This is a genomic window from Gardnerella sp. c17Ua_118 (genome assembly GCF_055804255.1).
In genome coordinates this window covers 749,730-865,072 of sequence record NZ_JANUYT010000001.1, presented here as the reverse complement: position 1 = coordinate 865,072, position 115,343 = coordinate 749,730, and the positions used below count along the sequence as shown (strand labels likewise).

The 115,343-nt window shown below is 43.3% G+C and carries 84 protein-coding genes and 7 tRNA genes (1 of these 91 only partly in view); 71 read left to right on the top strand and 20 right to left on the bottom strand.

The window, feature by feature from the left end; genetic code table 11:
* Positions 1-33: 33 nt before the first annotated feature.
* The 4 genes from pepN (at position 34) to NYP69_RS03540 (ending at position 5,753) form a co-directional block, all read left to right on the top strand.
* Positions 34-2,646: an aminopeptidase N gene (gene pepN / locus NYP69_RS03555; protein ID WP_473412926.1), complete on the top strand. Its 2,613-nt coding sequence runs from the start codon at positions 34-36 to the stop codon at positions 2,644-2,646.
* A 132-nt stretch (positions 2,647-2,778) separates the two neighbouring features.
* Positions 2,779-4,359, top strand: a complete 1,581-nt coding sequence (locus tag NYP69_RS03550; RefSeq protein ID WP_415704743.1) for an aminopeptidase P family protein — start codon at positions 2,779-2,781, stop codon at positions 4,357-4,359.
* A 296-nt stretch (positions 4,360-4,655) separates the two neighbouring features.
* The gene (locus NYP69_RS03545; RefSeq protein ID WP_004132728.1) at positions 4,656-5,552 is read left to right on the top strand and encodes a carbohydrate kinase family protein; all 897 of its coding nucleotides are present in this window, start codon (positions 4,656-4,658) and stop codon (positions 5,550-5,552) included.
* A 24-nt stretch (positions 5,553-5,576) separates the two neighbouring features.
* Entirely contained in the window at positions 5,577-5,753 is a 177-nt protein-coding gene (locus NYP69_RS03540; protein WP_155237437.1) for a hypothetical protein, read from the top strand.
* A gap of 287 nt (positions 5,754-6,040) precedes the next feature.
* Here NYP69_RS03540 and NYP69_RS03535 read toward each other — a convergent pair.
* Positions 6,041-6,114, bottom strand: a tRNA-Ile gene (locus NYP69_RS03535).
* A 160-nt stretch (positions 6,115-6,274) separates the two neighbouring features.
* Entirely contained in the window at positions 6,275-6,991 is a 717-nt protein-coding gene (locus NYP69_RS03530) for an ECF transporter S component (RefSeq protein ID WP_116689737.1), read from the bottom strand.
* Positions 6,992-7,340: 349 nt separating this feature from the next.
* On the opposite strand from NYP69_RS03530, the gene NYP69_RS03525 reads away from it, so the two are divergent.
* Entirely contained in the window at positions 7,341-8,795 is a 1,455-nt protein-coding gene (locus tag NYP69_RS03525; RefSeq protein ID WP_032815748.1) for a bifunctional folylpolyglutamate synthase/dihydrofolate synthase, read from the top strand.
* 18 nt (positions 8,796-8,813) lie between these two features.
* Here the strand turns inward: NYP69_RS03525 and NYP69_RS03520 are convergent, their stop codons facing one another.
* The 5 genes from NYP69_RS03520 to gap all read right to left on the bottom strand — a co-directional run bounded on the left by NYP69_RS03520 (position 8,814) and on the right by gap (position 13,440).
* Positions 8,814-10,595: a UDP-N-acetylmuramoyl-L-alanyl-D-glutamate--2,6-diaminopimelate ligase gene (locus tag NYP69_RS03520; RefSeq protein WP_116689735.1), complete on the bottom strand. Its 1,782-nt coding sequence runs from the start codon at positions 10,593-10,595 to the stop codon at positions 8,814-8,816.
* A 123-nt stretch (positions 10,596-10,718) separates the two neighbouring features.
* Positions 10,719-11,489, bottom strand: a complete 771-nt coding sequence (locus NYP69_RS03515; protein ID WP_116689734.1) for an exonuclease domain-containing protein — start codon at positions 11,487-11,489, stop codon at positions 10,719-10,721.
* Positions 11,490-11,644: 155 nt separating this feature from the next.
* Positions 11,645-11,719 carry a 50S ribosomal protein bL37 gene (locus tag NYP69_RS03510; protein WP_369803150.1) on the bottom strand — a complete coding sequence of 25 codons (75 nt, stop codon included), beginning with the start codon at positions 11,717-11,719 and terminating at the stop codon, positions 11,645-11,647.
* 69 nt (positions 11,720-11,788) lie between these two features.
* Complete coding sequence (gene ybaK / locus NYP69_RS03505; RefSeq protein ID WP_004130002.1) at positions 11,789-12,289, bottom strand: Cys-tRNA(Pro) deacylase; 501 nt, start codon at positions 12,287-12,289, stop codon at positions 11,789-11,791.
* Positions 12,290-12,384: 95 nt separating this feature from the next.
* Complete coding sequence (gene gap / locus NYP69_RS03500; protein WP_016636398.1) at positions 12,385-13,440, bottom strand: type I glyceraldehyde-3-phosphate dehydrogenase; 1,056 nt, start codon at positions 13,438-13,440, stop codon at positions 12,385-12,387.
* 240 nt (positions 13,441-13,680) lie between these two features.
* Between gap and dcm the strand changes: the two genes are divergently transcribed.
* Both dcm and NYP69_RS03490 read left to right on the top strand, forming a co-directional pair.
* Positions 13,681-15,072, top strand: a complete 1,392-nt coding sequence (dcm, locus tag NYP69_RS03495) for a DNA (cytosine-5-)-methyltransferase (protein ID WP_018637527.1) — start codon at positions 13,681-13,683, stop codon at positions 15,070-15,072.
* Between the two features lie 62 nt (positions 15,073-15,134).
* Positions 15,135-15,869: a PmeII family type II restriction endonuclease gene (locus NYP69_RS03490; RefSeq protein WP_004132714.1), complete on the top strand. Its 735-nt coding sequence runs from the start codon at positions 15,135-15,137 to the stop codon at positions 15,867-15,869.
* A 23-nt stretch (positions 15,870-15,892) separates the two neighbouring features.
* Here NYP69_RS03490 and NYP69_RS03485 read toward each other — a convergent pair whose 3' ends face one another.
* On the bottom strand, positions 15,893-16,630 hold the full coding sequence (locus NYP69_RS03485; protein ID WP_116689845.1) for a thiamine diphosphokinase: 738 nt from the start codon (positions 16,628-16,630) through the stop codon (positions 15,893-15,895).
* A 255-nt stretch (positions 16,631-16,885) separates the two neighbouring features.
* On the opposite strand from NYP69_RS03485, the gene infC reads away from it, so the two are divergent.
* From infC to NYP69_RS03460, 5 genes are all read left to right on the top strand, one after another.
* Positions 16,886-17,653, top strand: coding sequence for a translation initiation factor IF-3 (infC, locus tag NYP69_RS03480; protein ID WP_016636400.1), 768 nt, complete (start codon positions 16,886-16,888; stop codon positions 17,651-17,653).
* Positions 17,634-17,828, top strand: coding sequence for a 50S ribosomal protein L35 (gene rpmI, locus NYP69_RS03475; protein WP_004112988.1), 195 nt, complete (start codon positions 17,634-17,636; stop codon positions 17,826-17,828). Before infC ends, rpmI begins: the two co-directional genes overlap by 20 nt.
* A gap of 54 nt (positions 17,829-17,882) precedes the next feature.
* Complete coding sequence (gene rplT, locus NYP69_RS03470) at positions 17,883-18,266, top strand: 50S ribosomal protein L20 (protein ID WP_004114536.1); 384 nt, start codon at positions 17,883-17,885, stop codon at positions 18,264-18,266.
* Between the two features lie 241 nt (positions 18,267-18,507).
* Complete coding sequence (glmM, locus tag NYP69_RS03465; RefSeq protein WP_101889697.1) at positions 18,508-19,917, top strand: phosphoglucosamine mutase; 1,410 nt, start codon at positions 18,508-18,510, stop codon at positions 19,915-19,917.
* 764 nt (positions 19,918-20,681) lie between these two features.
* Positions 20,682-21,335 carry a peptide deformylase gene (locus tag NYP69_RS03460; RefSeq protein ID WP_004130015.1) on the top strand — a complete coding sequence of 218 codons (654 nt, stop codon included), beginning with the start codon at positions 20,682-20,684 and terminating at the stop codon, positions 21,333-21,335.
* 100 nt (positions 21,336-21,435) lie between these two features.
* Here the strand turns inward: NYP69_RS03460 and glnA are convergent, their stop codons facing one another.
* Positions 21,436-22,872, bottom strand: a complete 1,437-nt coding sequence (glnA, locus tag NYP69_RS03455; protein WP_016819218.1) for a type I glutamate--ammonia ligase — start codon at positions 22,870-22,872, stop codon at positions 21,436-21,438.
* A 144-nt stretch (positions 22,873-23,016) separates the two neighbouring features.
* Between glnA and NYP69_RS03450 the strand changes: the two genes are divergently transcribed.
* The 5 genes from NYP69_RS03450 to NYP69_RS03430 all read left to right on the top strand — a co-directional run bounded on the left by NYP69_RS03450 (position 23,017) and on the right by NYP69_RS03430 (position 30,436).
* Positions 23,017-24,690 (top strand): AI-2E family transporter, encoded by a 1,674-nt coding sequence (locus NYP69_RS03450; RefSeq protein WP_346284075.1) that lies wholly within the window; start codon positions 23,017-23,019, stop codon positions 24,688-24,690.
* Positions 24,687-25,913, top strand: a complete 1,227-nt coding sequence (locus NYP69_RS03445) for a glycosyltransferase family 2 protein (protein ID WP_473412925.1) — start codon at positions 24,687-24,689, stop codon at positions 25,911-25,913. Before NYP69_RS03450 ends, NYP69_RS03445 begins: the two co-directional genes overlap by 4 nt.
* Positions 25,914-26,061: 148 nt before the next feature.
* Positions 26,062-26,943 carry an ABC transporter ATP-binding protein gene (locus NYP69_RS03440; protein ID WP_473410599.1) on the top strand — a complete coding sequence of 294 codons (882 nt, stop codon included), beginning with the start codon at positions 26,062-26,064 and terminating at the stop codon, positions 26,941-26,943.
* 14 nt (positions 26,944-26,957) lie between these two features.
* A complete protein-coding gene (locus NYP69_RS03435; protein WP_032819030.1) occupies positions 26,958-28,610 on the top strand; it encodes a hypothetical protein in 1,653 nt (550 codons plus the stop codon).
* 173 nt (positions 28,611-28,783) lie between these two features.
* Positions 28,784-30,436 (top strand): D-alanyl-D-alanine carboxypeptidase/D-alanyl-D-alanine-endopeptidase, encoded by a 1,653-nt coding sequence (locus tag NYP69_RS03430; RefSeq protein WP_473410598.1) that lies wholly within the window; start codon positions 28,784-28,786, stop codon positions 30,434-30,436.
* Here NYP69_RS03430 and tilS read toward each other — a convergent pair.
* Positions 30,433-31,512: a tRNA lysidine(34) synthetase TilS gene (tilS, locus tag NYP69_RS03425; RefSeq protein WP_101896651.1), complete on the bottom strand. Its 1,080-nt coding sequence runs from the start codon at positions 31,510-31,512 to the stop codon at positions 30,433-30,435. The genes NYP69_RS03430 and tilS overlap by 4 nt on opposite strands.
* Before the next feature lie 69 nt (positions 31,513-31,581).
* Between tilS and hpt the strand changes: the two genes are divergently transcribed.
* From hpt to NYP69_RS03385, 8 genes are all read left to right on the top strand, one after another.
* Entirely contained in the window at positions 31,582-32,136 is a 555-nt protein-coding gene (gene hpt, locus NYP69_RS03420) for a hypoxanthine phosphoribosyltransferase (protein ID WP_473412924.1), read from the top strand.
* Between the two features lie 196 nt (positions 32,137-32,332).
* The gene (ftsH, locus tag NYP69_RS03415; RefSeq protein ID WP_473412923.1) at positions 32,333-35,197 is read left to right on the top strand and encodes an ATP-dependent zinc metalloprotease FtsH; all 2,865 of its coding nucleotides are present in this window, start codon (positions 32,333-32,335) and stop codon (positions 35,195-35,197) included.
* Positions 35,197-35,706, top strand: a complete 510-nt coding sequence (locus NYP69_RS03410; protein WP_016831152.1) for a DUF3180 domain-containing protein — start codon at positions 35,197-35,199, stop codon at positions 35,704-35,706. The genes ftsH and NYP69_RS03410 overlap by 1 nt, the downstream gene beginning before the upstream one ends.
* Before the next feature lie 97 nt (positions 35,707-35,803).
* Entirely contained in the window at positions 35,804-37,480 is a 1,677-nt protein-coding gene (gene ettA / locus NYP69_RS03405) for an energy-dependent translational throttle protein EttA (protein WP_004130043.1), read from the top strand.
* Between the two features lie 219 nt (positions 37,481-37,699).
* The gene (locus NYP69_RS03400; RefSeq protein WP_473412922.1) at positions 37,700-38,737 is read left to right on the top strand and encodes a lipid II:glycine glycyltransferase FemX; all 1,038 of its coding nucleotides are present in this window, start codon (positions 37,700-37,702) and stop codon (positions 38,735-38,737) included.
* A 649-nt stretch (positions 38,738-39,386) separates the two neighbouring features.
* Positions 39,387-39,548, top strand: a complete 162-nt coding sequence (locus NYP69_RS03395; RefSeq protein WP_180946737.1) for a hypothetical protein — start codon at positions 39,387-39,389, stop codon at positions 39,546-39,548.
* On the top strand, positions 39,496-45,180 hold the full coding sequence (locus NYP69_RS03390; protein ID WP_473412921.1) for a MiiA motif-containing surface protein: 5,685 nt from the start codon (positions 39,496-39,498) through the stop codon (positions 45,178-45,180). Before NYP69_RS03395 ends, NYP69_RS03390 begins: the two co-directional genes overlap by 53 nt.
* 438 nt (positions 45,181-45,618) lie before the next feature.
* Entirely contained in the window at positions 45,619-47,508 is a 1,890-nt protein-coding gene (locus NYP69_RS03385) for a DEAD/DEAH box helicase (RefSeq protein WP_473410594.1), read from the top strand.
* Between the two features lie 171 nt (positions 47,509-47,679).
* On the opposite strand, the gene NYP69_RS03380 is transcribed toward NYP69_RS03385, so the two are convergent.
* Positions 47,680-48,102 carry a DUF3052 domain-containing protein gene (locus NYP69_RS03380; RefSeq protein WP_004130062.1) on the bottom strand — a complete coding sequence of 141 codons (423 nt, stop codon included), beginning with the start codon at positions 48,100-48,102 and terminating at the stop codon, positions 47,680-47,682.
* 237 nt (positions 48,103-48,339) lie between these two features.
* On the opposite strand from NYP69_RS03380, the gene nrdD reads away from it, so the two are divergent.
* The 6 genes from nrdD to NYP69_RS03350 all read left to right on the top strand — a co-directional run bounded on the left by nrdD (position 48,340) and on the right by NYP69_RS03350 (position 56,327).
* Positions 48,340-50,787 (top strand): anaerobic ribonucleoside-triphosphate reductase, encoded by a 2,448-nt coding sequence (nrdD, locus tag NYP69_RS03375; protein ID WP_020757966.1) that lies wholly within the window; start codon positions 48,340-48,342, stop codon positions 50,785-50,787.
* 110 nt (positions 50,788-50,897) lie between these two features.
* Positions 50,898-51,605: an anaerobic ribonucleoside-triphosphate reductase activating protein gene (gene nrdG, locus NYP69_RS03370; RefSeq protein WP_020757967.1), complete on the top strand. Its 708-nt coding sequence runs from the start codon at positions 50,898-50,900 to the stop codon at positions 51,603-51,605.
* 231 nt (positions 51,606-51,836) lie between these two features.
* On the top strand, positions 51,837-53,738 hold the full coding sequence (locus tag NYP69_RS03365) for an ABC transporter ATP-binding protein (RefSeq protein WP_473412920.1): 1,902 nt from the start codon (positions 51,837-51,839) through the stop codon (positions 53,736-53,738).
* A complete protein-coding gene (locus tag NYP69_RS03360; protein ID WP_473412919.1) occupies positions 53,728-55,995 on the top strand; it encodes an ABC transporter ATP-binding protein in 2,268 nt (755 codons plus the stop codon). Before NYP69_RS03365 ends, NYP69_RS03360 begins: the two co-directional genes overlap by 11 nt.
* A gap of 143 nt (positions 55,996-56,138) precedes the next feature.
* Positions 56,139-56,212 (top strand) — tRNA-Asp (locus tag NYP69_RS03355).
* A 42-nt stretch (positions 56,213-56,254) separates the two neighbouring features.
* Positions 56,255-56,327 (top strand) — tRNA-Phe (locus tag NYP69_RS03350).
* A 114-nt stretch (positions 56,328-56,441) separates the two neighbouring features.
* Here the strand turns inward: NYP69_RS03350 and galE are convergent.
* Entirely contained in the window at positions 56,442-57,452 is a 1,011-nt protein-coding gene (gene galE, locus NYP69_RS03345) for a UDP-glucose 4-epimerase GalE (RefSeq protein ID WP_004130071.1), read from the bottom strand.
* Between the two features lie 193 nt (positions 57,453-57,645).
* Between galE and trmB the strand changes: the two genes are divergently transcribed.
* The 7 genes from trmB (at position 57,646) to NYP69_RS03310 (ending at position 65,153) form a co-directional block, all read left to right on the top strand.
* On the top strand, positions 57,646-58,587 hold the full coding sequence (trmB, locus tag NYP69_RS03340; protein ID WP_004130072.1) for a tRNA (guanosine(46)-N7)-methyltransferase TrmB: 942 nt from the start codon (positions 57,646-57,648) through the stop codon (positions 58,585-58,587).
* A 145-nt stretch (positions 58,588-58,732) separates the two neighbouring features.
* Positions 58,733-58,804: transfer RNA gene (locus NYP69_RS03335), tRNA-Glu, on the top strand.
* 118 nt (positions 58,805-58,922) lie between these two features.
* Complete coding sequence (locus NYP69_RS03330; protein ID WP_020759091.1) at positions 58,923-59,660, top strand: hypothetical protein; 738 nt, start codon at positions 58,923-58,925, stop codon at positions 59,658-59,660.
* Positions 59,661-59,685: 25 nt separating this feature from the next.
* Positions 59,686-62,400, top strand: coding sequence for an HAD-IC family P-type ATPase (locus NYP69_RS03325; RefSeq protein ID WP_080576663.1), 2,715 nt, complete (start codon positions 59,686-59,688; stop codon positions 62,398-62,400).
* Between the two features lie 62 nt (positions 62,401-62,462).
* Positions 62,463-63,941 (top strand): L-serine ammonia-lyase, encoded by a 1,479-nt coding sequence (locus tag NYP69_RS03320; protein WP_473413077.1) that lies wholly within the window; start codon positions 62,463-62,465, stop codon positions 63,939-63,941.
* 267 nt (positions 63,942-64,208) lie between these two features.
* On the top strand, positions 64,209-64,616 hold the full coding sequence (locus NYP69_RS03315; protein ID WP_004130076.1) for an FKBP-type peptidyl-prolyl cis-trans isomerase: 408 nt from the start codon (positions 64,209-64,211) through the stop codon (positions 64,614-64,616).
* A 57-nt stretch (positions 64,617-64,673) separates the two neighbouring features.
* The gene (locus NYP69_RS03310; protein WP_004130077.1) at positions 64,674-65,153 is read left to right on the top strand and encodes a GreA/GreB family elongation factor; all 480 of its coding nucleotides are present in this window, start codon (positions 64,674-64,676) and stop codon (positions 65,151-65,153) included.
* 186 nt (positions 65,154-65,339) lie between these two features.
* Here NYP69_RS03310 and lexA read toward each other — a convergent pair whose 3' ends face one another.
* Entirely contained in the window at positions 65,340-66,062 is a 723-nt protein-coding gene (lexA, locus tag NYP69_RS03305) for a transcriptional repressor LexA (protein ID WP_004130078.1), read from the bottom strand.
* Between the two features lie 160 nt (positions 66,063-66,222).
* Here lexA and NYP69_RS03300 point away from each other — a divergent pair, with 160 nt between their 5' ends.
* Positions 66,223-66,585, top strand: coding sequence for a LysM peptidoglycan-binding domain-containing protein (locus tag NYP69_RS03300; RefSeq protein ID WP_004130081.1), 363 nt, complete (start codon positions 66,223-66,225; stop codon positions 66,583-66,585).
* A gap of 312 nt (positions 66,586-66,897) precedes the next feature.
* Positions 66,898-67,344: a transcriptional regulator NrdR gene (nrdR, locus tag NYP69_RS03295; protein WP_032812895.1), complete on the top strand. Its 447-nt coding sequence runs from the start codon at positions 66,898-66,900 to the stop codon at positions 67,342-67,344.
* A gap of 236 nt (positions 67,345-67,580) precedes the next feature.
* Here the strand turns inward: nrdR and NYP69_RS03290 are convergent, their stop codons facing one another.
* Entirely contained in the window at positions 67,581-69,857 is a 2,277-nt protein-coding gene (locus NYP69_RS03290; protein ID WP_473410590.1) for a HelD family protein, read from the bottom strand.
* 199 nt (positions 69,858-70,056) lie between these two features.
* Between NYP69_RS03290 and mraZ the strand changes: the two genes are divergently transcribed.
* From mraZ to tuf, 16 genes are all read left to right on the top strand, one after another.
* Positions 70,057-70,836, top strand: coding sequence for a division/cell wall cluster transcriptional repressor MraZ (gene mraZ / locus NYP69_RS03285; RefSeq protein WP_115761764.1), 780 nt, complete (start codon positions 70,057-70,059; stop codon positions 70,834-70,836).
* Positions 70,833-71,903, top strand: a complete 1,071-nt coding sequence (gene rsmH, locus NYP69_RS03280; RefSeq protein ID WP_115761765.1) for a 16S rRNA (cytosine(1402)-N(4))-methyltransferase RsmH — start codon at positions 70,833-70,835, stop codon at positions 71,901-71,903. The genes mraZ and rsmH overlap by 4 nt, the downstream gene beginning before the upstream one ends.
* On the top strand, positions 71,903-72,577 hold the full coding sequence (locus tag NYP69_RS03275) for a hypothetical protein (protein ID WP_115761766.1): 675 nt from the start codon (positions 71,903-71,905) through the stop codon (positions 72,575-72,577). The genes rsmH and NYP69_RS03275 overlap by 1 nt, the downstream gene beginning before the upstream one ends.
* Positions 72,577-74,631 carry a peptidoglycan D,D-transpeptidase FtsI family protein gene (locus tag NYP69_RS03270; protein ID WP_115761767.1) on the top strand — a complete coding sequence of 685 codons (2,055 nt, stop codon included), beginning with the start codon at positions 72,577-72,579 and terminating at the stop codon, positions 74,629-74,631. Before NYP69_RS03275 ends, NYP69_RS03270 begins: the two co-directional genes overlap by 1 nt.
* A gap of 28 nt (positions 74,632-74,659) precedes the next feature.
* Positions 74,660-75,850 (top strand): UDP-N-acetylmuramyl peptide synthase, encoded by a 1,191-nt coding sequence (locus NYP69_RS03265; RefSeq protein WP_115761768.1) that lies wholly within the window; start codon positions 74,660-74,662, stop codon positions 75,848-75,850.
* Between the two features lie 23 nt (positions 75,851-75,873).
* Positions 75,874-77,736, top strand: a complete 1,863-nt coding sequence (locus tag NYP69_RS03260) for a UDP-N-acetylmuramoyl-tripeptide--D-alanyl-D-alanine ligase (RefSeq protein ID WP_115761769.1) — start codon at positions 75,874-75,876, stop codon at positions 77,734-77,736.
* Complete coding sequence (gene mraY, locus NYP69_RS03255) at positions 77,733-78,836, top strand: phospho-N-acetylmuramoyl-pentapeptide-transferase (protein WP_018619883.1); 1,104 nt, start codon at positions 77,733-77,735, stop codon at positions 78,834-78,836. The genes NYP69_RS03260 and mraY overlap by 4 nt, the downstream gene beginning before the upstream one ends.
* Before the next feature lie 9 nt (positions 78,837-78,845).
* Positions 78,846-80,414 (top strand): UDP-N-acetylmuramoyl-L-alanine--D-glutamate ligase, encoded by a 1,569-nt coding sequence (murD, locus tag NYP69_RS03250; RefSeq protein ID WP_473410588.1) that lies wholly within the window; start codon positions 78,846-78,848, stop codon positions 80,412-80,414.
* On the top strand, positions 80,407-81,750 hold the full coding sequence (locus NYP69_RS03245; protein WP_473410587.1) for an FtsW/RodA/SpoVE family cell cycle protein: 1,344 nt from the start codon (positions 80,407-80,409) through the stop codon (positions 81,748-81,750). Before murD ends, NYP69_RS03245 begins: the two co-directional genes overlap by 8 nt.
* 205 nt (positions 81,751-81,955) lie before the next feature.
* A complete protein-coding gene (locus NYP69_RS03240) occupies positions 81,956-83,164 on the top strand; it encodes a UDP-N-acetylglucosamine--N-acetylmuramyl-(pentapeptide) pyrophosphoryl-undecaprenol N-acetylglucosamine transferase (RefSeq protein ID WP_032843026.1) in 1,209 nt (402 codons plus the stop codon).
* 2 nt (positions 83,165-83,166) lie between these two features.
* Entirely contained in the window at positions 83,167-84,675 is a 1,509-nt protein-coding gene (gene murC / locus NYP69_RS03235) for a UDP-N-acetylmuramate--L-alanine ligase (protein WP_473410586.1), read from the top strand.
* A 116-nt stretch (positions 84,676-84,791) separates the two neighbouring features.
* Positions 84,792-85,958, top strand: a complete 1,167-nt coding sequence (locus tag NYP69_RS03230; protein ID WP_473410778.1) for a cell division protein FtsQ/DivIB — start codon at positions 84,792-84,794, stop codon at positions 85,956-85,958.
* A gap of 285 nt (positions 85,959-86,243) precedes the next feature.
* The gene (gene rpsL, locus NYP69_RS03225) at positions 86,244-86,615 is read left to right on the top strand and encodes a 30S ribosomal protein S12 (RefSeq protein WP_003813881.1); all 372 of its coding nucleotides are present in this window, start codon (positions 86,244-86,246) and stop codon (positions 86,613-86,615) included.
* A 3-nt stretch (positions 86,616-86,618) separates the two neighbouring features.
* Entirely contained in the window at positions 86,619-87,089 is a 471-nt protein-coding gene (rpsG, locus tag NYP69_RS03220; RefSeq protein WP_004127577.1) for a 30S ribosomal protein S7, read from the top strand.
* A 42-nt stretch (positions 87,090-87,131) separates the two neighbouring features.
* Complete coding sequence (fusA, locus tag NYP69_RS03215; RefSeq protein WP_004130136.1) at positions 87,132-89,261, top strand: elongation factor G; 2,130 nt, start codon at positions 87,132-87,134, stop codon at positions 89,259-89,261.
* Between the two features lie 170 nt (positions 89,262-89,431).
* A complete protein-coding gene (gene tuf / locus NYP69_RS03210) occupies positions 89,432-90,631 on the top strand; it encodes an elongation factor Tu (RefSeq protein ID WP_065189551.1) in 1,200 nt (399 codons plus the stop codon).
* A 373-nt stretch (positions 90,632-91,004) separates the two neighbouring features.
* Here the strand turns inward: tuf and NYP69_RS03205 are convergent.
* A tRNA-Lys gene (locus NYP69_RS03205) sits at positions 91,005-91,078 on the bottom strand.
* 144 nt (positions 91,079-91,222) lie between these two features.
* Between NYP69_RS03205 and xseA the strand changes: the two genes are divergently transcribed.
* The 10 genes from xseA (at position 91,223) to murI (ending at position 104,609) form a co-directional block, all read left to right on the top strand.
* A complete protein-coding gene (xseA, locus tag NYP69_RS03200) occupies positions 91,223-92,584 on the top strand; it encodes an exodeoxyribonuclease VII large subunit (protein ID WP_473412918.1) in 1,362 nt (453 codons plus the stop codon).
* 83 nt (positions 92,585-92,667) lie between these two features.
* Positions 92,668-92,976, top strand: a complete 309-nt coding sequence (locus tag NYP69_RS03195; RefSeq protein ID WP_473410584.1) for an exodeoxyribonuclease VII small subunit — start codon at positions 92,668-92,670, stop codon at positions 92,974-92,976.
* Between the two features lie 117 nt (positions 92,977-93,093).
* Positions 93,094-93,166 (top strand) — tRNA-Arg (locus tag NYP69_RS03190).
* 179 nt (positions 93,167-93,345) lie between these two features.
* Positions 93,346-94,431: an Abi family protein gene (locus NYP69_RS03185; protein ID WP_473410777.1), complete on the top strand. Its 1,086-nt coding sequence runs from the start codon at positions 93,346-93,348 to the stop codon at positions 94,429-94,431.
* A 288-nt stretch (positions 94,432-94,719) separates the two neighbouring features.
* On the top strand, positions 94,720-98,130 hold the full coding sequence (gene ileS, locus NYP69_RS03180) for a mupirocin-resistant isoleucine--tRNA ligase (protein ID WP_415680730.1): 3,411 nt from the start codon (positions 94,720-94,722) through the stop codon (positions 98,128-98,130).
* 222 nt (positions 98,131-98,352) lie between these two features.
* Positions 98,353-99,240, top strand: a complete 888-nt coding sequence (locus NYP69_RS03175) for an ABC transporter permease (protein ID WP_004130389.1) — start codon at positions 98,353-98,355, stop codon at positions 99,238-99,240.
* Positions 99,237-100,244 carry an ABC transporter permease gene (locus NYP69_RS03170; protein WP_473410583.1) on the top strand — a complete coding sequence of 336 codons (1,008 nt, stop codon included), beginning with the start codon at positions 99,237-99,239 and terminating at the stop codon, positions 100,242-100,244. The genes NYP69_RS03175 and NYP69_RS03170 overlap by 4 nt, the downstream gene beginning before the upstream one ends.
* Before the next feature lie 141 nt (positions 100,245-100,385).
* Positions 100,386-102,134, top strand: coding sequence for an ABC transporter substrate-binding protein (locus NYP69_RS03165; RefSeq protein ID WP_473410582.1), 1,749 nt, complete (start codon positions 100,386-100,388; stop codon positions 102,132-102,134).
* A 16-nt stretch (positions 102,135-102,150) separates the two neighbouring features.
* On the top strand, positions 102,151-103,773 hold the full coding sequence (locus NYP69_RS03160) for an ATP-binding cassette domain-containing protein (RefSeq protein WP_060785570.1): 1,623 nt from the start codon (positions 102,151-102,153) through the stop codon (positions 103,771-103,773).
* Positions 103,774-103,826: 53 nt separating this feature from the next.
* Complete coding sequence (gene murI, locus NYP69_RS03155; RefSeq protein WP_004132627.1) at positions 103,827-104,609, top strand: glutamate racemase; 783 nt, start codon at positions 103,827-103,829, stop codon at positions 104,607-104,609.
* 57 nt (positions 104,610-104,666) lie between these two features.
* Here murI and NYP69_RS03150 read toward each other — a convergent pair whose 3' ends face one another.
* A complete protein-coding gene (locus NYP69_RS03150) occupies positions 104,667-105,293 on the bottom strand; it encodes a vitamin K epoxide reductase family protein (protein ID WP_473410581.1) in 627 nt (208 codons plus the stop codon).
* A gap of 79 nt (positions 105,294-105,372) precedes the next feature.
* Between NYP69_RS03150 and NYP69_RS03145 the strand changes: the two genes are divergently transcribed.
* Complete coding sequence (locus NYP69_RS03145) at positions 105,373-106,260, top strand: PHP domain-containing protein (RefSeq protein WP_004130377.1); 888 nt, start codon at positions 105,373-105,375, stop codon at positions 106,258-106,260.
* 78 nt (positions 106,261-106,338) lie between these two features.
* Here NYP69_RS03145 and NYP69_RS03140 read toward each other — a convergent pair whose 3' ends face one another.
* Both NYP69_RS03140 and NYP69_RS03135 read right to left on the bottom strand, forming a co-directional pair.
* Positions 106,339-106,563, bottom strand: coding sequence for a DUF3107 domain-containing protein (locus NYP69_RS03140; protein ID WP_004130375.1), 225 nt, complete (start codon positions 106,561-106,563; stop codon positions 106,339-106,341).
* A gap of 59 nt (positions 106,564-106,622) precedes the next feature.
* Positions 106,623-108,281, bottom strand: a complete 1,659-nt coding sequence (locus NYP69_RS03135; protein ID WP_473410579.1) for a phosphotransferase — start codon at positions 108,279-108,281, stop codon at positions 106,623-106,625.
* 151 nt (positions 108,282-108,432) lie between these two features.
* Here NYP69_RS03135 and NYP69_RS03130 point away from each other — a divergent pair, with 151 nt between their 5' ends.
* On the top strand, positions 108,433-110,073 hold the full coding sequence (locus NYP69_RS03130) for an ATP-dependent helicase (RefSeq protein WP_473410578.1): 1,641 nt from the start codon (positions 108,433-108,435) through the stop codon (positions 110,071-110,073).
* Between the two features lie 81 nt (positions 110,074-110,154).
* On the opposite strand, the gene NYP69_RS03125 is transcribed toward NYP69_RS03130, so the two are convergent.
* Positions 110,155-111,936, bottom strand: coding sequence for a zinc-dependent metalloprotease (locus NYP69_RS03125; protein ID WP_473410577.1), 1,782 nt, complete (start codon positions 111,934-111,936; stop codon positions 110,155-110,157).
* A gap of 248 nt (positions 111,937-112,184) precedes the next feature.
* Here NYP69_RS03125 and NYP69_RS03120 point away from each other — a divergent pair, with 248 nt between their 5' ends.
* Positions 112,185-113,102: a YlbL family protein gene (locus tag NYP69_RS03120; RefSeq protein ID WP_414101435.1), complete on the top strand. Its 918-nt coding sequence runs from the start codon at positions 112,185-112,187 to the stop codon at positions 113,100-113,102.
* Here the strand turns inward: NYP69_RS03120 and NYP69_RS03115 are convergent.
* Positions 113,093-113,166 (bottom strand) — tRNA-Val (locus NYP69_RS03115). The two genes, NYP69_RS03120 and NYP69_RS03115, sit on opposite strands and share 10 nt — an antisense overlap.
* 162 nt (positions 113,167-113,328) lie before the next feature.
* Here NYP69_RS03115 and NYP69_RS03110 point away from each other — a divergent pair.
* Together NYP69_RS03110 and recO are read left to right on the top strand one after the other, a co-directional pair.
* Positions 113,329-114,687 (top strand): DivIVA domain-containing protein, encoded by a 1,359-nt coding sequence (locus NYP69_RS03110; RefSeq protein WP_101889664.1) that lies wholly within the window; start codon positions 113,329-113,331, stop codon positions 114,685-114,687.
* Between the two features lie 54 nt (positions 114,688-114,741).
* Positions 114,742-115,343: the 5' portion of a DNA repair protein RecO gene (gene recO / locus NYP69_RS03105; RefSeq protein ID WP_115793815.1), read on the top strand. 151 nt of this gene lie beyond the right edge of the window; 602 of the gene's 753 nt are visible here — the first part of the coding sequence; the start codon lies at positions 114,742-114,744; its stop codon lies beyond the right edge, outside the window.

Sequence of the window (115,343 nt, the reverse complement as noted above, 5' to 3'; positions counted from 1 at the left end):
GTAAATACACAATAAACACAAAAGGAAGTTAATATGCCAGGAGCAAATCTGACTCGCGTAGAAGCTGCGGAACGTTTTAGCGCTATCCAAATGCCAATTCACTACACTGTTGCACTTGATTTAGGCAAGGGTGGCCGCGATTTTAAGTCGCACACAAAAATTGAGTTTGGCGCAAAAGTTGGTGGAACAAGCTTCCTCGATTTGATTGCAAACAGTGTTGAATCCGTTGTGCTTAATGGCGTTTCTCTTGACGTTTCTAAGGTTTTTGCAGATAGTCGCATCGAGCTTGCAAATTTGGCTGAGCACAACACAGTAGAAGTTGTAGCAAATTGCCAATATTCCAACACGGGCGAAGGCTTGCACAGAAGCGTTGATCCTTCCGACGGCAACGTTTACCTTTACACGCAATTTGAGGTTCCAGACGCTCGCCGCGTTTATGCAGTGTTTGACCAGCCAGATTTGAAGGCTGTTTTTGACTTTAGTGTGGATGCTCCAGAAAGTTGGATTGTTACTTCCAACATGCCAGTTAAAAGCGAAACTGCGATTGAAGGGCGCAAGACGGAAGATGGCACTTTGGAAAATGGCGCTGTAGAAGGCATGAAGCGCTGGGTGTTTGAGTCAACTCCAAAAATGAGCTCCTACTTAACTGCGATTTGCGCAGGTCCTTACGCCGAATGGCACACGTCTTACAACAATGAGGACGGCCGCGTAGTTCCAATGGCAATGTACTGCCGTCAGGCACTTAAAGACGCTTTTGCAAAAGATGTTGACTACTTGTTTGACATTACAAAGAAGGGCTTTGCTTTCTACGCTAAGACTTGGGGAGTGCCATATCCGTACGCAAAGTACGATCAGATTTACGTGCCAGAATACAACGCTGGAGCTATGGAAAACATTGGTATGGTTACAATTCGCGACCAATACGTGTTTGAGTCCAAAGTTACAGACGCTTATGCTGAGCGCCGCGTTGTAACAGTTTTGCACGAGCTTGCACACATGTGGTTCGGCGACTACGTAACTATGAAGTGGTGGAACGATCTTTGGCTCAACGAGTCTTTTGCTGAGTTTACGTCTACGCTTGCAACGGCTGAAGCAACCGAATGGCACGACGCTTGGAGCACATTTAATTCTGGCGAAAAGAGTTGGGCGCTTAATCAAGATCAGCTTCCAACAATGCATCCAATCGTGGCTCCAATCAACGATTTGAACGACACTTCCGTTAACTTCGACGGCATTACTTACGCAAAGGGCGCTTCTGTTTTGAAGCAACTTGTAGCATATGTTGGCCGCGAAAAGTTCTTTGAAGGAATTCACAACTATTTGAGCAAGCACGCTTATAGTAACGCAACTTTGGCTGATTTGTTGCACGAGTTGGAGCTTACAAGCGGACGCGATCTTAAGTCTTGGAGTGCGCAATGGCTTGAAAAGGCTGGAATTAACACGATTTCTACAGAAGTCGAAGAAGCTGAAGACGGTACTATTGCTTCCTTGCGTTTGCGTCAGAGCGCCCCAGTTGAGCATCCAGTTTTGCGCGCGCATCGCTTGGCTGTTGGATTCTACAATGTGGACGAAGCAAGTGGCGAGATTGTGCGCACAAAGCGAATCGAACTAGATGTTGATGGCGAAGTGACGGAAGTGGCGGAAGCGCGCGGATTGCAAAGGCCTGCGCTTATTCTTGTAAACGACGACGACTTGACTTACACAAAGCTACGTTTTGACGCAAAGTCGCTTGAGTTTGCTGCCGAAAATCTTTACCGCTTTAAGGATTCTTTGACGCGCTCTCTTATTTGGCTTGCACTGTGGGATATGACTCGCGACGCGGAATTCCCAGCAGAGCGCTTTGTGGAGCTTAGCCTTAAGGCCTTGGCAACTGAGCGCGAATCTACGACTTTCCGCTATGCTCTTGGTCAAGTAAAGGTAACTGCAAGCCACTACGTGGTGCCTGAGCGCCAAGCAGAAGTCGCAAAGCATGTTGCTCATGAACTATGGCAGTTGGCTTTGGCAGCTTCGGCAGGCTCCGACGAGCAATTCCAGTTGCTAAAGGCTTATCTTGGATACGGCGAAGTTGGAGATGCTGAGTTTGTACAAATCGCTAACGGATTGCTTGACGGTTCTGTGAGCTTAGAAGGCTTGGAAATAGATAACGACTTGCGTTGGAGCATTTTGATTGCGCTCGCAGGCGTAAATGCTTTGGACGAAGCTGGAATTGACGCGGAACTTAAAAAGCGCGATACTACCGAGAATCGTGAATACGCATACCAGGCTCGTGCTGCTCGCTCAACTGCAGAAGCTAAGGATTGGGCTTTTGAACAGGCTTTGCGTAATCTTGATTTGACTAATATGCAAATGGGTGCTGTGGTTGCTGGATTTGCAAGCACTGCTAAAGGCGATTTGGTTAAGCCTTATGTTGAGCGCTACTTTGCGGAAGTTGAGTGGATTTGGAAGAATCGCACATTCCATATGGCGGAAACTTTGATTGAAGGCTTGTATCCAAATTATGCGGATGTAGACGAGTTGGTTGAGCGCGGGCAAAGCTGGCTTGATGAGCATAAGGATGCGGATCAAGCTTTGCGGCGCATGGTGCTCGGCAAGCTCGATTCTTCTCGACGCACGCTTAAAGTGCAGCATTACAACGCTTCGCTCTAGTTTTTTGCAATCAAATAGCAATTTTCAATGTACATTCCTAATAAGAAAATAGGGAAATGTAGATTGAATCTAAGTTGATTAAGATTAAGTTGATTAAGATTAAACTCAAGGAGTCGCAAGATGGCAGAAGATATGCATCAATCAACGCCAACAATACATGGTGAGCAACTAAACGCGGATGGTACGCAAAAAGCGCAAGACCGCGTAAACAATCGATCTTTGCGACCAAACAGCGATTCCTTTAAAGAGTTTATGACTAGCGGCTGGGATAACCAGGAGCCTCAAATCGAACCGCTTGAATCGTCGAAATACACACCAGTGCGTCTAGAGGCGCTTGGCAAGCGATTCCCAGGCGAGCGCCTTGTTATTCCAGCAGGCCAGCCAAAAGTGCGCAATAACGATTGCGACTACGCTTTTAGGCCAGACACGACTTTCGCATATTACACTGGCTTGGGTCAGGATTACGAGGCAGGCGCTGTTCTTGTGCTTGAGCCAGTGCAAGCAGGCAGCGAAGAGGAAGCGGCGGGCAAAACCCACGTTCCGCAGCTTTTTGTGGCACCTCGCGCAGACAATAGCACTGCAGCATTCTATAAAGACCCACACTACGGCGAATACTGGGTTGGTCCTCGCGCAGGACTTAAAGAGCTTAAGGCTATGACTGGCATTGAAACGCGCGATATTGCCGAGCTTGACGACGCGATTGCAAAAAACGTTAGCGACGATAATAGCGCTGCCGAAAGCGTGCGCGTGCGAATTGTGCGCGAGTCGGATGCTGATCTAACTGCGCGCGTAGATGCTTTAAGAGAAGCGAGTGGATTTAGCGACGAAGATGCTAACATTGCTGCAGACGATAAGCTGCACGAAGTGGCTGCCGAAGCGCGAATGCTTAAAGATGCCTACGAGATTTGCGAAATGCGCAAAGCTGTTGCTGCTACAAAGTTAGGCTTTGATCGCATGCTTACGCGTTTGCCTCAAGCTTTGGGCAAGGATCATTCTGAACGCATGATTGAAGGCGCTTTTAACTCCGTTGCTCGAGAAGTTGGAAACGAAGTTGGCTACGATACAATTGTTGCTTCTGGCAAGCACGCTCCAATTTTGCACTGGATGCGCAACACGGGCGTGGTTTCTAGCGGTGATCTTCTTTTGATTGACGCTGGCGTAGAAGTTAACAGCCTTTACACAGCAGATATTACGCGAACTTTCCCAACCAATGGCAAGTTTACGGATTTGCAAAAGAAGCTTTACCAGTGCGTTCTCGACGCTCAGCAAGCTGGTTTTGAGGCTGCTAAGCCAGGTGCTACCTACAGCGATATTCACCACGCTTGCATGCGCGTGCTTGCAGAGCATTTGCACGAGTGGGGCATTCTAAAAGTTAGCGTTGAGGAATCGCTTTCTCCGCAAGGTCAGCAGCATCGTCGCTGGCATGCGTGTGGTGTTGCTCACCACTTGGGTCTAGATGTTCACGATTGCGCTCAAGCTCGCTACGAGGCTTATCAGGGTGCGAAGATTACTCCAGGAATGATTTTTACAATCGAGCCTGGCTTGTACTTTGCTGCCAATGATCTTATGCTTCCGCCAGAAATGCGCGGAATCGGAATCCGCATTGAAGATGATGTTTTGATGACGGAGAATGGTCCTGAATGGCTTTCTATCGATATTCCTAAGCAAATCGAAGATGTTGAAGCTTGGATGGCTCAGCGCGCTGCTAAATAGTGTGCTGCTATCTAAACGGATTGTCTAAGATTGTCTAGGATTATCTAGGATTATCTAGAATCATCTAAGATCATCTAAATTAATTATCTAATCTTTACGCAATAATGTTGTTATAGCACTTAGTTGTTATAACAACATTACTTTATTGCGGCTTATGTGGCTTGTGTGCTGCATATGCTTTATATGTTTCATGCGTTTTATACATTTGTGTTTTATGCATTTATGTGACTTGTTGCAATAAAGATGTTGATTAACGAGTCGCAGCCAAAATCATCGATACTCTCGAAAGGAATACAATGACTAAGCCAATCGTTCTTTCACTTGGAGAACTACTTTGGGATTTGCTTCCCCAAGGAAAACGAGTTGGAGGTGCTCCAGCGAATTTTGCGTATCACGCGCAATGCAATGGTGCAGAAAGCTACGTTATTAGTGCTGTTGGAGAAGATTCTCTTGGCAATGAACTTGTTGAAGAAGTTGAAAAAGCAGGGATTAAGCACGTTATTCAGCGCAATGCTTGGCCAACTAGTACGGTAGATGTTTCGCTTAGAAATGGCATTCCAGAGTACACGATTGTGCGAAACATTGCGTGGGATCATATTGTTTATACGCGCGAACTTGTGGATCTTGTTAGCAAAGCAGACGCGATTTGCTTTGGAACTCTTAGCTTAAGATCGCAAGAAACACACGATACTGTTTTGGAGCTTTTAAAGCATGCAAAGCCAAACGCCATGAAGTTCTTCGACATAAACATTCGTAGCGATCATTATTCAAAGGATTTGATTGACGCTCTTCTTAAAGAGGCAACTGTTTTTAAGCTTAACGATTCCGAGCTGCTTCTTCTTAGAGATATGTTCAATATTCGCGAAACTTCCGACAATGAGGCTTGCAAATGGTTCCAAGCTCGCTATGGTTTGGATTACGTGATTTTGACTGGCGGATCTACTTTTAGCGCAATCTTTACTAAGAATGGCGAAAGCTCTACCTACCCAACTCCTCATGTGGAAGTTAACGACACGGTTGGTGCTGGAGACTCATTCTCTGGCACGTTTACTGCAAGGATTTTAGCTGGCGATTCGCTTAAAGACGCGCATCGTGCTGCAATCAACACTGCTGCGTACGTTTGCACTCAAGCAGGAGCGTGGCCAGAGTACCCGAGCGAAATCCCAGACTATCTTTCTAAAGCAGGACTGTAGGCTGTAAGAATAGAAGGTATGCTCATGGCTGATTTTGTTTGGGACGATAATAAGGCTAAGCACTATGATGGCAAAGAATCCGAGCAGATGATTCAAGCAATGTTTATGCGCGCAGCAGATGATGCGCCAGACATTGATACTGCTGTAAGGCTCCTAAGAGCTGGACGGCCGCGGCAAAATCCTGGACGACACTACTACTGAAAATAAGTGGCGCGCAATATGCTCAAAGTATTCTCTAATTGAGAATACAAGTTGAAAATTAGTAATTACCCCTCGCTCCATGCGGGGGGTAATTTTTTATACTCTTAACTTTTTGTGAAAATGATATAATAGAAGTAGGTTCTTTTTGGCGTGTCACACACGGTTTTAAGAGCAGTTTAATCGCTTAAATACGCTTAAACATAGTGGTTCAGGTGTGTCGTTTGGTGTGTCGTTACTGTTTGCGACTTGCTGAAAACGTTGAAATAAAGCCATTTTGAGTTATTTAGTGGGGCCTCAGGGGCTTGAACCCTGGACCGACGGATTATGAGTCCGTTGCTCTAACCGACTGAGCTAAAGCCCCACGCTAACAAAGTTAGCAACGACTAGATTAGCACATACCCATAAACGTTTAACACGCTGTTTAACATGCTGCGATTCACGCTACGATTAGCGCATTGTTTAGCGAGCAAAATCGCATGAGTGCGCGCAAGACAAGTCGCAAGCAGCTTTAGAGCAAATAGCTACGCTACTACTTCTTGGTCTCTTCCAGAAGCAAAATTGCTTAAAGCTCCAGTCTTACGAACTGCAACGAATAGAATCCAAGGAACAATTCCAGCAATAACAAAGCCGCTTATAAGCTCGCAAATCATGTGAATTGTAAGATAGTTTGCGCTCTTGCCCTGGTAAACCACAAACATCAAGTAAATGCCATATTCAAGAGCGGTAAGCGTGCCAGAAATTACGCTTAAAGTAAGATTGTATTTTTTGTAGCGAGCAATAGCAAAAGGAAGCTCGCTAAATACGGCTTGCAAAGCGGCAGAAGCTAAAACCATAAACGCAGAGAATTGCTGGCCAAGAATGTTCTCAAACACGGCACCAACAACGTTTACGTAAATTGCAGCACCAGGCTTACGGATTAAAAGAAGAGCAAGCGGACCAGACATGTACCAAACGCCGTGCAAAATGCTGCCAAATCCAGGCAAAACAGTGCGCAAAATAGGGGAGATTTGGGAGAAGAACACAATTGTAAAGCCCCAGTAGATTATGCCAAACAAGGCGGCTAGAGCGGCGCCGAGCGATATATCTGCAACGCGCCATTTAAGACTTGCGATTGTTGTTGGTGCAGGATTTGCGTTTGCACGAGCCTTGTCGGTTATTGGAGTTTCGGATTGTGCGGAGTATTGTGCGTTTTCTTCGCTTTGATTGTTTGCGGATTCGTTGTTTAGAATATCACTCATTAGTGTTCCTAACTATTGATTGCTGCGCATTGTAATTTCTTTGAGCGTTTCTCGACCTACGCAGCCTGGGCAGAAACGCCAACGTGTACTTTACCATTTAATCGCCACTAACACGCCTTTATGCGCTAGTTTTGTGCGATTTGTAACGTTTTTGACTATTGCAGAAATCTATAACGCGCTATAAAACCGATTATTCAACGCAAACGCTATTTCCGCTTTTTGTATCACGACACGCCGTAAATCAGGTACAAAAACACTACAGTTATTAATCTAGATAGTTGGAAAAATGAGCGAAACGTAAATCCGAAAACGTAAATCCGAAAACGTAAATCAAAAATGGGAGCACAAAATGTCGATGGAACATCCAAATCGCACCAATGAGCGAATTGTTGACGTTGAGCGAGATATTATGAGCCGCGCTCCAGAGCATAACAAGACAAATCTTGATTTAGATAGAATGCGCTTAATCCTCGATATTTTGGGGCATCCAGAGCAGTCTATGCACGTGATTCACATTACTGGCACAAACGGCAAAGGCTCCACGGCGCGCATGGCGGAGGCGATTTGCCGCGCGTACGGTTTGCGCACGGGTCTTTACACTTCGCCGCATTTGCAACGCGTAAATGAGCGAATTATGATTGACGGCCAAGAAATTAGCGATGACCAGTTTGTTGACGTGTTTGATCAAATGAAAGACATTATAAACATGGTTGACGCTCGCATGGATGCTGATGGCAAGCCGCGAATGAGCTTTTTTGAAGTGCTTACAGCTATGGCGATTTGGGCCTTTGCCGACGCTCCTGTAGACGTTGCTGTGATGGAAGTTGGCATGGGCGGCGAATGGGACGCCACTAATGTTATGAACGCGGATGCTGCGATTATTGGCCCTGTAGACATGGACCACATGCAATGGCTTGGAAACACGGTTGAAGAGATTGCGCGTACAAAGGCTGGCATTATTAAGCCAAATTGCACTGTGATTTTGGGGCCGCAGCCACACGAATCGCAAGTTTTGCCGATTATTCAAGAGGTGGCAAATCGCAATAATGCCAAGCTTTTGCGCGACTTTAGTGACGGCAGCGGCGAGCTGGAGGTTGTTTCGCGCACTCCAGCTGTTGGTGGTCAAGTTGCCACTTTGCGAACTCCAAATGGCACTTATGAAGATGTTCCAATAGATAAGTTTGGTGTACATCAGTCGCATAATGCTTTGGCGGCGCTTGCTGCTGCGGAGGTTGTTCTGCCTGTAAATGGCGCTTTAGACGGCGATTTGGTTGCCGAGGCTTTGAGTCAAGTTAAGGTTCCTGGCAGAATTGAGCAAGTGCGTACTTCTCCAACGATTATTATTGACGGCGGCCACAATGTTAATGCTGCTGAGTCTCTTCGTAAAACAATCGAAGAAAACTATAATTTTGAGCAGCTTATTGGCGTTGTGGCAATGATGGCAGATAAGCAAGTTGAAGAATATTTAGGTGTTCTTGAGCCGATTTTAACTAAGATTATTGTTACGCGTAACTCTTGGCGCGACCGCGTGATGGATCCTAAAGACCTAGAGAAGATTGCGATTGGCGTGTTTGGCAAAGATCGCGTGATTCGCGTTGACGATCTTCCAGACGCTATTCAAACGGCAGTGAATCTTGTTGACGAAGACGATGAGCTTGGAGTGGGGTATGGGCACGGAGTGCTGATTTGCGGCAGCTTTGTTACGGCAGGAGATGCGCGCACTATGCTGATTGAGCGCGTTAATCCAGACTTAAAGAAGCCAAAGGATCAACGCGCTAATATTCATCCAAATCTTGCGGAATGACTTTAGCTAAAGAGGTGCTTAGCTAAATAAGCGTTTAATAATAAACGAATCTCCTTCGTAAGGAACATGTTTGTTGTGCACCTTTATCCAGCGTTCGTCGCCCTTTCCGATAGCAAGTATTATGTTTAGTCTGTTGTTCTCTCTAGCATCTTTTCTTGCTTCTTCAACACTGTACTCAATAGCTTCAGCTCTGTTTATAATAATTCGCGATTCAACGTTTGGATTGGTTACGCAAGATTGCATGTATTTGCAAATGTCCATTTCGTCTTCGACATTTGTGTCTTCTTGAGTGAACACAAATTGGTTGATTCGATCTTGTGCAGCTTGAACTATTTCTTTTCTCCTGTCAACGGCTTTGTCTCCCGTGGATCCTGTTACAAGCGTGATTCTAAAATCATTGTTACCGTATTTGTCGTATACGAAGTCGACAACAGATTTTGTGGAAATGTAGTTATGTGCGTAATCCACTATGGCAACTGTATTGGATTTTGTGTCTTTAAAGACTTCCATTCGCCCCGATATTTGAACGTTTTCTATAGCATGTAGGGCTTTTTGATCTGTGTTTTCATTTATGCTTAATGCGTTTGCGATTGCGATTGCTGCAGTGGCGTTTTCGTAGTTAAAGTCGCCTGCGATTTTTAGATTGAATTTGTCTATAGCGCTGTAATTAGGCATGTCTTGATTTACGTACTCGTTAGCTTCGCCTTCTAAGATCGCAATACAATGCTCTGACGTATTTTGCGTATTTTGCGAGCTCTGCAATCCTTGCGATTCATCGGATTCTTGCAACTCTGGTATCGCTACATATCTTGGCAAAACAAGCTCTGGGTATTTTTCGCTGTTTTCGTAAGGATGAATATCGGAATAATCGCTGCATTCTGTGCAATTACAAGTGTTTCCGTCTAGTTCTTCTTTGTGTATTCTGGAAAAAGTCGTGACTTTTACGCCATTTTTTTGTGCGTCTTGAAGAAGCAAATCCGCATGCGCGCAATCCGCATTAAGCACAAGTGCATCCGTATTTTTTACGATTTGACGCTTGCAATACAAATAATCTTCAAAAGTCGGGTGTTCGATTGGGCTTATGTGATCTGGGCTAATGTTCAAAAATGCCGCAACATTAAAGTGCAATCCATACACGCGGTTGACTTTGTATGCTTGCGACGAAACTTCCATAACAAGGTATTTCATGCCATTTTCTACGGCTTGGCTCATCATTCTAAACGCATCTAGGCTTTCTGGCGTAGTCAAGTCCGACTCAACATATGTTTTACCATCTAAGCAATTGTCTACCGAAGAGAATAGCGCCGCTTTGCCATTAGAATGTGCGTTCAAAATAGCATGAGTAAAGTATGCTGTGGTTGTTTTGCCTTTTGTTCCCGTAATGCCAATAGTCGTAAGCTTTTCTTGCGGATTGTTAAAGAATGCTGCCGAAAGTAAGCTCATAGCTTTATGAACATCTGTTACAATCAATCCAACCGCATTTGTGTAATCCGCGTAGCAATCCTGCGCAACGTATGCGTTTAAGCCATTTTTATCTGCGTCTTTAAGGTATTCTGGCTTAAAATTGCCCTTAATAAAAAGCAATGTGTTTGGCTTAATATCGCGCGAATCGTACGTTATGTGACTGTACGGCTTTGAGTGCGCACTAAAATCGCTAGCATCTATTGACCAAGTTTGGTCGTTTTCGTGCGTTAAATCGTCATGTTTTTGCGCACTTTTATTTTGTATTATTTCTCGCAAAAGATTTTGCTTTAACAAAATATTGCATGCTTCGTCTAAAGATAATTTTTGTAAAGACATTTCGCTTTTCCGTGTTGTTTTTCGTGTTATTTTTGTTATTTGCGTTTTATTTTAGTTGTGCTTATTTTATGTGCGGCTGCTTGCGATTTTTTCGCGCGCAAATTGCACAATAATCGCTACTAATTACAGCCAGTTTCCTTCGCTAGCTGGTCTTCCTTTAGACTTAAGCCAGCTATCAAAGCTTAACTTCCACTTTGCGTAAGCGTCTCGCTGCCAAACCATAATCTCGCATAACTTAAGATTTGCAACATTTTCGTGCAACTCGCTTATAGGCTCAATCAAATCAACTGCAGCAACTGTATCTGCTGTAGCATCGTGAAAATTGCCAATTGGCTCTATTCCATAAAACTGCGTTGTGTATGTAAGTGTGCGTTTGCCAGTTCGCTTAGAAATGGCTCTATCTATAACAAGCGGGTCTACAATAAGCATCTCGCCGCCATTAATTGTGCTTTTTGGGCGATTTTGCAAAGAGTCAAGACTCCATCTTTGCAAATCATGGTTTAGCATTTTAACGTCAAAAGGCGCATTGTATGCAAGAAGTGGAATGTTCTTGCTTTGTGCAAGGCTAATGGCTCTTCCAAGCAATTCGATTTCTTGAGTTGGATCGCCTCCGTTTTCTTGCAAAAACTCGTTTGTAAAGCCGTTTACTTCGCTTGCTTTAGGGTTGATTTGCTTATGCGGGTTTACAAGCCACGTTGCAATAACGTCATTGTTACGTCCACGCGCTGGGTCTCTAAAAACGAGCGTTGCGGAGCATATTGAATCACTGCCAATAATTGCGCCCGTTGTTTCTGTGTCGAAGCCAAGCAGCATTGATTTGCACAATGCTGTGTTTTTATCTTGCTGCGGTGCTTTTTCTAGTGCTTCTAGCAACTCATCTATGTTCTTTGCCATGCAATAATCCTAGAATGCAGCGAAGACCCTTGTGTGCGTTTTTTAGTCGTTTGGTTGTTTGATTAAAAATCGCGTAAACAAAAAACCCACGGTAATAAATCCGTGGGCTTTTAGTTACAAATTTATACGCAAATCAAACGTATTAAGCATTTGCATTAAGCATTTGGCCTTTTGCCGTGATTTGCTGCCTTTTTGCGGCGAGCCTTGCGCTTACGTCCACGCATACCCATAATAAACTCCTAACGATTAAAATGAACAACCTTACGGATTATCGCACGTTGCCACGACGTTTGCTAGCTTTAAGCTAGAATATTTGCCACAGTTGCGTTAAGCAAGCTAACCAAATCGTTTGGATTTAGAACAACGTCTAGTCCGCGCTTTCCTCCAGAAACAAGAATCTCGTCAAAGTGCATAACGCTAGCATCCAGAACGGTTTCGTGATGAGTGCGCTGACCAAATGGACTGATTCCTCCAACAACATAGCCACTTTCTCGTTGAGCTACGTCTGGGCTTGTCATGCTGGCTTTTTTGGCATTTACTGCGCTCGCAATCGCCTTCATGCTTAATCGAGCGTTTACTGGCACAATGCCGACTACGCGCTTTTCGCCTGTGTCTACCATAAGCGTTTTGCAAACTTGCTCTGCGTTTACGCCTAATTTTTGCGCTGCTTCCATGCCGTAGCCGTCATCCATGTGATCTGCATCGTGCTCGTAGTCAACAACGCGGAATGTGATTCCAGCGTTTTCTAGTTGTGCGATTGCTGGCGTTGCTTTGCCTGTTGCAGCATGTTTTTTGCCCATTTTTACCCCCGTGTGCAATGCGTTGCGAAAACCCCCTGCGATGAGTCACCGCAAGGGGTTTGTAGCTTTATTTAGCTTTATTTGTTTCGCTAATTTTACTCAGCAATCTCAGCGAAGTAAAGCAATGTGCGAATCATGTTAGCAGTAAAGCCGTACTCGTTGTCGTAGAAGGTAACGGTACGAGCCAAGGTTACGCCGTCAACAGTGTTAACGTCGGTCTGAGTTGGATCGAAAACGCCACCGTGAGTATCGCCAATAATGTCGGAAGACACAATGCTATCGGCGTTGTAGCCAAAGTAATCGCAGTTTTCGAATGCCTTCTTAAAGGCTTCGTTGATTTCTTCGGTGGTTGCTGGCTTCTCGAGAACAGTAGTCAACTCGGTAACGGATCCATCTGGAACCTGAATACGCTGAGCGTGACCCTGAAGCTTGCCGTTAACCTCTGGAACAACCTTGCCGATTGCCTTAGCAGCACCAGTGGAGTGCTCGATTGTGTTGCAAGCAGCAGAACGGTTGTTGCGTGGCTTGGAGCCGCGTGGGCCGTCGAGAATCATCTGGGTGCCAGTGTAAGCGTGGATAGTGGTCATAAAGCCAGACTTAATGCCCCAATTATCTTGCAAAAGCTTAACCATTGCAGCCATGGAGTTGGTGGTGCAAGAGCCAGCAGACACAATGTTATCGGTTGGCTTTAAGATCTCTTGGTTTACACCAAACACAACGGTTGGGGTGGTTTCGTCTTTAGCAGGAGCAGAGATAAGAACCTTCTTAGCTCCAGCGTTCAAGTGAGCCTGGGACTTTTCTGCAGAAGTGTAGAAACCAGTGCACTCGAGCACGAACTCAACACCATCGTTCTTAACCCATGGAATGTTGTTTGCGTCTTTTTCGGCGTAAACCTTGTAAGTCTTGCCATCTACTACGATTGCGTCTTCGGTGGAAGTCACCTCAACTGGGGTGCCATCGTCGTGGCGGAAAGTGCCATGAGTGCTGTCGTACTTAAGCAAGTAAGCAAGCATTGAAGGAGTGGTCAGATCGTTGATTGCTGCGACTTCAATATCGCCAGCTTGACCGCCACGAGCTTGAAGCTCAAAAATACGACGGAATGCCAAACGGCCGATACGTCCAAAGCCGTTAATACCAATCTTGACTGTCATGTGGGATCTCCCTTGAGTGAAACCTTAACGCACGGTTTTTGCGATTTTTCGCGATTTTTAACAATACGTTTTTGGTCTTCGTTATTTAAACTAACATGTTTATTTTAATGTGCGGTATGTACTACGTTAGTGCATCATTTTGTATTACACTTGCGCAACATTTTGGCCTTCTTTGCTACATTTTGCGTTTCTAAACTAGCTATGTGTATCTAGTATTTTATAGAATCATAACCATTGCATATGCAAAGGTTACAAGAATTGTGGTATGCTGTTTTTATGAAGAAAAGTACGCAAGTCTTAGAAGGTCTAGAGCATAAAGCTAAAGTCACTGTTAATATTATCCCTAGCAAAGATTCAAATGTAACCGCTGGGCAAGCATCGCGTATTATCGGCGTTTCTATAGATACTATACGACGTTGGGCAAAACTGGGACTTTTAATATGTGTTAGGGATTCAAACAACAAACGACTTTTCAAAATTTCAGACTTGGAACGTATTAAAAATCGTTATGAAAATCATAGTGAAAATAAAAAATCTCATTTTTTTGTGTTAAAAAACAATAAAACTCGCTTTACGTCAATTGAGTTATTTGCTGGCGCTGGAGGAACTGCACTAGGAATGAGTAACGCTGGTTTTAATCATTTAATGTTAAATGAGGTAGACAAATATGCGTGTGCAACTTTGCGCAAAAATAATCCTGAATGGAATGTTGTAGAAGAAGATATTCACAATATTGATTTTTCTAAATACAGAGGAAAAGTTGACTTATTGCAAGGTGGTGTTCCTTGTCAAGCGTTTTCGTATGCTGGATTGTCTAAAGGATTTGAAGATTCAAGAGGAACACTTTTCTTTGAATTTGCGCGGGCTATTAAACAAGTTAAGCCAAAAGTATTGATGATGGAAAATGTTCGCGGATTGCTTACTCACGATTCTGGAAAAACCATTATGGTTATGCTAAATACTTTGGATAGTTTGGGCTATAAAGTTGCTTTAAAAGTTTTGCGCGCTCAATTTCTTGACGTTGCTCAAAAGCGTGAGCGATTAGTCATAATCGGAGTTAGAAAAGATTTAGATATTCCGATTTTATTCCCTAAAGAAAACAGTGATGTTCTTACATTATGGGATGCAATAGGAGAGTGCCCAAAATCAGAGGGTGCAACGTATCCAGAAAGCAAGAAGAAGGTTTTAGACTTAGTGCCTCCTGGAGGCTATTGGCGTGATCTTCCTTTGGATGTTCAAAAAGATTACATGAAGGGTTCGTTCAATTTGCCAGGCGGAAAAACTGGTATGGCAAGGCGACTCTCGTGGAATGAGCCGTCACTAACTCTCACATGTTCTCCAGCACAAAGGCAAACAGAAAGATGTCATCCAGCTGAAACTAGACCATTAACGGTAAGAGAATATGCTCGCATTCAATCTTTTCCAGATAGTTGGGAATTTGAAGGCAGTATGGCAAGCAAATACAAGCAGATAGGCAATGCTGTTCCTTGCAATCTTGCTTATCATGTTGGTAGAGCAATAATTGCTATGCTAAGTGGCGAAAATAGAGAGTTGTTTAGAGATATTAAGCCTGTTGATTTATCGAATATAACTACCGATGAATTAAAATCTCAAGCCTTATCTATGTTATAATTTTCCAATACAAAATTCGGCATGTTAGCCTGTTTGTTTTGTGAATAGTCAAGGGAGATTTTATGTTTTCAGATATTGAAAGAAAGAATATTTTAAGCCAGATTTCATCTTTTTTTGATAAGCAAGTAATAGAAAATCATGTAAAAAACACCGAAAAACTTGTTGATATAAAGAAGATCAGCTTTAATCCATTCTTAATAGCATATCTTTCTAGATTTGCTTTTGGTGATGCATCGCCGCGTTCAATTGCTAAGGCAATTTTATATCCTAGAGTTCTTGGAACTTCTATTTCTACATCTTTTGGTTCTGCAATACAAAAGTTGAGTTCTCAAGTTTTGAGTGGATTTGCGTCTACAACATCTGGAATAGATATTGAATATAAAGATAGTTTTACAAATCGTCATATTTATTGTCAGTTAAAATCTGGTCCAGAAACAATTAATAAAGATGATGTAAAAACAATATGTGACCATTTTAAAGATTTAGCAAGATTGGCTAAAACAAATGGATCTAAAGATATAAATCCATTAACTGATTGCGTAGTTGGTATTTTGTATGGTTCCAGAGAAGATTTATCGGCGAATTATAAGAGGATTGAAGCTGAAGGTTATACTGTAAAAATTGGCCAAGAATTTTGGGAATCTTTTACTGGAGATAAAGATTTCTACAACGATCTAATAGAAACTATTACAACTGTTAATAACAACAAGATTAATCACGTTTTAGAAAATACTGTAGAAAAATTAGCCAAAAGTATATCGGAAAACAGCAGCATGATTCCTGGAATTGAAATGTAGGCCAATAAAATGTAAGCCAAAAACTACTTTGGCGAAACAGCTAGAGCGCTCGACACACTAGCGTTTACATCTCCCAAATCGCCAACTGGTCGCTTAAACCAGCTAACTTGCGGCAGTGGAGCGTCTATAGGGAATGTGATTACAAGAGTGCCTTCGTGAACGTCAATATGCGCAGGAGTGTCGTTTAGTAACTCGTTGCTTAGGCCTTGAACGGCATCGCCATACATAGTTGCGTGCTGAAGTTGATATTTAAGCCCAATCTCGTTTACATCGCTAGAAACAGGCGTGTGTGAGAATACAGAAACCATTCGGCCTTCGGGGCCGCCTGACGCAGGAAAGTCGAGGGAACCGTTGTGAATTGCTGTAACAATCGTGCCGTCTCCATACAAGAATCCAATTCCGCCTCTAACTGCAAGTCGAACCATAAGCTGAATATTGGAAATCGTGTGATCAACACGGCCGCCTAAGCCGCCAAAAATATGGAATTCTCTAGAGCCTTTAGACCAGCCAACTTTAAGAGCAGAAAGCAAATCTGGGTCATCTTTTTCGGCAGGAAGTCGCGTAATCGCAGCGTCTGTTGGGAGTTTTAATCGCACGGAGTCAAAGTCGCCAATTAGAGCATCAACGTGTAAACCAAGTCTGCACGCATGATCCCAGCCACCATCGGCTGCAATAGTTAAAGCGCGATCAGGAACGTGTTCGCGCGTATGGTCGTAATAATCTCCAGCTGCTAAAACAACGCAGCGCTTCAAAGGCTCCATAGTCATATAATATCGCGCGCGCGGAATTGCGATTATATCGCGTGTTTTGTTGCGGCTTCTTGAGATTTAATGCGACTTGTTTAGTATTTTTGAGCATGTTTGACTATTGTCAAGGCTTCAAGTAGAATAGACATTTGGCTTGAGTAATCAAGAAAGTGGTATATCCCACCTGGAAGCCTAAAGGGTTTCGGGTTCATGACTTCGGTCACGTAGCAATATGCTTGCTATAGCGCTATTCTTGAGCGCATTTGATTGATGTTTGAACTTGAATTTATCTTTGACCTTTTGGTGCGCTGTTCCACTGTTTTAACAAGGATTGGAGTCATCATTAGCGACGAACCACGCATTAACGAAGAGATTCGCGTCTCACAAGTACGCCTTATCGGTCCGAAAGGCGAGCAGGTGGGTGTTATTGCGACCTCGGTAGCGTTGAACCTAGCAAAGGAAGCAAACCTCGATCTTGTAGAGGTTGCGCCTACTGCTAAGCCTCCTGTAGCCAAGCTTATTGACTACGGTAAGTACAAGTACAACGAGAAGATTAAGGCTCGTGAAGCGCGTCGTAATCAAAGTACGGCCGAGATTAAGGAAATTCGTTTCCGACTCAAGATTGACGATCACGATTTCGACGTTAAGAAGGGTCATGTTCTTCGATTCCTAAATGGTGGAGACAAAGTAAAAGTCACCATTATGCTGCGTGGCCGCGAACAGTCGAGGCCTGTAGGCGGAGTTGAGTTATTGCGTAGGCTTGCAGATGAGGTTTCCGAAAGTGGAACCGTGGAGTTTGCCCCTAAGCAAGAGGGTCGTAACATAATAATGACTCTCGCGCCTAAGGGTAAAAAGATTCATACTCAGTCTGAGCAGCGTCGTAGAGGCGCTGAATCGCGCGCAGAGCGTCAAGCTCGTCAAGCAGCACGACTTGCGGCAAAGCAAGGAGCTCAGGCAGCGGCCGATGTGTCCGCAAAAGCTTCTGTAGAATCTGATCAGAATCATAAGGAGGGCAGCAATGCCGAAGATGAAAACTAATTCCGCAGCGTCCAAGCGCGTTCGCCTCACCGGCACTGGTAAGGTAATGCACGATGGTAGCGCAATGCGCCACAACTTGGAGCATAAGTCTGCTCGTAAGCGTCGTGCTTTGTCTGCAGATAAGGTTTTAGCTACAGCACAGAGCAAGAATTTGAAGGGCTTGCTAGCTAAGTAAGTGCAGTAAAACGAAGACGCAATTAAAAATTTTTAAGAAAGCTGAGGAATACTTATGGCACGAGTAAAACGCGCAGTTAATGCTCACAAGAAGCGTCGCGTTGTTCTTGATAGGGCTTCGGGTTATCGCGGTCAGCGTTCCCGCCTTTATCGCAAGGCAAAGGAACAGCTGCTTCACTCATTTACTTATAACTTCCGCGACCGCAAGGCTCGCAAGGGCGACTTCCGCAAGTTGTGGATTCAGCGCATTAACGCTGCTGTTCGCGCAGAAGGAATCACCTACAACCGCTTTATTCAGGGCTTGCGCTTAGCTGGCATCGAATTGGATCGCCGCGCTTTGGCCGAGCTTGCTGTTAGCGATGTTGAAACCTTTAAGGCAATCGTCGAAGCTGCTAAGGCTGCTTTGCCTGCAGATGTTAATGCTCCAGTAGAGGCCTGATTTTAGATTATCGGTTTTATTGAGTGATTTAATCACTTTAAGCATTAAATAGCATTAAATATTAAGTCCGTCTTTTTAGGCGGACTTAATTGTTTTTGTGCATATATTAGATTCATAACCTGGTTTTGTGTTTAATTATTAAGTGCTTAAGTCGTAGGGTGAAACTGTGGCGCGTCTAGCGCATTGCAGAGTAAAATGGAATGCAGTGTGTTTTTTGAAATCTAATTGAAAGAGTCTGATTATGCCAAATATGTTCGGTACCGATGGCGTTAGAGGATTAGCAAATCGCGATTTGACTGCACAATTAGCGTTAGATTTAGGCGATGCTGCCGTCCGTGTTTTAGGAGAAACGCATAGCAGCGATTCAAATAGCGAAGATACAGGGAAGAAAATGCACGCTAGGAGAAGGGCGCTGGTTGGTCGCGATACTCGCGTTTCTGGCGATTTTCTAGCGTCCGCTTTGGCAGCAGGCATGAGTGCAGGCGGATTTGACGTTATAGACGCTGGCATAATCCCAACTCCTGGCGTGGCCTTTTTAACTTCTGTGCTAAACGTAGAGATGGGTGCAGTAATATCTGCTTCGCATAATCCAATGCCAGATAATGGAATCAAGTTCTTTGCGCGTGGCGGTTTTAAGCTTCCAGACAGTAAAGAGGACGAGATTGAAGCAGTTTTAGGCAAGGATTGGCAGCGTCCTACGGGCAGCGGTGTTGGGCGAATCAGTCACGATACCACTACAGCTACGAATCTTTACATTGATCATCTTGTTTCTTCTGTAGCGCCTTTAAGCAGTGAGTCTTCTACTCGTCCTAAGCCTCTTGCAGGTCTTAGAGTAGTGGCAGATTGCGCAAATGGCGCAACATCTGTAGTAGCTCCAGAAGCATTGCGCAGAGCTGGCGCAGAAGTGATTGTTATTAACGCTTCTCCAGATGGATACAACATTAACGATCACGCGGGTTCCACGCATCCCGAGCAGTTGCAAGCTATGGTTAAGGCGTCTAAGGCCGATTTAGGAGTAGCTTTCGACGGAGATGCAGACCGATGCTTGGCTGTAGACGAAAACGGAAACATGGTTAATGGCGACCAAATTATGGGCATTCTTGCGCGTTCTAAGAAGGCCGAAGGCAAGCTGAACCATAATACTCTTGTTGTTACTGTAATGAGCAATCTTGGATTAAAGCTTGCGCTAAAAGACATGGGTATTTCTACTGTTCAAACAAGCGTTGGAGACCGCTACGTTCTAGAAGAGATGCTTAGAGGCGATTATTCTCTTGGCGGAGAGCAGTCTGGGCATGTGATTAATCGCGAGTTTGCAACCACGGGAGATGGCACTCTTACAGCGCTTACGTTGTGCCGCGAAGTTGTGCGCGAAGGCAAGAAGCTTTCGCAAATGGCTGCCGACTTCCCACAACTTCCGCAATGCTTAGTAAATGTGCCGAATGTAGATAAGATGGCGTCTAAGACAAATGCTGCTGTTCTTAATGCTGTAGAGAAGGAAAGTGCGCTTTTGGGAGACACGGGTCGCGTTCTTCTTAGACCAAGCGGAACGGAGCCACTTGTGCGCGTTATGTGCGAAGCTGCAACGCAAGAGCAAGCAGATGAGGTTTGCGCACGACTTGCACAAGTTGTAACGGATAATCTTAAGTTGTAGTTTTCCGCGCTGTACCGCGCGAACGACATTCTCCTTATTCGGTATTGCGCGAGGTTTGAGTATTTCTCTCCTCGCAGGCGCGCCAACCTGCCTTCGAGCTTAGAGCGTAGCGCGAGAAGGCAATTTGGCGCGCTGAGCCGCTCAAACGTAAAGTCCAGTGGACTTTACGTGCGGCGAAGACGTTCGCGCGCTTAGACCGCGCGAACGAAACACTTTTGCGTATAGTTTATGAATGTTAATATTCTAGGGTTTTAGGTTTTAGTACGGCGCTATTTATTGCTCGTAGAGAAATACATCAAACCTTCTGGATATCTAGGACTTTTGCGTGGCTTTCATAGCCGAGATTCTCGATTTTTCTTGCTGCTTCAGCGAATCACCATGAAGGACTGCGAATCGACTTACATGAGCGCTTAAAGCGTAGCGCGCGAATGCACTTCGATTCGCTGAGCTTGCTCAAAGTTGAAAGCACGGTGTGCTTTCAATGCAAGCGAAGACGTTCGCGCGCTGTAACGCGCGAACGAAACGCTTCATCCGCTGCGAAAAATCTCGAATCTCTACCTAGCTTGGCGTAACCTACGTAATGACACGACATGCCTTCGCGCATTTTCTTGTTCGACACGCTGATTAGGACTACAAAAAGCGGATAATCTTGATATACTAGCTCTTTTGGTATTGTTGTTGATATATACGCCATTAGCAATAGTCGAATTTAGATTTATAGATTGCTTTAGAAGTTTTATGAATCGCATGGGTAAAGGAGTCCTATGTTTACGCATCACGCAAGTGTCGATACTAAGCTTAGCCGCGCAGTAGAGCGACTTTTGGATTCTGCTACAGAAGATGGTGTTTTGTCGATTGTTCAAGCAGGGGAGCCTGTTTTAAGGCAGCGCACGGTTGCTTACGATGGTCAGCTTACGCGCGCAACGCTTAACAAGCTTATTTCGCTTATGCACAGCACTATGCTAGACGCTCCAGGTGTTGGTTTGGCTGCGCCGCAAATCGGGCTTGGATTAGCGATTGCGGTTGTAGAAGATCACGTTAGAGACGACGAAGACGACCCTAGAGATATTGCGGAATTGCCATTTAGAGCGATTATTAATCCGCACTATGAGCCAATTGGCACGCAAACGCGCAGTTTTTACGAGGGCTGCTTAAGTGTTGCAGGGTATCAAGCTGTTCGTCAGCGCTGGCTAGACATTCAAGCCACTTGGCAAGACGAGGATGGAAAGCAGCATTCGCAGCGCTTGCACGGTTGGCCAGCGCGAATCTTCCAGCACGAGACGGATCATTTACGCGGTGAGCTTTACATTGATCGCGCAGAAATGCGCTCGCTTTCTAGCGACGAAAACCTTGAGGATTATTGGGCAGATGAGGCAGTTCCTGTAAACGCTGCTAGAACACTCGGATTTGCGATTTAAAATAAAAGACTAATGTAAATTAAAATCCCCCACAAGTTTTCTTGCGGGGGATTTGCTTATCGCTTATCGCGAGTTATTACGCATTGTTACGTAGTTGCTATCAGATGTGGAAGTAAAGCTCGTACTCAAGTGGCGTTGGAGCCAAACGAGCCATGTCCATCTCTTCGTGCTTTAGATTAAGCCAAGTCTCAATCAAGTCGCTAGTAAACACATCTCCTTGCATAAGGAAGTCGTGATCTTCTTCCAAAGCTTGCAAAGCTTCACCAAGCGAAGAAGGAACCTGCTTAATGCCGTCGTGCTCTTCTGGTGGAAGCTCGTAAAGATCTTTATCAACAGGAGCAGGAGGCTCAATGTGGTTCATAATGCCGTCTAAGCCAGCCATAAGCTGAGCAGAGAACGCCAAGAACGGGTTGCAAGAAGGATCTGGCGCGCGGAACTCAATACGCTTAGCAGCAGGAGCTTCTCCAGCAAGAGGAATACGAATAGCTGCAGAACGGTTACGAGCCGAGTAGACCAAGTTTACAGGAGCTTCGTAGCCTGGAACAAGACGGTGGTAAGAGTTAAGCGAAGGATTCGTAAAAGCGAGCACAGAAGACGCGTGCTTAATAAGGCCGCCAATGTACCAACGCGCAATATCGGAAAGCTGAGCATAACCAGTTTCCGCATAGAACAATGGCTTGCCATCCTTCCAAAGCGACTGATGGCAGTGCATACCAGTGCCGTTGTCTCCAGCAATTGGTTTAGGCATAAACGTTGCAGCCTTGCCAGCCAAAGCAGCAGTCTCGTGAACAACGTACTTGTACTTCATTAAGTCGTCGCCAGCGTGAACAAGCGTGTTGTAACGGTAGTTGATTTCCTGCTGACCTGCGCCGCCAACCTCGTGGTGAGAGCGCTCAAGAATCAAACCAACCTTTTGCAAATTGTAAACCATGTCGTCGCGCAAGTCTTGATTGTGATCAACAGGTGGAACAGGGAAGTAGCCGTGCTTTACGCGATTCTTAAAACCAATGTTGTTGCTGCCATCGTCTTCGGTGTCTATGCCAGAATTCCATGGAGCCTCGTTGGAATCCACCTCGTAGAAGGAACGCTGCATATCGTTTGCAAAACGCACCTTGTCGAAAATAAAGAACTCGGCTTCTGGAGCAAAGCTTGCGGTATCGGCAATGCCAGTGGCCTTTAAGTAGGCTTCGGCTTTAATTGCCACTTGGCGAGGATCCCTAGAATAAGGCTCGTCTGTTACAGGATCCACAATCGAAAAAGCAACGTTCAAAGTCTTGTGCTTGCGGAATGGGTCAATGTAAGCGGTGTCTACGTCTGGAATAAGCTTCATATCGGACTCGTTAATAGCCTGGAATCCTTGCATAGAAGAGCCGTCGAAGGCCATTCCATCTGTAAATGCGCTGTTTAAGAACTCGCTTGCAGGCACAGTAAAATGCTGCTGAACGCCAATCAAATCAGTAAATCGAACAGATACGTACTCAATGCCTTCTTGCTTAATCAAAGCCTCGGCATCTTCTTTAGTTTGCAAAGTGGTCATGCCACGATCCTTTCATAAAAATCTCAGTAAATAGTTTAGATTGTTGTATATGATTTTGGATTTCAGCGACTCGACTATCTGGTTACGATTGTGTTACACGCTTTGTTGATTGTGTTACACGCTTTGTAAAGTACAATGGAATTTATGACAAATAAAGAAAACTACGAAAGCCGTATGGATAGCAACGGCACAAGAGCCAAAATCGACTTGGCTTCGATTTTTCCAGCTAAGGGAGATAATCGCAGGCCTCCTGATTGGCTAAGTCGCGCGCTTATGTATGCTGTAATCGCCGCGTTTGTTGCGATTTTTGTTTGGTTTGCGTGGGGAAGTATAGCTTTTATAGTTTTCGACGTTGTAATCTCCATTTTTATAGCTCTTGCAATTGAGCCACTTGTTATGCGCCTTATAAAACACGGTTGGAGTAGGGCTTTTGCGTCTTTGGCAAGCTTGGTTGGGGTGCTTGTGGTTATTATTTTGCTTCTTGTTCTTTTTGGTAATCTTTTTGTGCAACAAGCTGTTTCTATGGTTCTTGGTTTGCCTGATTTATACAACCAATTCGCTCATTTTGTGCTAAATTCTACTGGTTTTAAGATGCCAAATATTGAGCAGCTTGGAATGGAGATTTTGCGCAACATTCAAACATCGTGGGTTGTTGATTTTGGTGGTTTTGCGCTTAATACTACTTGGGGTTTGATGGCCGCTTTGCTTGATTTGCTTACCATTTTGATGGTTACTTATTATATTTCGGCTGCAGGTCCTGCAATGCGTAGAAGCGTGTGCCGCTTGCTGAATCCTAAGTCTCAAAGGCGATTTTTGTTTATATGGTCGGTTGTTCAAGAGCAAATATCGAGCTTCTTGTTCTCGCGCACAATTTTGGCTGCGATTAATGCAACGGGTACTGCGATTTTCCTAATATTTATGAAAGTTCCGTATTGGCTTCCGCTTGCGCTGTTCTGCGGAATTGTTTCGCAATTTGTGCCTACGATTGGTACGTATTTGGGCGGAGCTTTGCCAATTGTGTTTGCTTGGGGTTCCAACGGTTTTGCATCCGCTTTGGCTGTTCTTATTTTTGTTACGATTTATCAGCAGATTGAAAACATGGTGATTTCTCCTAAGATTTCCGAAAAAACTATGGACTTAAATCCTGCTGTAGCATTTTTGTCGGTGTTGGTAATGGGTGCTGTTTTTGGAGCTCTTGGCGCGTTTTTGGCTCTTCCTGTTACTGCCAGCTTGCAAGCTATTCTTAAAGTTTGCACAAAGCAGTATAAGCTTGTTGATTCTCCATTAATGAACGATCCAAAGCCTAATCGAAAGTCGATTATGGTTACGAGTGTTGAAGCGATTGGTAATAGTTTTGTAAAGCCTGTTAAAGACAAGGTTCTTCGAGTTATGAAAGGCTCGTCTTCTAGAGTTTCGATTAATGAAGACATTATGTATTGGTATAAGCAGGCCTATGTTTCTTCTAGTGATTCTAGCCTTTCTTCTAGTGATTCTAGTGATTCTAGTGAAAGTCAAAATTCTCAAGAAGATTCTGGATATATTGCTACTATGGCGATTTCGCGCGATGTTCTAGATGCAGTTAATCGCGATATTGCTAAGAAGCGCGCGGAAAATGCGGATTTGGATAGTGGGCAAGCGGATCGCGAATCGCAAGCAGCTGACGGGTCGCATGCAAATGCTAAAGATAAGTCGCAAGCAACCAATCAAGATAAGGAACAATTAAAGTCAAAAACAAATAAATCTGCTACAATTCCAAACGAAAGTAAAAACAAAAAATCGAACACAAACACGAATCCACGAAGCGGGTGGAATAAATGATTCTTTTGTCTATTTTCGACGTTTTAGTAATCATAATCGGCGTTAGCAGCGTTATTTACCAAGGCGTTTGCGCAGTGGCGTCGCTTGTTGCAAAGCCAGTAGTGTTTCCGAATGCTCCAATGGACAAGCATTACGCGGTTTTAATATCTGCGCGAAATGAGGAAGCTGTAATCGGCAATCTTATAGAGTGCATACAGCATCAAACTTATAATCAACAGCTAATAGATATTTGGCTAGTTGCCGACAATTGCACAGACAGCACGGCGCAAGTTGGAAGAAAGTATGGGTGCAATGTTATAGAGCGATTCGATAAGCAGCATATTGGCAAGGGTTACGCGCTTAGCTACCTTTTGGACCACATAATGGAGCTTGGAAAAGACAAAGATTACGACGCATACTTTGTTTTTGACGCCGACAATAAGCTGGATTTGCACTATTTTGAAGAGATGAATAAGGGATTCCACGCAGGGTATCAGATTTTAACAAGCTACAGAAATTCTGTTAACTTATCGGATAATTGGGTGTCTTCTGGGTCGGCATTGTGGTTTATACGCGAATCGCGATTTACTAACAATTCGCGCATGCTTTTTGGATCTAGCTGCCATGCAGGCGGAACGGGATTCATGTTTTCGCGTGAGATTATGCACAGAAATCGTGGGTGGAAGTTCCACCTGCTTACCGAAGATCTTGAGTTTACAATGGACTCGATTTTGCACGGCGACAAAGTGGGTTATTGCGGGTCGGCGGTTCTTTACGACGAGCAGCCCGTATCGTTTAGGCAAAGCTGGAGGCAAAGGCTGCGCTGGAGTAAGGGCTTCTTGCAAGTGTTTAGATATTACGGAGCGGCTCTTATACGCAATGGAATTCGCGAACGCGATTTTTCGTCGGTTGATTTTACGCTTATGCTTTGCCCGTTTATGGTGCTTGCGATTATTCGCCTTATACTCGGATTTATCTTTGCAGCATTTGGATTTGTTACGTGGGCAAGTCAGATTGATTCAACGCTTAGCTTTATAACAACTACTGTTACAAGCGTTTTGGGCATGATGGTGTTTGTTTCGCTTACTATTCTTGTAGAACACGATAAGCTTGGAGCCACTAACAAAGAGCTTTTTGCGTACGTTCTTAGCTTCCCGATTTTTATGCTTTCGTATGTGCCGATTGCGTTCCAAGCTGTGTTCTCTAAGAGCGAGTGGAAGCCGATTCATCACACGGGGCGGTAGTTTTGCTGCGTTCTGCGCGAACGACATGACCTGCCTCGTAGTGTGTTTATACGCAATATATGAGATAATAGAATCCTTGGTGTAAACGTGCGATTGCGCAATTAATGTGGCGCAATACGTGCGTTTATCTGTATGTTGCGAGGTTTATATGGTGGATTCTGTTCCTTCTGCAAATGTGTCTGGCAGTGTTCCAGTTTTTGGCGTAAACACTTATTCGAGTGATAGTAGTGCAGAAGTTCCAGCTGTTTCTATTCGCGGATTTGTTAAGACTTTTGGCAAGAAAGTTGCTGTAGATAATCTTTCGCTAGATATTCCAGCAGGATCCTTCTATGGATTAGTAGGCCCTAATGGTGCTGGCAAAACTACTACGATTAAAATGCTTACGGGCTTGCTTATGCCAGATGCTGGCTCGGCTTCGATTTTTGGCAACGATGTTTGGAGTGACGTAAATAGCGCTAAGCGCGCAATCGGTTTAATGCCTCAAGCAGACGAGATTTTTAAGACAATTACTGGCCTTCAGCTTTTAACATATGCTGGCATGCTTCGCGATATGAGTCGCGCGGAATCTGTAAAGCGCGCGAACGACTTGCTTTCTGCTTTCGACTTAACAGAAGCTGCAAACACTATGGTTTCGGACTATTCAACTGGTATGACTAAGAAGATTTGCCTTGCAACAGCTATGATTCACAGCCCTCGCGTGCTTGTGTTGGACGAGCCTTTTGAGGCAGTGGATCCTGTTTCTAGCGCAAATTTGAAGGATATTCTCGCCGAGTATGTTTCTACTGGCGGAACGGTGATTATTTCTTCGCACGTTATGGAATTGGTTGAAAAAATGTGCTCGCACGTGGCAATCATTAACGAAGGTCATGTTGCGGCTGCTGGCTCTCTTGAAGAAGTTGCTCAAGGCAAGAATCTTGAAGATCGCTTTATGGAGCTTGTTGGCGGACGTCACGCTGCTGCACGCATCGACTGGCTTAATGGCGGTAAATCTGATAACGATCCTGCATCTTCCACCAATTTCAACGCTTAAAAAGGAGAACCGTAATGTCTATGATTTTTACCATGGTTCGCCTTCGCTGGGCGCTTACTTTTTCTGTTATGCGAAAGTCAATTTGGCAAAAAATTGGCTTTGCTATAGCAATTGTTTTTGGACTTGCGCTTATATGCGCTCTTGGTTTTGCGGGCTGGGAAACTGGCAAGTACATTAATCCAGGAATGCTTGCAGATACTAAAAATTGGCAGGAATTCCAATTGGCTCCAATAATGGTTGCGTCGATTGTGTCAATTTTTACGCTGTTTATAAACGTGTTTATGTTTGGCAGCGACACAACACTAAAATCGCGTAGTTTTGCGCTTTACGGCATTCCTTACGTAAAGCAGCAAGCTGGCATGCTTCTTGGCTCTCTTTTTGGAGCGCTTTCAGTAAGCTGCACAATCGCGCTTGCTTTGTGGTCTTTAGCGTACCGAAACTTTGGAATTGTGCCAGTTTTAGTAAGCGTAATCGCGGCTCCGCTTTATGTTGCAACAATCGTGTCTTTAAGCAAAATGCTTATTGAGCTTTTGGATACTATTTTAATAAACAAGCATTCAAGAAACATTTTTTACTTTGCTATTTTCGTAGCGTACATGATTTTTGTTGCCACTGTGAATATTGGTAACAAAAATCCAAGCGGAATTGTGCTTGGCTCAAGTTTCTGCGCTGTTTCCGCTTTTACGCCGTTAAGTGCGTCTATGGCTTTGCCTCTTGACGCCATTAATGGCAATTGGCTTGCACTTGTTATTCGCTTCCTTATTTGCGTTGTAACGATTGCTGCTTGCTTTGCAATCTCTGTATTTTGTGCAAAATTAGAGCCGAAGTTGCTTCGTGGTGAGCAAAAAACAGTTGTTAAAACTAAGGGAATCGGCTTGTTTGCAGCAGTTCCAGACAACACAGTTGGTGCGATTATTGCGCGAATTATTAGCGTTATGAGAAGAGATATGCGTCAACTATTTTTGCTTATTGCGCCGCTTTTTATGCTGGTAGTTGCAGGAGGAACTAGTTTTAACGCTAAAGGATTTGGTTCTATAGCACAGGACATAGGCGTTTCTGGATGGATGATATATGCTGCGACGCTTATGGGAATGGTTGTTGGAAACAATATTGCATACGATGGAACAGCTTTTACTATGCATGCGATTATTGGAGTAAAAGGTTTGCACGATCGTTTAGCGCACGCAATAGTTTGGTCCGTGATTTGCGCTGTGTACTTTGCAATTCTTGGAATAGGGGTTTACGCTTTCCTTTTCTTTGTAGCAAATGTCCAGCAAAATATGAATGCAGTTATGTTCCAAACTCTTTCTCCAATCGGAGTAGCTTTTGCTACCATAGGCATTGGCTTAATTTCTTCGTGCATTGCAATGTACCCTGTATCGTCAATTGAAAAGCCATTCTCTAGGCCGCAAGGTTCTGCTGGCGGGCGAAGTTTTGCAGCTATCGGCTTTATGCTTCTTTCTGTAGTTTGCATGATTCCTTCGGTTGCGGCTGTGATTGCGTTTATTATTCTTGCGCCGCAACTGCTGTGGATTGCATGCATTCTGTTCGTAGTGAACGGCGCAATTGTGTTGGCTGTTGGCGTAATTATTGGCGGCAAAGTAATGGATAAGCGCATGATTCGTATTGTAGAAAACTTGCGCAGATTTGCCTCGATTACTGCTTGAGTATTAATGCGCACGTAAGATCTGCGATTTATGTGTGCAAGCGTATAGCTTATGTAGACTTTATGTAGTTCTTATATAATTCTTATGTAGTTCTTATATAGTTCTTATATAGTCTACATGGCTTGTATAGTTATACAGAGTTGCAATTAATCGGTAAAACAGGCGGCGTGCGCATGCAAGACGGTGAAAACGTTAAGAATCCAGATAATATAATCGAGATTCCAGAAGATGCTTTTACGTCTAAAGAATCAAGAGAAAAAGCTGGATTTACGTCTAGCTTAGGCGCGCAAAAGCCGCCAAAGTCACGTAATCGCGCTGTTGTGTGCTTAATCGCAGCTGCAAGCGTTCTATCACTAATGTGCGGATACATTCTGTTCGATAGCAAAGATCTTTTGCAAAATCGCGATTTTATTCAGTCGCGAATGGCAATTAAAAACAATAAATCTTTGCAAGAGTTAAGCAGTCCAAAACCTAAGAAAATAGCGCATTACGCGTCTTTAATAAAGCAATTAGATAAAAACAAGCCAGTTGACAAAGCTGCTGCGGAAAAGGTTTTGCAAACATTCCTTGATTACCCAGATCTTGGGCCAAATGCGGCGGCTGTTATAGCGGATGCAAACGGGAAGATTATTGCTGCAAAAAACGAAGATCTTGCTTTGCAACCAGCGTCTACAATGAAAACGCTTACAGCTCTAGCGGCCTCGCATACTTTAGATATGGCTTCAACGCTAGACACGCTGGTTTATGCAAGCTGCGACGAAGGTGGGAGTGTTGCGCGAATTGTTTTGCGCGGCGGTGGAGACATGCTGCTTGGGGCTGGGCAAAGCGACCCGAATCACGTAAACGGTAGAGCTGGCTTAGAAACTCTTGCAAATAAAACGGCTGCCGCTCTTAAAAAGCGGGGCGTTAAGATTGTTCAGTTTGCTGTTGACGATTCGCTGTTTGGTGCAAAAAGATATCCTGAGCTTATTAACGAGAACGACGAAGAAGGCCGATTCTACGCTCCAACTTCGTCTGTTGCAGTGGATGAGGGGCGTAATCGCGATTTTGCGGCGTGGGTTTCGTACGGAAACGACGCGGACGATACCGACGATTATCCGCTTTTAGATAGGCATCCTGCTGTTAGTACGGGTTTGATTTTTGCAAATTTGTTGCAAAAATATGGCATTGACGTTCGCGAATGGAAGGGCGATTCTGCAAAAATCACTAAGGCAGCTAAAATTTCTGGCGCAGACTCCATGCATGTTAGCTACAAAAAATCGCTTATTTCCGCCGATTTTAGCCAGATTGCGCGCGTTTGTTCTGCTCCGCTAAGCGAGATAATGGCGTATATGCTTAGGCATTCCGACAATTCCCTTGCGGAAGAGTTCGGGCGTTTAACTGCGCTCGCTATGCGTAAGCCAAATTCTCCAAAGGGTGCAACTTTGGCTGTGCAAGATGTTTTGCGTGATTTAGGTATTGATATAAACGGATTGCATATGTCGGATTGCTCGGGACTTTCGCCTAAATCCGCTGTTCGTGCGATTACTTTGATTCAGGTTCAAGCGCAAAATCTTCAGGAGGGGATTGGTGCTGCTGCAGCAGAAGGTTTGGCCTTGCCAGGCGTTTGGTGTACTTCTGCTAAAAAGCGTCTTGTTGATAAGTCGGCCGCTGGATTGATGCGTGTTAAAACTGGATTTTTGGGTGATGTTTCGTCTATGGTTGGCAACGTTTCTAGAAAGTCGGGAGGCGCGCTAACTTTTGCGGTTGTTGTTAATCCGCCTGGAGATGTTAACTACACTTATGTTGGCATTAATAAGATGATGGCAGAGCTTACCAATCTTTAGTAGCGTTCACAAATCGTTATGGTATGTGATTTTCTGCTTGCTTCATATCCTCCTGGAAGCGCAATCGGCTTTTGACCATGCCAGTTTGTTATTAACTCGTCGATTGATTCTATATGATTTGACGAAAAGCGTATTCCAGCAGCACTTAGCGCGCGAGCTACGATTCGCCGCCTAATCGAGATGTGGCTATTTTCTAGAGTCGCAAGTTTGATTTTGACTTTGCAATCCTCTTTTACAATCGCCTCTTTTTCTACAAGATTTACTTGCGAGTTTATGTAGTCTAGGTCGTCTTGAGCAAATTTCGCTCCTTTTGCAAGCAACAAAGTCATATCTGATTCAAAAAATCGCGAAATATACGGCATAAGTGTATGCCTGATTCTAGAGCGCAGCGGGTAGGATTTTGGCAGCTCAACATCGATTGGCGATGAATCGCCGTTTGTTGGATCGTCCCACCATTCAACGCCCAAATCCTTGCAAATCTGCGTGGTTTCAAGTCGCATAAGATTAATTAGCGGCCGAGCAAATAGCACATTCTCCCTAACTGTAACGTCTTTCATTCCAGCCACGGCCTCCAAGCCAGCAGAATCGCGCAATCCCATTAAAACCGTTTCTGCTTGGTCGTTTGCTGTGTGTGCTAAAAGAACCGCCGCCGCGCGCAAATCTTTTGCAACTTCAATAATCGCAGCGTATCTAGCATCTCTGGCTGCGCTTTCTTCTCCCTCTTCGTTATCTTTAACTTGAACGGATTTAACAAATACAAGCGACTCGTCTACTCCAAGTTTTGCAACGGTTTTAGCTGCATTAAACGCCACTTTGTCGGAGTCTTTTTGAAGATTATGATTTACGATTATTGCAGCGCATCGAATCCCTCTGCTTGCGCACACTTTTGATGCAAGCGCCGTTAGCGCAAGTGAATCGCGACCGCCAGAGCAGGCGACCAACACAATCGGAGCGGATGGCAAAGTTGCATGCTCGCCGTGTTGCAAGAATTGCGGGTCTTGCACGTTTAACCCTATGTTATTAAAGCAACGTTTTACTTGGCCGATTCCTTTGCGCCAACAAGATGAGTACACCATGCTTATAGTCTAAATCCTAATGCGTAAGTTGTAACACGTCCGTCATTCTCTTATGCAATCATAGTTAGCATGCAAGTTGCAGATATAAGAGATGATATTGATTACGAATTAATCAGCCACGAAGAGCTTATGAAGCGCATTCGCGAGGTTGCCGCTCAAGTTAGCAAAGACTACCAAAACCGCGATATTTTGCTTGTTGCCGTGCTTAAGGGCGCTGTAAACACGCTTGCTGTTTTCTCGCAAGAGCTTAGCCTTAACGTTCCGATGGACTTTATGAGTCTTTCTAGCTACGGCAGTGGCACTAAGACCAGCGGCCAAATTACGGTTCGCGAGGACTTAACTACAGATGTTCGCGGCCGAGATGTGCTGATTGTAGAAGATATTGTTGATTCGGGCAAGACTCTGGACTGGCTTGTTAGGGAGCTTAAGGGCAGGGGAGCCGCAAGTGTAAAGGTGTTTGCGCTTTTAACAAAGCCAGCTCGCCGAGAAGTGGAAGTAGATATTGCGTACACTGGTTTTGAGATTCCAGACGCGTTTGTGGTCGGTTTTGGCATGGACTACGACGAAAAGTACAGGAATCTTAATTCTATTGCGGTTCTTAAGCCTTCTGTGTATGAGTCTTGATTAGATGGTTGCAATTGAGTAATCTTGATTGATTACATGCTATTTATTTAGCGATTAATTAAAGCGATTAATTACAGGGATTAATTCAAGCGATTAATTACAGCGATTACAGCGATTACGCTTTGGTTGCTTGCGATTAGTGATTACGTGTTTAGACGAGTGTTGTTAGTTAGAATCCTGAAAGGAGTCTGATTGTATGGGCGCTTCTCCAATGTCGCCTCGCGGACCTATGGGTGGACCTATGAAAAGTCCTATGGGAGGAAACGGCAACAATCCGTTCTTGCCTCCTAATTTTGGAAACAATTCAAATAAGAATAAGAATAAGAACAATAACGGCAATAAGAATAATGGCAATAAGAATAACGCCAATCCAAAGGATGGCAATAATTCCGATTCCAATCGTAAATTCTTTAAGTCGCCTTGGACTTGGATTGTTATTTTAGTTTTGCTTTCTGTAGCTGCATTCCAATTGTTTGTGCATAATGGTTCGCAAACAATCGACACTCAAGACGGATTAGAGTTGCTCGATAATCGTAGTGCAAATTACGTTGAGGTTATAGACAATAAGCAGCTTGTTAAGCTTACTCTAAACAATAAATACGTTAAGGTAGATAAGCGCGATAAGCAAAAGCACGATTACGGAAAAGACGTTCAGTTCTACTACACGATTGCTCAAAGCAAGACAGTTGTGCAAAAGATTCAAAAGGCTAAGCCAGCAAACGGTTGGACTGTTAGCATACAAACTTCTAGCTTTTTCTCGTACTTGATTACGTCTATGCTGCCGATTTTGATTCTGCTTGGACTTGTTTGGTTTATGTTTGGCAGAATGGCAAGCGCAGGCGGCGGAATGCTTGGCATGGGTGGCGGCCGCGGTCGTGGAAAGCTTTTGGAAGGTCAGACGCCTAAAACTAAGTTTGCGGATGTTGCAGGCGAGCAGTCTGCTGTAGAAGAAGTTGAGGAGATTAAGGAGTTTCTTAAGGATCCTTCTCGCTACAAGGCTTTGGGTGCGCGCATTCCGCGCGGCGTGTTGCTTTACGGCCCTCCAGGAACTGGTAAAACTCTTCTTGCGCGTGCTATTGCAGGCGAAGCTGGCGTTCCGTTCTACGCCATGGCTGGATCGGACTTTGTTGAGATGTTCGTTGGTCTTGGCGCGTCTCGCGTGCGCGAGCTGTTTGATGAGGCTAAAAAGAACGCTCCAGCAATCATCTTTATTGACGAGATTGACGCTGTTGGACGCCGCCGCGGAAGTGGCATGACTGGCGGCCACGATGAGCGCGAGCAAACTCTTAATCAGCTGCTTGTAGAGATGGACGGCTTCGATAACGACACTAATTTGATTATTATTGCCGCTACAAACCGACCAGATGTGCTTGATTCTGCGCTTTTGCGACCAGGCCGATTTGATCGACAAGTGGCTGTGGAAGCTCCAGATTTGGAAGGCCGAGAGGCGATTCTTAAGGTTCACGCTAAAGGCAAGCCTTTTGTTCCAGACGTAGATCTTCACATGGTTGCTGTTAGAACTCCTGGATTTACGGGCGCGGATTTGGCTAATGTGCTTAACGAGGCGGCTTTGCTTTGCGCTCGCTCTGGCGCTCAGCTTATCGATAATCGCGCTATTGATGAGGCGATTGACCGCGTTCAGGCTGGTCCTAGAAAGAAGTCTAAGGGAATGGCTTTGGATGAGTTGCGTAACACGGCTTATCACGAAGGTGGACACGCGCTTGTTGCTGCGGCCTTGCATCACACGGATCCTGTTACTAAGGTTACGATTTTGCCTCGCGGCCGCGCTCTTGGATACACGTCTGTTATGCCAACTAGCGACCGCTATTCTCAGTCTCGAAACCAGCTGCTAGATCAAATGGCGTATGCTATGGGCGGCCGTACTGCGGAAGAGGTTGTGTTCCACGATCCAACTACTGGCGCTTCTAACGACATTGAAAAGGCTACAGCAATCGCTCGCAAGATGGTTGTTGAATATGGCTTCTCGTCTAAGCTTGGCGCTGTAAAGTGGATGGATGCAGATCAAGATTCTTCTGGTTCTTTGGATTCTTTGCAATCGCGTAAGTTCTCTAATAAGACTGCGGAAGTGATTGACGAAGAAGTTCATAAGCTTATTGAAACGGCTCATACCGAGGCTTGGCAGATTATTAACAATAATCGCGATATTTTGGATGAGCTTGTTAGCAAGCTTCTTGTTAAGGAGACTCTTAACGAGAAGGAACTTGAGCAAATCTTCTCTAAGATTCGTAAGGCGCCAGAGCGCGATTTGTGGCTTTCTAATGCGGATCGCCCAGATTCGCCGCTCCCGCCTGTAGAGATTCCAGAAAGCTTAAAGAGGAATGTTGCAGGTGCGAGTTTAGAGAAGGGCGATAAGGATTCGGATTCTAATGCTTCTAAGGCTGGTGCTGCAGCGGATGCTGAAGCGCAAAAGTCGCAAGCAACCGCAGAAGTGCAAGCAACTGGCGAGTCGCAAGAATCGCACGAGTCTTCCTATGTCTCAAATATCGCAAATACTACAAATGCCCTAAATAGCCCAATGCAAACAACCGCAGTGGTTTCTATGCAAGGCAAAAAGAGCGATTCAACAATGCGCGCAATGCTAAACGTGTTAAGCGGACTTGAGCATAAAGATTCGCATAGCGTAACTCAAGTCGAAGGCGTTTCGGCGCTTTACCAGGCAAGCAATGCAAACGGTGAAGATTTTTGCGCGGTTGTAGTGGCGTCTACAACAATGAGTAATCAGGAATTTGCGCAAAGAATCGAGCAAATGCAACGCGATCAAATTGATGGCGATTCTGGAGATTCTGTCGATTCTGCCAGCTCTTTAGATTTGCGCTTAAACGTTGTTGGAACCAGGGAATACGGCTTAGACAGCGCGTCTACAAAGTCAATGTATTCAAGCAATCCTTTGCACTTAAGCGCCGCGCAATTGGAGCCGTGGATGCAAGTTGAGCCAGACGCTGCAATTGATGGCGAGCCAGTCTCTTACAAACTTGCGCTTTTGCAAGATGCTTCGCAAGTTGGCGTTTATTCTGAGCGCTGGATTATTGGGGAGTGCTGATGAAAGCTTACCGTACGCCTTGGTGGTATTTTGCGCTTGGACTATTGTTTGGATTCGTATTCGGCGCGTTTTTGGTGTCGATTACAGAATCTAGCGCAATATCGCTTTCGGGAGCTCCGTGGATTGTTTTGGCTGTTATGATAATCGGCGGAATAGTCACGTTTGTTCTTGCTTGGCAAACGCATCAATACGCTACTTCTAAGCCAAAAGAGCGCAAGCCTTTTAACATGCAAATGGCTGTCTCGGCACTCATGCTTGCAAAATCGCTTGGAATGGCTGGTGCTATTTTAACGGGCTGGTATGCAGGTCAGATTTTTGTTTGCTGGCCGCACGCCGATATTCCGCTTTATTCCAACGTTATTCGCGAATGTGTTATTGCGGGAATCGTGTGCATTATAGACATGATTATTGGCATTGTTGGCGAATGGATGTGTCAGATTCCTCCAGAAGATGGAGCGGATGCTGCTGGCGATTCTTCGGATCGAGCGCAGAAAGCGGCGGCGGTTTAATGGCGGTTAGCTGCGATTAATGGCAACTAACGGCAACTAATAGCAATCAAAATTGCAACTAAAATAGCGGTTTAACAATTTTAAGAAAGGTATTACTTTGGCTGAATTTATTTACCAAATGATTAAGGCACGCAAGTCTTACGGAGATCGCGTAATTCTAGACGACGTTACCTTAAGCTTCTTGCCGGGCGCAAAAATTGGCGTTGTTGGCCCTAATGGCATGGGTAAATCAACGTTGCTAAAGATTATGGCTGGTTTGGAGAATGTTTCTAACGGCGAAGCTTCGATTACTCCAGGCTACACCGTTGGCATTTTGCAACAGGAGCCGCCGCTGGATGAGACTAAAACCGTTGGCGAAAACATTAAGATGGCTTTTGGTGAGATTGCTCAAAAGGTTGATCGATTCAACAAAATCGGCGAAGAGATGGCAAATCCAGATGCCGACTTTGATGCATTGATGGAAGAAATGGGCAAGCTGCAAACGGAGATTGATGCGGCTAACGGTTGGGATTTGGATTCTCAGCTTGAGCAGGCAATGGATGCTTTGCAATGCCCAGACCCAGATTCGCCTGTTTCTGTGTGCTCGGGTGGAGAAAGACGCCGAGTTGCATTGTGCAAGCTTTTGCTTGAAGCCCCAGATTTGCTGTTGCTTGATGAGCCTACAAACCACTTGGATGCGGAGTCAATTCTTTGGCTGGAACAGTTCTTGCACAAGTACGAAGGCGCTGTTATTGCTGTAACTCACGATCGCTACTTTATGGACAACGTTGCAGAGTGGATTTGCGAGGTGGATCGCGGCCAGCTTTACCCATACAAGGGCAATTACACTACTTACTTGGAAACTAAGGCCAAGCGTATGGAGATTCAGGGCGCTAAGGACGCAAAGCTTGCTAAGCGCTTGAAGAATGAGCTTGACTGGGTGCGTAGCTCACCAAAGGCTCGCCAGGCCAAGAATAAGGCTCGTTTGGAGCGTTACGACCAAATGGAGCAAGAGGCACGCAATTCCAAGAAGCTTGATTTTTCGGAGATTCAAATTCCAGCAGGTCCGCGCTTGGGATCGCAAGTTTTGGAAGCGAAGCATATTCACAAGGCTTTTGGCGATCGCGTGCTAATCGACGATTTGTCGTTTACGTTGCCTCGTAACGGCATTGTTGGTGTGATTGGTCCGAATGGCGTTGGTAAGTCTACGCTTTTCAAGACGATTGTGGGCTTGGAGCCTCTTTCTGGCGGCGAGCTTACTGTTGGAGACACTGTAAAGATTTCGTACGTAGATCAGAATCGCGCAGGATTGGACCCAAATAAGAATTTGTGGGAAGCTGTTTCGGGAGGCCTTGATTTTATTGAGGTTGCAGGCGTTGAGATTCCTACTCGCGCATACGTTGCAAGCTTTGGTTTTAAGGGTTCGGATCAGCAAAAGCTTACGGGCGTGCTTTCTGGCGGCGAGCGTAACCGCTTGAATTTGGCTTTGACTCTTAAGCAGGGCGGCAACTTGCTTCTGCTTGATGAGCCTACTAACGATTTAGATGTTGAAACTCTTGAAAGCTTAGAGAACGCTTTGCTTGACTTCCCAGGATGCGCTGTGGTTGTTTCGCACGATCGCTGGTTCTTAGACCGCGTTGCAACGCATATTCTTGCTTGGGAAGGCACAGACGAGAATCCTGCAAATTGGTACTGGTTTGAAGGCAACTTCCAGGCGTACGAAGAAAACAAGATTGCGCGCCTTGGTGAGGAAGCTGCTCGCCCGCATCGCTTGCACAGAAAGCTTACGCGCTAATCGCAAGTTGTGTGTTGCTGCGGCTGGCGGCTGGCGGCTGGCTGCAAGTCGCAAGCTGTTGGTGGCAAGTCGCTAATCGTAAGTTGCTAGTCGCAAGTCGCAAGCTTTTAGCAGCAAGACACAGTCTGTTGGCGGCAAATCGCCTTGTAAAACGCTAAAGCAAATATCTTAAACGGTAGTCGCGCTAAAATCGTGTATTGAGCTAAAAAAGGAGTGCAAATGCCAATACTAGATAAAAATGATTCTGCTAAAGTTAAAGAATACGAGGACTTTGTAAAAAATTCTTCGTACACTAATGCAATGCAAGACATGGCATGGGCAAAGGTTAAAAACAACTGGTCTAGCGAATACGTTTATCTGGAAGAAAACGGCAAGATTACTGCTGCAGTGTCTATTCTTGGCATTAAGGCTGTAGACGATAAAACGCTGTTTTACGCTCCTAGAGGCCCAGTTTGCGACTTTTACGACGTTGAAACCACTAAAAAGCTAATCAACGAAGCAAAGCCACTTTTTGAAAAGTACAACGCGTTTTTGCTTAGAATGGACCCTTGCGTTCAAACCGACGAGGCTCTTATAGAAAAGTACAGGGCAGCTGGCTACACGTTTAGAGGCCAGGGATTCCACCCTAAGTCTTATTCCAACCCGCTTCACGAGATTATGCTTAAGGTTGAGGGCAAAACCGAAGAAGAGCTTATGGCTGGTTTTAGCACTCTTACAAGAAGGCATATTCGTGCTGGTATTAAGGCTGGTGTTGTAACTCGCTGGAGTAGGTCGGAAGAAGACTTGCAAACCTTCTACGAGCTTACAAAGATTATGGCAAACAGGCATGGCATTAAATATAGGCCATTTGAATACTTTGAGCGCTTGCTTGCTGCATACCCGCAGATTGAGATTTGCACTTGCGAGTACGAGGGTGAGCCAGTTGCAAGCATGCTTTCGTTCCCATACAAAGACACTTTGTGGTACATTTACGGCGCAACTCAGACCATGCATGGAAAGGTTGCTCCAGGCTATACGTGCATTTGGAATTTGATTTTGCGCACTAAGGAGCTTGGCTTAAAGTGGTTCAACATGGGCGGAACTTACTCGCTTAGCATGGACGAAGGCCTTTACTTCTTTAAGAATGGATTCTGCAGAGCGAATGATCCGTTCACTTGGATTGGCGAGTTAGACGTTGTTATTGACCAAGACGCGTACAAGAAGTTTGTTGGCAGGTGGGATGATTTGCCAGAAGCTAAGGCGCAACAATCTGCCTGAGCGCTTTGACCAAGATTTGTTACATATGTCTCGCTCGTGAGACATATGTAACGTTTTTTGGCCAATTTTCGTTATATTTGCATCAGTGATGAGATATTTGTAACGGTTTTTGGCTTGATTTCGTTAGATTTGTCTCGCTCATGATGCAAATATAACGCAAGCGATATTTCTTATTTGTTGTTGCGCGAGGTTTGAGTATTTCTCTCCTCGCAAATCCCGTCGCTACGCTCCTCTTTTATTGCTCGTAGAGAAATACATCAAACCTTCTGAATATCTGGAACTTTTGCGTAGCTTTCATCACCGAGATTCTCGATTTTTCTTGCTGCTTCAGCGAATCACCATCAAAGATGCTGAGGTTCGCTTCATCCGCTGCGAAAAATCTCGAATCTCTACCTCACTTAGTGTAATCCTGTAGTGCGTTTGTACCGAATTTCAGTGTTTTTTGATACAAACGCACTACAGACTCCGTATTCTGTGCGAAGGCAGGTCCTGTCGTTCGCACGGCTTGTGTTTGTAAATAACATAAAATTCATCATACGAATCAATCTTAAATTGTATATAACAATTAGTAAAATGTGCCTTACTTTATTATATGAATTTTGTGATTTGGTTGGAACAAAATTCAAAAACAAGATGATGGAGTAAGAGTATGTCTAAGAAGATTCATGCAATTAAGCATTATTCTGGTATTAACGCTGGTGTTGGGGCTGATTCTCAGCCAGTTCTTTCAAAGAGCGTGTGCGCAGCTATGCTCGCAGGTGCTATGGTGCTCGGGGGGGGGGGTATTCGTTTCCTCGCCTGCCTATGCTGACGGTTATGTAGACGGCACTGGCAACAATGTTTATTACGGTTTCAAAACTGATGCAAAATATGCCGAGGCTCATTTCAACATTGACGTTGAATATTACGATACCTTTGAGCATGCCAAAGCTGGCGGTACTGAAGGAAGAGATCCTTTAGGAAAATTTGTTCGTGTTCATTATCTTTCTAATTGCCACAACAATGCTACAGCTGACGATTGGCGATTCCGTCCAATGTGGTGGTTTGGTGTTCCTGCTGGTTTGAAAGATCCTCAAGATATTCAATTTAAGCGTATTGAAAAGTTAACAAAAAATGGCAAGGAGCAGGTTAAACCTGCTGGTTCTTCGCAATATATTACAACCGACGCAAACGGTTATGGCGCTGTTTCTGACAAACATTTTAATAGTCCTAAGGAATGGACTAATATTTCTAATTATTATTTTAGTGACGAAAATATTCTTGCCAGCAAAGGCTGGAAACAGCTTATGGGCTTGGGTACCAAAGACAATAAAGGTTACGATAATGCGGGCAATACCGCACAACAATGGGAAGAATACCAAAAGCAAACACAAGGCCTTAAGGGTATTTTCGTAGACTGGGAATCTGCTGGTCAGCGTTGGTATGACATGACCTACGTTTCCGAGATGGAAGACAATGCATGGAAAGAGCGTGACACCAATCCGCTTCGTTTTGCCGCTGGCGTTTATCGTTTTGCTGGTAACTGGCACTATGCCGTTGGCCAAAAGCACAATACGCCAAAGATTGCGGATTATTTGAAGCTTGCGTATCCAGAGGTTACGAAGGTTAAGAAGACTAACGATTTAAGTGACGCCGAGCAAAAGGCTATTAAAGAAAAAATTGAAAATGCAAACGCAAACACAAAGTACTTCAAGGAATTAGTTGCTGATAATGGTGTTGTGGTAAATAAGGATGGCTCTGCAACTATCACTTTCAAAGACAAGACGACTCGCACGATTCCTGCAAGTCTTCTTGTTGCACAAGATGAATCCGACAGCGACAGATATAAGCCAGTTATGCCAGATCGCATACCTGTTGTAAAGCCTGATGCGTTAAGTGATGATGATAAAAAGGCTGTTATTGATGCGTTCAAGGAGAAGAACAAGGATAATAGTGATTTTAACAGCCATCTTGCTGAAACTGACGGAATTAAGTTTGATGATAAGGGTGAAAACCTTGTTGTGACTTACGAAGATGGCTCCACGGCTACGATTCCTGCGTCTGAGCTTGTGTTCCAAGGACCAAAGATCTCCGATTGGGCGCCTTATGTTGTGCCTGACGCGATTGAGGTTGATGACCTTAAAAAGCTTACTAGTGACGATATAACCAAGATTGTCAATGCTTTTGATACAGCCAACACTGGTATTACGCCGTATGATGACGCCAAGAAAGGCAATAACAATACAGCACCTGTTACGGTTGATTCTAAGACAGGAGATGCAACAATCAAATGGGCAGATGGCTCAACAACCACTATTGCCGCGTGGCAATTCCTAAAGCAGAAGCCAAAGACTCCAACTCCAGAGCCTCAGCCGCCTGTTCCAACTCCTGCTGCAGAAAAAGAGTTCATTGTTGAAGCTCCAGCTTCGCAAACTCGTGTCAACTTTGATCCTTTCAATATGCAGGAAGCAGATTTAACAACTTATAAGAATGCGCTTGATGCAACTAAAACTGCTCTTAAGAAGAATAAAGGTAAGGACGCTAAAGATAATTCAGATGTAACTATTACCGATGTTTCGTATAGCGTGAAAGACGGTAAGGGTTACATTACCTTTAAAGCTGATAAATATAAAGACGCTACTTATCCAATGAGCGTATTCTTTAAGAAAGCTTCGGGTACGCAAACGTCTCAGAATCCTTCTACGGAAACCAAGACGGAAACTGACAAAGACAATCCAGGGAATACCTTTACTTATAAAGTTACAAAGACTGAGATTGAGGGTAATACACCAACTGTTCCAGAAGCTGTGAAGGCATTAAAGCAGTTTGTAAAAGACAATTACGATAATGTAACTGAAGCTGATCTAGCTACTGTTGCAGACAGCGTTGATGTTAAAAAAACTTGGACTCCAAAAGCCGGTACTAAGAATATGGGTCCTTACGGTGTATCTGGTAAGAATAGTGGACCGATGCTTAGTATCAGTTTACGCGATGATAATGGTATCAAGGTTATTGGTCGTCCATGGGCTGACAACGATGATGGGGGAGATTGGGATTCTGCCTCGCAAACCGAATTGATTACCATCAAAGCTAACGATTTGTATGTTAAAAAGGGCAGCTCTCAACCTCAAAAAGACAACACGATTGATGATTTGAAGGCTCAGGCAAAAGCGCTGCTGGATAAACGCACGAAAACTGATGGGCTTTCTAACAACGATTTGAAGCGCGCTGGTATTGAAAATCCTGATCAGCTGAATGATGCCAAGATTGATGAAATGGCGAAAGGTCAAAAGGCCGAGAAGGACCTGCGCGATCTTATTCGCAAGCTCACCGATGCAAAGAAGGCTGAGCGCAAGTACAACGCACCTGCTGCAATTGAGGTTAAAGATCCATCCAAGCCTACTGAAGAAGATTTCAAGAAGGCTGTTAAAGCATTCTTTGACGCTAACTATGATGGGCAGAATAGTTTCCAAGTTACAACGAATGGCATGACTATTCCGTACCTTCCATCTGCTTCTGATCTTAAGCCAAAGTCTGGCACTGTTGACATGGAGATTGCTGACGATAATATCAAGTCAGTTACCTCAAGTGAAACTGGTAACAAGAAAGACTATAAGTCAATTGTCTTTAAGGATCAGAAGGGTATTCAGCTTTTCACTGTTGCTATTACATATAAGCAGAAGGAAGAATCTAAGCCTGCTCCAACGCCTGATGCGCTTGCGCAGATGAAAAAGGACGCTGAGCAGCAAATCGACCGTAATCCTAACTTAACGAAAGAGCAAAAAGAAGATTATAAGAAGCAGATTGGTGATGCTACCACTGCAGACAAGATTAAAGAAATTCTCAAGAATGCTGCTGATAAGGGCAAAGAGAATGCAAACTCTAGCGACCCGAATACTCAGCAAACGATAAACAACAACAAGGGTGGCGGCGACGCAAAGAAAGACGCCGAAAAGAAGCAAAAAGAGAAGGAAGATAAAAAGCAGGAGGAACAGAAGAATCAAGAGCTACAGGATAAGAAAAAGAAAGCTTCTGATGCAATTGATGGTCTTGGCAATCTGACTCAAGATGAAAAGGATAAGCTCAAGGAAAAGCTGAATGGAAAGAGTGGGGATGCTACCAAGCCTGGTGCTAAGACTCCTGAAGAAGTTCAGCAGATTTTAGATGAAGCTAATAATCTTAATGAAGCGCACAAGGATGTTAGTGCTGGCGCGCTTCCATTCTTAAGCCACGGCAATGCTAACAGCGATGACGATAAGGCTCTTAAGGAGTTAATTGGTTCTGATCCAAGCAAGAAGGATGCAGCACTCACTGCTTTGGAAGATGCTCTTGCAAAGAAGGATCCTGCTGCTACTGCAGAAGAGATTAAGAATGATCTTGACGCAGCCAAGCGCCAGAACGCAATTAACGAGCAGAATGCTAAGAATGCTGGTATTGCCAAGCTTGATGCTAAGAAGGCAGAACTTGATGCAGCATACAAGGCGTTGAATGATGAGCAGAAAGCAAAAGCTAAAGATAAGTATGAAGCTGCCACTAAGGCAATCGATGATGCCAAGAACACTGTTAACAGTGCAACAAAGCCTTCTGATATTAAGAATGCTGTTGATGGCGTGAAAACTTCGTTTGATGACGCAAACAAGGCAATCGAAGATGCTAAGGGCAAGCGCGATACTTCTCAGAACACATACGATGATCAGTCTGTACTTAATAAAGAAAAGGAAGATCAGAAGAAACGCATTCAAGATAGTGATCTTCCAGATGCTGAAAAGCAGAAGGCTATTGATGACATCAATGATGCAAAGAAGATTGGCGACCCAACTGCTATTGCTAATCGCGCTTTGAAGGCTAAGAAGATAGAGGATGCTAAGAAGCAGATTGCTGCGCTTGATCATTTGAACAATGCGCAGAAGGAAGCTTTCAAGAAGATTATTGAAGATACTGATGCTTCTGATCACAAGAACGCTGACGGTACAACTTCTGACGACATCGACGACGCGCTTGCCAATGCTACTGCAACCGATACTGCCATGGCTCGTCTTGAAAAGCTGAAAGAGATCGCTGATAAGTTCGCTAAGGGCGACAAGTATAAGGGTCTGCAAGAAGGCAATGAGCAAAAGAAAGCGTTTGACGATGCTGCTACTGCTGCTGGAGCCGTGCTAGACAAAGCTAATGGCGATCCTAAGGATGCGGATCAGGTTAATGAGCTGTATAAGGATCTTCTTAAGGCAATGCAGGCGATTGATGACAAAGTTAAGGGTGCGGGCGTAAGCACTGATTTACTTCAGGCTGAAGTAGATAACGATTCTAAGCTTAAGCCAACGCCAGCTGATCCTAACGATTCCACTAAGCCGGCTACACCTGGCGATCCTCTGTACACGACCGCTTCTAAGGAGAAGAAAGAAGCATTTGACAAGGCACTCTCTGACGCGGAAGCGGCATTGAAGAAAGCTAAAGAAGATAACGAAAACGATAAGAATCAAGACTCTACTCCGCGCACTCCCGAGCAAGAGGCTAAAGATCAACAAGCGGTAGACGACGCACTTCAGAAGCTTGAAAATGCGCGTAAGGCGCTTGATGGCGTTGATACCAAGCCGTTGCAAGATGAGATTGATAAGGATAGCAACGTTAAGAACTCAGATAGGTATACGTATTCTACTACGACGGAAAAGAAGACTGCGTTTGATAAGGCTCTTCAAGATGCTAAGGATCTTATCGATAAGCTAACTGGTACGAAGAAGGCTGCTGCAGGCGAGGAAGATGTAACAACTAAGACTCAAGCTGAAAAGCAGAAGCTTGTTGATGATGCTCTTGCAAAGCTTAAGACAGCTGAAGAGGCTCTTGACGGTAAGAAACCAACTCCTGGTTCTGAAGCTGGTTATGGTGTGAATGATAATGCGCCTACTACTGTGGATAAGGGTGAGTTGAATGTTCAGATTCAGGGTGCTGAGTCTGATTCACAGCCTGGAAATGCTGGTAATGGTAACGCTGGTGCTGGCGTAAACTCGGGTAATGCAGGTAACGCTGCTAACACCAATGCTGCCAACGCTAACGCTAATAATGCTAATGGCGCAAGTTCTGCTGCTGTGAACGCTGCTGTTGAGAATAATCCTGCTGTGAAGCAGGCGGATACTAAAGTTTCTAAGGCTCAGGCGGCTTTGGATGCTGCTTTGGCTGAGGCTAAGAAGGTTGCTGCTGATCCTAACGCAACTCAGGCTCAGGTTGATGCTGCGGCTAAGAAGCTTTCTGCTGCTCGTAAGGCACTTGCGGACGCTCAAGCCAATGCCGCAAAAGTGCGTGCAGCTGTTCGCAGCCGCGTTATAAAGGGCATGCGTTCTCGCGGAAGCGCATCCACTGCGACTGGCGCAAACGTTGCAACTGCTGGATTGATGGCAACTATGATTGCAGCAATTGGCGGAGTGTTTGTAACTCGTCGCATGCGCACAAAGCACGCTAATCGCGATTAGCGCTTGGATGTAAGCTGATTAGCTTGGGTGGTGCTTTACTGCTAGCTATTTAGCTTGACTAGTGCTTATAGCAATACTCATAAGCCTCGTTTGGTCTTTGGCTGAGCGAGGCTTTTGTTTATGTAGTGCGATTGTATGACGACACGCCGTATTTTAGGTACAAACACACTACAGTTTTGTGTGTTTATGTAGTGTGTTTGTATCAAAAAACACCAAAATCAAATACAATCGCACTACAGTTTTGCTTGTTTGTGTAGTGTGTTTGTATCAAAAAATACGGAAATTCAGTACAAACACACTACATGATTACATCAAGCACTGTAGAGATTCGAGATTTTTGTGTGTTTTTGTGTGGGGTGTGTGCTAATCTCGGTTAGTTCATGACTTTTTATAGATTCGTCAATCGAATTGTTCAATCATAAAATACGAAAGGCTATTGTGCCACATACTCATTATGATGCGTTTGCTAAAACGCAAGGCTCTAAGAAAACTGCTGCTAGAAAATCGAATAGTAAAAAATCCGCTGTAAGTCAAAGCGCTAATAAGAATTTTTCTAAAAAAGGCCATAAGTCCAAAGAAAATCCGTTTGAATATAGAAGAAATCGCAAGAATAACGATTTTAACGCGCGTAAGAACCGCAATCGTAAGGCAGATAAAGCTAGAAGTCGCGCCAGAGAAAAAGCTTTGCAATACGAAGAGATAGCAATTCAAGAAGCTGAGAAGGACTTTGGAGAGAAGGGCTTTACTTCGCAGGACTTTAGCAAGCGTGATTTTGATAAGCGCGACTTTAAGAATCGTGATTTTAAGAATCGTCGTATAAAAAATCATGATTCAAATGAGCAGAATCAAAATAAGCAAAATCAATATAATCGTAATCAAAATAAGCAAAATTCAAATAAGCAAAATCAAGAAGTCGAAAAAAACTCCGTAATGATTCCAGATACAGCTGTGGAATCACGCGAAAACTACAGCGATGACGTGACCTTTGCGCAGCTAGGCGTTCCGCAGCCTTTGGTGGAAGTTTTGCGCGCAGACGGCAAAAACACGGCTTTTCCAATACAGCAAGCGACTTTGCCAGACTCTTTGCAAGGTGCGAATATTCTAGGGCGCGGCCGAACGGGAAGTGGCAAGACGCTAGCGTTTTCAATTCCGCTTGTTGCGCGATTGGCAGAGAACTTTGTTGATCTAATCAACTCGGGTCGCGCTTCTAGAAAAAACAAGAATCGCGAAGAAGGAGATATTCCAGCGCCTCACGCAATGATTTTGGCGCCGACTCGCGAGCTGGTGCATCAAATCGACGACGTAATCGCGCCTCTAGCGGCTGCTTACGGCATGAAAACTGTAACGGTTTATGGCGGTGTGCGTTACAAGCAGCAAATGGCGCTTCTTAAGCAGGGAGCGCAAATCGTAGTGGCTTGCCCAGGGCGATTAGAGGATTTGCTGCGTCAAGGCGCGTTAACGCTCGAAAAAGTGATGGTAAGCGTTTTAGACGAGGCCGACGAAATGGCAGATATGGGATTTTTGCCAGCCGTTACGCGCTTGCTTGAGCAGACTAATCCAAATGGCCAGCGCATGCTGTTTTCTGCTACTTTAGATAAGCAAGTTGCGACTATAGTAAATCGCTTCTTGCCGAATGCTCTTGTTCACGCTGTGGACGATGCGGATTCGCAAGTAGACACAATGACACATTACGTTTTTGGCGTTTCTGCGGCAGATAAGTACGAAGTTTTGAGAAAGCTGGCTTCGGGCAAAAAGCGCTCAATATTCTTTACGCGCACAAAGTATCAAGCCAAGAATATGGCAAAGAAGTTTGTGCAACAGGGGATCCCTGCAGTTGATTTGCAAGGAAACTTGTCGCAAAATCAACGCGATAGGCATATGGGCGTTTTTGCTAGCGGAGATGTGCGCGTGCTAGTAGCTACGGACGTTGCTGCGCGAGGAATTGATATTAGCGATGTAGCGCTTGTTGTGCAAACGGAGCCACCAGAGGATCCAAAGTCGTTCTTGCATAGGTCGGGGCGTACTGCGCGCGCAGGCGAGTCGGGCAATGTTGTGACTCTTGTGTTGCCTAATCAAAAGCGCATGGCTCACACTATGTTGAGGCGTGCTGGCATTAATGCTAAAGCGCAAGATGTTAAGCCAGAGTCGCCGATTTTGCAAGATATTGTTGGTGATTTGGCGGATTTGCAAGAGGGTTGGAGTATGCCAGAGCCAGAGCAGCCAAAGCGTAAAGCTAGTGGTAGAGGCCGAGGTAGAGGCAGAGGACGCTTGCATAGCGCGCGCGACTCGCACAGTGGTTTGCGCAAACGTGCGCGGCAATCTGCTTGAGCGCTTAAAGTGTAGCGCGCGAGCGATATTTCCGCTTTTTGTTGTTCAACACGCCGTAAATCGCTACAAAGTGCGTCAACTTTTCCCGAGAATGTACGTGTTTTGGGTCAAATTTGGTACAAAGTGCGTCAACTAACTAACCAACTAACTAACTAAGTGCCGACTATTGTGCTACTTGCTTTGACCTTTGCCGAATGCGCGCAAGCGAATACCATTCCAATCTTCGCTAACTGTTAAAGGCGTTGCGGCGTTCATTCCAGCAGTCATTGCTGCTGCTTGAACAGTGCTCGAGCTTGGAGAACCAGCACGCCCTGGCTTAGGTGTTAAAACCCACATAGGTGCGTTGCTGTTCAACATGTTTGTTGCGTCCATAATGGTGTCTGCTAGCTCGTCTTCGTCGTCGCCGTCTCGCCACCAAATAATCACTCCGTCAACAGTGGAGCTGTAATCTTCGTCAACAAGTTCTTCGCCAGTCAATTCTTCGATATTGCTGCAAATCGCATCGTCAACGTCATCGTCCCACAGCCACTGCTGTACGATGTCTCCAGGTTGGAATCCAAATTCTTCTGCATGTTGAAAAGCTGTCTGTTCCACGTGACTCAATATATCAAAGCGTCAAGAATTTGCGCGACTCGCCCTATCTGCACGCACGGCACGCTGAGACACGCCTGGAAAATCGCCAGAAACCACAAAATCACTATATGTAGTTTGTTATTTATGTAAATTACCCTAGATATTGTGCATGCTATGGGCTATAGTAGAGCAAGTTGTTGCGAATCATAAGTAGATTTGCGATTCAAAATACACGTTAGCTTGAGAAAGGTCTGTAGAATGCAGGTCTCTGATATGACTTTAGAAGATGCCACTTTGCAAGATGAAGAAGCTGTCACTTTGGGTGATTTTAATGTAGCTTCAAACGACTCTTCTAAGAAGTCTCGTGTGCAAGTCGAAAAGCGCGATGGCCGCGTTGTTGACTTTGATCAGATGAACATAATAATGGCCATTAAAGCTGCGTTTAAGGATTTGCGCAAAGAAGTCGGCCCGCAAGAAGAGCAAATGATTCGCGATATTACGGATCATATTGAGGCCGAAATTCAAGACCGTTACAATGGCCCTGCAAAAATCGAAGATATTCAAACTCTTGTTGAGCATGGTCTTATTGAAAATCATCTTTACGAGGTTGCGCGTTGCTACACAAGCTACCGCCTAAACCGAGATATTGACCGCGCTAAGGCAACCGATATTAACGAAGCTGTGAATCGTCTTGTAAACCGAGATGAGTCGCTTGTGCGCGAAAATGCTAACAAGGATTCCAACGTTTACGCCACTCAGCGCGATCTTCTTGCAGGCGCCGTTTCTAAGGCTTCCGCGTTCTCTATGCTTCCGCACGCAGTTTCTAACGCACATATGAAGGGCGATATTCACTTCCACGATGCCGATTATTCGCCATTTACTTGCATGAGCAATTGCTCGCTTCCAGATTTTGGAGATATGCTTGCTAAGGGATTTGCGCTTGGAAACGCAATGATGGATAGCCCAAAGTCGATTGGCACGGCGGCTACTCAAGTTACGCAGATTATTAAGGATATTGCAGGCGCGCAGTACGGCGGCCAAACTGTAAACCGCGCAGACGAGATGCTGGAGCCTTACGCTAAGTGTGATTACGACAAGAATCTTGCTATGGCTCAGGCCATGATTCCAGATTCCACACCAATCGAAGTTGCTAAGGCTATGATTGACGGCTTAAAGGCTCAGGAGCCTAAGAATCTTCATTGCTTAGATAGGGATCCTCTTCCAGAAGACACTCCTTTTGATGAGAATTTGAGTGAGTTGGATCAGCTTCGCGAAGTTTACGCAAAGATTATGACGCGCAAGGCGATTTACGACGCTATGCAAACTATGGAATATCAGATTAATTCCAACCGCGTTTCTAACGGCCAGACTCCGTTTGTAACTGTTGGCTTTGGTCTTGGTACGTCTTGGTTTGCTCGCGAAATTCAGCGCGCTATTTTGCTGAATCGTATTCGCGGACTCGGCAAGGACCGTCATACTGCTATCTTCCCTAAACTTGTGTTTACTATTAAGCACGGCGTTAACGCAGATGCTGGCGACCCTAACTACGATTTGAAGCAGCTTGCGCTTGAGTGTTCTACAAAGCGCATGTACCCAGATGTTGTGTTCTACGAGAATATTGTTAAGATTACTGGCTCCTTTAAGGCGCCTATGGGCTGCCGATCCTTCCTTCAGGGCTGGATTGATCCAAAGACTGGCAAAGACGTGGAAGACGGCCGCATGAATCTTGGCGTTGTAACAGTTAACGTGCCTCGCATTGCGCTGGAGTCTCACGGAGATGTAAACCGCTTCTGGAAGCTTTTTAACGAGCGCATGGAAGTGGCTCATCAAGCTTTGCGATTCCGCATTATGCGTTGCAAGCAGGCCACTCCTGTAAACGCTCCAACTCTGTTCCGCTACGGTGCTTTTGGCCGTTTGGGAGCTAATGAGAGCGTGGATCAGCTATTCCGCAATGAGCGCGCAACTGTGTCTCTTGGCTACATTGGCTTGTATGAAGCTACATCCGTGTTCTTTGGCAAGGATTGGATGCAAGATCACAGCTGGAACGAAGATGGCAAGCGATTTGCGCTTTCTATGGTTCGCCGTATGAATCAGCTTTGCCAGCAGTGGTCGAAGGCGGAGGGATACCATTACTCGGTATATTCCACTCCTGCTGAGTCTTTGACGGATCGCTTTAACCGCATGGATCGCCAGAAGTTTGGCCATGTGGAAGGCGTTACCGATCACGACTTCTACACCAATTCCTTCCATTACCCGGTGTGGTTGCAGCCAACTCCTATGGAGAAGCTCCGCTACGAGGTTGACTTCCCGTATCTTGCTTCCGGCGGCTTTATTAACTACTGCGAGTTCCCATGCTTGCAAGCGAATCCTAAGGCTTTGGAGGCTGTTTGGGATTATGCTTATAAGATTGGCATTGGCTACTTGGGTACGAACACTCCGATTGACCATTGCTTTGTTTGCGGATTCCAGGGCGATTTTGAGCCGACTAAGGAAGGCTTCCGCTGCCCAGAGTGCGGCAACAGTGACCCAGATAAGTGCAATGTGACTAAGCGCACTTGCGGCTACTTGGGTAATCCTGTTCAGCGCCCAATGGTTCACGGCCGCCACGAGGAGATTGCTCATCGCGTAAAGCACATGTCTGGCGAAACTGGCCATGTTGTTCTTAACAATGGCGAGTCTCGCGAGTGGTACGAGGAAACTAAGTAGTGCGTAGGATTGCGGCGTAAAATTGCGGAGCGTGTAATCGCGTAAAGTCGCAGCTTAAAGTCGCATAAAATAAAGTAAAAGCTAGGCTAAATTACTAAAAGGTTGGAACCATGGCTCGTATAAGTTTGCACGATTTTGCACCTGCAGACGTTAACCGCGGGCCTTGGATTCCAACCTCTCTTTCTAATAATCCGCGCGCAGGGCAGTGGTCCAGTGAGCGCATGAGCAAGGGCATGATTGCGGATTATAAGCGATTTCTTATGACGGATGGCGAGGGAATCCGCTGTTCGCTGTATGTTTCTGGCTGCCCGTTCCATTGTGTTGAGTGTTATAACGAGTCGATTTGGGATTTTCGCGCAGGTTACCCATACACGCAAAAGCTTGAAGACCAGATTATGGAAGATTTGGCGCTTCCGTACGTGCAAGGATTGACTCTTCTTGGAGGCGAGCCGCTTCTTAACACTGGCATTTTGCTGCCGCTTTGCAAGCGTATTCGAAGCGAGTTTGGCAATACAAAAGACATTTGGAGTTGGACTGGTTACACGTGGGAAGAGCTTATGCGCGAAGGCGAGACGCCAGATAAGCTTGAGCTTTTGCAATATATTGACATTCTTGTTGACGGGCGATATATGAAGAATCTTCACGATTCGCTATTGCAATTCCGCGGATCTAGTAATCAGAGGATTATTGACGTTCCAAAGTCGCTGGAAAATCCAGCCGAGCCGCCTGTAATCTGGGCAAAGCTTCACGATCAAGAGCGTTTTATTCCATCAATCTATGGCAAAGATCGAGCGCAAGGCGAAGGTGACGCGAGTTAGCTAATGGTTGTTAGAAATAGCGCGCTTAGACCGCGCTAACGATACGCCTCGCTCGCGGCGAAAAATCTCGAATCTCTACCGTGCTTGGCGTAATCATGTAGTGCGTTTGTACTGGATTTCAGCGTTTTTTAATACAAACTCACTACACTTTAAGCGCGAAGGCAGGTCGTAGTGGCTACAAGTCAGAGGTGATATGATTAAGCGTATAAATTCGTTTAATAGAGAGGTCGCATGAAAGCAAAATCGCAGCAAAAACCTAAGAATTACGCGCCTAATGCGTTTCGCACAATAATGCCGCTGTTAAAGCGCTATCGCATGCTTGGTGTAATCACGTCTGTTGCGATTTTTGTAGAAGCGTCTATGCAAATTGCGATTCCAACAGTAATGTCTAGTCTTATTGACTTTGGAATTGCCGCAAAATCCCAAAATGCTGTTAAATACTACGGCTTGCAATTACTCGCTTTTGCCGCAATATCAATGATTTTCGGCGTTATTTCTGGCGTTTGTTGCGCTCATTCTAGCGCTGGCTTTGGTAAAAATTTGCGATGCACGATGTTTAGTCGCTTGCAATCGTTGAGTTTTTGCGATCTTGACCGTTTTTCTACTGGCACTGTTGTTACGCGCTTAACTAGCGACGTTTCTAATATTCAATTTGCATATCAAATGGTTATTCGCGCAGGCGTTCGCAGCCTTGTGATTATTGTTGCAGCGTGGTGGTTTACTTTTTGCATAAGCCCTTCGATTTCTTGGGTTTTTCTTAGTCTTATTCCAATTGTTGGCGTTATTTGTGGTATTGGTGCAAAGATTGTTGCGCCTACTTTTGCGCGAATTTACGGCACGATTGACAGCATGAACAGCATGGTTAGCGAAAATTTGCGTAATATTCGCATTGTTAAGTCTTATGTTAGGGAAGACTACGAAAACCACCGTTTTAGGCGCATCTCGCATAAGATTTACAGCTATTTTTTAAAAGCGGAGTATGTTCTAAATTGCAGCATTCCGCTTTTTAACCTGTGTTTTTATGCATGTTTGCTTCTTATTGCGTGGATGGCCTCTAAGCAAATTGTTGCTTCGGGAAATAATCCTGCATTTGGCTTGACTACGGGAAATCTTGCGGCGCTGGTTGTGTATGCGTTGCAAATTTTGTTTGCGTTGGCTAATTTGGTTGTAATTTTTGTTATGACGGTTACTGCGCGCACGTCAATGCATCGTGTTGCAAATGTTTTACAATCGCATAACAGTGAGTATGTTCATAAAAACCCGATTACAGAGCTTGCGGATGCTTCGATTTGCTTTAATAATGTTGATTTTGCATATTATTCTGCGCGCGTAAATGGCGATTTGTCTTCGGCTGCTTGCGACTTATCTAAAGGTAGTCAGGAAATTTTACACAACATAAATCTAAACATTCCTTCTGGCTCTACTGTTGGGATTGTGGGCGCAACGGGTAGCGGAAAGTCAAGTATTATAAATTTGATTGCGCGCCTTTACGATGCCACAAAAGGCACTGTTTTTGTAGGCGGGTCAGACGTTCGTTTTTATGATTCCAAAAGTTTGCGCAACCAGATAGGAATTGTGTTACAAAAAAATATTCTGTTTAGCGGCACTATTGCGCAAAATCTTCGATGGGGCAATGAGGATGCCAGTGACTCCGACTTGCGCGAAGCGTGCAAAATCGCTTGCGCTCAAGAGTTTATAAACGATTTGCCACATGCATATAACACGAATCTTGAGCAAGGCGGCAAGAATCTTTCGGGCGGTCAAAAGCAGCGACTTTGCATTGCGCGCGCGTTGTTAAAGCGGCCAAAAATCTTGATTTTAGACGATTCAATGAGTGCGGTAGATGTTAAAACAGACGCCAAGATTCGCGAGAATTTAAGGCATTTTATGCCCGATTCCACGCAAATCATTGTTGCGCAACGCGTGTCTTCTTGCATGCATGCGGATTTGATTGTTGTTCTTAAAGATGGGCGTGTTGTTGCTAAAGGGAAGCATAGCGAGTTGATGGAATCGTGCGAAATTTATAGAAAAATGGCGATTTCTCAAGGTGTAAAAATGATTGAGTCTAAAAACAGTGAAGGCAATGAAGGCGTCAAAGACAGTGAAGGCGGCAGGATTAACAATGAAAAATAATGAAAAGTCGCAAGAAAACTTGGCGCAAAAGTCTGCACAAAAGTATGCACAAGAATCTTCGCAAAAATCGCAAGAAAACTTGGAGCAAAAATCGCAAGAAAAATCCGCTCTAAATTGGCGCGTTCTAAAGCGCTTAGCGTCTTATATTATGGCTTACAAGATGCAAGTTTTTGTTGTTATTGTGTCAATTATTGTAAGCTCCATTGTTCAAGCTGTAAGCGCAATGTTTTTGCAATCGCTTGTAGACGCGTACATTTTGCCTCTAATTGGCAAGCGCAATCCCGATTTTGCGCCACTTTTGAGAATGATTGCAATTATGGCATGCGTGTGCGCTATTGGCGTGTTCTTTAGCTGGCTTTGGAGCAGGTTGGTTGTAAAAATCGCGCAAAGTGTAATGCGAAACCTTAGAAATCAAATGTTTAAGCATCATCAAGATCTTCCGCTTGGGTACTTAGACGCTCACGGATATGGCGATGTTATGAGCCGATACACAAACGACACGGAGGCGCTTCATCAAGCGATTTCTTGGTCTTTTCCAGATTCGTTTAGCGCGCTAATGTCTATTGCGGCGGCGTTTTGCGCGATTGTTTGGCTTTCGATTCCTGTTGCAATTTTTATTGTGATTTTTACTGCAATTCTTTTGCTTCTAGTGCGTTTTATGCTTAAGCGTTCGGGCAAGCTTTTTGTGCAATTCCAGGCAGCTTTGGGTGATTTGAATGAGTTTGTAGAAGAGGCGGATTCTGGTAGAAAAGTTATTAAGATTTTTAATCACGAGCGCGCTGCGGTTAAAAAATTAAGTGATTTGGCTTCTCGCGTGCAAAAAATTTCTGCTAGCGCCAATTCTTACGCAAATAATGTTATGCCTGTGATTAGTAACGCGAGTTATCTGTTTTACGTTTTGCTTGCGATTTTTGGAGCGTGGGCTGTAAATGCTGGCGTGCCTTCTGCTGGGTTGAGTGGCGTTTTTGGGGGCGATGCATTGAATAATTCAAGCACGCTTACAATCGGCACGCTTATATCGCTTCTTACGCTTTCTCGCGCGTTTATAAATCCGATTGGCGAGATAACAATGCAATTAAATTCGCTTATGATGGCGAATGCAGGCGCGAATCGCATTTTTGCGCTTTTAGATGAGCCTGTTGAAAAAGATGATGGAACAGTTAAGCTCGTTAAAATTCGCGCAAAAATCGTTGAGTGTTGTAGTGGTGATGGTGGAGATAGTGGAGATAGTGGCGATAGCGTAGATAAATCGCTATCAGATATTGATAAATCGCAAGTAAATCAAGTAGATTCTACAGCATCTAAACATTCTTATTTGCAAGTTTTTAGTGAAGTAAGCGAAGATTCTTGTGGGAATAACGTGTATTGGGCGTGGAAAAATTGCTCTAAAAAGTCAAGTTGCGATTCTTCGAGCTACGATTCTTCAAGTTGCGATTATTCAAATCCAGATTCTTCAAGTTGCGATTCTTGCACAGATACCCAAAAACATGCGATTTGCTCTAAAGACGGCGTGTATACGCTTGTTAGGGGAGATGTTCGCTTTGAAAACGTTACGTTTGGCTACGAGCCTTCTAAAACCGTTTTGCATAACATATCTTGGTATGCACACGCGGGTCAAAAAGTTGCGCTTGTAGGTGCCACTGGAGCTGGCAAAACCACAATCGCCAATCTTCTTACGCGTTTTTACAACATTGCAGATGGTCAAATCTTGTATGACGGAATCGATGTTCGCAATATTTGCAAAAGTGACTTGCGACATGCCGTTGCAACTGTTTTGCAAGATGTTGGATTGTTTAGTGCAAGCATAATGGACAATATTCGCTACGGACGTCTTAATGCTAGCGATTCGGATTGCGTTGCTGCCGCCACTCTTGCGCATGCGGATTCCTTTATTTCCAAGCTGCCAGACGGCTATAACACGTATATTAAAAACGGCGGAGCAGAGCTTTCGCAGGGCCAAAAGCAGTTGATTGCGATTGCGCGCGCTGCTGTTGCGAATCCGCCTGTTTTGATTTTAGACGAAGCAACTTCTTCGATAGACACGCATACAGAGGCGCTTGTGCAAAGCGCGATGGATGCTTTGATGCAAGATCGAACTGTGTTTGTGATTGCGCACAGGCTTTCCACAGTGCGAAACGCGGATGTGATTATGGTTCTAGACCATGGCAGGATTGTTGAGCGTGGGTCTAACGAAGACTTGATGAAAAAGCGCGGCGAATATTATCAACTTTGCACGGGTGCAATGGAGCTGGAGTAGCCAGCGTTGTGTGTTTGCACGTATTGAACATAATGTGCGTTTGCTTGATATTCCGCGGCAACACGCCGAATACGCTTTTGAGCTTGCATTTTTGCGTGGATTCTGTAAGATAGTAACTCGGCTGTTCAATGGAACAAAGCCACGGCCCCGTAGCTCAGTTGGTTAGAGCGCCGCCCTGTCACGGCGGAGGTCACCGGTTCAAGTCCGGCCGGGGTCGCGATTAGTAAAGGCCCGGTTCGCCGGGTTTTTTATTCATCATGGCTCTGTAGCTCAGTTGGTAGAGCGAGCGACTGAAAATCGCTAGGTCAGCGGATCGATCCCGCTCGGAGCCACAAGTAAATAAACAAAAACTAAATAACAAAACGCGCAGCATTTTTGCCGCGCGTTTTTTGTTTATAAGCTAGTCAACTTGCTTAGTCAACTTGCTTAGTCATTAGTCAACTTGCTTAGTCAACTTGCTTCCACGATTCAACATCAATATGATGATCTGGATTTGCTTGCCAAGCAGCCCAAGCAGATTCCACAATATCCTTAACGTTGTAGCGCGCATGCCACCCCATCTCTTCGTTAATGCGCTTAGTGCTTCCAATCAATTGTGGCGGATCGCCAGCTCTACGCCCTAAAATCGCCTCTCTAAATGGCAAGCCTGTAACGCGCCTAACTTCGTCTACAATTTGACGAACAGAAGTGCCTTTGCCTGTTCCAACGTTAAAAGCGTCGTACTTGCGCTCATCGCGATCTAAATAAGTAAGCGCTGCAATGTGCGCGTCTGCAAGATCTGAAACGTGAATGTAGTCGCGAATGCAAGTGCCGTCGGCAGTAGGGTAGTCATTACCAAAAATCGCAGGAGCTTTGCCTTGTTGCAATCTATCTAAAAGCATAGGAATCAGGTTCAAAATCGCAGGATCTTCTAGCTCCACAGGCCCGCATCCAGCAACATTAAAGTAGCGAAGCGCGCAAAAACGAATTCCGTAAGTGTGTTCGCAAGCGCGTGCCATCCACTCGCCAAAAAGCTTAGTTTGGCCGTATGGATTAATCGGAAGCATTGGCACAACGTCTTCTGGCACAACTTCTACAGGCGGCTCGCCATACGTGGCTGCGCTAGACGAAAAAACAAGCTTTTTAGCACCGCTTTGGCGCATTCCTTCTAAAACGTTAAGCATGCCGTTAATGTTCTGCTGGTAGTACCAAAGTGGCTTTTCTACGGACTCTCCAACTTGCTTTCGCGCAGCAAAGTGAATTACAGAATCAACGTTATTTTCTTTCATTATTTGCGCAAGTCGCGCTCCAGCGTCTGGGGAAGCAATGTCCATTCCGTAAAGTCGTGCGCCTTCGATTCTTGTAGGCTTTCCGTAGCTCAAATCGTCTACAACTACAACGTTTTGCTTTGCTTGGTGAAGAGCGTGTACAACGTGTGCGCCAATGTAGCCGCATCCGCCTGTAACTAGAATAGTCATTGTTTACCGTTTTCCTTTCTTACATATGCTGTTTTGCATAATGTTATAGTGAAATTATAGCGCTTGAATCATATTGTGTTTTTGGCATTGTTTGTATTTGTTCCAGTGTTTGTGATTGTTTGTGATTGTGTTGGTATTTGTGCCAGTGTTTTGCGCGTTTGATATTATTCGATGAGTTGTGATTAAGTCGCGTATGCAAGAAAATAAGGAAGATTGGCTAAAAATGAACGATTTTAATGTAGATAGTGCAAGTGACGATTTGCATAGTGGCCACTCTTTTAGCGATTTGACTGGTCGCGAGGATGGTCGCGCGGTTTCTGGCGACTCTTCCAAGCCTAAACAAACGCACGCATCTGCTAGGGCTATTCTTTCGTTTGTGCGAAGGTCTGCTAGGCTCGACGCGCGCTTGGAAAAAGCCAAGCAACGCTACTCTGGTACTTATTTGCTATGCATTGCAGATGGCGATGGGTCTTTGCGCGTAAAAAGCGATTTATGTGTTGATTCGCAATGGATTGAGGCCAATTGGGGCAATGCTAATCCGTTGATTGTAGAAATCGGCTCGGGTCAGGGCGAGAACATTGTTGCGGCTGCTGCAGCAAATCCGAATACGAATTTTCTTGCGCTAGAAGTTTACGACCCAGGCGTAGCGCACACTATGCTTTTGGCTGGAAAGCAGGATTTGCATAATTTGCGAATTGCTCAAGTTAACGCTCCTGATTTTCTTGCAGCGTGCAAAAGTGGTGTTTTGGCAGAAGTTTGGACATTTTTCCCAGACCCTTGGCCTAAAATGCGTCATCACAAGCGCCGAATTGTTCAGCCATCTTTGGCTAAGTCTGTGCATAATGCGCTTGTTGTGGGCGGAGTTTGGCGAATTGCTACAGATATTGAGGATTACGCGTTGCATGTTCACGAGGTTATGGATTCTTTGGCGTGCTTTGAAAACGCTGGAGATTTGCGCGTGAGTTTGCCTACGGAGCATGTTGGCAAGGGGAATGCACAAGATGCTGGCGATTTGCCTCATGCGGATTTTGTTGAGTCGCGTCGCTTTGATGGGCGTGTTTTGACGAATTTTGAGCGCAAGGGATTAGATGCTGGTCGCGTGATTCACGATTTGACATATGTTGTTAAAAAGTGAGTTGTGTATTTGATTGTGATGCAGTGCGTAATGCGTAGCGCGTGCTTGTGTGGTGTGCTTTGTTAGAATCGCGTTATCTTCCTTCAACACGCCGTAATTTGCAAGAACTGCGCATGAGTGTTAATATCATATGGTTTGGTTAAAAGCCCCCTTCGTCTAACGGTTAGGACACCAGACTTTCAATCTGACAACAAGAGTTCGACTCTCTTAGGGGGTACAAATTTTGCGCCGCTAGTTTTAGCGGCGTTTTTGTTATCTACGATGTTTGCCGCTTACCACGAACTCTTGCGCTGTTCTCAATATGCTTCGTTCCTAATTTGTGCTATAAAAGTCTTATGGTCTTTATGCGCAAAACAAAACACGTTCTTATGCGTGCGATTCGTGCTGTTTTGTGCAAACGTAGTTATGTTGTTTCGGCTTTTGCGTCCGCATTGGTGATTTTCTTATTTGCGTCTCTAAGTGCTTGCACTCCTCAGGGCCACGCTGTTGGCGATAGCGGGCATTTGGACGACATTGTTCATGATGGTATTGATGTAGAAGACATAAAGTTGTTTGTAGTTGGATCCAGGCAGGCGGCTCTTGATTCTAAGCTTTTGCATATGTGTGAGAAATCTGGTTTGCATGCATCATATACTTCGATTGCAGACGTCAAAAATGCTAATTTTGCTTCGCAAGAGGCAATTACAGATGCTTCAAATCAGCCTGTGTCTATTATTTTGATAAACAATATTAATGTTGATAGATTAGATCGCGTTGATTATAGCGTTAAAAGCAATGCTGGTGGTGCACATGTTGATCTAAAGGCTCGCAAAGCTTGGACTAATGCGCTTGAATATGTGCGCTCTGCTGGGATTCCTGTTGTGCTTGTTAATCCACAAAATCCACCTAAGGACCGCACTTTGTATGCAGCAAAGCTTTATATTCTTAAGGATTTAGATGGCGAGAATTTGTTTGACACAAATCTAATTAAGAGTTTCGGTAAAATCCAACATTCTAGTCTTCTAAAAATCGTTCAATCTGTGATTGACAATACGCCTCACAGTAGGGATGTGGTTATAAATGACAAAGATTAGCGCTAACGTTACGAGTTTGCAAAAAATGCATGATTCGCAAAGCTCTACAGATTCTACAGATTCTGTGAATATCTCCGATTTCCCTGATTTGCCAGAGGTTAGCGAACAAGGTTTAACGCAAAGCGAAGTTTTTGATGCTGTAAATCGCGGATTTGTAAATGTTACGAATAATCGAACATCTAGGTCCGTTCTTTCTATTGTGCGCGCAAACGTGTTTACTCTTTTTAACGCAATCATTTTTGCAGCAATGGTTGTTGTGCTTGTCACTGGCTCTTGGAAAGACGCTGTTTTTGGTTTTGTGATTCTTATTAACACGGGTATTGGTGTTGTTACGGAGTTGCGCGCAAAGCGTACGCTCGACCGTCTTTCGATTCTTGTTGCTTCCAAATCGATTGTTCGGCGCGAAGGCAAAAATGTTTATGTTGATCATAGCGGTATTGTGCTTGGTGATTTGTTGTGGGTTCGTTCTGGCGACCAGGTTCCTGCAGATGCAAATGTTGTTAAATCTTGGGGCTTAGAAATGGACGAGTCCATGCTTACGGGCGAATCTGTGACCGTTCGTAAGGCTGCGGACGACTTTGTTTATTCTGGGTCTACTGCGGTTTCTGGCGTTGCTTTAATGCGCGTTACAGCTGTAGGAGATAACAGCTATGCGTCTAAGCTTGCTGCACAAGCAAAGGTCTATACAAAAACAATCTCCGATTTGAGTCGTGGAATTAACACGATTCTAAAGTGGATGACGATTGTTGTTGTTCCTCTTTGCGTTTTGCTTGTTTGGTCGCAAATCAATAAGGTTGGCGGATTTGCTGTAGCTTTACAGACGGGGCAGTGGAAGAGCGCTGTTGTTTCTGCTGTTGCTGGCGTTGTTGGCATGATTCCAGAAGGGCTTGTTCTTTTAACTTCGCTTAACTTTGCTGTTGCTGCAATGCGTCTTGCGCGTAAAAAAACGTTGGTTCAGGAGCTTGAATCTGTTGAAACTTTGGCTCGAGTGGATTGCCTTAATCTAGACAAAACTGGCACGATTACGGATGGTGGAATCGCGTTTGTTGGTGTTGACTTGATTGGTGATGACTCGAATCGTTTGGTGAATCAAGCTCTGTTTGACTTATCTAACGAAGAAAATCCAAATGCTACAGGTTCTGCCATTATGGAAGGCCTTAAAGATCAAGGTGTTTCCTCTGCTTCTAGTGTTAGCGCTCGCTTGCCATTTTCGTCTGCAAGAAAGTGGAGCGCAATACGCTATGCGCTGAAAGACGGTAGATTTGAAACGTGGTATATGGGTGCTCCAGAGGTTTTAGCAACTGCGATTTGTTCACGCGAATCTAGCGTTGTTTCTAGCGATTTGCACGGTTCTATTGCTCCAGCGGTTGCAGAAGGCGGAATCAGCGATTCTGCGGTTTCTGGCGATTCTCCTTTCGATAATTGCCATTTAACGGATTCGTTTAAGCAAATTTTGAATCGTGTAAACGAATACGCTCAGCAGGGTAATCGTGTTCTTCTTCTAGCTGTTGCTTATAGTGATTCTGGCGATTCTAATGATGCAACGTTCTCCAGTTCTCCAGTAGTGTCTACAAGCGCTCGCCCTGTTGCTTTAGTTCGATGCTCAGAGAAAATACGTGCTGACGCTCGTCAAACTCTTGCTTGGTTTAGGCAGCAAGGCGTTAGGTGTCGCGTTATTTCTGGCGATAATCCAACAACTGTTGCCTCTGTTGCCGAAAAAGTTGGTCTAACTGGTGACTCAAAGCCTGTTTCAATGGACGCAAGACAGTTGCCTACAGATATAAATCAACTTGCCGAGGTTCTTGAAAACGTTGATGTTTTGGGTCGCGTTTTGCCAGATCAAAAGAAGGCGATTGTTCAAGCTTTGCACTCTAAAGGCCATGTTGTAGCTATGACTGGCGACGGTGTGAACGACACGCTTGCGCTCAAAGAGGCAGACTTAGGCGTTGCAATGGGTAACGCTGCTCCAGCTGCTAAAGCTGTTGCGCAAGTTGTGCTTGTTGACTCACGCTTCTCGCATCTTCCAGATGTTGTTGCTAAGGGTCGTCAAGTAATGGCAAACATGGAACGTGTTGCAGGACTGTTCCTTGTTAAAACCGTGTATTCTGCACTAATTTCTGCAGGTGTGGTTTTGCTCGGTCTTAATTTCCCATATTTGCCTCGTCACATAACCTATATCGGTTCGTTAACCATTGGTATTCCAGCATTTTTGCTAGCTTTGGCTCCTAATACAAGGCGCTACGTTCCTGGATTCTTGCATCGTGTTGTTCGTTTTGCTTTACCAAATGGTATAGCTGTTGCTGTGTCTGTTTTGGTTGTGTCCATTCTTTCTCCTTTAATGCTTGCGCGTGGTCTTGATTCTTCTAACGCTAACGCTTCTAGGCTTATTGTTGAATCCGTGCACGCTGTTGGTGTAACTCGCACTATTTGTGCTGTTACTATTTTTGTGCTCGGTGTTGCAGTTTTGGCTACAGTTTCTAAGCCGCTTATTTCTTGGCGTGGAATCATGGTCTTATTCTTTGCTGCGGCTGGAGTTATTGGTGCATTTATACCGTTTGTTGCGCATTTCTTTGATTTGCATGTTCCTGTGAGTGGAAATGCAATGTTTGTTATGATTTGTGCTGTAATTTTTGCCTTTGTTATCTGGTTAGTTTTGCATCTTGTTAGTCACTTGATTGAAAACTGGATTGATAATGTAAACGATGGTAGTGTTTTGCACTCTTATGATAGTGACCGTTGATGTAGCGTGTCGTGCCTACTAATAATTGTGCTTACAATAGATATGTGTTCAGTATTTTAGAAATGTTCTCGGTTGGTGTAGGTCCTAGTTCTTCACACACTGTTGGTCCTATGCGCGCAGCGAATGCTTTTGTGACTTCTCTTCAAAAGAATGGAAAGCTTAAAGACGTTTCGCATGTGCGAGTCACACTGTATGGTTCCTTGTCTCTTACTGGATTGGGGCATGGTACGGATCGTGCATCGGTTGCTGGTCTTGAAGGTAACCTTCCAGACGATGTTGATACAGAACACATGATGACTATTCGAGAAGATTGTAAGAAAAGCGGAACTTTAACGCTTGCACATAGTCATACTATCGAATTTGACTACGATTCCGACGTTGTTTTTGAAAAGTGGCGGCGCATGGCTGCGCATCCTAATGGCATGCGGTTTGTTGCTTTGGACTCCTTTGGTAATACTGTTGACGAACAAGTTTGGTATTCGATTGGTGGCGGATTTATTCGCAAAGGCAATGCAAACGATAAGATGATTGGCTTGCATGACCGCGTTGATGAAAATGTGGAAGGAAGTGAAGATAGCCCTAAAGATTCTAATCCTAAAGATTCTGAATCTTCTAGTGATTCGCATGAAGACTCTCCTGTTCCATATCCTTTTACAACGTGCAAAGAACTTATCTCGATTTGCAAAAAAGAGCATAAGAGCATAAGTGACATTGTTTGGCAAAACGAACTTGCTTTGCATAACGGTAATTCCGAATATGTTCGTTCCTATTTGTTGCATGTTTGGGAAGTTATGGAAGAGTGTGTTGAACATGGATGTAACTCTAAGCAGCAGATTCTTCCAGGCGGACTTGAGGTTCATAGGCGTGCTCCGCGTATGTATGCTCGTCTTGCTGCAAATTCCGATATGCTTAAGCAAAATCGTAGGCGAGCTGATTGCGCTCTGGAAGCTTCTGACTCTGCATGGGTAAATCTTTTTGCTCTTGCAGTAAGTGAAGAAAACGCTGGAGGTGGTCGTATTGTTACAGCTCCGACTAATGGATCCGCTGGTATTATTCCGGCTGTTTTGCAATACTATTGGCGTTTTGTAGACAGTTCTAGCGAGGAGGGAATAATAAAGTTCCTTCTTGCTTCTGGAGCTGTTGGCTATTTGTTTAAGCGCAATGCTTCTATTTCTGGTGCAGAAGTTGGGTGCCAGGGAGAAGTTGGTTCTGCGTGTTCTATGGCTGCTGCAGGCCTGTGCGAAGTTCTTGGCGGAACTCCGCAGCAGGTTGAAAATGCTGCCGAAATTGGTATTGAGCATCATCTTGGTCTCACTTGTGATCCGGTTGGTGGCTTGGTTCAGATTCCTTGTATCGAGCGCAATGCTATGGCTGCCAACACTGCTATTAACGCTGTTAGAATGGCTCTTCTAGGTGATGGCTCTCATATTGTTAGCTTGGATAGTGCTATTAAAACTATGAAGGAAACTGGCCAAGACATGATGTCTAAATATCGCGAAACATCTAAGGGTGGCTTAGCTGTGAACGTAGTTGAGTGCTAGTTATAGTCATTGCATTTATAGCTATTTTATTGCATTTTCCTTAAGAATGTTTTGCATATTTGCTTGCATTGTGTTGCTATATTGTTATGCAAGTTACATACGTATTGGCATAGGTAGCGGTTGAGTGCTAATCTAAAACACGCTATAAAATTGCAAAACTGTTATAATATTCAAAGTTTTTAATGAATAGTTTGTAAGTGTTAGTGGCTTTTTGCAAGCATTTACACATGTTTGTAAGGGATTATAAGAGGTTATAAAGGAGGCAAAATGGCACAGGATATGCCAGAAGTAGTTGCGGAATTTGGTACTACGCCAACGGTGACGTTCCCAGCGCTTGAGCCGCCAGCAGGGCTTAAGGTTGTTGAATTGGTAGAAGGCAATGGGCCTTTGGTTCGTGCTGGAGATACTGTTACCGTTAATTACCACGGTGTTGTTTGGGGGGCAAGTGAGCCTTTTGACTCTAGTTTTGCTCGTCATACTCCTGCCAGCTTTGGTATTGGTGTTGGACAGGTTATTCAGGGATGGGATCGTACTGTTCCAGGACATAATGTTGGTTCTCGCTTACTTGTTTCTATTCCGCCTGAGTATGGTTATGGTTCACGAGGTGTTCCGCAGGCTGGAATTGGTGGTTCGGACACCCTCGTTTTTGTGATTGATATTATTTCTACTCGCTAAACGCGAGTGATTGTTTTGTTGCTTTTATTCTTTATTCTTTGTTAAGGAGATTGCAAAATGGCTGAAGAAAAAGTAATTCTATTGACTAAAGAAGCCTACGATAAGCTTAAGGAAGAATTAGCTCATCGCGAAGGTGAATATCGTGATGAAATCACCGAGCGTATTGCTGCTGCTCGCGCCGAAGGCGATTTGTCTGAAAACGGTGGCTATCAGGCTGCTCGCGAAGAGCAGGGCAAGAACGAAGGTCGTATTAACGAGCTTATTGTTAAGCTACGCAACGCAAAGATTCTTGAGGCTCCAGCGGAAGGCCTTGTTGGCAATGGCTCTGTTGTTACTTTAGATCTTGCTGGTCGAGAGATGACTTATGTTCTTGGCTCTCGTGATATTGCTGTTGCTACCGATTACGATGTTATTAGTCCAGAATCTCCGATTGGTGCTGCAATTATTGGCGCTAAAGCGGGTGATACTGTTAGCTACTCTGCTCCAAATGGTCGCCAAATTTCTGTAACCATTAAGGATTCTCATCCACTCGCTTAAACAATGAATTTGTTTTAATAAGCGAGCACATACTTGTTATCCATCTATTTTCTCTAATCGCTGTGATTTAGAATCTATATGATTTATAGGTCACAGCGATTTTATTTATATGCTTATTTGTATCCGTTTAACAGTATCGTTCTTTAGTTGTTTTAATCTCGTAAATCTTGTAAATCTCTTAAATCATTAAATTTTTCTTAAAATGGTAACAACTTTGCCCATTATCTTTGCGTGAGATCCATCTATAGGGGAGTACGCTGGATTGTGAGGCATAAGCCAAACGTGACCATTTTCTTTTCTAAACGTCTTTACAGTTGCTTCGTTATCTAGCAGTGCAGCAACAATATCTCCATTTGTTGCTTCGTTCTGTTCTCGCACAACAACATAATCACCGTCGCAAATTGCTGCGTCAATCATTGAATCTCCATGCACTTCTAGCATGAACAGATTTCCGCTTCCAGTAAGTCTTTCTGGCAAACGCATAACATCTTCAACATGTTGTTCAGCTGTTATAGGTGTTCCTGCAGCGATTCTTCCAACAAGAGGAACATCGTGAGAGTTTATCAAAGACTCACTGTTATACATGCTCACATCGATAGCTGATTGTTTTTCAAGCAATGCATGGGCTTTTTCTTTATTCTTTTGTATAAAATCTCCAATAACTTCAATTGCTCTACCTTTATTTGCACTTATTCGTATTAATCCTTTCATCTCGAGTGCTCGTAATTGATGTTTTACGGAAGAAGGACTTCTTAAGCCTACAGCTTCACCTATTTCTCTAAATGATGGAGGGAATCCATGTTCTTCGAGGCATTGCTGTATAGCATCCATGATTTTTCTCTGGCGATCTGTTAGTGGCTCAGCGTTGTGCGCCGCAGAATCACTAAGCTCGTTTTGGGTGGTATTCATGGTGTCTCCTTTCGTTGTTTTACATTCTAATACACTTTTCTAAAAAAATCAAACATATGTTCGACACGCCGTTGCATCTTTAGAACAAATGTGTCAAGATTAATACACTTGTTCGATAGAACAAATGTTCATGTCAATTAAAACGTAAGAAAGGATAGTTATGTATAAGAAGTTGAACTCTTTTGATGGCGTTAATTATTCAACACCAAATCGTGCTGTTTTGACTAATAAGAGTTACAAAAAACGCAAAAATAAATTATTTATGCGTTTTATAGTTTTTTCTGCGTTAGTTTGCTTTGCTTGGATTATTTTTATGCCAAAGCCAGCTGTTTCAGCCGTATCAAAATCCTTTATAACGTATACTGTTCGCCCTGGAGATACATTGTGGAGTTATGCAAAATCCATAACAGATAAAAATGGCAATATTTCTGATTCTGTTGATTACCTTATGCAATTAAATAATCTTGATTCTCCAGATTTAGAAGTAGGGCAGTCTATACGCGTACCTTTTATTGACAACTAATTTTATTATTACAAATATTATTAGAATGGAGTATTCATGAGTACAGATTATGAATATAATTCGTCAGATTCATATGATTTGTTTACATTATATTATTGCGATGATTCTGCATGCTGTAGTTGTCATGATTTAAGCGTTAAACCAATTGTTGAACAACTTGTTGTTATGGATGTATCTATATATCCATCTATTCGAGTGTTTTGCGATAAATTTTATAAAATATACGAGGAAAAATATGAAAAAATCGATTTATTTATATAAAACATTGAAATATATATAACATATTTAATTAATTTTTAGTATGCTGTATATATGCATTGTCCTTTTTGTAAGAATTCCGATACTAAGGTTATTGACACTAGAATCAGCGAGGATGGATATTCAATCCGTCGTAGGCGCGAGTGTCAGATGTGTGGTAATCGTTTTACAACAGTAGAAACTACGCAATTGCTTGTTATGAAGCGTTCTGGTTCTGTGGAACCTTTTGATAGGGCAAAAGTGGTTGCTGGTGTTGGAAAAGCTTGCCAGGGTAGACCAATAGATTCTGAGGAGCTAAAGACTCTTGGAATGGAAGTTGAAGCTGATTTACGTGCTCGTGGATTAGCTCAAATCACATCCGAAGATGTTGGAAAAGCAATATTAAAGCCGTTGCGTGAACTAGACGAGGTGGCGTATCTTCGTTTTGCTAGCGTATATCAGAATTTTACTGGTTTGGAAGATTTTGAACGTGCAATAGATGATCTTAAGAAAAGTAAGTGATTGTGCAATGTTTTACATTGAGTGAACACTTTGTGAATGTTGCTGAATAAGCATAGGTTTGAGTATTTGAGTTTGTGTGAATGTTGATTTGCTGTTTGTTAGCGAATCGTTGAGTCTTAGAATAAATATGGTTATAGTGTGAGGGATAACCTGATTTGTTTGACCCAATTAAAGGGTCAAACAAATAACAAGGTTGTTAATAGTTGGGTTTACTCAGTACTTTTACTTCGTGATTATTACTTTGAAAAATTGGCGTCGTCTTGTGTGCGCAAGACAACAAGACGCTGTGTTGGTCTTGTCATTGCAACGTATAGATTTGCCGCTGCGCTAAGTCTGGATGCTGCTTCCTGCTCGATGGCAGAAGGTTGCATTAGAATTACCGCATCGTATTCCAATCCCTTAACATCTTCCGCATTGCAAACGCTAATTTGACTATCGTCAAAGTTTTGCTGAATTATGCGTGCATATTTCTTAGTCGAAAGATTCTTGCTAAGAGTATTTTTAACGATTTTGTTTGCATGCTCTATTAGTTCTTGAGGAACAATAATTGCTACGCGTCCGCTTCCGTCTTCGGAAACAAATTCGTTAAATAAGTCAATGCAATATTTAGAAAGCATATTATTAAGCTCATTTTGATTCTGAACCGTATGTGTAACAAGCGAATCTGGAACAGATCTAACTGCATTAACTGTTGATATATATAAGCCAGAATTATTTGCAACTTTTCCTGCAGCTTCAGAAACTTCTTTAGGATTACGGTAATTAATTGTTAGTTCATAAAGATCCCAGTTTTCGTTTCCAAACAATGAGCTCATGTTTTTTTGCCAACTATGTGTACCGCCTAAAGAGGAGGTTTGTGCAACATCGCCAACAATTGTAAATGAGCGTGAAGGGCACCTGCGTATTAGCATACGCCAATCCATTGCAGTAAGCTCTTGCGCTTCATCTACAACAACATGGCCATAAGTCCACTCTCTATCAGACGCGGCAAGATTTGCAACCATACTTGCATCGTTACCTTGAATATTCTCAATAAGCATATCGGCGGTAATAATGCCATTCCCTATGCCATTTTGTGCAAGAGTATCGGAAGCATATTGCTGTTCTTCGAGTTTTTTACGAGCGAGAGCAGCGTTTTGTGCTTCAATCTTTGGATCTGGGCCTAGTAGCTCCATAGCTTCGTCAAGAAGTGGGATGTCGGACTGAGTTAAAGGACTTCCTTTTGGTCTAATCAATGCACGAATATCATTTTCACTTAACCAAGGAGCATATATGCGAAGTTGTTCAGGTTTAGAAAAGAGTTGGTCTATAAGCCAATTAGCATTCATAGGTAGCCAAGCAAGATTTAATGTAATCTTGAGCTTATTTTCCATTCTAAGTTGCGAAGTAATGTCGGATATCTCCGCTTGGGAAGGAACATAATCAAGTTGTTCTAGATACCTGTTTCTAAGCGAACTTATAACTGACTTTACAAATGTTTTACGCGCCTGGTTATGAGGCTGGTGTGTGCGCTGAGCGTCTAATTGCGCAAGCTCTATATCTTCCTTCTTTAATTGCACAGCAAAACCATTTATGCGTAGTGTTGGCAAATCTTTAGGAATACGTATTCTTGCGCAAATAGCGTTTTGAATAACGTTTTTCATGCGGTACATTCCCTTAAGTTTTGCTGCATGAGGAGTGTCTTGCACTGTTGCATGAATGTTTGGGATTAAATCCGCTATAGTTCTGCTAACAACACCAGTTTCACCCAAAGATGGCAAAACTTGATCTATGTATCTTAAGAATGCGGAGCTTGGTCCTACAATCAAAACGCCTGATCTTTCAAGCTTTCTGCGATGCGTGTAGAGCAAGTATGCTGCTCTGTGCAAAGCTACTGCAGTTTTGCCTGTACCGGGTCCACCTTGAACAACAATTGTACGGTCAAGAGGAGCGCGAATAATGCGGTCTTGTTCTGCCTGAATGGTTGCAACAATATCCGTCATTTTTCCAGTTCTACGAGAACCTAGAGAAGCAAGCAATGCACCTTCGCCAGTAAGTGTTCCTTGCTTAGATGCTTTGTTTACTTCGTCTGAATGAATATCTAGAATCTCGTCTTCAACTCCTACAACTTCTCGGAATTTAAGAGTTATGTGCCTACGCATAACAATGTCTCCATGATTTGAAGGAGTTGCTTCGTAGAATGGTCTGGCTGCTTCTGCTCTCCAATCAGTTAAGATTGGGTCGTGATTTTCGCTTAGTAAACCGATTCTTCCAATGTAACGTCTTATGCCTTCTAGGCTGTCTAGTCTGCCGAACACGAGTCTATCTTCTACAGCTCTAAGTTGCGTTAAACGATCTTCGTACATTGTTGCAAAAGAATCTCGTTCTGTTCGCTGAGTTGGTGAGCCATGCGAGCCTGCAGCGCGTACAGAATCAAGCCTTGCTCGGATTGTTGAACGCAAGTTATCTAATCGACTGTAAGCGCAATTAACTGCTTGTTGTTCTTCGCTGAGTTGTGAGGAGTACGTAGACATTTGTGTCCGTTCTTCTTAAAAGTTGGGCTAAAACTAGGCGTTTAAGTATACCTCGAGGCTAATACACGTTGCATGTTTCCAATCTGAGTTAAAAAAATATTATTTTTTTACAAAAAAGTGGGGATTTTTGGTGAGAAATGGGGTAAAATGGTGAATGATGTGCAAGTGGCATATTGCATGTTGAAAAGGAGATGGATTTATGGCTAGTAATAAAGCTGGCGCAAATGCGCAAGATAAAGCCAATTCCTCCTTTAAGCATGCTCAAAATCCATCTGGTTATGATTCTCAAAATACGGCTCAAGCTAATGCTCAAGATGCGCATATGCCAATGCAAAATTCTCAAGCGTACGCTCAGCCTTATTATGTGATGCCGCAAATGCCGCCAATGTATCAAGCGCAGCAAATGCCTCAAATGCCTGTTATGCAGCCTGTTATGCAACCTCAACCTATGTCTTCGGCTTTTACATCCACTCCTTTGCCTCAAGACGCGGTTTTTGGTGCTAATAATTTGCAAAGTCAGGCTAATAATCACGTAAAGAATCCGATACTTCTTGGAACTTATTCTCCAAAAATAGATGCAAAGGGACGTGTGGCTTTACCTGCAAAATTCAGATCCCAGTTGGGTGATGGTTTTGTTATGGCTCGCGGACAAGAGCGATGCGTTTATGTTCTTCCAATGCAAGAGTTTGAGCGTATTACAACTCAGATTCAGCTCACATCTATGAGTAATAAGTCTGCAAGAGACTACCTTAGAGTCTTCCTTTCTGGCGCTGTTGATCAGGAGCCAGATAAGCAAGGACGTATAGTGGTGCCTCCAATGCTAAGGGATTATGCAAATCTTGGAGATGAGATTGTTGTAATTGGTGTTGGAACTCGCGCAGAAATATGGAACAAATCTGCTTGGAACAATTATCTTGCAGATAAAGAGCAAGATTATGCAGATATTGCAAATGATGTTCTTCCGGCGGTGGCACAATGAAAGATTTATCTACAATTCATGCGCCAGTGTTGTTGGAAGACTGCGTAGATCTTGTTTCTCCAGCATTAGATCACAAAGATTCTATTGTTGTTGATTGCACTCTTGGACTTGCGGGTCACGCAACAGCTTTTCTTAAAGCTGCTCCACTTGCAACTCTTATTGGAATAGATAGAGATAGTGAAGCTCTTGGCTTAGCGACAAAAAGAATGCGCGACGAAGGCTTAGAGACTCGTTTTATTCCAGTGCATGCTGCATTTGATGAAGTTGACAAAGTTCTTGAAGATTTAGAAATCGATAAGATTGACGCAGCGTTTATGGACTTGGGTCTTTCTAGTTTGCAAATAGACGAGGAAGATAGAGGATTTTCTTATTCTCATAACACAGCCTTAGATATGCGTATGGATACAACTCAAAGTGTTACTGCTGAAACCATTCTTGCTACTTATAGTGCATCCAGTCTTGCTCAAATATTCCGTGAGTATGGTCAAGAACGTTTTTCTGGGCCAATCGCAAGAAAAATAGTGCAAGTTAGACAAGAGAATCCAATAAAAACGTCTGGTCAACTTGTTGATTTAGTGGATCATGTTATTCCGCGTGCTCATCGTGCTCCAGGAAATCCAGCTAAACGAGTTTTTCAGGCTCTTAGAATCGAAGTTAATGGAGAGCTAGATAAGCTTTCTAGGACTCTGCCAAAGCTTGCTTTGCGCTTAAATAACGGTGGCAGAATTGTTGTTGAGTCTTATCATTCTTTGGAAGATATTACGGTTAAGCGTTTTATGAATAAAGGCTTAGAAGTAGATGTTCCAGCAAATATGCCAATTATTCCGCAAAGTGCAAAACCTTTCTTTAAGTCTTTAACTCGCGGAGCTATTAAAGCATCTAAAGAAGAAATTGCAAATAATACAAGGTCTTCTTCTGTTCGCTTACGCGCAGTGGAGCTTATTAGAGATATTCCAGATAGGTGGATTAAAGACTTTACAGCTATTGCTCAAGGAGAAGATTCATCTTTGCATCGTTCTTCTTCTAAAGCGAATGGTGTAAATAACAGCAAAGGAGGCAGGTTCTAATGGATAAGCCAAGTAAAAACCGTGCTTCTAGGATTGCTGCGTCTTATGCAAATTCATCTGCTCCTGCTGGGCGAGTAAACGAGAAGGCAGCTGGTAATAATTCAAGGCAAAATCGCGTTTTAAAGTCGATTCCATTAGTGTTTAGTGCCTCTGACCGTAGGTCTTACACAGTAATGAATCACTTACATAGAGTTATAGAGTGGAGTAACACTCGTAAAGCTCCTCTTTTCAACTTGATTATTGTTGTTATTTTCCTTTTTGTTACGCCTACTACGTCTTTGTTGTTGCGAACAAAAATGGCGGAGATATCTTTTGAACAAGCTGCCACTCAATCAAGTATCTCTAGGCTTCGTCAAGATGTGGAAACTGCGCAAACAAAGTTAGATGCGCTAGAAGCGGATCTTCCAGCAAAAGCACAAGATATGGGAATGATTCCACAACAGGGAGCAATAACAGTTGATTTAAGTGCTTATGCCAATAAAAAGAAGGCAGAACAAGCTGCTATTGAAGCTCAAAAAGCTAAACAGGAGCAAGCTAAACAGCAGCAAGCAAAGCAAAAACTTAAACAACAACAAACTAAACCAGATAAAACTAAACCAGACAAAACTAAATCAGACAAAACTAAACAACAAACTAAACAACAGCCAGAACAAAAAAATAAGGAGAAACATTGATGAACCGCCTAATCAAGCAACGTTTCGCCAAATACTCAGGCAAAATGAAAACAGTATTGTATTATGCCAAACTTGCTGGTAAAAAGTTGCACTCTACTACAAGCAGAGTGAGCAAAATCAGCAAGAGCAGATTCAATACGAGTAAGTTGTACAGATCATACGGCAGTAATGCCGCGCGTTCTGGTTCTGGTTATGCTTCTTCTGGAGCTAATGCACGTTATGGCGCTCAAACTAGCGTTATACGAAACACGGTTTTTGCAAAAAAGTGTATTGCTGTTGCAATGATATTCGCGTTTATTGCGTCTATAGCAATAGTAAAGCTTAGCTTTATACAGTTAATCAATGCACGTTCTACTGCTCAGGCGGCGCAGGCAGAACGTAGCAGAACTCGTCCAATACTCGCTCGTAGAGGTCGTATTTTAGACGCAAACGGTACCGTTTTAGCTCAAAGCGTTGAAAGATACAACATAATCGCAGACCCTATGAACGCTCAGTCTTTTAAGCCAACTCCTTGCACAAAGCAAACTGCTGGGAATTGTCATGCAATTAATGGCAAAGATGTTGAAGGAACTGGCGCTGTTGCTGTAGCACGTCTTTTGGCTCCTATTTTGCATATGAGTTCTGTTGAAATAGGCGGCAAGATTGCAGGCGTAGGACGTTACGCTGTTATTAAAAGAAATGTTAAGCCTTCTGTTAAGCGCGCAATAGACAAGCTTAATCTTTCTGGTTGTGTTTATGCAGAAAACAGTAGCGAACGCGTATACTCGAGTGGCCCTATTCTTGGTGCTTTAATCGGTTCCGTTAAAGACGCTGAAGAAAGCGCTCGCAAGGAAGCAAAGGGCAGAAGAGGAGAAATTGGCGAATCTGGACTAGAGCTTTCTCAAGATAAGGTTCTAACTGGTAAAGATGGATATCAAAAATACCAGGGAAATAACGTTGGAAATGAGAAAATTCCTGGAACGGTAAGCGAATATAAAGATGCTGTAAACGGTAACGACATAAAGCTAACTATTGATAGCGATGTAGATTGGTACGTTAAGAAGGTTCTTCTAGATGGCATTAACAGGTATAAAGCTGGATGGGGCGTTGCTGTTGTTCAAGATATTCGCACTGGAGAAATCGTTGCTCTAGAAGATAGCGATAGTATTAAAGCTGGTTCTGCCGAAGCTAGAGCGTCTGTTTCTAAAGCTGTTAGCCAAGTGTTTGAGCCAGGCTCCATTGGTAAAGTTTTCTCAGTTGCAGGCATGCTTCAGACGGGCGCGCGCTCGTTATCAGATAAGTTTGCTGTTCCAGGAAGCATTGAAAAGCAGGGTCAGCTTTTCCACGACGCTCATAATCATGGTGTTATGAGGCTCACTTTGGCAGGCATTTTGAAGGAATCTTCTAACGTTGGCATGATTATGGCTGGCGAAAAATATCCAAATAACAAGCGTTATGAGTTTTTGTCTAAGTTTGGAATTGGACAATATACTGGATTAGGCTTGCAAGGAGAATCCCAAGGTTTGTTTCCGAGTGTTCAATCGTGGGATGGTCGTAAGCAAAACACTGTTTTGTTCGGTCAGGGTTATGCAACAAACGCTTTGCAAATAACTAATGCTATATCAACAATCGCAAATAAAGGCGTAAGACTTAAGCAATCGATTATAAAGTCTGTAATTGACCCTCATGGTAGAGTTACGGAGCGCAAGAGGCCAGAAGGCACTAGGGTGTTGGATGAGCATGTTGCTGATCAAATGTTAAATGCTATGGAGTCCGCTGCAGAATATTACGGTAGCTACATATCTGTTAATGGATATCGCATTGCTGCAAAGAGTGGTACTGCAGAAGTTGCTGGATTTGGCGGAGCTCTTAGCTCTATTGTTGCAGATTGCGCAGCAATATTGCCTGTAGATAATCCACGTTTTGCAATAACTGTAGCATTAAGCAATCCAGAAGGTACATTCGGTGTTTATACTGCGGCGACTATTATAAAAACAATAGGCGAGTTCCTAATGCAAAAGTACAACGTTCCAGTATCGACTCCTCGCACCGATCCTATTGCTGTACAATGGTAATAGATAGCGAACGAGGGCGAGTGCGAGTATGAATGCTGTTGATGAATTTTCTAGAACAAGAGTAACTCTTGGTTTTGCTGCACAACAATACGGTTTTGAAGTAATACCATCTTTTGCTTCTGGAATAACAATTACGTCTTTAGCGTGTGATGTTAGGAATGTTAAGCCTGGGTGTCTTTTTATTCCTGCAAATCGTGTAGATAAAAGACAATTGGAAGCTGCTAGAGATGCTGGAGCATACGCAGCAATGGTTACTCCAGAGTTTAGGTCCGAAGCGATGAGCGTTGGTATTCCACTTTTAGTTTCTTCCAACAATCCAGTAACTTTGGGCAAACTTGCTTGCGATGTTAATAATGACCCATCTTCTTTTATAGCGACTTTTGCGGTTGCTGGCGATGATGATGACGAAGTCTACGCAAATGTTATACGTTTAGCAGATTTTCTTCATATGCTTGGCAACCCAATTGGTGTTATAAGCGCTGCGGGGTCTAATTCTCTTCAGCGAGAACTGGATTTAGAATATCCGCTTGGAATAGTGGATATTCAGCACAATTTGTCGGTATGTGTAGAAGATGGTGCTGCAGCTGTTGTTATAGCGTTAAATTCTGCAACTCTTAAAAAAGACGCTTTGCAATCTGTAAACATTGATGTTCTTGGAGTTGAAAGCAATAATGCGCTCGCAATGGCAGGAAGTCTTGATTTGTATAAGTCAGATTCCAGTTCGCAAGCTATTGAACACAGTGGTGGCGATTTGGCATATGATTCAAGCTTGGCAAATTCAAAAGATAAGTCGCAAGCAAGCGGCACATTAGAAGCCAAATCTAAAGTGGATGCTAATTCAGAAGATTCGCAAAATTCGCAAGATTCGCATGAGTCTAAGTCTAAAGAATCATCGGAATCACTTATATATAGTAATAAAAAAGATGATTCTAAGATTGATTACAAGAACGATTCCAAGATTGACGAATCAAGCGTAAAATCTGCGCGCCCTGTAATGAGTTTTTATAATTTGCAACAAAGGTATGGATTTATAAGTCACGAAAGATCTTATTGTGTAATGCGTTCTAGGGAATCCGATGAGTTAGCTGCATTAGCAGATCAAATCGGCGGCAAAAGTGTTAGTAAACATCTTTCTCTTTCAATCGCAATGGTTCTTGCTGCTGGTGTTAGAAGAGGAACAATTAAGAGCGCGTTGCGAGTATCTCACGAACTAAAATAGAAACCAATATTTAAGAGCAGAAAATGTTTTCAATAGAGCAAAATAGCAAGCAAAATAGCAAGCAAAATAAAATTACAGACACTGTTTTTACGCAAGATAGCACTCATATGATGCCTATGAGCATTAAAGAGGTAGCAGATGCTGTTAACGCAAGCGAGCTTTTATGTGGTTCGTCTGCATCTTGCGATTCGGCGTCTTGCGATTATGTAAAAGGCACCGATATTGTTAATTTCGCTACAAGTGATTCGCGTAACGTTGCTTGCGGAGCGGTATTTATTGCTATAAAGGGCGAGCGAGTAGACGGACACGATTTTGTTCAAAAAGCAGCTCAACTTGGAGCCAAAGCTGCGATTGTGGAACATGCTGTTTTGCTAGATGAAAGTGTGCAAAACAAGATTGTTCAAATCGTTGTTAAAAATTCGGTTGAAGCGCTTGGGCTTTTAGCAAAACATAATTTAGTTCGCCGCCGCGCGTTAAATACGCCATTTAGTATTATTGGCATAACTGGTTCCGTTGGAAAAACTACCACAAAAGATATGCTTAATGCTTTGCTTTCAACGCTTGGCAATACAGTTGCGCCCGTTGGGTCTTTTAATAACGAGATTGGATTGCCATTAACGTCTTTGCGTGTAAACGAGAATACGCGATTCCTTATTGCGGAGATGGGTGCAAATCATGTTGGAGAAATTGCAATGCTCACAACTATTGCGCCTCCTGATTTATCGGTTGTATTAAAAGTTGGTGTTGCTCATTTGGGCGAATTTGGATCTGTAGAAAAAATTGCGCAAGCTAAGAGTGAGATTGTTAGGGGACTTTTGCCTCATGGTGTTGCGATTTTGAATGCAGATGATTTTCGCGTTGCGTCTATGAGCAAGCTGGCTGATCAAGATAAAGTTCGCTGGTTTGGCTTAAATGTTGATAATAATGGCAATTTTGATGCGTCGAATAATGGCAATTATCAATTGCGCGCGCAAGATATTTCTTTAGACGAAAGTGGTTGTGCAAAATTTACGATTATCGAAAGCGAAAATAGTGCGACTAGCGAAAATAGTGCAGATAGTGTAAACATCGCGACTAGCGAAAATAGTGCAACACTACATCTTGCGCTTCCTGGCGCGCACAATGTTATGAATGCTCTTGCTGCATCAAATGTTGCACGATATTTTGGAATGAGTCTTAAAAACATTGCTCTAGTTTTGAATAAAGTTTCGCATATTAGTCCGCATCGCATGCAAATTTCTGTTATTTGCAAAGATGATAAAAAGTTTACACTTATTGACGATTCATTTAATGCAAATCCAGACTCTATGAAAGCAGGAATTGACGGATTATGCTCTTATGAGTCAAATGATTCTTCTAATTCCGCTAACTCTTCTAACTCCGACGATTCTGCAGATTCTGCAAATTCTGCCGATTCTGCCAAGTCTTCATCCACTAAACTTTTTAGAATCGCTGTTTTAGGCTCAATGTTGGAACTTGGAAAAGACGAATATAACATGCATGAGTCTATAGGAAAATATGTTGCACAAAAGAATATTGACGCAATAATTTCCGTTGGATCTTCCACGAGTGAAAAATTAGATGAATTAGCTTCTTGCATAGCTAAAGGTGCTAGAGATAATTGGCAAAATAACAGAAATAACAGAAATAACATTGTAAATAAGTATCAAAATAACAATGTTGATTCTAAAAACAACGTGTACTTTGTGCATGATTGTATTGAGGCGAATAATATTGTTTGGAGTCTTGTGGGTGAGCATTCTAGTACTGTTGTGTTGTTAAAGGGGTCTCATGCTTCGGGGCTGAGTGTTTTGGCTGAAAGCTGGGCTAAACTTAGTAAGAGTCTTAACGCTAGCCTTAACAAACATACGGAGGTTAACCTGTGATTGCGCTTATTGTGGGAATAGTGGTTTCGCTAATAGTAACTATTGTTGGCACGCCGCTTTTAATCCGCTTAGTACACCGATTAAATTACGGACAATACATTCGCCAAGACGGCCCGCAATCCCATTTAGTTAAGCGTGGCACTCCTACAATGGGCGGTGTTGTTATTAATCTTGCTGTTGTAGTTGGCTGGGCTGCATCTGCTTTATACAGGTATTTTTCTGTTGGCAGAACGCCTTCTTGGTCTGCAGTTCTTGTTCTTTTTGCAATGCTTTCAATGGGCTTTTTAGGTTTTGTTGATGATTTTGCAAAGGTTAGAAAAAAGCAGAATCTTGGCCTTTCTGTGCGAGCAAAGTTATTCGGTCAGATTATTTTTGCAAGCATTTATGCGCTTTTGGCTCTTATGCTTCCAACTCAGTCGGGCATTGCAAGCGCGCAGCCTGGCATGAGTTTTATAGAAAAGCCATTCTTTGATTTTTCTATGTTTGGCAAAGCAATAGGAATTGTAATTTTTATTGTTTGGGTAAACTTTTTGATGGCTGCATGGTCTAATGCTGTAAATCTTACAGATGGATTAGACGGGCTTGCTGCTGGATCTTCTATGATTGCTTTTGCAGGATATGCGCTTATTGCTTTTTGGGAAAGCTACCACGTTAAAGGCGGCGGTCATTTTGGATTCTCTTATGCTGTATCGGATCCGCTTGATTTAACAATTATTTCTGTTTGTGCTGCTGTTGCTTGCTTTGGATTCTTGTGGTACAACTCAAATCCTGCTCAAGTGTTTATGGGAGACACTGGTTCCTTGGCTTTAGGTGGCCTTTTTGCTGCGCTCTCCATTGCTACTCACACAGAGTTTTTGGCTGTTATTTTAGGCGGACTTTTTGTTGCAGAAACTTGCAGCGATGTGATTCAGGTTGGTTGCTTTAAGTTGACGCATAAGCGCGTGTTCAAAATGGCGCCAATTCATCATCATTTTGAGCTTGTTGGATGGGCAGAAGGCAAAGTTGTTGTTCGTTTTTGGATGATTGAGCTTATGTTTGTTCTGTCTGCATTGATGACGTTCTATGCGGATTGGGCAGGCCGTTCTGGATTGTTGATTTAGGGTGATTATATGAGCAATGTTGCAAATGATTTGTGCAAGGAGTTCTCTTTACACAATGAGTTCCCGTTCCATAACGTTCTTGTAGCAGGATTAGGTGTTTCTGGCATAGGAGCTATGGAAGTGCTTAAAACTGTTGGCGCTAATGCGACTAGCGCAGACGAACGCAAAGAGGAAGCACAAATCCACGATTTTTCTAAAATCGATTGGAACGCGATTGATGCCGTTGTAACATCGCCAGTTTTTAACCCTAGAACGCCTTTTATTCTAGAGGCTCAAAAGCGCAATATTCCAGTTATCAGCGAAGTGGAGCTTGCGTGGCTTGTGCGCGTAAAGTCGCTTAAAACAAGTCTTCCAGCTGCATGGATTGGAATTACGGGAACGAATGGCAAAACATCTACAACAGAGATGACTTCCGATATGCTTACAGCTTGCGGTCTAGATGCTCCTGCAGTTGGCAACATTGGCAAGTCTGTTTCTTACGCTGCGCTAGAAAAAGAACACGACGCGTTATGTGTTGAATTAAGCTCTTTCCAACTTCATTTTACTAATTCCTTAGAGTTGGATTGCGCTGCGATTACTAATATTGCGGCTGACCATTTGGATTGGCACGGCGGCATTGGAGCTTATGCAAAAGATAAGTCGAAAGTTTTTAATGGTGTTAAAAAAGCGCTTGTGTACAATGCTCAAGATTCACGAGTTAGCGAATTAGCAAAAAATGCACAAGTCAAAGATGGTTGTAAAAAAATCGGTTTTACGCTCAGCGCTCCAAAATGCGGAGAAATAGGCGTTGAAAATGGCTGGATTGTAGACAAAAGTGGCGTTGCTGGCGCAAAAATTGGCGAGCCAGTTAAAATAGTAGCGCTAAAAGAACTAAAACATTTATGCGAGCCAGATGGAAGCGTGTATCCTCATCTTCTTGCAGACGCACTAACTGCACTATCTTTAACTCTTGGCTTAAAACAAGACGTTGAAAATGCAGTTAAAGCATTGTGCAACTTTGCTCCAGGAGGGCATAGGATTCAAACTGTTGCAACTCTAAAAGCTAAAGATAGTCTTCCAGAACACTCGATTCGTTTTGTGGACGATTCAAAAGCTACTAACGCTCACGCTGCTGCCGCTTCTATTTCTAGTTTTGGCAAAAAATCCGTAATTTTGATTGCTGGAGGCCTTGCAAAAGGCGGTCATTTTGAAGATTTAGTTAATCAAAATCGTAGTATTATTAAGGCTGTTGTTGTTATTGGACTAGATCAAAAGCCGATTGTAGAAGCGCTTAATTCTAAAGGCCAGGGTATTCCTGTAACAATAGTTTCTGCGAATGGCGAAGGTTTCGAATCTTTTGATTCTGTAGATGATCGCGTTCTTAAAGAGGTTGAGAACTCGCCAGTTCTTAGCGCGGATTCTACTTTGGGTCAAAAAGTTATTTCTACAGCTGTTCAAGCTGCTGGAAGGTACGCGCAGCCTGGAGATGTTGTTCTTCTGGCACCAGCATGCGCTTCTATGGATCAATTTGTTTCTTACGCAGATCGTGGCAATCGTTTTGCTAAAGAATCTGAGCGATGGGTTAAGAGCCATGAATGAGAACAATAAAAAAGCTAGCTCATCAAGTTCTAGAAGCCCTAAAAAGCTTAAAAAACGCGGTTTTGGCATTTTTGGCAGTAAAGTGGAGTCTTCAAATAATGCTTTTGGCGTTAAAGAAACATTTAGTGATAATACAAAGGCTTTTAAGCAATACGTTGGTATTCGCAGTATTTTTAACCCATTGTGGTGTCTTTTTGGACTAAGAATATCTGTTGTAATATTAACCGTTTTTGGCTTATTTATGGTGTTTTCAAGCTCGTCGGTAACGATGATTACTTACGGAGCTGGCCCTTGGGGTTCTGGAATGAGCCAACTGTTTTATTGCGTTATTGGTCTTGCTGGATATTTGATTTTTTCGCATCTTCCTGTTGATTTTTATAAAAGCAGGATTATTACCATTTACGCAATATCGGTTTTTATGCAATTTTTGACTTTTGTTCCAGGTATTAGGCACGAGGTTAATGGTAATGCTAGCTGGATTAAAATAGGCCCGCTTACAATGCAACCAGCAGAAATCACCAAACTTGCTATATGCATTTGGCTACCAATGGCACTTATTCTTGCAAAAAAGGCTTATAAGCGTGTTGCTATGCGCGCATATATTCCAACAGTTGCAGCTTTGGGTGTTTCGGTTCTTTTAGTTGTTGCAGGCAAGGATCTTGGTACAGCTCTTATTATTTTGCTTATTGCTGTTGTGGCATTTTATGTGGGAGGATTCCCTACAAAATGGCTTGTTGTGGCCCTTATAACGGCTTGTGCAGCGGTTTTATTGCTTGTTGTAACTAGCCAAAATCGTATGCGTCGTATTCTTGCTACGATTCATGGATGCGATGCAAAGTCAATTAGAGGCGTTTGTTTTCAGTCGATTCATGCGCAATACGCAATGGCGTCTGGTGGAATAATGGGAGTTGGCATAGGTAATTCTAGAGAAAAGTGGAATTATTTGCCGTATGCTCACAACGATTTTATTTTTGCAATCATTGGCGAAGAGATGGGCTTTATTGTTGCTTCTTGCGTAATCCTTCTTTACATTGTAATTGGATGGTGCTTGCTAACTTCTGCCTTGCAATCAACAAATAAGCTTGTTTCAATATCTCTTATTAGCATTGCTACTTGGATTGTTGGCCAAGGACTAATAAACATTTTGGTTGTTGTTCAGATTTTGCCAGTTATGGGCGTTCCTATGCCATTTGTTTCCGCAGGTGGATCTTCTCTTGTTATGTGTCTTCTTGCGATGGGTGTTGCGGATAGTTTTATTAAGAGCAATCCGAACATAAAATTTGGGAATAAATGGTCATTAAAGCGTGCAAAATCGCGGCAGCAAAGTGGTGATTAATCAGCTCAATAATAAACAAGTGTTAATCAAAAACAAGTGTTAATCAAAATTGGGAAAGTATTATAAAATTATAAAATCCGCTTTTCGTAAAAATTTTGTTTAATTTATATTTAATTGTTAAGTCATATATTAAAGTTTTAAGTAGATTAGTTCTGATTGGGATTTCTGATTGGGATTATTAAATAAGCAGATTGTAGGTGGCGAATTGGCGCAAGATCAATATAAAGATAGCAATTCTTTGCATGTTGTTCTAGCAGGCGGGGGCACTGCTGGTCACGTTAATCCTCTTCTTTCTGTAGCGCATGCATTAAAAGATTTAGATGAGTCGGTAGAAATCAGTGTTATTGGCACTAATGCTGGTTTAGAAAAAACGCTAGTTCCTAAGTCTGGTCTGCCATTAGACGTTATTGAAAAAGTTCCATTCCCTAGAAAACCTAATTTGTACATGCTTAAGTTTCCTTTTAAGTGGATTCGCGAAACGCGCAAGGTTGCTAAGATTCTTGAGCAAAGGCATGCGAATATTGTTGTTGGATTTGGCGGTTACGCGTCTGCTCCAGTTTATGCACAAGCGCATAAAATGCATTTGCCTATTGTGATTCATGAGCAAAATGCGCGCGCTGGAATGGCAAATAAGCTTGGCGCGCGTTGGGCAAGCATGATTGGGTGCGTTTACGATGGCACTGGTTTAGTCGCAAAGGCGGCGTCGAATAGCAAAGCTATAAGAGTTGGTCTTCCTCTTAGAAAATCCATATCCGATTTATGCGCAAAGATTACTCAAGACATTGATTTAGCTAGATTTGAAGGCGCTAAAAATCTTGGACTAGACCCTAGCAGGCCGATTATTCTTGTAACTGGCGGGTCTTTGGGTGCTAAAAGCATTAATGAAGCTGTTTCTATTGCTGCTGGCGATTTACTAAAATGCGCGCAAATCATTCATCTTACAGGTAGCGGAAAATCTAAAGAAGTTAAAGATAATGTTGAGCGTTCGGCTGGTCTTAATCAAATAAACGACATTAAGCCAGAGCATGCAGGCCTTGGTGATTACCATATTTGTGAATATTTAGAGCGAATTGATTGGGCTTTTGCTTGCGCGGACTTGGTTATTTGCCGATCGGGCGCTGGAACTGTTGCAGAAGTTTCTGCGATTGGCGTTCCTGCAATCTACGTGCCGCTTCCAATTGGAAACGGTGAGCAGCGATTTAACGCACAACCTGTTGCAAACGCAGGGGGGGCGATTATTGTAAACGATTGCGATTTTAGCGATGATTGGATTCGCGCAAACGTGTTGAAATTGCTTAATAACCCAGACGAGCTTTGCAAGATGCGCGAAAAGGCTTGGAAATACGGCATTCGTAATGCTGCAAGAGTAATGGCAGAGCATATTCTTAAGATTGCAAAAGAAAGCAAAAAATAATCATGGAAATTAATATGAATCCTATTTGTGCTGCTTTTAGTAAAGATCAAACTGTAAATTCTTTAGGTTCTGTGCATTTTATTGGCATTGGCGGCGCTGGAATGAGCGTTTTAGCAGAGATGTTGCACGAAGAAGGCGTTAGTGTAAGCGGATGCGATAGTAAAGAAAGCGACCACACAAGTCGCTTAGAAGAACTCGGCATAAATGTGCAAATTGGTCAAAGTGCAAGCCATGTAAAAAATGCAGATATTCTTGTGTACTCTAGCGCGATTAAGCCAAATAATCCAGAAGTAGTGGCGGCTGCGCAAAATGGCGTAAAACTTGTTCACAGAAGTGACATTTTATCTTTACTTTTAAGCTCTAAAAAAGGTGTGACTGTTGCGGGAGCGCATGGTAAGACTACAACAAGCTCTCTTTTGGCTCATATTTTGAAAGTTTGTGGTAAAGGCGATTTAGCAGACCCGAGTTATGCGATTGGCGGTTCGATTCAAGCGCAGGGCGGCGGCGAAGTTGACGGAGGTCATGCTGGTTGCGGAAGTGTTATGGTTGCGGAGGCGGACGAATCAGACGGCAGCTTTGAAAAATACAATCCATATATTGCAATTGTTACAAACGTAGAAGCGGACCACCTAGACCATTATGGAAATGCGCAAAATTATCGCGCAGCGTTTGTTGAGCATTTAAGCCATGCTCTAGGATTTGTTGTGATTTGTGCAGATGATGATGGCGCTCGCGCTGTTTTAGAGGATTTAAGCGATGATTCTCTTAAAAAAACAATCGCCTACGCAAGTAGTAAGAATAGTGTTTCTTGCTTAAGTAATAGAGTAAAAAGCCTTGTAAAGTTTGCGTTTATTAATCACGAAAGCGAACAGACGGGTAGTGGCAGTGAGTCGTTTGCTATTGACTTTAACGGCGATTCTATAAGCGTTAATCTTATGATTCCAGGCTTACATAATGCTAGAAACGCGTGTGCTGCGATTATTGCAGCAACACTTTTGGGCATGAATCCTAAAGATGCAGCAGATGGAGCTTCGAGCTTCCTTGGTGCTTCTAGAAGATTTGACATTCGCGGATGCGTTGGCGGAGTAACGGTTGTAGACGATTACGCGCATCATCCTACAGAAATCGACGCTCTTTTGCGCGCTGCAAGAAGAAGGTATCCAGATTCTACGATTCGCGTGCTTTTCCAGCCACATCTGTTTTCTAGAACGCGCTCTTTTGCGCGCGAATTTGCTTCTGCTTTATCTCTTGCAGATGACGTAATCGTAACAGGCATTTTCCCAGCTCGAGAAAAGCAGGAAGATTTTCCAAATATTCACGCTTCGACTATTGTTAACGCAGCTAAAGAATGTGCGCTTAATTGCAATATTGAAGCTGTAGAAGACATGAAGGATGGTGCTTTGCTTCTTGCTCGCCGAGCTAATAGTGGAGATGTACTTTTTACGGTTGGTGCTGGAAGCATTACCACTATGACGTCTGTTATGCTAGAAGAGTTACGCTTAAAGCAATAAGCTAAATGGGCAATAATAGTCGGCAAACAAGCGATAATAAGCAATCTGTAAAGTCGCAAATAAAGTCGCAAATAAAGTCGCGTATAGATGCAAGTGGAAGTAGGTGAGTGATAGCTATGGGTCGAATGATTTTTGGCAAGTCTTCCAGCAATGATGAATCCAATGAGCCTAATAATCCTAATGAATCTGCTAGCTCTATTAAGCATACTAGGTCTATTACATCCACTTTTGCTACGACTGATAATTTCCCTAAGTCTTCTAATTTTTCTAAGTCTACTAATCTTGATGCGCATAGAAGGTCAATTCAATCCAATCTAAACTCACAAGATTCTACAAGATTAGCTAAAAGTGATTTATCTAATAGCAAAAAAGCGACTACGAGTAGCTCGTTAGAAAATCAATCTTCTAAAAATGCTTTTGTAGATGCAAGAAGACTTTCCGTAGTTGATTTTGTAAAGCAAACGTTAAAGTCTAGTTCTGGTCCTCTTGGAATTACATCTAGACCTAAAGTAATAGATTTTAGCGCTCGCGAAAAAGAAAAGAATTTTGCTAAAATACGTACCATTTTGCTGCGATTTGCCTACGCTTTTCTTGCGTTTGCGTTAATCGCTTTGCTTTGCTGGATGCTATTTTTATCTCCATTCTTCCGTCTTGATTCTAAAAATATACACATTTTTGGATCTAACGAATGGGTGAGCGAACAGAAAATCGCGTCAATTGCGTCTAATCAAGTAGATAAGTCGCTGTTTTTGGTTTCTTCTCAGCAAATAATTGAGCAATTAAACAACATACCTGGCGTAACAGAAACAAAGGTTGTAAAGCAATTCCCGCACGGTTTGCAAATAACTGTTCGTGCGCAAAAACCTGCTGCAATGCTTAAAGCAAAAGATGGCGAAAAACTTACTGCTGTAGATGTTAAGGGTAGAGTCTTAAACGCTGTTCAAAACGTTTCTACGAGCGGAATACCAGTTATAGAAGTTAGCGACGTTAGTAAAAGTCTAAACAGCAGGGCTGTTAAGGAAGCGTTGAAAATTGTAAGCTCGCTTTCTCAAGATTTTAGGTCTCACGTTATCCGTGTTAGTGCAAAAACGCAGGATTCTGTTGAAACAGAAGTTTCTTACCCTGGCCCAAGCGGAGAAGTTCATAGGATTGTTGTTTGGGGCGATTCTTCGGATTTGGAGCTTAAAAAGGCGATTGTGGAAACGATTATTAGCGATCCAAGTAAAATCGGCAATCGTCAGCTTTTGGATGTTTCTGCTCCTGCAAGGCCGATTCTTAAGTAGTTTGCTTGAGTAGCTCCAGTGCATAGTTGCTTAAATGGTTTTTAATTGTCAAGCAAATGTGTATAATAGTACTTTGTGTGTGCCAACGGCGTGCCTTATGTAATAGGCGTGCTGGTTGGGATATCCCAAGTGCCAAAGATAGCGCGCAGTAATGTGCGTCTGGAGGCGCAAGGGCCATCGGGCCGGTGGACTGTGGCTTTTCTCTTTAACCGATTCAGGTTTAAGGTGTGCTGCAGTGCTGCGGTTTCACCAAATAGAAGACATTAATGAATCGGAGAACTTAAGTTGCCTACGATTGAACAACTCGTCCGTAAGGGACGTCAGGCCAAGCCTAAGAAGTCAAAGACTTTGGCCTTGAAAGGTAGCCCGTTGCGTCGTGGCGTGTGCACTCGTGTGTACACAACCACTCCTAAGAAGCCAAACTCTGCGCTTCGTAAGGTTGCTCGTGTGCGCCTCAGCTCGGGTATTGAAGTAACCGCCTATATTCCAGGCGAAGGTCACAACTTGCAGGAGCACTCCATTGTGCTTGTGCGCGGTGGCCGTGTGAAGGATCTCCCAGGTGTGCGTTACCACATCGTGCGTGGCGCTCTCGATACCCAGGGTGTTAAGGACCGCAAGCAGGGTCGTTCCCTGTATGGAGCAAAGAAGGCGAAGTAAAACATGTCACGTAAAGGACCTGCAAAAAAGCATCAGCTGCTTCCTGATCCAATCTACGGCTCGACCGTCGTGGCTCAGTTGATTAACAAAATTCTTCTCGATGGCAAGAAGTCCATCGCAGAAAACATCGTCTACACCGCTCTTGAGCAGGTGAAGGCAAAGACCGAGCAGGAGCCAGTTTCTGTTTTGAAGCGCGCTCTCGATAACATTCGTCCAAGCCTCGAGGTTCGTTCCCGCCGCGTTGGTGGCGCAACCTACCAGGTTCCAGTCGAAGTTAAGCCTGCTCGTGCAAACACCTTGTCGTTGCGCTGGCTTACCGACTTCTCTCGCGTTCGTCGTGAGAAGACTATGGCTGAGCGTTTGGCTAACGAAATTCTCGATGCCTCCAATGGCTTGGGTGCTTCTGTAAAGCGCCGCGAGGATACCCACAAGATGGCAGAAGCAAACAAGGCTTTTGCTCACTATCGCTGGTAATCCACAAGATAATCGGTATCTTAAAGAGCTAAGGATAATAATATGGCACAAGATGTGCTTAACGACCTTAATATGGTTCGTAACATCGGCATCATGGCGCACATCGATGCTGGTAAGACTACTACCACCGAGCGTATTCTTTACTACACTGGTAAGAATTACAAGATTGGTGAAACTCACGATGGCGCTTCTACCATGGACTTTATGGCGCAGGAGCAGGAACGCGGTATTACTATTCAGTCTGCTGCAACCACTTGCTTCTGGCAGCGTCAAACCCATGACACAGATGACCGCTATCAAATCAACATCATCGATACACCAGGACACGTTGACTTTACCGCCGAGGTAGAGCGTTCTTTGCGTGTTCTCGACGGTGCTGTTGCAGTGTTCGACGGTAAGGAAGGCGTGGAGCCTCAGTCTGAAACCGTTTGGCGTCAGGCAGATAAGTATAGCGTTCCACGTATTTGCTTCATCAACAAGATGGATAAGTTGGGCGCAGACTTCTACTATTCTGTTAAGACAATTAAGGAAAAGCTTGGCGCTAAGCCACTCGTTATTCAGCTTCCAATCGGCGCTGAAAACGACTTCCTTGGTGTTGTTGACTTGATTCGTATGAAGGCTTACGTTTGGAATGACGTTAAGGACGATATGGGTGCTCATTACGACACCGTTGACATTCCTGCCGACTTGCAAGAGCGTGCAGAAGAATATCGTGCCGAGCTTATGGATCAGGTTGCAGAAGCCGACGAAGAGTTGCTTGAGAAGTATCTTGAATCGGGAGAGCTTTCCGAAGAAGAGATTCGCATGGGTATTCGCAAGCTTACTATTGCTCGCGAAGCCTTCCCAGTAACTTGCGGTTCTGCATTTAAGGATAAGGGCGTTCAGCCAATGCTGGATGCTGTTGTTGACTTCCTTCCAAGCCCAGAAGATGTTCCATCTATTAAGGGCTTTGATCCAAGCGACGAATCCGTTGAGATTGATCGTAAGCCAGTAAATACAGATCCATTTGCTGCATTGGTCTTTAAGATTTCCACTCATCCGTTCTACGGCAAGCTTGTGTTCGTGCGCGTGTACTCTGGCGAAGTTAAGCCAGGCGACTCCGTGTACGATTCCACTAAGTCCAAGAAGGAACGCGTTGGTAAGATCTTCCAGATGCACGCAGATAAGGAAAATCCTGTAGATTCTGCAGAAGCTGGAAACATTTACACCTTCGTTGGTTTGAAGAACGTTAGCACGGGTGACACCTTGTGCGACGAAAAGAGCCCAATTTCCTTGGAATCCATGACATTCCCAGATCCTGTTATCGAGGTTGCTGTGGAGCCAAAGACGAAGGCAGATCAGGAAAAGATGAGCTTGGCTTTGGCTAAGCTTTCCGACGAAGATCCTACCTTCCAGGTTAAGACCGACGAAGAATCTGGTCAGACTTTGATTTCTGGTATGGGCGAGCTTCAGCTCGACATTATTGTGGATCGTATGCGCCGCGAGTTCAAGGTTGAAGCGAATGTTGGTAAGCCACAGGTTGCTTATCGCGAAACCATTCGCAAGGCTGTTATGAACCAGGAATACACCCACAAGAAGCAGACCGGTGGTTCTGGTCAGTTCGCAAAGGTTTTGATGAACTTCGAGCCAATCGATCCAGAATCTGGCGAAGTCTATCAGTTTGTTAACGAGGTCACTGGTGGCCACATTACTAAGGAATTCATTCCTTCCATCGACGCAGGTGTGCAGGAAGCTATGGAATCTGGCGTTTTGGCAGGCTTCCCAGTGGTTGGCGTTAAGGCAACCGTTACCGACGGTCAGACTCACGACGTTGATTCTTCGGAAATGGCCTTCAAGATTGCAGGTTCCATGTGCTTCAAGGAAGCTGCTCCTAAGGCTCACCCAGTAATCCTCGAGCCAATTATGGCTGTGGAAGTTCGTACTCCAGAAGAGTACATGGGCGACGTTATGGGCGATTTGAACTCCCGTCGTGGAAATATTCAGTCTATGACCGACGCTACTGGCGTTAAGGTTATTGACGCTAAGGTTCCACTGAGTGAGATGTTCGGTTACATTGGTGATCTTCGTTCCAAGACTCAGGGACGTGCAATGTTCACCATGCAAATGGACTCTTACGCGGAAGTTCCAAAGGCCGTTTCGGACGAGATTATTAAAGCCCAGCGCGGCGAGTAAAAGCGCACGCTACTTCGGTGTTTTGTGTCCCTAGTCAACGCTAAAATTTCGTACGTTGACTGGGTTCTGGCACCGAAGTGGCACCTAACCCAGAAACCCAGTAAATATGTAGCTAGAGGCTTCACATAAGATTGTGAAGCAAACTACGAGACGTCCAGGAGGACAAACACATGGCAAAGGAAAAGTACGAGCGTACTAAGCCGCATGTTAACATTGGTACCATTGGTCACGTTGATCACGGTAAGACTACCTTGACCGCGGCTATTTCTAAGGTGCTTCATGGCGAATATCCAGATCTGAACCCTCAGTATGACTTCGATCAGATCGATGCTGCTCCAGAAGAGAAGGAGCGCGGCATTACCATTAACATCGCCCACATCGAGTATCAGACGGATGCACGCCACTATGCTCACGTGGACGCCCCAGGCCACGCTGATTACGTTAAGAACATGATCACTGGTGCTGCTCAGATGGATGGCGCAATCCTCGTGGTTGCTGCTACCGACGGCCCAATGGCTCAGACCCGTGAACACGTCTTGCTTGCTAAGCAGGTCGGCGTTCCAAAAATTCTTGTTGCTTTGAACAAGTGCGATATGGTTGACGACGAAGAGCTTATCGACCTCGTTGAAGAAGAGGTTCGTGACCTCCTCGAAGAAAACGGCTTCGATCGCGATTGCCCAGTCATCCGTACTTCCGCTTACGGCGCTTTGCATGATGACGCTCCAGACCACGACAAGTGGGTAGAGACCGTCAAGGAACTCATGAAGGCTGTTGACGAGTACATCCCAACCCCAACTCACGATCTTGACAAGCCATTCTTGATGCCAATCGAAGATGTGTTCACCATCTCCGGTCGTGGTACCGTTGTCACCGGTCGTGTTGAGCGTGGTAAGCTCCCAATCAACACCCCAGTTGAGATTGTTGGTTTGCGCGATACCCAGACCACCACCGTCACCTCTATCGAGACCTTCCACAAGCAGATGGATGAGGCCGAGGCTGGCGATAACACTGGTCTTCTTCTCCGTGGTATCAACCGTACCGATGTTGAGCGTGGTCAGGTTGTGGCTGCTCCAGGTTCTGTGACTCCACACACCAAGTTCGAAGGCGAAGTTTACGTCTTGACCAAGGACGAAGGTGGCCGTCACTCGCCATTCTTCTCCAACTACCGTCCACAGTTCTACTTCCGTACCACCGATGTTACTGGCGTTATCACCTTGCCAGACGGCATCGAAATGGTTCAGCCAGGCGATCACGCAACCTTCACTGTTGAGTTGATCCAGGCTATCGCAATGGAAGAGGGCTTGACCTTTGCAGTTCGTGAAGGTGGCCGTACCGTTGGTTCTGGTCGTGTGACCAAGATTCTTGCCTAGTATTTTCTGATTTTCTAATCTGAAGATATTAGCTAAGGCTTAGAAAAGACCCCATGAGGAAACTCGTGGGGTCTTTTGTATTTTCTATTGAAGAATTGCACATAGCTCGTTGTGTGTCGTTTTGTGTGTCGTTTTGTGTGTAGTTTTGTGTGTAGTTTTGTGTGTAGTTTTGTGTTCTTTGAATTTTTATCTTTTTATAATCATCGCAAAATGTTTACTTTTGTGTTTTAAGCGTTATTGTGCAAATGAAGAAAGCGCCTCTAATATTCAGATTTTTGTTGGAATACAGGAAGAAATCATATATGAATCATATTTGTGTAATTAAAAATATAAATACGAAAAAACCCAAGCCGCAAAGCTTGGGTTTTGTTTGTGCCCCCTCAGGGATTCGAACCCTGGACACGCTGATTAAGAGTCAGCTGCTCTAGCCAACTGAGCTAAAGGGGCGTTGGCGTTTTCTTGAGCCGAGTAATAACTATACTCAGAATCGCTTTATTTGCAAGTTACGGCGTGTCGTGTTTTGTGTGCTTTAGGTGCTTGTTGCGAATCTTTTAAACTCTTGTTGTCCATCTTCTAAAAGAAACTTGGTATATGCCTTTGCTAAATATGACGCTTTTTAACCACGATTCTGGCGATTCTAAAAATAACAACGTTAATCAAAATGAAGTTAGCCAGAATAATGCTAGTCAAAATGTTTACGACAGCCAAAGCAGTACTACACAGCGCACGCTACCTTTACGCGCAAGTGAAACAAGTGCTGAAAATCCTTGGCCAGTAAGTGTTATAAGCCAAAAGTTCCATGGTGCTGTAGAAAAGTGGCCTGCGGCTTGGGTAGAAGGTCAGATTGTTGAAATCAACATGCGAAGGTCTACATCTGGCTACATAACGCTTAGAGACAGCAATGAAGACGTTTCAATCTCCATAATGGGCTTTAGTAAGTTTGTTCAGCAAGCTAAAGATTTGCATCAAGGCGATAGGGTAGTTGTTCACGGCAAGGCAGATATTTGGGTAAAAGCAACACGATTGAGCTTTGTTGCCGACGAAATTAGGCGTGTTGGTGCTGGCGACTTAAAAGCGCAAATAGATGAGTTGCGCAAAAAGCTTAAAGGCGAAGGCTTGTTCGACGCGGAAAATAAGGTGCCGCTGCCCGAGTTTCCAAAGTGCATTGGACTGGTGTGTGCGCCTCAAGCTCGAGCCGAGGGAGATGTTATTACAAACGTCAATTTGCGCTGGCCTGTAACGCGTTTTAAGGTGGTTCACGCGCATGTTCAGGGTGTGCAATGTCCATCAGACGTAATTGCGGCCATTAAGCAGTTAGACGCAGACCCAGAGGTTGATGTGATTATTGTTGCGCGCGGTGGCGGCAGCTTTGAGGATTTGATTGGATTTTCGGACGAAGGCGTGGTTCGCGCTACGGCTGCTTGCGTAACTCCGATTGTTTCTGCGATTGGTCACGAAGATGATTGGACGCTTATTGATTTGGCGGCAGATATGCGAGCTTCTACGCCTACAGATGCAGCAAAGCGCGTTGTTCCAGATGTTAACGAGCAATGGCAGTTGATTGATAACGCTTTGCAACACGCGCGCATGAGGATTTCTGCGCGAGTTAGCAACGAGATTCAGCTTATTGAGGGATACGCAAATAGGCCAAGTATTACTCAGCCAACCACTATGCTGGAGCCGCATGAGTTGTTTGTGCAGCAGGCGGTTGAACGCATGAGGCATGGTTTGGTGCGGCTTCTGGACGACGCTAGTTTGACTGTTGAAAAGGCGCATGCCAGTATTACGGCTCTCAGTCCGCAATCAACGCTTAATCGCGGTTACGCGGTTGTGCAAATTAGCGGCGGGAAAGTACTTGACGATTCTAGTCGTGTAAAAACTGGCGATGATATAACAGTTACTCTTAAAAGTGGCTTGATTACAGCTAATGTTACTTCTGTAGAAAAGTCGTAAAGTTATAAAGTTATAAAATTATAAAACTAAAAACGCAAAATCTTAAATAAAAATCTTAAATAAAATATTAGAAAAGGATGATTATGAGTGACGAAATAAAAGACGCAAGTGCAAAAGCTGACGCGATTAGCACGCTTAGCAGCGAAGAGCGAGCTGCGATTAACGCAATGCCTTACGAAGAAGCGCGCGAAAAGCTTGTGCAAGCTGTTAAAGCTCTTGAGGCTGGCGGTTTGACTTTAGATCAGTCTATGCATCAATGGGAACTTGGAGAAGCGCTAGCAAAGCGTGCGCAGGGCTTACTTGCATCGGTTCGCGCTAAGCTTGATGCGGCTCAGGTAGAGCAGTCAGCTACAGCTGCGACGGCTGGAACACAGTCGAATCTTGAATCGTGAATCTTGAGCGCGTTATAGCGCGTAAACCACGCCATGGTGTATAATTGCCATTTGTTGCTTTGCAAGAAGCGTGCGCATGTTTCGTTTTGCGTGTTGCGCGCTGCAATCAACTAAACTGCCTCGGTAGCTCAGTGGATAGAGCACCACTCTCCTAAAGTGGGTGTCGTCAGTTCGATTCTGATTCGGGGCACTTTTTGTGTATAGCTATATTTAGTTGTGTGCTATATATAGTTTGTTTATTTTTTGACAAATATTAGTTTCTTTTGTAGAATAGATACGTGGTGAAGCCAGGCTGTGTCTGGTTCGCGAAGAGCCAATCAAGTGATTGATTGGCTCTTCGTGCATCTAATGGCGGGGGATTTGGTGGGAATGATGGTGATTTATAAGCCTTTTACTACTATCAAGCAACAAATAAAATTGCTTAAGTCTAGAGGAGTAGTGTTTTCTGATGAGCTTAAAGCTATGGAAATACTTGAAAGAGAAGGTTACTATAGCGTTGTGAATGGGTATAAAAATCCATTTCTTGAATCAAAAAATTCGAATAAATATGTTCAAGGAACAAAGTTTGAACACATTTATTATCTTTTTAAATTTGATCGCGAACTTCGTGGTATTATTTTTGCGGCTACAACTAGAACAGAAGCATTGTTAAGGTCATCATGTTCATATTGTTTTAGCCAGATTCACGATAATGAAGTCAATGCTTACCTTAATGAAGCTAATTATGAAGATCCAAAGGAATCGCGCGGTTTAGTTAGAGCATTTAATCGAATTATAGAAAATAATACGTCAAATAATAAAAAATTAAATCTAGGGAAAGAATACATACGGCATTGTATCAATAATCACGATGGTCAGGTTCCATTATGGGTTTTATCTAATGACCTAACTTTCGGACAGATATTCTGGTTTTACAAAGTTCAAACTAGATGCATGAGAGGTTTGGTTGCTAGGGAATATACTGAACTTTATAATTCTTCACACTGTTCTCAAAAAGATATTACGTCAATAAAAATTGATTCTACTTATAGAAGAATTAAAGAGTTCAGAAATATTTGTGCGCATGATGAACGTTTGTATTGTGCTAGACCACATAGTTTCAATGCAACAGTTTTTCAGCTTATTAAAGATTTCGACTTATTCTTAGACACTAACTATTATCTAGAGTTTTTAGAGAAGATTGAGAAATTACTAAGTGCGCTTTGCGTTGAAGTGCCAAGTTGTTCCAAAAATGTTATTGAATGCATTGGAATGTCTAGTATTAATGAATTTTATGATTGGAAAAATAAAATTAAAGAAAATATTACCTTGAATAGTAACTTGTCTGTTCCCAACGAAGCAACTCTTAAAGCCATGAATCACGCTAATCAAATTATAGATGGCAAAATTTCTGAAGACGGCATTGTTTTTAGCAATGCTAATGAAGCTAAAGCATTTTTGGATAATATGTCATGAAAATGTCATGAAAATTATTCGCGAGTCGCGAAATCCTTCCCAATGTTAGGGGATAGTGTTAGATTGTTTCTAACTTAAGCGATGATCCGTTATCGGCGGGGAGTTTTCGGAAGAACGGCGAGGATTCGTAAGGTCCTCGCTTATTAGAACCGACGGGGTTGGCCCGTATAGCCAAACACGAGAGGCTGCAAACGTTGCATAAGCATTTTGCAGCAAGCGAGGTGGTACCGCGGCAATAACTGTCGTCCTCGCAGGGAAATATTCACCCTGTTGAGCGAGGAGAGCACAGTGAGCGAATCCACTAATCCAGCAGCAAACGCGTCCGAAAAGTCATGCGCAAATAACGTATACCCAAAGGTAAGTGTTTCAGCATCAGCGCAAGAAAACGCCGCCGCGCAAGTTGCACCAAATCCTTCCTTCCCAAAGCTTGAAGAGTCCGTTCTTCAATACTGGGATGCAAATAACACTTTCCGCAAGTCAATCGAATATCGCCCGTCTGGCAAGGGTAGCCAAAACGAGTTCGTGTTCTTTGATGGCCCTCCATTTGCAAACGGTCTTCCTCACTATGGCCACTTGCTCACAGGCTACGCAAAAGACGTGGTTCCGCGTTATCAGACTATGCGCGGTCGCAAAGTAAACCGCGTTTTTGGCTGGGATACTCACGGTCTTCCTGCAGAGTTGGAAGCGCAGAAGGAACTCGGCATCGAGTCTGTTGATCAAATCGAAAAAATGGGCATCGCAAAGTTCAACGATGCTTGCCGCGCCAGCGTTTTGAAGTACACAAACGAGTGGCAAAATTACGTGCATCGTCAGGCTCGCTGGGTTGATTTTGAGCGCGGCTACAAAACTCTGAACATTCCATACATGGAATCCGTAATGTGGGCATTTAAGCAGCTTTACGATAAGGGATTGGCTTATAAGGGTTACCGCGTGCTTCCGTACTGCCCAAAGGACCAGACTCCACTTAGTGCGCACGAGCTTCGCATGGATGCTGATGTGTACCAGAATCGCCAGGATACCACTGTTTCTGTGGCCGTTAAGCTTCGCGACGAAGACGACGCTTACGCAGTATTCTGGACAACCACTCCTTGGACAGTTCCAACAAACTTTGCAATCGTAGTCGGCGCAGACATCGACTACGTGGAAGTTCGTCCAACTGAAGGCAAGTTTGCTGGCAAAAAGTTCTACATTGGTAAGCCTTTGCTTGGTTCCTACACTAAGGAACTTGGCGAAAATTACGAAGTTGTGCGCGAACTTAAGGGCGCTGAGATGGCTGGCTGGCGCTACTACCCAGTGTTCCCATACTTTGCAAGCGATTCTGCGCTCGCTGAGGGTGGCACTCCTGGTCCTAACGCTTTTACGATTTTCACAGCAGATTATGTTGACACTGCAGAAGGTACTGGTCTTGTTCACCAGGCTCCTTACGGCGAGGACGATATGAACACGCTTAACGCGCACGAAATTCGCAGCGTTGACGTGCTCGACGCAGGCTGCAAGTTTACAAGCGACTGCCCAGATTACGAAGGCTTGTACGTTTTCGACGCGAATTTGCCAATTTTGCGCAACTTGCGTGCAGGAGACGGCCCGCTTGCTCAAATGCCAGAAGACCAGCGCGCGTTGCTATTCCAAGAAAAAAGCTACGTGCACAGCTATCCTCATTGCTGGCGTTGCGCAACTCCGCTTATTTATAAGCCTGTTTCTAGCTGGTTTGTGTCTGTTACAAAGATTAAGAAGCGTTTGCTTGAGCTTAATCAACAGATTAATTGGATTCCTGGAAACGTTAAAGACGGCCAGTTCGGTAAGTGGCTTTCTAACGCTCGCGATTGGTCGATTAGCCGTAATCGCTTCTGGGGCTCGCCAATTCCAGTGTGGGTGAGCGATGATCCAAAGTATCCTCGCGTAGACGTTTACGGCTCGTTGGATGAGCTTAAGGCTGATTTTGGCGACTATCCTCGCGACGACGATGGCAATGTGAATATGCATCGCCCGTATATCGATCGCCTTACTCGACCAAACCCAGACGATCCTACTGGAAAGTCTCAAATGCATCGTATTACGGATGTTCTCGATTGCTGGTTTGAGTCTGGTTCTATGCCTTTTGCACAGTTCCATTATCCGTTTGAAAATAAGGACTTCTTCGAAGAGCACTTCCCATGCGATTACATCGTTGAATATATTGGCCAGACTCGTGGATGGTTCTACACGCTTCACATTATGGCTACAGCTCTATTCGACCGACCAGCTTTTAAGAACGTGATTTGCCACGGCATTGTGCTTGGTTCCGACGGCCAGAAGATGAGTAAGCATTTGCGCAATTACCCAGATGTTAATGGCGTTTTCAACGAGTATGGCTCGGATGCTATGCGCTGGTTCCTTATGTCTTCGCCAATTTTGCGTGGTGGCAATTTGATTGTGACTGCAGACGGCATTAGAGATACTGTTCGTCAGGTTATGCTTCCAGTTTGGAGCTCTTACTACTTCTTCACTTTGTATGCGAATGCTGCAAACGGTGGCAAGGGCTACGATGCTCGCAGGCTTCGCGCGGACGAGGTTGCAGGCCTTTGCAACATGGATCGCTACTTGCTTGCTCGCACGCGTTTGCTTGTTGAGCGCGTAGAAAAGTGCTTGAACGAGTTTGCGATTAGCGATGCTTGCGCATCCGTCAGCGATTTTATTGACGTGCTTACAAATTGGTATATTCGCGGCAGCCGTGACCGCTTCTGGAATGAAGACGAGACTGCTTTTAACACGCTTTACACTGTTCTTGAAGTGTTCATGCGCACGATTTCTCCTCTTGCTCCTATGGAGGCAGAGGCTGTGTGGCGTGGTCTTACTGGCGGCGAATCCGTGCATTTGGCTGATTGGCCTTATTTGGTTGAGCCTGAGACTCTTTCGGATGGTGAGCCAAATCCTAAGGCTGGCGAAGTGACTGAGCTTGGAGCGGTTCTTGCGCACGACGATGCTTTGGTTGCTGCTATGGATAAGGTTCGCGAGGTCGTGTCTTCTACGCTTTCGTTGCGTAAGGCGGAGCAGTTGCGTGTGCGCCAGCCGTTGGCAAATTTGACGGTTGTTGCAGAAAATACTGATGCTGTAGAGCCTTATGAGCAGGTGCTTGAGCGCGAGCTTAATGTGAAGAATGTTACATTCTGCACTTTGGAAGATGCTGGCAGCCATGGTTTGAAGATTGTTCACGAGCTTAAGGTGAATGCGCGCGCAGCTGGTCCTCGTTTGGGTAAGCAAGTGCAGTTTGCTATTAAGTCTTCTAAGAGTGGCGATTGGCGTGTTGACGAGTCTGGCGCTCCTGTTGTTAACACTCCAAACGGCGAAGTTGCGCTTGTTGAGGGCGAATATGAGCTTGTGAATCGCGTTGAGTCTTCGGATGCTAAAGCGGCTGCAAATACGGCTTCTGCTGCAATGCCAACTGGCGGTTTCGTTATGCTTGACACTGCTTTGACTAGCGATTTGCTTGCGGAAGGTTATGCTCGCGATGCTATTCGCGCTGTTCAAGATGCTCGTAAGGAGAAAGGTTTAGATATTAGCGACCGAATCTCTTTGACTTTGAGCGTGCCTGCTTCGGATGTTGCTAAAGTTGAGCAGTTCCGTGATTTGATTGCGGAAGAGACTTTGGCTACAAGCTTTGAAGTTACAGAGGCTGATTCTAGCGCAACCGAGCTTAGCGTAAGTCTTAAGCGTGCGTAGTTTAAAGCCTTACGTAAATTTTAGCTAACTAAACAAAAAACGTGCCGTGTATGATTCATACGTCGGCACGTTTTGTTTGAGCAATGCGACACTCCGATTTTCTACACTTCCACACCTTCCTATAGATTCGTTATAACAACAGTACAAATTTACTCATGTTTGTATTTGTTAGTTTTATAGAAAAATTGCAATATGAAAGTGCAGGTAACGAAATGAGTGGCGATGAAAAGGGGCGGTGTATTTTATTCGCGTAGTAAGCGCGACTTATCAAGTGTTACCGCAATTGTTGGAATTGCAATAATATCACTGTTTGTTTTATTGGCGATTTTTGCCGACCTTTTTACTTTTATTACAGGTAATGATCCATATAGCGAAAATCCCGATGTTTTGTCGGATTCTTCATTGCCTACAGGCATAGGCGGAATAAGCTCAAAACATTGGTTTGGCGTAACACCATTGCGCGGAATTGACTTATTTGCAATCATCTCTCACGGCGCAAGAATCTCTCTTGGAATTGGCTTAGCTTCTACTGCAATCTCCGTTGTTTTAGGAGTTGTAATTGGCGTTATTGCTGGTTATTTTGGTGGTTTTGTTGATTTTGCAATTTCTCGCATTATGGACGTGTTCTTTGGGTTCCCATTCCTAATCTTTGCGATTGCGCTTTCTGCGATTGTTCCTCAAACTTTCCCGCGTCCGCTTCTTTTAACTCTTGTAATCGGCTTTTTTGGTTGGCCTAGTATGGCGCGATTGGTACGAGGCGAAACACTTAGCCTTAAAAATCGTCATTTTGCTGTGGCTTCCAGAGTTATGGGCGCTAGTGCTTTTCATGTTTTGCGCAATCAGATTTTGCCAAACATGCTTCCAATAATCATTGTTAATACAACACTTTCTATACCAGGCCGTATTGCACTCGAAGCGGCACTTTCATTTCTTGGCGTTGGCATGAATCCGCCTTCGCCTTCGTGGGGACGCTCAATATCCGACGCAGTGCAGTGGGCATTGGTAGACCCGTGGTATTTAATATTCCCAGGTTTATCTTTGTCCCTGCTTGCGCTCGGGTTTAATATGATGGGCGATTGGCTTTCTTCAAAAATGGAGATAGCAGCATGAGCGTTTTTCTTTACATTATTAGGCGCGTTGCAAGCGCTTTGGCTGTTATTTCTGTTATTGCAATGGCAATGTTTTTGATTTTCTTTATGACTCCAACAAATCCTGCGCAGCTTATGTGCGGCAAACCTTGCACGCCTGAACGTTTAGCCCAAGTCTCTGCGTTTATGGGAACTGATTTGCCTTGGTATAGTCAGCTTTTTAACTATTTGCAGGGTATTTTTGTTGGCCGTACTTTTGGCGATTCTGCATCTGCCAGCGCAATTGTTTGCGCGGCTCCTTGCTTAGGATGGTCTTTTGCTCTTAATGAGCCTGTTACTGGTCTGATTTTTAGTCGTTTTCCAGTTACTGCATCAATCGCGATCGGCGCTGCTGTTTTGTGGATGCTAATTGGCGTATTTGCAGGCGTTTTGCAAGCTGTTAAGCGTGATTCGTGGATTGACCGCATAATCGTAGCGTTATCTTCGATTGGTATTTCGTCTCCTACCTACTTAATTGGTTTGCTGGCGATTATTGCTTTTGCGGTTTACATTCCCGTTTTTCCTACGGGCGGATATGTTAGCTTCTTTGCTAATCCTTTTAACTGGGCTTGGCATCTGCTACTCGCTTGGATTGTTTTAGCGTTGATAAATGGCGCTTTTTATGCGCGCATTACTCGTTCTACAATGCTTAGGGAATTTGGTAAAGATTATGTGCGAACTGCAAGAGCAAAGGGCATGCCCGATTCACATGTTGTACTAAATCATGCTTTGCGAAATGCGATTTTACCAATATTTACAATGTTTGGTTTAGATCTTGGCGGTCTTCTTGGTGGAGCGGTTATAACTGAGCGCGTGTTCTCTATGCACGGGTTGGGTTCGCTTCTTTTAGACGCTGTTAAGACTTTTGATTTGCAAGTTTTGGTTGGAGTTACGCTGTTTTCGGCCGCTCTTGTAATAATTGCAAATCTTATTGTTGACGTCTGTTATTGTTTGCTTGATCCTAGAGCGGCTAAAGTCGCCCTTTAAAGCGGTGATTAGTGAGCGTTAAAATCGCCAGAATAATTGCCATTAAGGTTGCAACTAAAGTCGCTACTAAAGTCTTCTTTAAATCACAATAATAAAAATTTTTAATAACTTTATAACTTTATAAAAAATTAAGGAAAAATCATGCAAAATGCACAAAATATGCAAAATTATTATCAAATCATCAAAAAAGTTAATCGTGGTTTTGCTCTAAATACATTAAGAGCAATTTCCGTAATTCTAGTGTTTTCGCTGGTTTATGCATTTTCTGCTTGCGAATCTGCTGTGCAAAGTGGTCAAAATCTACAAAAAAGACTCCCTAATGCTTCTGTGCTTAATAGCAATCCAAAAAAGGGCGGAACGCTTACGATTCTAAGCTCCGAATCAAAAATGGATTTTGATCCTGCAAGAAGTCAGGGTTTACCAATAACCTCTAATAGCCTAGTTTTCCGCGCTTTAACAACGTGGAAAGTAACGCCAAGTGGCAAAACGAGTGTTGTTGCCGATTTAGCAACAGATACAGGAACTGCTTTAGACGGCGGAAAAACTTGGAAGTACACTCTTAAAAAAGGGATTAAATACCAGGATGGAAGCCCAATAACGTCTAAAGATATTAAATATGGTCTTGAGCGTTCTTTTGCAAACTCGCTTACAGGCGGATTTGGTTACCACAAAGCGCTTTTACAAGGTGCTAAAGACTATGCCGGTCCGTTTAGTGGTAAATCTTTGGATTCGATTGAAACTCCAGACAATCAAACAATCTTTTTTAAGCTAAATGCTGCTTTTGCTAATTGGCCTTGGGTTGCGTCTTTGGCTGCATTCGCTCCCGTTCCACTAAATTCTGGTAATGCGCAGGATTATGGCAAAAGCCCAGTTGCTTCTGGACCGTACAAAATTGTTGAAAACGAAGTTGGCAAGCAAATTGTTATGGTTAGAAACACTAATTGGGATTCCAGCGCGGATTCAATTCGAGCTAATTACCCAGACAAGATAATTTGGAAGCTTGGCGTTGATCCTTCTGTTGCTGCACAATCTATGATTCAAGGCAATTCTGGTGCAGACAATGCTATTCTTGCAGATTTTGTGCCTCCAGCTCAACGCGCGCAAGCTAAAGCAAGCTACAAGTCAAGCAATCTTTTAATTACAAGCGGTGACGGAGCGTTGGAATACTTGGCCATGAACAATCGACGTATTAAAGATGTTAAGATTCGCAAGGCAATTCAGTACGCTGTAGATAAGCAGTCGTATCAGCGAGCAAAGGGCGGTGCGGTTGCTGGCGGTTTTGCAACAACGCTTATTACTCCAGGCGTAAGCGAGCGCAAAGTCTATAATCTATATTCTGCAAATCCGCGTGGGGACGTAGAAAAGGCTAAACAATTATTAAAGGAATCGGGTAAATCTAAACTAAAGTTTAGTCTTATTGCTCGCCCAGATCAGGCGCAAGTGGCATCTTCTATTCAAGCAAGCTTAAAGCGCGTTGGAATTGATGTTTCTATACGAACTGTGGATTCGCAGATTTTTACAGATATGATTACTGGCGATTCTGGCGATTATGATTTAGCTTTGTCTAAATGGCAGCCTGATTTTCCTTCTGCGTATGCAAATATTGGTCCGCTTTTTGATTCTTCGCAAATAGGCGGTGGCAATTGGAATATATCTCGCTACTCGAATCCAAAAGTGGATTCCTTGATTCGCCAAGCTGTTGGCGTTATAGATAAGTCGCGTGCAGATTTGCTTTGGCAGCAGGTTGATAAAGAGATTATGCGCGATTCTCCAATTGTTCCGCTTATTTACTCTAAGAACACTTATATTCACGGAAGCAATGTGGAAAACTTCTTCGTTGGGTCTTTCCCGGCTTATCCAAACTATGCGCGAGTTTCGCTTAGAAACTAGAAAAGGATTTAATAAAATGTTGGAAAATCGCGAAAACCCAGTGCTTAGTGTTAACAACTTGTCTATTGCGATTGGCAAAAATCAGATTACGCATAACGTATATTTAAACTTATATGCGGGCAAAATTAGCGCGCTGGTTGGCGAATCTGGTTCGGGAAAGTCATTAACTTCGTTGGCGTTAATGGGTCTTCTTTCAGGCGATTTTAGTGTTTCTGGCAAAGCGGTTATTAATACAAGCGCTAATGACAGTTTGGATTTGCTAAGCAATAATGCTCCGTATTCTTATATTCGTTCGGGGCTTATTTCAATGGTGTTCCAAGAGCCATCTACTGCATTTAATCCCGTTATGCGTCTTGGCAAGCAAATTGAAGAGGCGTTAAAATATCATCCCGAAAAGTTTGGCAAGATGAGCGCTCGCGCTAGAAAATCGCGAGTCCTTGATTCCCTTAGCGAGGTTGGCCTAAAGGATGTAAATCGCGTTTATAGGTCTTATCCGCACGAACTTTCTGGCGGGCAGCTTCAGCGCGCAATGATTGCAATGGCAATTATTAATCTACCTTCTTTGCTTATTGCAGACGAGCCTACAACAGCTTTAGATGTTACAACTCAGCGTAAGATTTTGCAGCTTTTGCGCGATTTAGCTAAAAAGCATAATATTGCGGTTTTGATTATTACGCATAATATGAGCGTTGTTAAGGCTGTTGCAAACACAGTTTATGTTATGAACAGTGGCAGTATTGTTGAAAGTGGACTAGTTAAAGATGTGTTTTCTAATCCTAAAAACAGCTATACGCGCTCTCTTTTAGACTCTATTGTTGATTTTGATATTAATAATTTAGCTAGCGAATCAACTAGCTCGGATGCTGGCGATTTTTGCGTAAACATTCAAAATGTTTCTGCCAAATATGCTAAGTCTTCTAAAATTTTCAACTCTTCCAAATCCGCAATAAGTGATTTGAACCTTAATATTTTAAAGGGGAAGACGCATGCGCTGGTTGGCGAATCTGGTGCTGGAAAAACAACGATTGCAAAGCTTATTTCTGGCCAGCTTAAGCCAGAATCTGGCAGCATAAGCATAGAGGGCCTTAATTTATACTCCGATTGCAAAAAGCACGCGAATCGCAAGATTTTAAGCAATATTGGATTCATTTTCCAAGATTCTGGCTCGGCGTTAAATCCTTTAAAAACAGTAGGCTGGAGCATTGCCGAGCCTCTTCTTGCCAATAAAAGTCTTAGCGAAGAAGAGCGCAAAAAGCGCGTGGAGTTTGTTCTTAATCAAGTGCATTTGCCATTAAGCTTAATAAACAGGTTCCCGCACGAGCTTTCTGGCGGCCAAAAACAGCGAGTTGGCATTGCGCGAGCGTTAATAAATCGTCCTTCTTTGATTATTGCAGATGAGCCAACTTCGGCGTTAGATGCAAACCATTGCCTAAAAATCTTAAATCTTCTAAGTAGCTTGCAAAAGCAGTACAACTTTTCGTGCTTGTTTATAACGCATGATTTGGCTTTAGTAAGCCGTATTGCTAGCCAAGTTAGCGTTATAAAAGGCGGAAGAATTGTTGAGCAGGGAAGCGTTAAAGATGTATTGCGTTTCCCTAAGAATTCCTACACGCAAAGCCTTATTGATGCTGTTTTGTAACGCTTATGTTTGTGCTAAAAAGTAACATAATAAGAGTCTATTAGGAGGTTTTTATGACTTCATGCGCTCCAATTGGTGTGTTTGACTCAGGGCTTGGTGGCATTTCTGTAGTTCGTCAACTTAGCGCAGCTATGCCTAACGAGCGCATTGTTTATTTTGGCGACTCTGCAAACGCGCCTTATGGCATAAAAACTCCTCAAGAAGTTCGAGATCTTAGTTTTAAGATTGTTGAGCATTTTGCAAGTCTTAATGTTAAAGCTGTTGTAATTGCTTGCAATACTGCCACTTCTGCTGCTGTTAAAGATTTGCGCGCGCATTACAATATGCCGATTATTGGCATGGAGCCTGCTCTTAAGCTTGCTTGCGATTTGGGTGGCGGCAAGCCTCAGTGCGTAATCGTTGCAGCTACGCCTTTAACGCTTAGAGAGCGCAAGTTTGCAGAACTTATGAATCGTTTTACGCAAAATCACAAGATTTTTTCTAAACCTTGCCCAGATTTGGTAGAAATTGTGGAAAATGGCGATTTAGGCAATAAAAATATTGTTATGAGCGCTTTGCACAAGTATTTTGATTCTTACGATTTAACGAATATTGATTCAGTTGTTTTGGGATGCACTCATTTTGTGTTTTATAAAAGCTACTTCCGTGAGTTTTTGCCTGATTGCGTGAATATTGTAGACGGTAATGATGGCACTATTCACCATCTTAAAAGCGTTTTAGAGTCTAAGGATTTGCTTGCGCCAAGCGAAAATAGTGGAAGCGTTGTGCTTACTAACTCCGATTCAAGTAATCGTATTGCTAAGCTAGCACAATCGCTACTTAATGGTGATTTCTGATTGTAGCTTAAATTGCGTCTTATCTAATGCGATTTTACTTGCGATTTTACTTGCGACTTATGAAAATATAGCATTGCCGTATTTGCTTAAAATAAGCAATACAAGAGCAAAAATCCAAAGCAAATCCACGATTAAATCGTAATTTAGTCGGTAGTAAGCGCTTAAAATCTTATTTTTGGATCCAATCTCTTGCACACTAAATGTTGCGTGTGTAAGTGACATAAATTGCAAAGTTGTGCAAAACATTAAAACAAGGCACCATGGGCAAAGAATTTGTATAACAAACATAGATTGCGTAAACAGCCAATAAGCGTACAAGAGTGCGCATAATCCACCAATCCAGCTAAAAGTTGCTAGCCATTTTGGAAGTTTTACTTTTGCTATTCCAACTACAGCAAGCGTTACGAAAACGCTTTCTGCTGCAATTCCAAAGAAAGCATTAGGGAAGCTTAGTTCGCCAAATCTTATGAATTCCGCTTGCCAAGATTGAGCCACTTTAGAGCACGAAACAACGGTGTTTACGTCGCATCCAAGCGCTTTATGCGGTGCGCGTGCAAGAGCTAAAGTTTCGGAAGAAAGTATTAGCGATGTTAAAAGTGCAATTGCGGATGAAATAAGCATAATCATGTAAACCCAAGCGGCAGAATGTCGCCAAGAATTCATGCGATTATTGTGGTTACCCATAAACACTCCTCAAAGCGCTAATGTATTTAGATATTGTTTAGACTTAAAACCGTTACATGCCACAGTTTACGATAATTATATGACTGTAATAGGTAGTAGTGCGAATAACGACTTTAGTTTGGATTCTAAATCGCAAGATTTAGGGTGGGATTTGCATTGTCATACTTTATATTCGGATGGCACTAAATCTCCAAAAGAATTAGTAGATGAAGCTAAAAATCTTGGACTTAGTGGAGTAGCTATTAGCGATCACGACACTACTGCTGGCTGGCATGATTTTGAAGAAGCTGCTAAAAACGCTGATTTTCCAGTTATTTTTGGATCGGAGATAACTGCTGTAGAAGGAAACATATCGGTTCACGTGCTTGCTTATAACTACAATCCAAACGACGAGTGCATTAATGAAATGTTTGCAACTACAAGAAAACGCAGATTGGAACGCACGCGCAAAATGGTTGATCTTATGTCTCATGATTTTCCGATTACTTGGCAAGATGTTCTTGCACAAGCAGGGCAAGGTGCGCTAACTACGATTGGCCGTCCGCATATTGCAGACGCTCTTGTTGCTGCAGGCGTTTTTGAAACAAGGTCACAAGCTTTTGCAGGCCCTGTTGCTCCACATGGCCCATACTACATTCCAACGCCATCTCCAAGCGTTGATGAGGTTATTAAAGTTATTAAACACGCTGGGGGAGTAAGCGTTATTGCGCATCCTGCGGATTATAGTAGGAATCTTGTTATTCTTTCGGATTCTCAAATAGAACACTATGCAAGCGTTGGTCTTAACGGTTTAGAAGTATATCATCGTGGCAACTCTTTAACGCAAAGACAAAGACTATTGGAGTTAGCAAAAGACTTGAATTTGCTTGTTACTGGTGGATCCGATTGGCATGGCAGTGGCAAGCCAAATAAAATCGGAGAAGAAACAACAAGTTGCAATGTTGTTTCTAAAATCCTAAATTACTAGATGAATTAAAATTGCGCTGTTAAAACGTTATAAACGTGTTAAGTGTTCTAGTAGTGTTCTAGCAGTGTTCTAGTAGCGTTAAAACGCGTTAAAACCAACGGTGTGAGTTGGCGTATCTCCTATAATCGCATATGCAAAAGAGTCTGCCATAATAAAAATTTTTCGATTGTTTTTATCTGTAAGATTAATCGCCTTTTCGTCTTTAATAGCGCTTTCAATAATGTTTTGTATATCTTGCTCGCTTTGATCGCTTTCAAAGCTAATAGTGTCTTTTACGTGCTTAACGCCAATTGTTACCTTCATTTTTATTCCTTAATTGTTTAGATTAATTATTGTTATTTAGTGTTTTATGCGCTTATGTATTAGTTTTGGGCGTTTGTGCTTTCACCTGTATTTGCGCTTGTTCTTGTGCTTTCTAGTTTGCTTTTTGCGTCTTTAATAGCAAGTTCTGCATCTTTTAGCATTGGAATAATAATAGTTGCTGGCTTATCTAAATCTTCATTTTTATTGCCATTATTGCCATTACTATTATTGCCATTACCATCGTTGCTATTTGTATTGACGTTTTCAACACTATTGTTACTGTCTACACCTTCGCCGCTTTCGATACGTTCTACATTACTATTTGCATCAGCTTTATCTACGAAATCATTATTGCTGTTGCTAACTTCGTTCGTTGCATTGTTATTCACATCGTTAGTTTTGTTAACGCTGCTTATAACTTGCGTTTCCAAGCCGTCTGCAATAGTGGCGGTTTTAGTGGCAGTTTCAGTGGCGTTAGTGTTGTCGTTTATAGTTATAGTTTGTTCGTATGTATTATCTTTATAGTCTTTTTGATCTTCTTGCTTGAGCGTTACAACAGTTTTTTCGTTAGTAGCGTCCGAAGATATAGTATCGTCTTTAACGGCATTATCTTTAATAGAATTATCTTTAACAATATCGTCTTTAACAATATCTCCTACAGTAAGAGAAGACGCTGGGTTTGCGCTATTATTGTTTTGATTTGCGCTTGCTGCTCTAGAATTATTTATGCGAGTAAGCTCGTGAGCAAGACGTTCCACTTGCGCTTTAAATCTCATTATTCCAGTTGTATCTGCGCGTTGCAAAGCTTGAATAAAGTCTCCAACTTGCTCCATTTGCAACCAAAGATTTGCTCGAAGCATAATCATGCTGTCTAATCTAGACCCAAGTATTCTTCCATATGCACTTAGCAAAGCGTTTCTATGCTGCTCGTTAAGCTTTGCAAAAATCCACGCTAAATCGCGAGCAGGATCGTTGATTTGCATGCTTTGCCAATTGGTTATAGCTGTAATAGTAGACCCAGAAAATAGAAAATCACCATCTTTGAATCCGCCGTGAACTGGGCAAGTGTCGAATGACCACAATCCATCAGTTTCTAAAACTCTAGACCAATTATCTGTTATTTCTGTAGGAATATGGCCTGCTTGGCGCAATCTTTTAATCCAAGACGTTAATTGCGTGCGAATTTGACCAGTAGTAAAAGAAGGATAATCGCTTTTAGTTAAAAACGACGGACTTAGTCTATGAATCGCGCCTATTGCAGTTCCAGCGTTTACACAATCATCTGTTGTAAGAAGGCTTAGTTCTCTTGCATTTCCGTTTAGATGATTACAAATAAGCACTGTTGGATTGTTAAAATCAGCTTCTCCTATTGAGTCAAAATGTAATTCGTTTTGATTTTGACTGTTAGTGGAATCTTGTTGATTTGCTTGGTTTGCATGATTAGTTTGATTTGCCTTATTTGAAAGCGACCCAGGAACAAACTTAAGCATTTCTTCGTGAGCAAATCCAAGAGCTGCAAGACCCTTAGTTTTTTGCAATACCCATGCTGCTCGCGCTCTATCGTGCAAACGTTTTTGACCTTTAGCGTTAGAGCTAACAAAAATGTCGTAAAGTCTGCCCGAAACGTCTTGAATAACAGCGTGAGATATGCCAGCAGCGGCATCGGTGGCGTTTGCCTGCTCGCTTTGGCGCGTTCCGGCGAATTGTACTTCTGGCATGACCGATGAGGCCAGCGCTACCAACTTGAATCTGCTTATCTGTGTCACAGTTCAACATTAATACAAAGCAACGAGATATAGCTAAATAGCCTTTAACCACATTAGCGTTTTATGCTTTTATTTTTTCTTTATTTGTTGTAACAATAGAATTATGATTTCTACTCAAGAGTCTTTAGAAAGCAAGAAGCGCGAATCTAACAAAAATCATGGTAAAGATTACGCACAGTCTTTGCTAGAAGGTTTAGATGATTCTCAACGCAAAGCAGCAATGGCGTTACAAGGTCCAGTGCGCATTACTGCATGCGCTGGAGCAGGTAAGACTCGCACTATTACACGAAGAATCGCGTACGCGTGTGCAAAAGGAGAGTGGGACGAAAATCGCGTTTTAGCTGTTACTTTTTCTGTAAAAGCTGCTAAAGAAATGCAAAATCGCCTTAAAAAATTAGGCGTAAATAATGCAACTGTTGCAACTTTTCATTCTGCAGCTTTACAGCATTTAAGACGAGTTTGGAATGACGTTTGCGAAGCTCCTTTTCCAAATATAATGGATGATCCAAAAAGTGTTACTGAGCAAGCATTAAGTCATTACACGGATTTTGCAGATATGACTTCTGCGCAAATAAGAGATATTGTTGCAGAAATCAACTGGGCAAAAGTTAGTCTTATTGCGCCAGATGATTACGCGCGCGCATATTCTTGCGTTAGTCGAGATCTTCCTGCAGCTCTAGACGTTAATCAATTTGTTGAAGCATATAAAGCTTACGAGTTAGAAAAAAACACAAGGAATCTTATTGATTTTAACGATTTGCTGCTTCTTGCATGCCATGTTCTGCGCGCTTTTCCTAAAGCATGTGAGAAAATACGTAGCAAAATCGGCTGGATTACTGTTGACGAATATCAGGATGTTTCTCCTCTTCAACATGAACTTCTTAAATGCTGGCTTGGTAATAATCGAAATATTTGCGTTGTTGGAGATCCTGCGCAAACGATTTATTCTTTTGCAGGAGCAAGCAGCTACGATTTACTTGAATTTCCTAACGAGTTTGCGCCGCTTTGTGCAGACATTAATCTAAATACGGATTACAGATCTACGGAACGTATTGTAGGACTTGCTAATCGGGTTCTTTCTAAGTCTGCTTTTAGATGTGATTATTTAAGACTCATGTCAAAAAATAAGGGTGGCGCTCGCGTTACTAAAACTGTTTACAACACGGATTACGACGAAGCTGTTGATGTTGCTCAACGAATTTATAATGCTGTTAAATCAGGAAAAGCGCTTCCTACGGATTTTGCTATTCTAACTCGTACTAATGCTCAACAGAATATATTTTGCAAAACTTTGGGTGATTTAGGAATACATTTTTCTGTTAGAAAAGACGCTGGCTTGCAAATTGATGTTTTAGAAAACAATTTTGAAGATTCAAACGCTAGCGATTTGAGTGATTCAAAAAAATACGTTGAAAGTGGCGATGCAAAAGACATTGACTTTGCAAAAGATGGCGGCAGTGAGCGTGAAAAAGTAGATTTAATCAAAAAATCTTTACTTCCTGTAACGATTTCTACGATTCACGCATCTAAAGGCTTGGAATTTAAGCACGTGTTTTTAATCGGCTGCAGCGAAGGTCTACTTCCATTTGGAAGCGTTAATAGAACTCAAGATGCAAACGAAGAAGAGCGCAGGCTTATGTATGTTGCAATAACGCGCGCGGAAGCAACATTGCACATATCTTATGCAATTTGCAAAGACTACGGCAACGGAATGCAAAGGTCTGTAAGCCACTTTTTAGAATAAATGCATCTTCATAATAAATGTATTTATGCAATTGTTCTAATACAAGTCACTTATAAATCAGTTGCGAATCAGTTTGTAACTTTATTCGTCGCTTTTTTGCTGATTAGAGTCTTCGTCAGAATCTGCTCCAAAATCTGTGTCAGAGTCCTTGTCAGAATCTTCTTCAGAGTCCGCATTAGAATCTTGGTTTGAGTTTTGATCGTTGTTTTCGCTATCGCTAGATGCCAATAATTTACTTAATTCGTCGTCCCAATTAACGTCTTTAAGTTTTTGCTCTAAATCGTCACTGTTCTTAAAATCTTCTAAATCAAGCATATTCTTGCTTAATTCTTCTAGATTAATGTTTGCTAAATTATTGCTATCTGTTTGTTCAGATTCTTTTTTAGTTGTGTTATCGCTATTTTGACTATTCGTATTGTTTTGACTATTAGTGTTGTTTTCGTTATTTTCGTTGTTTTTATTGTTTTCGTTATTTTTATTTACTTTATTAGTATCGTCTTTATTATCTTCTTTATCTTTATTATCCTTAGTATCTTCTTTATCTTCGCTAAAATCTGGTAATTCTGGCAAAAGATCTGGGTGGTTCCACATAGCATCGCGTTCCTCAATGCCTTTTTCGTTTGTAATCGCATCCCACATTGCAGCAGCTTCGCGCATTGCTCTAGGACGCAACTTTAATCCAGTTAAAGCTTGGAAAGTCATTTCGGAAGGGCCGCCTGCAGCGCGTTCTCTCCTTGTCATCTCTCTAAGCTGCTCAATGTGTGGAATGTGTGCCATTCCAGCACGCCAAATAACGCAATCAACCCATCCTTCGCTAAGCGCAAGAAGTGTTTCTAATCCTTTTAATGCTTGTTTTTGACCTTCTGTATCGTTTCGAGCAATATTACATAAGTCAACAGCTCCCGAAATAGACTCTGGGCTCATTCCTTCAATATCTCTAAGCTGTTCTTCCATAGCGCTTAAGTCAATCGAAATTCCAGCTGCATACTTTATTATTAGTGCTTCAAAACGAGGCATAAGCCAAGGTGCAGATGCAAACAATCGTGCGTGAGCAAGCTCTCGCAATGCTAGATAATTCATAACTTCGTTAATGTCTAATCCCCACTTTTTTGCGTAATCTATGCAATTGTAAGGAACAAGACCGCCTGCAGGGTTTTTAAGAAGTGAAATACCTTGATCAAAGCTTCCGCGAATCTCGTGAGATAAATTTCCAGCAGCATATCCTAATTGCATTGCAAAAGACGTGTTAGCAAGAAGGCTCATCATTTGTTCTGGCTTTTTTACGCCATCTGGCATAGGTATTGGCATAACGCCGTCGTATAATCCTTCTACTTCTAAGTCTTGGTCTTCTCCAAATTTTTCGGCAATAACATCCGAAAAAGCGTTACTAACCGATTTGGCAACAGGGTTTGCAAACTTAATCCACGAATCTATAGTTCCATTAACCCAGTCTTCTCTTGAAAGAACATCGGGGGTTCCAGATACTGGATTTAGATTGCAATTAGCGTCTAGCCATAAGTTTGCTTCACTTAGCGCTCTTCTTGTTGCATCTGCAACTTGTGCGTTTACTGTACCTCCATCTCCAGTTGCTTTTTGGCAAGCAAGCAATTGAGCAAGTCTTTTATTGATTGGACCTTCTTTAAGTGTTTCCGTCATCTCAAAAGGCGTGTTTAAGCCGCCATTGGCAAAGGCACTCATTAACGAATGAACTTCTTCTGGAGATGGAAGGCCTCCGTTTGAACATCTTGTAAGAATGTCATCGCGAACTTCAAAAGGAAGATTTTCAAAGTTAGACCAAGCTCTTTCTCCTTCTTCGGGGCCAAAGCAGCTAACAAGCCATTGGTGAATTTCTTCTTCGCTCATATTCAATCCTTATGAAGTTTGTACCTAAGTTAAATATATTTGCGTATATTTTATGTTTGTTTACATAGTTTTTAACTATACAGTTTTAACCACGTATAAAAGATTCTACTCGATACATGGTGATTTTTGCTAATAAATTAATAATGTGTATAACTTTTTCAAATTTTTTCAAAAACCGCATCTTGTGAGGGTTTTTAGAGTGTAGGTTATGCACATTTACATATACTATTAATTTTATGCCTAATAAGATGCCTAATAAGATTACGTACGTGTTTAATAAAATCAATAGAAATATATTCGCTACTCTTAAAAATACTGTTGGGGATCTTATTGAATATTTTTCCGCTAAGTCATTTAGGTATTTTGTTGGGTTATTTATTGTAGTTATGTCGATTATCGCGCTTTTTCTACCAAGTGCGTATGTTGTTGAAGAACCTGGGCCAACTCAAGATGTTCTAGGAAAGTCTTTTGGAAAATATGTGATTAATGTTAAAAATAGCGCTGTTAAGAATACTGACTATAAATCTTCGTCAAAAAGTGGAAAGCTTCTTTTAGTAACAGTAAATACGTCTGGAATACCAGGTTACGAGATTCCAAATATATATGCGATTGCATCTTGGTTTGATTCTAAAAAGCAAGTTTTACCTAGAGAAGTTCTTGTTCCAGTAAATCAAAACGCAAGTGATTATAAAAAAGAAACAAATAAGCAAATGACTTCTTCGCAATCTTCTGCGCAAGTGGCGGCTTTGGATTATGCGAAGAAGCATCTTAATGTGAATGTAAAAAACGTAAAAATTAAGTTGCATATAGACGATATTGGTGGACCTTCTGCAGGCATGATGTACGCTTTGGGTATTTTGAACAAGCTTACAAACACAGATTTGACTGGTGGAAAAATAATCGCTGGAACGGGAACCATTGATAACTCTGGGAAAGTTGGGGCAATCGGCGGTATTCGATTAAAGATGATATCTGCAAAAAGAGACGGAGCTAAATGGTTCTTATCGCCAAACAGCAATTGCAATGAAGTTGTTGGGAATATTCCGCAAGGCTTAAAAGTTGTAAGCGTAAAAACATTGGATGACGCATACAAAGCGTTAGTAAAAATAAAGGCTGGGAAGAATCTAGATTCTTTAAGAACTTGTAAAGCGGAAAGTGGGCGATGAGGGACTCGAACCCCCGACATCCACCGTGTAAAGGTGGCGCTCTAGCCAGCTGAGCTAATCGCCCGCTTGAAACAAGATACAGTATGGTGTGTACTAGAACGTTGATTTGTGTTTTAGGCGTGTTTTGCGCATATATCATTTGCGTGTTTGCGTGTGTTTTGTTTATGCGTCTTAACAATCGCGTAAAGTGTAATGAATACGAATCTGTTCAGGAGGTCTATTGTTTATGGCGAGTAAACCTGATACCGCGCGTAATTCTTCAGGTATTGAGCGTGTAGGTAAGCGCAAGAAGGGTTACAGCGTAGAGCAAGTTAATGATTTTCTTGAGCGTGCTCATTCTTTGTATGAATCTAGCGACATTAGTCTTACTCAAAAAGATATTCAAGACGTATCTTTCGATCTAGAAGATGAAGGATATGCTATTCCTCAAGTAGATGCTGCTCTTTCTAGATTAGAGCGTGCAGTTGTAGATAAGACTACGCAGTACGAGATTTCTAATCGCGGCAAGGTTGTTTGGAAGGCGCAAGCAGACGAAGAATATAGAGTTTTGCTTTCTCATTCCCAGCGCGATTATAAAATGCGCTTTGATTCCGCGCAATCGCGTAAGCCTTCTTACGATAAAAAACAAGTAGACAATGTTGTAAATAAGTCGCTAGATAAGATTGCTGTTCTTCTTGGATATAATCCAGTTTGGGGAAGCAGTTTAAGTGATTTAGACAAAATTGACGCAATGTTTGTTTCTAATGTTCTGTTTACTCAACGTTCTGGAAAACGGGGATATGACGAGCGTCAGGTGGATTATTATCTAAATGCTTGCGTTCGCTTATTAAGCAGACTTGAGTCTTATGATCGAGTTGCCAAGTATACAGACTTTGATCCTAGTGATTCTGTTGATTCTGCTAATTTTGGCGTTTCTGCTAAGTCTAATAATGATTTACAAGAAAATGTTGTTTCTAAAACATCTTCTGCGCCTAGTGTTGTTGAACCTAGTGTTGTTGCGCCTAGTGCTGTTGAACCTAAGGCATCTCCAGCTCCCTCTCCATTAATGCCTCCAGCAATTCCTCCATCTATTCCTGTTGAGCATCATGCACAGAAGGCGATTTTTACTCCTCACTCTGCGAGTGTTGAAGCTAGTGACGATACAGACGACGAAATGTCGCAAGCGTCTACTGTTATGCCTCCAGCATTCCCTCCGTCTTATGCTCCTAATGCTGCTTCCAATAATTCTGATGCTAACAATAATGATTTTGGCAAAGAAAAAGTTGCAGAAAACAACGCGAATGCTGCGAATAATGTTAGCGCGAATAATGCAAATGCAAATAATGTAAGTGCTAACAGTGCGAATGTGAACAATGCAAATGATTCTAAATCCATTGGAGATTTGAATCTTTCACTTCTTGCTTCGCCTAAGTTCGAGCCTTCGCAAAGTCTTAATTTAGATATTCCAGATCTTTCGTTCCCTGTTATGAACCATTTTGACACTTCGGTTGAAGATTCTTCTCGCGAAGCAAATAATGATTCAGATGATTTTGACGATACTGGCGAATCTAATTTTGGCGGATTTGTAAACCCAAATCATAATTAATAATCTATTTTTCACTTAGATTTAGGGATTATATAAGCTAAGAGTTATTGATTAATGCCGTTATATAACGATGAAGCTGTTGTTCTTAAGACTTTTCCTCTTGGGGAAGCTGATCGAGTTATTGTTATGCTCACTAAAAAGCATGGCAAGGTTCGAGCTGTTGCAAAAGGTGTAAGGCGGTTAAAATCTAGATTTGGTGGGCGCTTAGAGCCATTTATGCGTGTTAATGCACTTTTTGCAACTGGCAAAACTTTTGATGTTATTTCTCAAGCGGTTTTAGTTTCGCCTTATGCTGGTAGCATTTGTGCGGATTACAATCTGTATAGTTGTGCTAGCATGATTGCAGAGATTGCGGACGATTTAGTCTCGTCTCACGCGCAATATTCGGATTCTTGCTCACAATACAATCTTCTTATAGCTGCTTTATCTGCTCTTTCTAAAAGTTTGCATAGTGCTGAATCAATCGCGCTTTCGTACGTTTTAAGAGCATTGCAATTAGCTGGATGGTCTCCTAGGTTAAATGAGTGCGTTATTTGTTCAACACGCAATGATTTAGCCTATTTCTCGGCAGCTAGTGGTGGAGTTATGTGCTCTAAAGATCATGCTTTAGAGTCTATTAAGTGCAATGATTTAGCGCGTTTTCAAATGATTTCATT

What these genes read in the sequence shown, in the direction of transcription:
- NYP69_RS03445 (WP_473412925.1), top strand. Translation starts at nt 24,687, where the DNA reads ATGATTCTTTTGTCTATTTTCGACGTTTTAGTAATCATAATCGGCGTT.
- glmM (WP_101889697.1), top strand. Translation starts at nt 18,508, where the DNA reads ATGCCAAATATGTTCGGTACCGATGGCGTTAGAGGATTAGCAAATCGC.
- NYP69_RS03230 (WP_473410778.1), top strand. Translation starts at nt 84,792, where the DNA reads ATGGGTCGAATGATTTTTGGCAAGTCTTCCAGCAATGATGAATCCAAT.
- NYP69_RS03325 (WP_080576663.1), top strand. Translation starts at nt 59,686, where the DNA reads ATGCATGATTCGCAAAGCTCTACAGATTCTACAGATTCTGTGAATATC.
- NYP69_RS03140 (WP_004130375.1), bottom strand. Translation starts at nt 106,563, where the DNA reads ATGAAGGTAACAATTGGCGTTAAGCACGTAAAAGACACTATTAGCTTT.
- NYP69_RS03300 (WP_004130081.1), top strand. Translation starts at nt 66,223, where the DNA reads ATGTATAAGAAGTTGAACTCTTTTGATGGCGTTAATTATTCAACACCA.
- NYP69_RS03490 (WP_004132714.1), top strand. Translation starts at nt 15,135, where the DNA reads ATGTTTTCAGATATTGAAAGAAAGAATATTTTAAGCCAGATTTCATCT.
- glnA (WP_016819218.1), bottom strand. Translation starts at nt 22,872, where the DNA reads ATGACCACTTTGCAAACTAAAGAAGATGCCGAGGCTTTGATTAAGCAA.
- lexA (WP_004130078.1), bottom strand. Translation starts at nt 66,062, where the DNA reads ATGAATACCACCCAAAACGAGCTTAGTGATTCTGCGGCGCACAACGCT.
- NYP69_RS03515 (WP_116689734.1), bottom strand. Translation starts at nt 11,489, where the DNA reads ATGGCAAAGAACATAGATGAGTTGCTAGAAGCACTAGAAAAAGCACCG.
- NYP69_RS03435 (WP_032819030.1), top strand. Translation starts at nt 26,958, where the DNA reads ATGTCTATGATTTTTACCATGGTTCGCCTTCGCTGGGCGCTTACTTTT.
- NYP69_RS03365 (WP_473412920.1), top strand. Translation starts at nt 51,837, where the DNA reads ATGAAAGCAAAATCGCAGCAAAAACCTAAGAATTACGCGCCTAATGCG.
- nrdG (WP_020757967.1), top strand. Translation starts at nt 50,898, where the DNA reads ATGGCTCGTATAAGTTTGCACGATTTTGCACCTGCAGACGTTAACCGC.
- NYP69_RS03185 (WP_473410777.1), top strand. Translation starts at nt 93,346, where the DNA reads ATGATGGTGATTTATAAGCCTTTTACTACTATCAAGCAACAAATAAAA.
- ftsH (WP_473412923.1), top strand. Translation starts at nt 32,333, where the DNA reads ATGGGCGCTTCTCCAATGTCGCCTCGCGGACCTATGGGTGGACCTATG.
- NYP69_RS03545 (WP_004132728.1), top strand. Translation starts at nt 4,656, where the DNA reads ATGACTAAGCCAATCGTTCTTTCACTTGGAGAACTACTTTGGGATTTG.
- NYP69_RS03120 (WP_414101435.1), top strand. Translation starts at nt 112,185, where the DNA reads ATGCCTAATAAGATTACGTACGTGTTTAATAAAATCAATAGAAATATA.
- NYP69_RS03175 (WP_004130389.1), top strand. Translation starts at nt 98,353, where the DNA reads ATGAAAAGGGGCGGTGTATTTTATTCGCGTAGTAAGCGCGACTTATCA.
- infC (WP_016636400.1), top strand. Translation starts at nt 16,886, where the DNA reads ATGTTTGAACTTGAATTTATCTTTGACCTTTTGGTGCGCTGTTCCACT.
- NYP69_RS03410 (WP_016831152.1), top strand. Translation starts at nt 35,197, where the DNA reads ATGAAAGCTTACCGTACGCCTTGGTGGTATTTTGCGCTTGGACTATTG.
- NYP69_RS03430 (WP_473410598.1), top strand. Translation starts at nt 28,784, where the DNA reads ATGCAAGACGGTGAAAACGTTAAGAATCCAGATAATATAATCGAGATT.
- NYP69_RS03540 (WP_155237437.1), top strand. Translation starts at nt 5,577, where the DNA reads ATGGCTGATTTTGTTTGGGACGATAATAAGGCTAAGCACTATGATGGC.
- nrdR (WP_032812895.1), top strand. Translation starts at nt 66,898, where the DNA reads ATGCATTGTCCTTTTTGTAAGAATTCCGATACTAAGGTTATTGACACT.
- NYP69_RS03110 (WP_101889664.1), top strand. Translation starts at nt 113,329, where the DNA reads ATGGCGAGTAAACCTGATACCGCGCGTAATTCTTCAGGTATTGAGCGT.
- gap (WP_016636398.1), bottom strand. Translation starts at nt 13,440, where the DNA reads ATGACAGTCAAGATTGGTATTAACGGCTTTGGACGTATCGGCCGTTTG.
- NYP69_RS03360 (WP_473412919.1), top strand. Translation starts at nt 53,728, where the DNA reads ATGAAAAATAATGAAAAGTCGCAAGAAAACTTGGCGCAAAAGTCTGCA.
- NYP69_RS03450 (WP_346284075.1), top strand. Translation starts at nt 23,017, where the DNA reads ATGACAAATAAAGAAAACTACGAAAGCCGTATGGATAGCAACGGCACA.
- rpsG (WP_004127577.1), top strand. Translation starts at nt 86,619, where the DNA reads ATGTCACGTAAAGGACCTGCAAAAAAGCATCAGCTGCTTCCTGATCCA.
- NYP69_RS03395 (WP_180946737.1), top strand. Translation starts at nt 39,387, where the DNA reads ATGTCTAAGAAGATTCATGCAATTAAGCATTATTCTGGTATTAACGCT.
- xseA (WP_473412918.1), top strand. Translation starts at nt 91,223, where the DNA reads ATGCCTTTGCTAAATATGACGCTTTTTAACCACGATTCTGGCGATTCT.
- mraZ (WP_115761764.1), top strand. Translation starts at nt 70,057, where the DNA reads ATGGCTAGTAATAAAGCTGGCGCAAATGCGCAAGATAAAGCCAATTCC.
- tilS (WP_101896651.1), bottom strand. Translation starts at nt 31,512, where the DNA reads ATGGTGTACTCATCTTGTTGGCGCAAAGGAATCGGCCAAGTAAAACGT.
- murC (WP_473410586.1), top strand. Translation starts at nt 83,167, where the DNA reads ATGGAAATTAATATGAATCCTATTTGTGCTGCTTTTAGTAAAGATCAA.
- NYP69_RS03550 (WP_415704743.1), top strand. Translation starts at nt 2,779, where the DNA reads ATGCATCAATCAACGCCAACAATACATGGTGAGCAACTAAACGCGGAT.
- ybaK (WP_004130002.1), bottom strand. Translation starts at nt 12,289, where the DNA reads ATGGGCAAAAAACATGCTGCAACAGGCAAAGCAACGCCAGCAATCGCA.
- NYP69_RS03270 (WP_115761767.1), top strand. Translation starts at nt 72,577, where the DNA reads ATGAACCGCCTAATCAAGCAACGTTTCGCCAAATACTCAGGCAAAATG.
- NYP69_RS03290 (WP_473410590.1), bottom strand. Translation starts at nt 69,857, where the DNA reads ATGTCTACGTACTCCTCACAACTCAGCGAAGAACAACAAGCAGTTAAT.
- fusA (WP_004130136.1), top strand. Translation starts at nt 87,132, where the DNA reads ATGGCACAAGATGTGCTTAACGACCTTAATATGGTTCGTAACATCGGC.
- NYP69_RS03460 (WP_004130015.1), top strand. Translation starts at nt 20,682, where the DNA reads ATGTTTACGCATCACGCAAGTGTCGATACTAAGCTTAGCCGCGCAGTA.
- NYP69_RS03530 (WP_116689737.1), bottom strand. Translation starts at nt 6,991, where the DNA reads ATGAGTGATATTCTAAACAACGAATCCGCAAACAATCAAAGCGAAGAA.
- murD (WP_473410588.1), top strand. Translation starts at nt 78,846, where the DNA reads ATGAGCAATGTTGCAAATGATTTGTGCAAGGAGTTCTCTTTACACAAT.
- rplT (WP_004114536.1), top strand. Translation starts at nt 17,883, where the DNA reads ATGGCACGAGTAAAACGCGCAGTTAATGCTCACAAGAAGCGTCGCGTT.
- NYP69_RS03330 (WP_020759091.1), top strand. Translation starts at nt 58,923, where the DNA reads ATGGTCTTTATGCGCAAAACAAAACACGTTCTTATGCGTGCGATTCGT.
- nrdD (WP_020757966.1), top strand. Translation starts at nt 48,340, where the DNA reads ATGCAGGTCTCTGATATGACTTTAGAAGATGCCACTTTGCAAGATGAA.
- murI (WP_004132627.1), top strand. Translation starts at nt 103,827, where the DNA reads ATGACTTCATGCGCTCCAATTGGTGTGTTTGACTCAGGGCTTGGTGGC.
- NYP69_RS03160 (WP_060785570.1), top strand. Translation starts at nt 102,151, where the DNA reads ATGTTGGAAAATCGCGAAAACCCAGTGCTTAGTGTTAACAACTTGTCT.
- NYP69_RS03130 (WP_473410578.1), top strand. Translation starts at nt 108,433, where the DNA reads ATGATTTCTACTCAAGAGTCTTTAGAAAGCAAGAAGCGCGAATCTAAC.
- galE (WP_004130071.1), bottom strand. Translation starts at nt 57,452, where the DNA reads ATGACTATTCTAGTTACAGGCGGATGCGGCTACATTGGCGCACACGTT.
- NYP69_RS03165 (WP_473410582.1), top strand. Translation starts at nt 100,386, where the DNA reads ATGCAAAATGCACAAAATATGCAAAATTATTATCAAATCATCAAAAAA.
- NYP69_RS03315 (WP_004130076.1), top strand. Translation starts at nt 64,209, where the DNA reads ATGGCACAGGATATGCCAGAAGTAGTTGCGGAATTTGGTACTACGCCA.
- NYP69_RS03275 (WP_115761766.1), top strand. Translation starts at nt 71,903, where the DNA reads ATGGATAAGCCAAGTAAAAACCGTGCTTCTAGGATTGCTGCGTCTTAT.
- NYP69_RS03260 (WP_115761769.1), top strand. Translation starts at nt 75,874, where the DNA reads ATGTTTTCAATAGAGCAAAATAGCAAGCAAAATAGCAAGCAAAATAAA.
- NYP69_RS03150 (WP_473410581.1), bottom strand. Translation starts at nt 105,293, where the DNA reads ATGGGTAACCACAATAATCGCATGAATTCTTGGCGACATTCTGCCGCT.
- NYP69_RS03520 (WP_116689735.1), bottom strand. Translation starts at nt 10,595, where the DNA reads ATGTCTTTACAAAAATTATCTTTAGACGAAGCATGCAATATTTTGTTA.
- NYP69_RS03170 (WP_473410583.1), top strand. Translation starts at nt 99,237, where the DNA reads ATGAGCGTTTTTCTTTACATTATTAGGCGCGTTGCAAGCGCTTTGGCT.
- NYP69_RS03135 (WP_473410579.1), bottom strand. Translation starts at nt 108,281, where the DNA reads ATGCCAGAAGTACAATTCGCCGGAACGCGCCAAAGCGAGCAGGCAAAC.
- tuf (WP_065189551.1), top strand. Translation starts at nt 89,432, where the DNA reads ATGGCAAAGGAAAAGTACGAGCGTACTAAGCCGCATGTTAACATTGGT.
- rsmH (WP_115761765.1), top strand. Translation starts at nt 70,833, where the DNA reads ATGAAAGATTTATCTACAATTCATGCGCCAGTGTTGTTGGAAGACTGC.
- NYP69_RS03195 (WP_473410584.1), top strand. Translation starts at nt 92,668, where the DNA reads ATGAGTGACGAAATAAAAGACGCAAGTGCAAAAGCTGACGCGATTAGC.
- NYP69_RS03400 (WP_473412922.1), top strand. Translation starts at nt 37,700, where the DNA reads ATGCCAATACTAGATAAAAATGATTCTGCTAAAGTTAAAGAATACGAG.
- dcm (WP_018637527.1), top strand. Translation starts at nt 13,681, where the DNA reads ATGCAAAGGTTACAAGAATTGTGGTATGCTGTTTTTATGAAGAAAAGT.
- hpt (WP_473412924.1), top strand. Translation starts at nt 31,582, where the DNA reads ATGCAAGTTGCAGATATAAGAGATGATATTGATTACGAATTAATCAGC.
- NYP69_RS03525 (WP_032815748.1), top strand. Translation starts at nt 7,341, where the DNA reads ATGTCGATGGAACATCCAAATCGCACCAATGAGCGAATTGTTGACGTT.
- trmB (WP_004130072.1), top strand. Translation starts at nt 57,646, where the DNA reads ATGCAAGAAAATAAGGAAGATTGGCTAAAAATGAACGATTTTAATGTA.
- NYP69_RS03320 (WP_473413077.1), top strand. Translation starts at nt 62,463, where the DNA reads ATGTTCTCGGTTGGTGTAGGTCCTAGTTCTTCACACACTGTTGGTCCT.
- rpmI (WP_004112988.1), top strand. Translation starts at nt 17,634, where the DNA reads ATGCCGAAGATGAAAACTAATTCCGCAGCGTCCAAGCGCGTTCGCCTC.
- NYP69_RS03145 (WP_004130377.1), top strand. Translation starts at nt 105,373, where the DNA reads ATGACTGTAATAGGTAGTAGTGCGAATAACGACTTTAGTTTGGATTCT.
- pepN (WP_473412926.1), top strand. Translation starts at nt 34, where the DNA reads ATGCCAGGAGCAAATCTGACTCGCGTAGAAGCTGCGGAACGTTTTAGC.
- NYP69_RS03125 (WP_473410577.1), bottom strand. Translation starts at nt 111,936, where the DNA reads ATGAGCGAAGAAGAAATTCACCAATGGCTTGTTAGCTGCTTTGGCCCC.
- NYP69_RS03245 (WP_473410587.1), top strand. Translation starts at nt 80,407, where the DNA reads ATGAATGAGAACAATAAAAAAGCTAGCTCATCAAGTTCTAGAAGCCCT.
- NYP69_RS03485 (WP_116689845.1), bottom strand. Translation starts at nt 16,630, where the DNA reads ATGGAGCCTTTGAAGCGCTGCGTTGTTTTAGCAGCTGGAGATTATTAC.
- NYP69_RS03265 (WP_115761768.1), top strand. Translation starts at nt 74,660, where the DNA reads ATGAATGCTGTTGATGAATTTTCTAGAACAAGAGTAACTCTTGGTTTT.
- NYP69_RS03310 (WP_004130077.1), top strand. Translation starts at nt 64,674, where the DNA reads ATGGCTGAAGAAAAAGTAATTCTATTGACTAAAGAAGCCTACGATAAG.
- NYP69_RS03440 (WP_473410599.1), top strand. Translation starts at nt 26,062, where the DNA reads ATGGTGGATTCTGTTCCTTCTGCAAATGTGTCTGGCAGTGTTCCAGTT.